The following is a 115,343-nucleotide window of genomic DNA, read 5'->3' as shown; positions in this document are numbered from 1 at the left end:
AGAGGTTGAGTTTAACGAATGGTACAACAAGCAGCACATTCCGGATGTGCTTAACGTACCAGGCTTCGTGAGCGGGCAGCGGTTTCGCATCGCGGACGCGCAAATGAGTCGCGAGGGGGGCAAGGGCTACAAATATCTCGCCATCTATGAGATTGAGACTGACGATCTTGCGGGCGTGCTCAAAGAGCTGCGGGCGCGCGGTGGGACTTCGGAGATCGTGGCGAGCGATGCGATCGATATGAAAAATGTGGGCGCGTTCGTATTCACGCCAATCGCGGAGAAGGTGATGGCGAAGGATGTGAAGCGTCCTCGTCGCGCCGCCTGAACTTCGTCGAGGAGAGAAAATTATGATCGCTGAGAAATTTTTGGCCGATAGTGCAGCCGAAGTTGGTCTTAATCCCGACAAGGTGCAGGCGCTGATGGATCGGGCCGAGCGCGACGTGAAGGATGGGGTTCTTCCCGCGTGTCAGGTTGCGATCGCTCGCGACGGAAAGATTGCTGCGATGAAAACTTTCGGCCGTGCGGTACAGGGTGGCGTGGAGAAGCCGGCTACCGACGAGACGGTTTTCGTCGCGATGTCGGCGACCAAGGCGATAACCTCGTCTGCGCTATGGATTCTAATCCAGGAAGGAAAAATCGATCCTGCCGACAAGATCGTCAAGTACGTGCCGGAGTACGGGACCAACGGCAAGGAAACGACGACCATCGAGCATCTGTTGATTCATACCGCCGGCATCCCGACTGCGCCGGGCTCGTTCAAGGATTGGGGCGATCGCAAGCGACGCCTGGAGCGGTTCGCGCAGTGGCGTCCGGTGAATACTCCGGGCGAGAAGTTCTTTTACCACATCCACGCGAACTATTGGCCGATCGCCGAAGCGATCGAGCGAATCACGGGCACGCGTCTCGGCGAGTTCGTACGGACGCGAATCGCGGAACCGCTGGGCCTGCCCGACTTGCGAATCGGATTGCCGCGTCCCGTCCAGGCGCGGATGGCCGACGTTAAATGGGTCGGCGAACCCGCCAAGGACGAGGAGTATCGCAAGCTCGGCATCACACCTCCGCGCGCCGGACTCGGTTCGATCACCGAAGACGCGGTGCTGGAGATGAACGAGCCAGAACTGCGCGAGATGGATTTTCCGGCCGGAGGCATGATGACGACGGCCGGCGATATCGCGCTCTTCTACCAGGCGTTGCTCAATGACGGCAAAGCGCAGGACGGAAAACGCATCTGGCAATCCGAAATGATTCGCGAGGCTCGGCGTATCCGCAGCGGTAACCTGATTGATCCGGCGCGCGGGATCACGGCGAATCGCGCGCTGGGAATCGTGATCGCGGGCGGCGACGGCAAGGCGAATCTGCGCGGCTTCGGACGCACGAACTCGGCCGAGGCTTTTGGCCATCCGGGCTTCGGCGGGCAGATCGGATGGGCTGATCCGGCGACCGGAATTTCGTTCGGCTATCTCACTAACGGATTCGATCGCAACGATCTTCGCGAGGGCCGTAGGGGGGTCGCGGTGTGCAGTCTGGCGGGATCGTGCGAGGAAGCATGAAACGCGATTATTGGGAAATAGTGCAGGCGATGCCGGCTGCCGAGCTGGCGGATCTCATGCGGCGCTTCGAAGACCTGGGTCTCTACGGCGTATGGTCGCCGCAACTGCAAGCTACCCCATTCGCGACGCTGGCCGCGGCCGCGATGGTGACCAGGCGGCTTAAGCTCGGCTCGGGGATCGCGCTCGCATTCACGCGCAGTCCGATGGAGACCGCGCAGAACGCGCTCGATATCGACCGGCTCAGCGGCGGCAGGATGGTGTTGGGATTGGGCACGGGTGTGCGCGAATGGAACGAGCGCTACTACAGTGTCGAGTACGGCAAGCCGGTCCGTCATCTGCGCGAGATCGTGACGACGGTCCGTGCGATAGTCGAGAAGGGGCATACGGGCGAGCTTGAGCTGATCGACGGCGCATATCACAAGCTCGATCTCCGCGGTTTCAAGATTGGCAGGAAGCCGGTACGCAGCTCGATCCCGATCCACATACCGGCGCTATTCGAAAACACCGTCGCGCTTGCGGCTGAAGTCGCAGATGGACTGCTGGGACATCCGGTATGGTCGCTGAAATGGATCTCGCAGACGGCGGCGCTGCTCGAGCGGACGCTGGCCGCGAAGGCTCGCAAGCGATCGGACGTCCATGTGAACCTGTGGAACTACGCGGCGATTGCCAACGATCGCCGCCAAGCGATCGACGATATGCGCGGTACCGTCGCATTCTATTCGAGTATCGCGCAGTACCAGAAATACTACGGTGCGCACGGCTTCGGCGCGCAGGCCCTCGCCGCGAGCGAGGCGGCAGCGCGCAAGGACACGGCCGCGATGCTCAAGGCGATTCCCGATGAGATGGTGACGACGTTCGCGATCGCAGGCACGCCTGACGATGCGCGCGAGCGCGTAGCGAGGATGTGGGAATACGCGGACTCGATGACAATTTCGGCGCCGCAGTATTTCGTTCCGCCCGAGCGGATGAACACATACCGGAGCGCGATCGTCGAGACACTCTATAAGGCTTGATGGGCGAGGCTGCGGCGCCGCTCGAGCAGCGACTCGACGTCGAACTTGAACATCTTCGCCGCGTTGAGCCCGAGGATCTTCGCGCGTGCGCTGTCGCTCAGATGACCCATCTCGCGCTCGATGGCTTCCGCGGAATGGGGCCAGGTTCCTTCGGCGTGCGGATAGTCATTGGCCCACATGAAGTTGTCCACGAGGTTCCATTTCTCGGCGAGCTCAAGGCCAGCGCGATCTTCCTGAAATGTGGCGGCGCCGTTGATCCGGAAATATTCGCTCGGCGGATGTTTGAGCTTCGGATAGGCCCATAGATGATGCTTGCGATAGGCCTCGTCCATCGCGTCGAGCGCCCACGGCACCCATCCGATCCCGCTCTCCACGGCGGCGAATTTGATCTTCGGAAATCTCTCCAGCACGCCGGAACCGCAGAGACTCGCGACCGGCTCGATAGTGGGAGAGAGCGAATGCGATACGTAGTTAATGACCGCGCCGCCTTCCTTGCGTGCGACGCGCGGATCGCGTCCGGTCGAGACGTGGAAGGTGATCGGCAGATCGCAATCGTCGATCGCGGACCACATCGGATCGTAGATGGTCAGGTTGTAATTGGGATCGCGCGAGTCGTGGCCGCCGAAGACCGGCTTGCACGGCAGCGTCAGGAATCGAAACCCCATTTTCGCGACGCGCTTGATTTCCTCGATCGCGAGCGTCACGTCAGCGGTCATGATGGCGGCGGCCGGCGACATGAAGTCGTTGTACTCGCCGTACATTTGCCACGCGAAGTCGTTCCAGACCCGGCACTGCGCCATCCCGAATGCCGCATCTTTGGTCGCGAACATCATCAGGCCCTTGTTGGGGAAAATGATCTCCGCGTCGATGCCGTCGCGGAGCTGGTCCTGAATTCGCTCTTTCGGATCGGCGCCGACGCGGCCGCGCATGCGATCCTCGCTACCCTCACGCGGGACGTCGCCGATCATGCGCGCGCGCACGCGCGACTTGCCGGTGCCCTCGGCGATGAACCACTTCTCGCCGTTCGCGTCGATTTCGACGTGCGGCAGGCGGTCGCGATATTTCGCGTCGATGCGATCGCGCCAGAGACTGCCGGGCTCATTGGCGTGGCAATCCGCCGAGATCATCAGGTACTTGTCGGGGTCGTGAGCTCGCGCTGTGCGCGCCCATCCATCGTGGCCGGGGGTTTCGATCCGGTAGCGATTCTTCTCGTCGATTTGGTTTTGATTCTGTTCGTGTTGAGTCTGCGTCATGATGTCCTCGCGTTTCGGGGCGGGAAACAGCAATTTATACCATAGGTTTGTACCAGGCGGTCCAATCCGTCGGAGTCAGAAAACGTGAGAAGAATAGTACGCTATAATGATTCTAATCGGCGCCGTGATCGCTGTTCTGATATTGCTCTTACGTCTGCTGCCTTCGATAAACTGGCCCGTAAGCACCAAACCCGGTCCGTTGGAAAGCAAGTTGGCTGATTACGTGACGTCCGAGTGGGTCCGCCGCCACGCGGCAAACCAGACCAACCCGGTTAATCTGAGTCCGGAGAATCTGAAAGCCGGATAGGGCGACTTCGAAGAAACATTGCGCCACCTGTCACGGACTTGCCGGTAGTGGGGAAAAGGTTCGAAGCCGACTTCTATCCGCCGGTCGCGAAACTTACTGACGACGTCCAGGAGTGATGTCTTTCTGGGGTTTTTTTCTGAGGGTCCCTACTCGTCGGATCAGGGAATTTTGAAACGCGAACAGGGAAGTATTTCAGATCAACAGAGAATTTTCTTTGAATAACAGAGAAAATGTATTGAGGTTCATTCCGGCCGGCCGAACCACGGCGATCACCTTGCCAAGGCATGACGCTAGAAGACAGGCTCGCCAGCGCCTCCCTACATACACACTGCGATCAACCCTCGGATCCAAGTTTTCAGTAGCTACACCCGCAAAAGCTGCTTTCGGCCGGAAGTTCGTCGGGCCGAATATAGCCACGGACATTTGCCACGGTGCTGAATGCCAACCTCAAGCGATTCGGAGTAGTTTTCTCTATTGTTTGGCGCGAAGGCGCACTTCCTCGCGCGCGCGCAACTCGCGGCGCATAATCTTGCCGGTCACAGTCGAGGGGAACTCCTCCATGAACTCGATTTCGCGCGGCGCCTCATGCGCTGCGAGCCGCGTTTTCACGTGCATCTGGATTTCCTTGATCATCTCGTCCGAGGGTTTGAACCCTGGCAGCAGCTTCACGAATGCTTTGATCGCCTGGCCGCGTTGAGGATCTGGCACACCGATCACAGCGCACGATGCGACCGACTTGTACTCCATGATCTTGGCTTCGATTTCTGAAGGACCGATTCGATACCCGGAACTCTTGATGACGTCGTCGTTGCGGCCCTGAAAATAGACGTAACCCTCGTCGTCCATGTGGCCGAGGTCGCCAGTCATGCACCACTCTTTCTTGAACTTGTCACTCATCGCGGCGGGGTTCTTCCAATACTCGCGCATCACGACCGGTGAGTCGCGGCGAATCGCAATCTCTCCACTCTCCCCGGTTTTCAGCGGCACGCCTTCGGGCGAGACGATGCTGACATTGTGGCCTGGATATGGCTTGCCCAGCGGCTCGAGGCGGGCCTTCTCAACCGCGCTGCAGGTGCCTATGAAGTAGTTCGCCTCGGTCTGACCGAAGCCCTGGTTGAACTCGACCTGCAACTCCTCGTCGACCCATTTCGCGAGTTGCGGACTGACCGGCTCGGCGCCACTCACGATGCATCGCAAGTTTAGTTGTTTGTATTTCTCGCGGGGCTGCTTCACCTCGCGCAACACCTTGAGTGCGGTGGGCGGATAAAGGCCGACTGAGGCGCCGTACTTTTCCAGTAACCGGAACGTCACGTCGGGATCGAAACGCGCCTTGCTGCGATAAGCGAGCACCGGAATTCCGTATGGCCAAATCGCGAGCAGACCGTCGAGCAGGCCACCCGCCCACGCCCAATCGGCGGGGCTGTAATAGAGGTCGCCGTCTCGCAGGTAGTTGTATGAATAGTCAATGCCGTTGTGGCCGAGCACGTAGCGCGCGACGTGCAACACCCCTTTTGGATTGCCGGTGGTGCCTGAGGTGTACATCAGCAGCACCGGATCCTCGGCGCTCGATTTCTCCATCGTGAACGATGCCGCGCCCTTGCTCATCAGATCGTCGAAGCTGATTCCACCCTTGGCGCCGTCGGTGACGATGATGTGCTTGAAGTTGGGGAGGCTCTTGCGATCGACCGCGTCCATTTTTCCCACCGTTTCGGGCTCCATCAAGATCGCCTTCGCGGAACTGTTGTCGAGGCGATACTGAATGGCGTCGGGACCAAAGAGTTTCGAGATCGGTAGCGCTATCGCTCCAAGCCGATAAAGCGCCATGTGCGCGATCGCGGTCTCGGGACGCTGCGGCGTATGAACCGCGACGACGTCGCCGCGACGGATGCCGATAGCTCGCAGCGCGTTGGCGAAGCGGTTCGTCGCGTCGATCATCTGCGCGAAGGTGTAGCGCGCGGTGTGGCCTTCGTCGTCTTCGTAGAGCAGCGCAACCTTGTCGCGAAGCTCGGTGTGCCGATCGAGGCAGTCAACCACTACGTTGTAGTCGGGCGGCACGTTCCACTTGTGCTTCGCGCGAAGCTCCGCGAACGACTTCGCCCCGCGCACCGTATGTTCCTTGAGTCCAATCATCGTCAAAACCTTCTACTAGGGAGAATGCTCCGGTTTGTGGCTCGCGGCCGAATTCTTCGACGGTAGACCGCGAGCGGCCTGACGTTTCCGACGTGCGGCCATCTTGTCGTCGAACTCGGCTCCGCGACCAACCTTATGCGCGGCGAGCCGCGTTGCCGAGTAATCGTCCATTCCGCACAGCCGCGCGAAGTTCGGCAGCTTCAGTCTGGTGACGTCGGTGTCGCGAGCGGCCGCTCGTTCGAATGCGGTCGAGATCGGCGCGCCACCGTGAATGGCGAAGGTAGAAATCACAGGCTTAGATTTGGCGCCGCAAACTGGGCATCGCTGTCCCCTCTTCGAGGCGCCCGCCGCCACCAGCATCTCGAAGACGTGCCCTTCGCCGCACTGCCATTCGTATATCGGCACTGTTCCTACTCGACCTTGTGCGGATGTTCCTTCCAGTCTTGCGGGTCGTGAGTGATCCACATCGTCGCCTCGTGCATGTCGCGGATAGCCTTGATGCGCTTGATCGATATCACCGACTGGATCGGGTCAGTATCGAGCGGCATCGTCGCCTCAGTATCCACCGCCGCGCGGACGTGAACCGTATCGCCGGTTAACAGAATCTTGCGGCTGGCAAGGTTTACCAGCAGCGAGCATTCTCCCGGCGTATGCCCTGGAGTAAGCAGAAACTTCAGGCTCCCGTCTCCGAAGAGATCGAAATCCTGATCGAGCTCGATCCAGTCATAGCCGCGAGTCGGAATGTAATCGTTCAGAATGAACGCCCAACGCTTGTCGGGCTCGGGCCAGTAGGCGTAGCGAATTTCGTTTCTCCCAGCGAGGAACTTGGCTTTGGGAAAATAGGTCAGGCCGCCGGCATGGTCGAGATGCGCATGCGACAGGATCACGTATTTGACGTCTTCGGGTTTGTAGCCGACGTTCTTGATCTGTTGGTCCAGAGTGTCGGACTTTTTCCATTGTAGCGGCAGATGCCGCGCCATCTCGCCCCAGTAACCAATCGCGTCGTCGATTATCTTTGGATTGCATCCGGTGTCGAACAGTACCAAGCCCTTGGGATGCTCGATCAGAAACGACGGGCACGGCAGATCTAGCATCTTGTCGTCGCCACCCTGCATCAGGAGCGACATCGGCGCGGATAGTTGCGCACCAGGAAGAGCCCACATTCGTCGAACCTTGGATTCAGCCATCTCGCACCTCGCATTCAGGCCGCAGCCGCTGGCTACCTGGCAGTTCTAACTACTTTTCAAAAGGAGCGCCATGATGAGGTCAACGAATCGCCTCGGGCATCCTCGCCGGAAATTGGACTCGATCAGCGCTCGCAAGACTTCCACCTCACTGCACCGCCGAACAGAATGACGATCTCTCGGTCGAGAACCTGGGCCCTGAGGTGACGATGGCGCTTCGACTACACCAGATCTCAGTATCGTCCGCCGAGCTTGGTGTGATCCCAGCTCGTGATCTTCTCCGGCACTATCTTAAGCACGACCCGTTTCGGCATACTGGCAGCCGCTTCGCGCGGAACCCCCGACCGCTGGCCCTGCTTCTGGCCGATCGCGCGAAGGCTTTCGCGCACCTGCTCAGGGTCTTCAATGATCTGGCAATGGCCGCGAACCAGCACGCCCTGGAGTTCGTCGTAAGAGCGTCCGGTTTCCACCATCACCCCCACTTTTGGATTGCGGCGTATGTTCACGACCTTTTGCGCCTTGCCGTAGGAGGTCATGTAAATGGCGCCGTCGATATAGAAGTAGTTCATCGCCACCACGTGCGGAAATCCGTTCTTGTCCAACGTGGCGAGCGCGGCCTTGAGGTTCTTGTTCAGGAACTGCTCCTGCTCCTCGCGATTGAACTTGATCAAGCTCTGTCGGCTCGGCATGGGGTTGTTCCTTTCGAAGACACGCCCTCTCTTGACAACGTCGCGTCCACATGAGGCCCGCCGGTCTCGCGACGAAAATCGCACTCAGCAGCCATCCTGCCATGACTTGCATCGATCAACCACCGAACGTTGTCAACGGGACGGTATCGTAGCCGACATGCTTGAGTTCGAGCGATCCGTCCTCGCCGATTCTGCTGTGGTGGAACTAGAGAACCTCGCGCTCCATCGCTCTTCCCGCGAGCTGCTACCGAATCCTGGTTCTTAGGAGAAGCGACATTTGGCGAAATTGACTAGAGCACTTTCCCTATAACGAGAGTCGTCCTCACACTGCTCTGGGCTACGTCCTCACGCCAAGCTTCGATCTTGCACTTGGCGTCGTCAAGGGAAAGGAACCAGCTAGTGTTCAGACACTCATCGCGAAGCCATCCGTTGAAGGATTCAACCAGGGCATTGTCGGTTGGTTTTCCAGGACGGCTGAAGTCGAGCGAGACCTGATGCATGTAGGCCCCGCGCACTCCGCGCAGGATTTCGCATCAGTCGCGTTCAGATGAGCGCACTTCGCACACGCCCGGCTGAGCGGCGTCGCGCACTGATTACAGATCGCAATCCGGCTGTTCATCCCATTCCGAGTTCTCGTTCAGGCGGTTGTCGGCAATCATGAACGCCTTGAGTTGCGCCTCACTCAAGTGACTGAGGCAGATGGTTGGAACTTCGTTCCGACCGAGCTGCCTGCACGCCATGATCCGCCCATGACCGGCGATCACATTTGAGTCCTCATCGACCAATACCGGAACATTGAACCCGAACGCATCGATACTGCGCGCGATTTGGCGAATTTGCCTGGGGCTGTGAAGCCGCGGATTTTTCGGATCGAGCTTCAATTCCGAGATCGGCCGATAGATGACCTCCACCCGACCCATAACGCTCTCGACCTTTCGCACATTTCTGTTTTGATTCATCATCCTGCCCTTTCATTCCACCTCGATGTCGAACTACGACCCATACGGGCCATTTCTTGCGGGACACGCAAGGCTGCTCGCTGAAACGCAACGCAGAGAAGGGTTTCACCGACCATGCTGAACAATGCCGAGGTTGTTTTCAGTCATGGCCACCTGTCGCTGCTAAAAGTTCCGTCGGCGCCAGCGCAACCGGACGCGGGAGCAACTTCCTTGCCGGCCCGACGACTTGATCAACCCCGAGCAGGCCAGCTCAGACCTTGAACGCGAGGCGGCGATCAGATGGTTCGATGAAACCTATTCGACTAGGCTCGACAACAAGCGCGCCGGCCGTATGCTGGTAATCGAGCAACGGACCCACCAAGCCGACCTGGCAGGCCATCTGCTGGCGCAGGGCGGTTGGGAGCAGGTATCCCTGCCAGCAAACGCCGAGCGCAAGACCACGATCGTCTTTCCGCAGTCGGGCAAGGATCTGGTCCGCGAGGAAGGTGACTTGCTGTGGCCCGCGCGAGAAGGTCGCGCCGAGCTCGAGGCGATTAAGATCCGGCTCGGTTCGTTCGGGTTCGCCTCGGGATACAAGCAGGCACCACTCAGCCGTGTATTCTCGCGCTGGTGGCCTCGATGACAGCGACAGCCTGATCATCGTCCAGCCCGAGACGGTCTTGCGCTGGCGCCGTATAGGCTGGTCAGCGCTTTGCCGATAGATCTCGAGGTCGCTGGCGAGATGGGCGCCCAGGTTTCCAGCGAAGTCCGCCATTTGATCGCACGGATGGCCCGTGAGAACTTTTTCTGGGGAGTCCTCGAGACGCAATTTCTACTCGCGGGCCCGCCCCGAGGGCGGCGGGCAATTGGCCTCGCGCGCGCAATCGACGATCGAGTGCAGGGTGGCAAATCCAACCCGTCGGGACTATGCCAACCGATATGAAGACTCGTCGAATCGCCGATCTCGCGGTACTTTCAGTCGTTTTATCAATCGCTTTAGTAGCCGCTGCGCGCGCGGAGGAGAAAGCAGTGCCGGGATGGGATCCCGCTCTGTTCCGCGAGGCGAGCACCATCAAGGTAATGACCACCGAACCTGACGTCGGAGAGCATTGGTCTAACTTGTGGGTGGTCGTGATCGACGGGCAGCCCTACGTCCGGCTTGGCGATCGCGCATACGGACGCATTCAGAGGAACACCACCAGCCCTTATGTGAAGTTGAAGGTGGCTGACCAGGAATTTGACAAGGTGAAGTTGGAAGAGATGCCGGACATGAAGGAAAAGGTCGCGACCGCGATGGCAGACAAGTACTGGATGGACATTCTCATCCGACATGAATCGCATCCGATGGTCGCGCGCCTTGTTCCACAGACCCCCGCACCCGAGACCTCATCGCACTGAGCGCCGTGGGCAGCCTCTACATTCCGTTTCCGGCTCGAACTTGCGTTTGCCGGGCACTTGTTGTTGATCCGATGCTGAGTCAGGATCCGAAGAAGGGAAGAAGGAAATCGCCTATCCGGGCGTAGTTCGCCGAGAATGCCTGTGTGGGCGAATTACTGATTTTCCCAGAATCAGCAATTCGCCACACACACAATTGAATTTCGGGTCGGCACGGCCTCGTGGACCGACCCGACACTCGTAAATTCGGACTTATTTTATCCGCCTTCCGTGCGAAGCGCTGAAGAGCGGTTGCGCTTTTACGCCGAGCAATTCAACACGGTCGAAGTCGATTCGACCTACTATGCCCCTACCCGCGGATCGTAATGCAAGGCTCGGTGGACCGAGCGCACACCCGAGGGGTTCGTCTTCAATATCAAACCGTTCGCGCTGATGACTCAGCATACTGCTGAGATCTCGCGGTTCCCAAAGCAATTGCGTGAGATGATGCCGGCGGAGGATCAAGGCGATCGCCAGCTTACGCGACCGTCGAAGGAAGTCGTCGATATGGCGTTCCAAATGTTCTGGAGCTGCGATAGCGCCGCTCCGCGAAGCCGGCAAGCTCGGAATGGTGGCCTTCCAGTTCCCGCCGTATTTCATTCCGAAGGCTGCCAACCTAGATTACCTCGCGCGCCTTCCCGAACGGCTACCGGGAGCCTCGATCGCAATCGAGTTCCGTCACCCGAGCTGGGTTCGCGGGGAAACTCGACGTACCGAAACCATGAGCTTTCTGCGATCGCGTGGCTTGTATTACACTTCCATCGACGCGCCCGAAGATAATTCGATCGTGCCGTCATTTGTCGAAGCTACAGGCGAAAGAGTAAGATTAATAAAACTCAGCGCTATCGTCTTCGCATTGCAAAGCCTTCTTACAGGCTGATGCGTCGTTCTCTCCTTCCTTTCTCTCAGCATCAGTCTTAGTGTGAGTCGTTGCGCCACTAGATGGGAGATTGCGTAGCCCCGCAACCCTGTCCGGTCTTGAGTGTCAAGAGGAGATCGAAGATGGATGACTCCAAGCTGGTGAAGAAAGATCGACGTCATTCGCTGGATCCACTAAGCGCGGACGAAGTGAAAGCCGCCATCCACATCCTACGTACCCACGGCCCCGTCAGTGACCATATGCGCTTCGTTTCGGTCAACTTGCATGAACCAGCCAAGACTGAAATCGAAAATAATAACCCCGGCAATATTCCGGATCGGCTCGCCTTCATCATCGTGCTTGATCTTGCTGGTCGACGGGTGCTGGAAGTGCTGGTCAGCCTGCGTGACGAAAAACTGATCACATGTCAGGAGCGCCGCGGAGTCCAACCCGGCATCATCGTCGAGGAGTTCATGCAGTGCGAAAATGCCGTCAAAGCCGATCCCAGATGGCGTGCTGCGCTCATCCGCCGCGGTATCACCGAATTCGACAAGGCCATCGTCGATCCCTGGTCTGCCGGCGCTTACGGTGATGAACGGTTTCCCGACCGTCGGCTGGCCCAAGGCCTCACGTGGATTCGCGGCAGCGATGCCGACGTTGGCTATGGCCGTCCGGTTGAGGGATTAATTACCTTCGTCGACCTCGAAAAGATGGAGGTGGTAGAGGTGATCGATGATGTCGAGGTACCGCTCCCACCTTTGACCGGCACTTATGCTGCCGAATCTCTCGGGCCGCTGCGGCAGGACTTGAAGCCACTGGAGATATCACAGCCCCAGGGTCCTAGCTTTACTGTGAACGGGTATGAGGTACGTTGGCAGAAATGGCGTTTTCGGGTCGGCTTCACCTCGCGTGAGGGCCTCGTACTTCATCAGCTCGGCTACGAGGATCAGGGCCGTGTACGTTCGATTTTGTACCGGGCGTCGTTGTCTGAGATGCAAGTGCCATATGGCGATCCCACTCGAACCCACAATAAAAAGAATGCCTTTGACGTCGGGGAATACGGCATCGGCCGAATGGCCAACAGCCTCAAGCTAGGTTGCGATTGCGTCGGCACAATTCACTACTTTGACGCGCATATGGTGAACATGGCGGGCGAGGTCGAGACCATCGAAAACGCCGTCTGCATGCATGAAGAGGACTATGGCACGCTCTGGAAGCATAGCGACTGGCGGACCGGGCGCAGCGAAGTCCGGCGCTCACGCCGTTTGGTGGTCTCTTTTTTCGCGACGGTCGGGAATTACGACTACGGATTTTACTGGTATCTCTATCAAAGCGGCGAAATACAGCTAGAGGTCAAGCTGACGGGATGCCTGTCGGTCGGCGCCTGTCCGCCAGGCGTGCAACCTACTCATGGCGTTCTGGTCGCGCCCCAGCTCTACGCCCCAATTCATCAACACTACTTTAATTTCCGTCTGCATATGAATGTGGACGGGCCGGGCAATTCCGTTTACGAGGTCGACACAGTCGCCGACCCGATTGGGCCGGCCAACCCGTACAATGGCTCGTACCGTCCAAGGTCCACGCTCATAAGCAACCAGTTGGAAGCAGGCAGGGATGCTGATCCCGCAATTGGGCGCGCCTGGCTCATCGTGAATCCATCACACCGCAATGCAGTGGGTCAGCCAACCGGCTACAAACTCATGCCCGGAGCTGACCTGGCGCGGCCCTTCGCGCATGAGGGGGCGAGCCTGCTGCGACGTGCCGGATTTATTCGCCACAACCTTTGGATCACCGCCTACAATCCGGCGCAGCGATACGCGGCCGGCGACTATATCAATCAAAACCCCGCTCCTGACGGTCTTGATCAATGGATCAAACGCGATCTCCCGCTGGTGAATACGGATTTGGTCGCATGGTACTCATTCGGCGTCCACCATGTGCCGCGGACCGAGGACTGGCCAGTCATGCCAATTTCATATGCCGGCTTTATGCTCAAACCCTCAGGTTTCTTCGAGCAAAATCCTGCGATGGATGTGGCGCCGCCGTCACCTTCGCACCGATGCTGCGACTAGCCGCCCTAGACTTAGGAGCGCGTGAGCACTTCCTATCGTGGTGAAGCAGTGAATTAGATCGAAGTTGAGAGCAAACAATGGACAGGAAAACCACCATCCGTTCCATCCACAAGAGCTATTTCGAACTTCTGGAGGCTCACTTCCAGCAAGAGCAGTCCGAATTCGAGAAGAGCGGCGCCACCGATTTCGCGAGCGTGATCATTTTTGTCTTAGCTACCGTGAAACCACGCTTCACCTCCGGCATCACCGTCTCTCTGCCATCGCTAGGTGTAGTTCCAGCAATCTTCCAGCACATCCATGAGCTCTTGCAGAATATCCATTCATTTTGGGAAGCGAATGCGGAAGCTGTTCGTGCGGCCGTCAAAGACGATGACAGCCTTCAGTCTACCGTAATCGACAATGTTGATTGGCATCTGAAGCTGGAGACTGTCCGCGCCTACGGTCTCTACTTCGATACTTTGCTCATCCCCGATCTTATGGCCGAGCACGCTTATAACTATCACGAACTCCGGCAGGGTCAGCAGAAGTGGGACGATAGCGGGGCGTTCGGGTTTTTTGGATTGCGCGTGATGGTGGATTACTTCCTCTTGTTAAAGAGAAAGGGGCTTTTTGTTAACGATAGCGAATTTCCAATCGGCGTACTCTATCCGCGGCTGACTTTATGCGACAAACAACGAAGCTCGATTGATAACCTTACGATAGCCGCTTACGAGATCACTACCCAGTTTGCCAACGACGTTTTTGGCCAGCATCACAAGAGCGTCGAGGAAGCGCTCGCCTATTTCCAGCGTTCTGATTTCAAATCTCTCTATCAACAGATGAAGGGCGGTCCCTTTGCGGGTGTCGCCACCGCTTTGGAAAATGCGGCGCGCTCAGCGCCAGCGTTCGGCGGCAAGCCGCTCACTTTGGAAAAGTGGCTGAATACCGCGATCGATTCTTCGCGACAAGTGTCCGGAACCAAAGTCCCGAGAGTTCGAGGTGCAGAGTCTCTTTGGGTCTGGTTGTTCAGAGGCTTCCAAACGCTGCAGTCTTACGAACCCATATGTGACTCTTTCGTGGCGGATCATGCGCTGGATCGGTCCGGCTGGGAATTGTACCGATGGCTTCTGCAGACCAATGCGGAAGTGGCTGCCGGTCAGGCGAAAATCAGCGAAGGGAAGGCGGTGCTGCGAGCGATCGAGACCGACAGCCGCCATTGGCGGCAAAGCGTCGATCTTGAGGCTCTGATCCGGCTGCGGGAGCGCGGGGAAATGGAAGATATGAGACGCATTTTCAGCGTCAACCGAAAACGTCTCAAAAGGGCTTCCGTTGCCGACTACGACGCCGTCGTTAGCGAGGTCGAGGGCAATATCAGTCAAGCGCTAATGGACTATGAGACAGAGTTTTTGCGCCTGGAGCAGAATAGATCGAAACAAAAACTGCGGGATTTGGGCTGGTTCTCCGTTTCCGCCGCACTAGGCGTAGTCTCTGCCCTGGTTCCTGTTGCCCTGGTCGGATACATCGGCGCCGCGGTCTCGATAACCTTGGGTGGAAAAAGCGTACGAGACATTGTGAGTGATCGTAAGTATATAAACGCTGAAGCGGAGACTATGCGTCAGCGACCGGTCGGAATCCTGTGGCAGGCTAAATACGGCGAGCAGCCGGGGGTGGTCACGTAGTGACTCATGGTGAACTTAGGCGCTGTTGTCGGGTTGACCGTCTTTCTGGTAAACGAGCGTGAGCGTGCCCCTCCCGATTTGCAGGCAATCTGATGTGATCGCGACGGCAGACATGACGAAATCGAAGAAGGCACGAACGACTCTTTTTTGCAGCTGTGCCTACCAAAAACTCCGAACGCGCCAGTAAGTCTGGATTTTTGGATTTAATGACGCTGTGACTCCTCAAAACCTGATCCGCACTCTCGATCCTGCGGTAACCTGTGGTCCGCAAATCATTTCGCTCTGGCTTGAAACGCGCATAGTTCTTAGGGATTTTACGGAGACATTTGTTGACGAGAGAGGGCCGGTTGCATGGTGGGTGCAGGGCTGAGTTGGCTAAGGATCATGTATGATCTAGTTCACTTTCTGTGTCTCGGCTTGCGTTCGAGGACTTCTGTGCTCCGCAAAAAACATTTGCTCGGGCTTGAAAGCCTGTGTGTGGCGAATTACTGATTTCTCTAGATTCAGCAATTCGCGACACACACGCACACCGGATTGCTCTCCAGAAGCTATTCCGGTTCTGATATTGATTACGGGAGCATTCAATACCGCCGAGATCGATTCGGAGGTCCAAGACAATGACACGGCGAATTCTAAATGACCCCGACAGTCACATCATGGAGTTGCCGGATTTTCTGACCGAGTATGCGGATCCAGCCATTCGTCACCGCTTGCCCGCACTCCTTCCGGTCGGAAGTCTCGACGCAACATTGGCGGGACTGCCGGACAGCGGGCGCCACGGCGATTCGCCGGAAAACGTCGCGAAGCTGAAAGCGCTCGGCGATCAAATCCTTCGCGGGCCGAAATGGTACGCCGCACTCGGCGCATTCAACAGCAAGGAGCGCGGGGCCGTGCTCGACGCGTTGGGAATCCAGCGCCAGGTCATCTTTTCTTCCTTCGCCGCGGCCACGCTTTTCGCCTGCCAGGATCGCGAGGTCCGCTACGGAGGCGTCAGGGCATTCAATCGCGCGATGATGGCGTTCGTTGCCGATGAACCGCGCCTGGTCGCAACCGGTATTCTCGTGTTCGACGATCCCGAGCGCTCGGCGGCTGAACTCGATCGCGCGCTGGCCGAAGGAGTGCGAATGTTTATGCTGCCTTCGGATGCGCCCGGACGCTCACCGGGACATCGCGCTCATGATCCGATTTGGGCTCGACTCGCGGAAGCGCGCGCGTCATTCGTGCTGCACGTCGGAAGCAGCAAGTTGTCGATCGATCCCGAATGGATGATTGACGGGTTCCCCAATCGCAAGACCGCACGCGGCGGCGCCGAAGTCGTCGGCTCCAAGGACATGACTTGCATCTTTCACTCCGCCGAACGATTTCTCTCGGTGCTGATCCTCGACGGTGTGCTCGATCGATTTCCCAGCTTGCGAGGTGGCTGTATCGAGCTGGGTGCCGGATGGGTTCCTGCGATGCGCCGACGCCTCGATCATATCGTCGACATATGGTCAAAGCCCGAGCCGCATCTGCGCGAAATGCAACGGCGGCCTTCCGAACAGATCGACGATCAGGTGCGCTTCACGCCCTACCCCTTCGAAGACGTCGGTGAACTGATCCGTCAATCCAACGATCGGCTCTTTATGTTCTCGACCGACTACCCGCACGCTGAGGGCGGCCGCGATCCGATCGGCAGATTCGACGCGAGCATCGCCGGCTATTCTGAGCCGACCAAGGCGCGCTTCTTCACGGAGAATTTTCAAAATCTGGTGCAGGACTGAGGTTCAGCCTGTGTAGCGAATTGCCGATTTTCCACAGGAATCAGCAATTCGCCACACACAGGTTAGGCCACACACACCTTTGATCTCATCCGAGGGTAAGCAGATCGTCGCCAAACGGTCAGGGAGTCGGACGACAATTACGCGCCAGCGCGAACGTTGCTGAGAGCGTTTTGCCCTGGCCCAGGCTGTAGTCGTATTGGAAGCGAATATCGTAGGAACCATTTTCGAAGATAGGACCCAGAAACTGCAGGGTGCGGCCCGGGTCGAGGTCGAGATAGTACGGGGCGTTTTGAAACTGCCCGCCGGTCGCGGGATGACGCGTTACGGCGAGGCTCGCCGCGGTCGGCCGGCCTTGGTAGTCGATCACCGCAACGATCATTCCATCGGTGTGGTAGCGCGTCGTCGGACAGCCCTCGGTTCCGGTGATCGTCGAGCCCGGTGGATAAATTTTCGTTCCGGTGGGAAGCTTCGCTCGCGACCCTTGTCCTGTCACCGAGCCGTCGACAAACGCGAACCCGGTCAGGCTGGCGTTGGCGTCGGCGCTGGCAGAGGAGGACCGCGTCGCATCAGGCGCCTGCCCTGCCGGATATTTCATGTCGATCGTCAGGTTCATCGTGCCGGTTCGGTAGGTAAACTTCGCGGCGGCGTAGCTCGGCAGTCCGGCGACAGCGCTTGGGTTGTTCGACAGGCCAACGCCCTCGCGCGGAGTACCGTCCGGGTTCAGCTCGAGCACGTGGGTGCTGTCCTCGTCGTGAAACACCAGGACCGCGTACGAGCCTGGTTCCTGATTCTGGAAGTCACATGCGGCGTGTCTATTGGTAATCGTCGACGCAGTGGTCGCCGCGTTGCCGTCGCTGTTCGAGGGGAAGTTTCGGGCCGACTGAAATATTTGGCAATAAACCTGCCCGCGGTTGTTTCGCAGACCCTCGATATCGACGTGGATCAAGTCGGCGGCTTGACCTCCTTCGTCCGCCTGGTCGGAGCTGGCAAGTCTCGCGTCGTTTTGATCGGGCAACTCGGCCAGCACCACACCCTCCTCGTCGAGTGCGGATTTGATGACCCATTCGGTGCCGAAGACTCCGATGCCACCGCCGACATATGTGCCGCGGCCATAATTTTCGAGATGCGCGCTTTTGACGTGCACGCCGCGCATCCCTTTCGCTCGCAGCTTGGCAACCGCGGCGGGCAGATCAACAAAGTTGGCGGGCAACGCGCGTTCATCGCGGGGATCGGCGCTGGAGCCAGGCATCAACTCACTCGCGGGCGAATTGGGCATGTAGGTGAGCGTCAGCTGCTGTCCGGGAGAGTAGAAGAGGAACTGGACCAGCACACCGCCGTCCGGGGATTGCGCATTGGTGAAGCCGGAAGTCTGCTCCAACTGGATCGACGTGAGGAAGGCGTCGGGTTGCCATTTGCTGCGAACGTACGCGGCTGCACGCTGCGCGAACGCCGGCACGTCGCCCAGCGGCCATTGGATTTGTGCCGGCATCACCTCGCTGGCGGCCGCGCTCCGCATCGGGGTCTCGGACGAAGTGCGGGTCCATTCGATATCGGCGCCGGGCGCGGTGTGGGTCGTCATATGCTTGCTGCCGTCGAGGCGAAACGCGCCGACCATCCCCGAGATGCCGCCGCCCACGATCATGAACGTGCCGCTGTCCTTGCCGGTGACGTAAAGGTTCGGCGCAAAATTACCATTCGGTACGCTGGTGATCGTGGCCTGCTGACCCGTCAGCGGCATCGGGCACGTATCGCCGTAGGCGATCTTCCCGGTAGCGCCAATTTCCATCACGCATGGCTGACGCTGGCCGGCCGGGTTGTACATTTCCGCCTGCCATCGGCCGACGGTCGTTGGCCTCGATGCCGCCGATGGATCAGAGCCGGAATGTCCGCACGCCGAGATGACCCCGACGATCACGATCGCGAGACCGATGCGTATGATCGCGCTCACTCGCGATGATCGGAGTCGGTGGAGAGCTGAATTGCCGGTGAACATACCAGCCTTGCTTATAGACCCATCGTGGTTGAGAGGTCTATTTCCCGTGGTCCGCCAAGAGGTCTGAGATTGTAAACCTTTTGTATCGATGCGATGGTGAGCTGTTCAGCAACGTGGGTAATCCCGATTAGTACCAGCCTGATACAGACCCTGAAATCAACTTTACTTTTACGTTCGCGGATGCTTTTCCAGAGTGAGAGACGACATACTGATGTGGGCGCATTACGCCGACAGCACAAGGGACTTGTCTTGGGTTCGACGGCCGTCGGTACCGAAAACCTCGTCCGGGGTGACGGAGTGCGAAATGTGCCAGTGGGGGCGCAATGTTTGCGTTCCTGACCAAACTCCTGCTTGTGTGTGGCAAATTGCTGATTCTGGGAAAATTAGTAATTTCGCCACACACAGGTTGCCGAACGCTCGGCACTACGCAAAGCAACGCTTCGTCGCCCAGTTTTTTCGCGTCGCCCGTGCAGCAATCGGTCTCGCCCTTCCCCTCTCACCAAACGGTCACGCCCTTTGCATCTCAACAACCTCAGCTAGGGCCGCGGATGATCATGCCAGCGACCGGGGGTGCTCCAATCCTGAGCACGCCGGTCGGCGGCAATCTCTATCTACCGGTGACAGGCGGACCGCCGGTAGTGGGGGTGCCTTAGGGCAGCCACTTGTATCTTTGCGCTCGCGTCTTCTTACTTCTTCTTCTCGTCACGGCGTTACCACTAACGGTGGCTGATGCGGCGGTGATCAACGACTTTGCCGGCATGGTCGACATCGGAGGCGGCCGCAAGATGTATCTGGAGTGTCGCGGCACGGGGTCACCCACGGTCGTGCTGGTCGCCGGACTCAGGGGTTCTGCCGAGGAATGGATCGTCGCCGGTAAATCATTGCCTCCGGTCCTTTCTGAGGTCGCCAAGTTCACCCGGGTATGCGCATACGATCGACCCGGAACGCCAGTGGGTGAGAAACCGAGTCGGAGCGACCCGGTCCCGCAGCCGACTACGGCGAGGGATGGAGTCGTCGACTTGCACTCCCTGTTGCGCGCAGAAGATGAGCCGGCCCCCTACGTTCTCGTCGGTCATTCCTATGGCGGTCTGATTGTCAGGCTTTACGCCAGCACCTATCCCCAAGAAGTATCGGGCCTGATCCTGGTCGACACTCTCAGCGAGGGGCTTCAGGATGCAGAAACTCCAGCGCAGTGGCCGATACAGCGAGAGCTGATCGAGGGCGATGTAAGGGAAAGCCTGCTCGAGTACCCGGCTCTCGAAAGGATCGATGTCGATCGCTCCTTCGACCAAATCCGCACAGCCCCACGATTGCGTCCAATGCCCTTGATTGTGCTTTCTGCCGATCGGCCATGGGGACCTCAAATCCCCTCAATGATCGCGTCGGGTGCGCTACCGGCGAACGTTCCGCCGAACTTCGGTTACATCACCGACGCCGCGCAGAAACAGGCCCAGGAGAAACTCGCCCGGCTGGTACCACACGCGAAGCACATCACCGAGACGAACAGCGGTCACGAGATCCATAAAGAGCAGCCTCAACTCGTGGTCGACTCGATCCGCCAGGTTGTCGAGGCGGTACGCAACGGCAAGCTGCATCCCGCGCACTGAACGCTGTGCTCAGGATGGTCGAGTGAACGACGCTAGAATCACTTGTGCTTCAGGTTAGGGAAGGGTGATCGGCGTTGTTGGCGTCAGCACGCGAGACATCTGTCTAAGGATGTCATTTGAAACGCCTTCGGCCTTCGTCGTGTGGGGACCCTCGGTTTCCGTTACCACCAAGGCGGTCTTAGTCGGCGGATAGTATGCCGTAGCGGTATGCCAACCGAAAAAGTTACCGCTCGCCACGAGCCAACCGTTGTTGACGATCGTCCCGAGACCGAAGTACAAGGCGGGCGTGTTGCGGCCAAGTCCGACGTTGGTGGTAGCAGCGATCTTTGCTGCCGATTCAGGCGTCAGCAACTTGCCGGTACCGAAGGCCTGCTCCCAAACAGCAAGATCGCAGACATCGGAGTTGATCTGTCCCGAAAACGAAGTCCACGACGGGTTCCAATAGGTAGAGTCTTCGTAGCGGTCGCGGTCAGAGGTGTAGGCATGTAACACCGGGCTTTGAATTTCCGTCGTAGGCGGATAGACGGTGTTGTGGAGACCAAGCCTGTTCAAGATCATTTCGCGCAGCAGCGTGGCGTAATTCTTCTTCGTGACGGTCTCGAGAATAGAGCCGAGTACGACGAACTCGGTGTGCGAATACGCCCAATTCCCACCCGGGTTAACGAACTGCGGCTGCTGATAGGGAAATAGGCTGAGCCGGACAAGCTCGCTCGTGTTGAATTCTTGATAGGGGTTTTTGAGGATCAGGTCGGTAAACGACGGGATGCCTCGAGACGCATCGGCCTTCGCTGTCACGTAATCGCCAAAGCCGCTGCTCGATGATGCGAGCATTTGGACCGTCGCGAGGTTTGCAAACGGATATGCAGGGAACCACTTCGAGACCAAATCAGCAAGATTGATTCTTTTCTCGTCGACCAGCTGCAGCAGAAGCGTAGCCTCAAACTGTTCCGCCGCCATGCCAACGCGAAAGTGCATCGCAGTTGACGCCGGGACACCGGGCGTCGAGTTGCCGAGCGCTGTCGTAAGTATCGGCTTCGAGCCTCGCGTCGCATTGAAGATGACAGCATTGAGTCCGTACGCGTTCTTTGCATGCGTAAGAACTGAGAGCAATGATGCGGTCGTCCCGGTCGGGGTGTCGGAAGTCGGCGCACAGGCCGCCGCGATTGGACGGGATGGAATAGGGACCTCCTCGCCTTCGCTCCCGGTCGGAGCGAGTGCGATAACCCCGAGCAGCATAAGGAGCAGATGACGCCGCAGATTCATAATGGCGAACACTATGAAGATGTTTCTATCTGGGTGATAGCGCAGCAAATTGCCGAAGTTATTCCGCCGCGGGTGCGCAATGGAAACAGATGCCGCCAGGTGGACTTTTGGCAGAACGGCGCGCGAAGGGGCACCGGCGCGGTTCTCGACAGAGAGAATCGAGCCTAAATCAGCTACTCGCGGCAGAATCTGAGCTTCTCCGGTGCCCTCAGATCGAAGAAAATGCGCGAACATGCGTATTAATTTCGAGTTTACTGCGAAGAACGCGAGAACGGAGGACTGGCTGGCGGATGTTGGAGTCTGGTGCGAACTCGTATCGAAGTCGAATAATTGCAGTTTTTGCAGTCAAAAGGGCGGTTTGGGGAAAAAGCAGAAAAAAGCGATAACTAAGCACACCATAGCATATATATGATTCTAATAGCTTTCGGCTCGTCCCTCTGGTTTTCGGAATCCCGGTACATCGGATCTGATGATTTCGCAAATGATTTCGGCTCCCAACCAGATTTTGATAAGTGCTCTTTCGGGGACCTCGTCAGACTGCGGCCCAGAAGAGAAAAGAGGCGCCGGAGATCCCCGAACTTTACCACGAAGCCTGCGCATCCATGCGAAGCAGAATCGTGCACTGGTTCAGTTTGATTCCGTTGGGGTGTACGAATCGACAGAGGCCGAGAAGGAAACTGAACCAATGCCGACCACGGCGAGAGCGCCTTCGCTGCAATCTACATCCGCGCTTCGAATGACGATCTTTAGAAAAGGAACTTCGCTAGACTTTCTTGCCGGCGCCTGCGTCTCGAACGGCGCTATTGATCTTATCCTCGAGCCGCTCCAGCTCAGCACGTTGCTCTGGCGTCAGCCTCTTCAACATCTCTTCGCGCGAGGGCTGATTAGCTGTTTCCTTGGTCTCAAAGATGTCTTCTTTGCGGGGGTATTTCAGAGACCATGTTTCGGGATGCGAATATTCCATTATCCACGCGCGCGCCCGCCATTTGCCGCGCGAGAACTTCTCCTTTGTCGTCACGGTCTCCTTACCGCTCGAATCCACAGTTGTCGTCGTCACTCGGCTGACAACCTGCGGAAGAGACATCGAGTAGATATAGGCAAGTCCATCAATTTCGGCTTGGGCATCAGCCGCCAGCACGGCTCGGTGGAATTCGAAGTAAACACCCCTGGTGGCCGCTTTCCCTTTCTTCATCCAATCGCAAAAGGTCTGATAGCTGATGCCAAGGCTACCAGCTATTGACTCTATTGAAGCCATGATCGTGAGGCCGTCGACAAAACGCTGCTGGATTTCTGGGGTGGGCCTGATCGCCCGTCGTCTGGCCATTCAGATTCCGTTCCCTCTTTCGTCTCAGTAGTCGCCCACCGGCGACCGTCACCCGCCACTGCCACTACTTTCTTCGCCTCTGACTATGCTCGCTTCGTGGGTTGCGAAGAATACTGGCGATGGCCTTTTTTGAAATTCTCGGGCGAGAGCGGTCGTTCCGCCGTCCCGCGACCTTTCGTTCCTCCTCTGCTCAGCGTGGATGGAATTGTATTGATCCAGCGATCGCACCACGACTGCTCCGTACGTGTTAGTCGCGAGATTTCTTAAGCTGCCGAGCAAATGTAGAGTACGAAGGAATCGCGCAGACCTGAAGTGAATGCGGAAGCTTGGGGTCGCAGACCTGTTTCCAGTCGGCGGGTGGGCGGACCAAACGGTTCGTTCGGCGGAGGAGAGAGGTGGCAAAACCGTGCGTAGAAGGGCGCATCTCTATCGATGTGATGGAGTGGCATCGCCGCGGGCTGATGGAGTTCGGAGAGGTTATTTGCTGGCACTTTCAGCGTGAATTCAAAGACATCCTCTTCATGACCATTGATGTGGAGCGGAACCGGGTCGTGCTCCGCTTTGACTATCAGGCGCCCCGCCGTAATTTGAAAAAGATCGAGCTACCAATATGGCTCGACTGGAGCAAATGCGGGTTCGGCGGTAACCGGGTTTGGTTCCGCTGCCCGGGTCTTCCCTGCGGCCGGAGCCGAGTCGCTGTGCTCTACCAGGCCGGAGGCGGGTTTGTTTGCCGCAAGTGCTGCGGATTGTCCTACCTCAGCCAGCGAACCAGTAAGTCGAATCGTGATCTCCAAGCCTGGAAGCGGGAAAGGCAGAAACGACGGATATACCGCAAGTCTCTTGATGGCCGCTACGACTACTTTGAGCTGTTGCCGCCGCCACCGGGGGTGTCGATATCCCGTGGCAAATCGGAGCCGCCGACGCCTCGCACCATAGAGTTTTCAACGAAGCGCCCGACCGATATGCCCACCAAGCCGTCAGTGCGCAACGAACCCCGGCCAGATGCACCAACAACAAAGCGAGCAGAACCGAAACTGAACTTCGTTGATACTCCTTCCAGCAAACCATCTGTGCAACAGGCGCCCAAGCCCGATGCGCCAGCCGCAAAGCGGACGGAACCGACACCAAACTGGGCAAGGCCGACGATGAACTGGAATGATGTTTCACCGGAGAAATTCAAACGAGGAGACGAACTACGACCCAATCCCCTGTTCGAGCAAGACAGGGAAAAGCGCCGGGCTCTACCGGTTTGTGCCTGGTGCGGTGATCCTATCGAAACAGACCCAGTCGAAATCCGCGGAGTTGACTATCATCGAGAGTGTTCGAAAAGCGCTCGCTCAGCCATGTTTCCGACCGTGAGATTCGACTGAGGTTCCGACCAGATCGTCAGAGAGTACTTCGCATTCATCGCGTTCATTCGCACGAATGCCGTCGTCGCGGATCTCCCTCTGTAAAAGGCAGGGATGGGTATGAATGCGATCTCTCAACCAGCAGATTCGAATTCTCTGAACATCTCAGGAACTATACTGACTTGCTCGACCATCTCGGTCTTGACGCCGAGCTTGAGACTTTTCAGCAGCTCGCACGTCTCTTCTCCATCGATCAGCTCGATCTGAGGGGCACCGTCGCGAGTCGCCTCACGCTTCGCGTCGGGCGTGAACCGGCCGGTAGTGATGAAGAGTCCCTTGTCGGTTCGTCCCACCATTGCTCCCCGAAAATCGCGGATGGCGCCCGCGCTGACGCTGTCCTTGTATCGTTTGCACTGAAAGAACACCTGGAAAGAAAGCAGGTTGACGCGAAGCACGCCGATTCCGTCGATCCCTCCATCTCCGGACTTGCCTTTGACCACTACCTTGACGAACCCCGACTCGCGCAAGATCCGCTGTGCCAATCGCTCAAACGCGTCCGGCGCCATATTCTGGAGGATGGCCAATAGTTCATCCTGCCAACGCAGAGCCGGCGGGTCCTCTTCCAGTTGTTCAGGGGTCGATTGTTCTGAACCGTTCGGCGGCTTTCGGTCCATCGCACGGACCTGCGCTACGATCTTCTTGACGTCCGTCTCGGTCAGCGCCTGTCCGGCGGCAGTGATGCTCCACACCCCGCGCTCACTGTTCCGGATCGCGCCGACTTTGTGGAGAAAGGTCCGCGCCCATTCCATACGGTTCTCAAACTTGGTTCGAGGACCATCGCCTAGTGGCAGGTTTTGAACTTCCTCAGGAATAGCCATGAGCTGCCCTACTCGAGTAAGCAGCTCCTGATTTGAGGCGGACCCGCCGGTTTCTTTCAGAGCCTGCAGCGTCGGCCACATCATCTCGTCGAAGGTCGGGACCTTGCGATTGGTCGACATATCGCGGGCGAGAGTACCAGTTCTTCGATGTGACTCATAGTCCGTAGACGAATAATCCACAGCCGGTTTAGGTCTCCGCGCAATGGCGCGGCGGACCAACATCACCGAACGATTCGGACTACGTGTCCGCGAACTCCGACAACGGGCGAACCTGTCGCAAGAGGAGTTCGCTGCGAGATGCAATCTGGACCGCACCTATATCAGCGGCATCGAGCGCGGAAAACGAAATGTCGCGCTGCGGAACATCGAAGCAATTGCGCAAGCGCTCCACATCAGCATCGCAGAGCTGTTAAAGACGGTATGAGCGGATCGGGTAGTGTTGGAATCGAAAACTCAGCGGCGCAGCCCGGCACCGCATGACGTCTCCATTGGCGGCGTAGTCTCGACTCGAGCTCGTCCACGCCAATGCTGAGCCAGTCGACTATACTGACGCGAGTTTCGGCTTTGCGATTTCCTCGTACGGCGCCCGTCTGTTAGTTTCACCTCACATGCCAAACGCTATGGACAACATCGAGAAATACCAGAAGCAACTTCTGGAGCAGACGCAGAAACTGTTCCGGGAGACGCCGATTAGCGAAGCGACCACGCAGGCGTACCTTGCGACTCCTCGGCATTGCTTTGTCACACGTTATCGGGAATGGGGCACCAAAGAGTGGCATGAGGTGAATGCAAGTAGTTTGGCCGAACACATCCAAACTCTGTACGCGAACCGGCCAATAATTCTCTTTGGGGACGACGACCAGGATGTCCCGTCCACTATCTCACAACCCGCGTTCGTGCTCCGGATGCTCGACCTTCTGCAACTCAAGCCGGGACACAAGGTCTCTGAATTGGGAGCTGGTAGCGGATGGAACGCCGCACTAATGGGGCACCTGGTGGGATTGGAAGGACATGTCACGAGTCTTGAGATCATTCCGGAGCTCGCTCAGAAAGCAGCGGAAACCATCGACTCGTTGGGAATCGCGAACGTACATATCGTGGCTGGTGACGGAGCGGAAGGCTACCAAAACGGAGCTCCATACGATCGCGCGTTTTTTGCCGCGGGAGCGTTCGATCTACCGCATTATTTCTATTAGCAGGTTCGGGACGAAGGTTTGCTGCTGGCGGTAATCAAAAGCGAAGGCGGCGGCGATAACCTCTTCCTTCTGCGCAAGACCGGCGATCACTTCGAATCGATGGACTCACAACCTTGCGGGTTCGTACAGCTTCGGGGCAGATACCAATTTGAAGATTTGGAACCACCAGTATTGGAGAAGGCGACACCCGAGTGGAGCGAGCTTCAAGGCAAAGAAATCGGCAAAAGGCGCTTCTGGTGGGGCGGCAAAGGAAAAGCGGGCTTCATGTTAACGACTTTCGGTATCCGCTCCTTTCTGGGAATCACCGAGTCCACGTTCCGTGCGTTCAAAACTGAAAAAACCGACCAGCAGGCTGTAGAACATCACTACTTCGGGCTATGGGACGCGGAGCACCGCTCACTGGTCGTCGCGAAAGACGACCTGATGATCACCTATGGCAATACTGAAGCCGAGGAATGTCTGCTGCAACGTCTTCGACAGTGGGTAGAGGTGGGCATGCCAACGGCAGCCTGTCTCGACCTTAAGGTATTTCCGATCGATGTGCAGCTACGTGCGGCGATAGTCAGTGGCTCGTCAGACGCAGGGATTCGCAATTTCTATGGACTTTACCGGCTTGATCGCGCGTTCCGCCGACACACCGGCTCTTCGCTAGATACCGTGGTGTGCGTCAAGTTCTTATGGGAGTGAGCAGGCAGGGCGAGGGCGAACGTTCCTAGTTCGAAAGAGTCTGTCTCATAGCGCGCTCAAATGTAGCGCAATGCACAAGGCCTTTCTGAATAGATCTAGGCGAACAAGGCGAAAAACGTGCGTGAAGACGGAACGAGGTTTGCGCTCGCTTGCCAGTACAGCAGCCTTGGGACGGCAGTTTGTAGCTAAGATGACGCGGTGGCGAATGGCAGGGTTCGGCAGCTTCGGTCCGGTCGAAGACTACACCGACGAGCGCTCGGACTTTGACACCTTCGATCCCCGCTACTATCCGTTTCTCGCCAACCCGCACGGGGGTTGCCCTCCCGAGAACTTTAAATCCCTTACGTCACTTGCTAAACGACTGAAATTCTTGGTGTTTCCCTGCCAGTTATTTGAAAGTGTGCAACTTTATGTTTAAGTCTTGGTGATCAAAGGTTCCGATTCCAAAGCCCCATTACGCTCGTTTGCAGGCTCAGCGGATGCACGATGACCATCCACGTCAGCGCAGCTTCGGAGTTAGCCGCAGGCGGTCGCTTTTACGCACATAGGTTCTTTAATTTGATTCATGCTGGAGACAGTCGGAAGTCATTTTGCGAGTGGAGCAGAGCAAGCGCCCCCGAAACTACTCCGTCCAGCAGCGCCCGCTCTGGGCGGACTCGCGCGAGGACTCGTAATCCCATCAAAGCGCCTAGCAGATGCTGGGCAAGAGTCTTTGCCGCAAGCGATCGCGTAATCGTGCCATCGGCCTGCCCAGCCTCGATGCGACCGAGAAAGAATTGCTCGACCCGGACGAGGACGGCGGCGACGATACTTTGGAAATCCGGGTCATTCGGCGCAACGTCGAGCGCCGCGTTCACGAGCATGCAGCCCTTATGCTGGTGGTCGTCGAGCGACCTCCGGACGATCTCGGCGAAGAACGCGCCGATTGCCTCGCGCGGCGCCAGTGCCTCGCAGCGGTGGATACGATCTACGACGCTATCCTCGACGTAGTGATCTAGCGCCCTTTGATAGAGCGCGCGCTTATCGCCGAACGCGTTGTAGAGACTGGCGCACGTGATCCCCGTCTTCTCGATGAGATCGCGAACGGAGGTTGCTTCGTAGCCGCGCGCCCAAAAGCACTGCACAGCGGCGTCAAGCACCGTCTCCTCGTCAAATTCCCGCGGCCTTGCCATCGCTTTATCCACAGCTGCCGCGAGAGTGCCTTCTTGCCATCTCTGCGACAGAGGGGTATTCTAGAACGAATGATCTAAAACTGCAAGGGCCTGCCAAATCACGAGGCAAAGACTATGATCCGATTGTATTTCCACCCGACGCCAAACCCGGCGAAGGTAGCACTCTTTCTCGAGGAGGCGGGCCTCGCTTACGAGACGATCCCCGTTGACACCAGCAAAGGCGAGCAGCACCACCCCTCCTTCCGGGCCATCAATCCCAACGGAAAGGTCCCAGCGATTATCGACACCGACGGCCCCGGTGGTCGGAAAGCTCGCGTCTTCGATTCTACCGCTATATTGATTTATCTCGCCGAGAAGACCGGCAAGTTCCTCGGCGCGCCGAACGATCGCCCCGAGCTGCTCTCTTGGCTGCTCTTCATCGCCTCGGGCCTCGGGCCGTTCTCGGGCCAAGCGGTACATTTCCAATTCGCCGCCCCCGAAGGGCTTGCTTACGCGGTAAACCGCTACCGTCGCGAAGCCGAACGACACTATCAAGTGCTCAACGATCACCTTGCCGGAAACGACTTCATTGTTGGCGACACATATACGATCGCTGATATGTCGGCCTGGGGCTGGCTTGATCGCGCTTCGCGCGTGCGCAAAGGCGCGGATGATCCGCTAGCCCCATACCCCCATCTGAAGCGCCTATTTCATACGGTAGATGCTCGGCCGGCGGTCGTTCGAGCGCGCGCCGTGGGTAGGGACCACAACTTCAAGAAGGTCAACGACGAGGAAACGAAGCGCGCGCTGTTTCCTTCGAACTATCCGCCGACAGCTTGATCATGCGTCGCACGTAGAGACTCCTAAGAGGTTAAACATGAGTGATAACGCTTCATACACGCCGCCAAAGGTCTGGACCTGGAACAAAACGAACGGTGGTCAGTTTGCCAGCATCAACCGTCCGGTCGCCGGTTCTACGCACGAAAAGGAACTGCCTATTGGCAAACATCCACTCCAACTCTATTCGCTCGGCACCCCGAACGGTCAAAAAATTACGATCATGCTTGAAGAGCTTCTCGCGCTCGGGCACAGCGGCGCAGAATATGATGCTTGGCTGGTCAAGATCGGTGAAGGCGACCAATTCGGCAGCGCCTTCGTGGCAGTGAACCCCAATTCCAAGATCCCTGTCCTCGTAGATCGCAGTGGCCCTACGCCGATTCGCGTCTTTGAATCGGGATCAATCTTGGTCTATCTGGCCGAGAAATTCGGCGCCCTCCTGCCGACTGAGACCGGACCACGCGCGGAGTGCCTTTCTTGGCTCTTTTGGCAGATGGGCAGCGCGCCCTATCTTGGCGGCGGCTTCGGTCATTTTTACGCGTACGCGCCGACGAAGATCGAATATGCGATCGATCGTTTCGCGATGGAGGTGAAGCGTCAGCTAGACGTGCTCGACCGGCGGCTGGCCGAAACCAAATACATTGCGGGCGACACTTCACGATTGCCGATATTGCCGTCTTTCCGTGGTACGGGGGGCTGACGAAGGGCTGGTTGTATGGCGCTGCTGAGTTCTTGAGCGTACAAGACTACGTGAACGTCCTCCGCTGGGCCGACGTCCTGCTTGAACGACCGCCCGTCCAACGCGGTCGGATTGTCAACCGCACGTTCGGAGGATTGTCGAGTCAATTGCATGAGCGCCACGACGCTGACGATTTCACCACAAGGACGCAGGACAAACTCGCCGTGACAAGTTAACTAACCTGCGCGTGTAACCTAACGATTCGTCATCAGACCCTCTAGAAGATGGCGGTGCCTTCAAGACACGGGGGGCCGGTTTCTGGGTCGCCAATATCTACCGGTACAGCGCGAGAGGCCAGGCTTCGGCAATACCCTTCTCGCTATCAATGGATTATTTTCAATTGGAAGCATGAGTCCGTCGTAATCGCGAAGTCGTGGAGTGGCCACACAGGGGTTTGATAACACAGGTGCCATGCGCCAAAGGTAAAAATCATTGGAACTTTATCACAGCAGGATGTCGGTATGTTCGGAGAAGGTTATGCTCGTGCTCCGCGAGAAGGGGTTGAAGCCGATCGAGCATCACTTGGATCTTCGCAAGGGCGAATCACATACACGCGAGTATCACAAGCTCAATCCTAACGGGGTAGTGCCAACGCTGGTTGATCGGGGCAAGCCGATCATTGAGTCGACCATTATTTGCGAATATCTCGATGATGCGTACCCAGACCCTCCTTTGCGTCCCAGCGACCCGCTGCACCGTGCAGAGATGCGAATGTGGACCCAAATTCCTGACACGGGGCTGCATCATGCATGCGCGACATTAAGCATCGCGATTGCGTTCGGTCGTCAGATCGAAGCGCAGGGCGGCGCACAGCTAAAAAACCGTCCGAATCCAGTCGAGACCGCACATTACAAGAGCCTGGTGAGGAAAAAGCTTGAGCATCCTCGGTTTCCCGAGGCGGTCCGATACTACGACAGCGTCCTGGCGAAAATGGCGCATCAGCTTGAATCGACGCCATGGCTGGCCGGTAACGGATACAGTCTCGCCGATTCGGCGATGCTGCCATATATCCTGCGACTCGAAGACCTATCGCTCGGATGGATGTGGGAAGGCGCACGGGCTTCGGTGGCAGATTGGATGGATCGATCGAAGCATCGAAAAAACTTCAGCGCTATCACGGACTACCGCGACTCGAAGTATCTCGAACTGATGGGACAGGCAGGCAGCGACGCCATCTTGCGCGTCAAGTCGATACTGACTGAGTAGCACTCGACAATGACCGAAGTGTCAGAGGGCAAATAGAGACAGGCTAATAAAATTACAACTGTCCTTGCTCAATGCTTCGCCCGCTACGGTGTGTGAAGACTGATTTCAAAAAAGCGTCCGGCCGGCCGGGAATGGGGCGGTACGCGGCATGAGGTCACGGTGGTCGAGAACGGGGTGATGTTTCGCGGCAAGCGTTATCGTTCTCTCTCGCAGGTGGCCCGGATGATCACCGGGAGGCAGTGGTCAGGACCCTTGTTCTTCGGGGTCAAGGCGCGGGCGAAGGAGGCGGCCAATGGAGCACGCTAAGGGCCCCATCCGCTAGCTAGCTCCTTATTAAAGGATCGATTTGAAGCGTTGCAAGTGGCGATAAGCATAAGTTTACAAACTCTCTATGCGCTGTCGGTCGAGGCGAGGGTTCGGTCTGTTCCAATGAAGGGAACGCATCGCGGATCACCCACGCCCGATTAGTTGCCGCGTTCTAGAGAGAGAACTATCAGTTGCCATTGGGCGACGCGACGAGCTCGTCGTTTAGGTGATGCAAGGCTGCCCGATCAACCGACGAGTCGTATTGAATTGCCTTCCCCGTGACCGTGATCTGCGAGCCGTCGGCCGAAACCGTTTGATTCTCGTTGACGATCGCGTCGATCATGTCGGGCCATTTCTCGAGTGCAATTTTTTTCAGCTTGTTGCTGATCTTGGCCTCGTCGATCGCGTCGGGCGAGAACGGCTCGGTGTAACTTAACTCGCCGAGCGTAGAGTAAGGTTTGCCGGCTGGAGGCGCCTCCGTGGTGACCCAGACATGAGCAGTGTCAACGCGATGCTCGAAGGCCATTTGCTTTTCAACGTGCTCCGACCTGGCGGCCTCCAGCGCACCGCAGCCGGAACTTGCGAGCGCCAGTCCGATGGCGAACAATGTTAGAACCTTCGCTGAACGCATATTCTTCCTCCTAGATAGGCTTCAATCTTCCGATTCCACAGGGCTCAGCGATGGGGTGTTCTCGGGCAGCTCTCCTGCCGGGCGCGAGCCGACAGCGAAGTGGACTAGCGCTGAGAACATTTGAGGGTATTGCGCGAGCATTGCGATTACTGGCCCGTGCAGCGCTGGACGGCGCGCAAAGGCAAGCATGATCTTTGTCGCAAACGCGTAGCGGCGGAACTGGTGCGCGGATTCGCGCTGGTACGCGAGGAGTGTCTCGCGCGACCCGCCTAATTCGAGCGCGGTGGGAAGTATCCTGCCAAGAGTGAGCGCCGAGACGAGCGCAAGTGACAGCCCTTCGCCTGTGATCGCGTCGATATAACCTGCCGCATCTCCCACCAGCGCAAAACGGTCTGCGATTCGCGAGCGTGCCGTACGTGCCATCGGACCCGCACCTCGCGGACGGGAATCCACCTCCGCTCCTGCAAGGCGGACCGAAATGGAAGGAAAGCGTTCAAAAAGTTTGTCGATTGAAGCGCCATGCCGCGCCACGCGCGCGTCGTCCCAGAGGAATGCGACACCTACGCGCTCGGCACCGACCGGAGTGACATAGGCCTCAACTCCTTCGGCAAAGTGAACTTCGACGAAGCGGCACCACGGCTTGACGCGAAAATGTTGGCGTATCCCGAATCGCCGCGGTCGGCTCGAGGTCGCCTGCAATCCAGCCATAGAGCGCATGCGCGAGTGAAGGCCATCTGCGGCAGCAAGGAATCGGGCGCGCACTGGCCCAACATCCGTTTCTGCAAGCACATGGTCCTGCTGGACACGATAGCCGCGTACGCTGGTGCGCTGGTGAATTTCCGCGCCGAGTCGGCGCGCTCGATGCATCATCGCTGCAGTCAGCTCGGTTCTCCTGACGCCCAGTCCGCCCGGTGATGGTAGTCGGGCCTCGGCCGACGCAGCGCCTTCTTGTTTGAATCGAATGCCGTCGATCGAGGCGCGACGGGCGGGATCGATTAAATCCAGCACGCCCAGCCGGTTGAGCGCTGATACTGCCGGCGGCATGAGGCATTCGCCGCAAGCTTTATCAGGTGGAGAGGGCTGGCGCTCGATTACGATCGCACTCAGACCGTTCATTCGCGCGGCTATTGCAACGGCGAGCCCTGCGGGTCCGCCGCCGGCGACCAGCACATCGCAGTCGAGAGCCGAGGTCATCGTTACTAAGATGTCGGCGAAGATCATTTGTTTCAAAGGCCGGGAACTGAACATCAGCGATTGCGCCGTTTCGATCCGGCGACAGGATGGGATCAAGCTTCATACGTCTATGCGAAACCCCGTCTGATACCTCATCGTGGTTCCTCCCGACTATAGGCGCCGCTTTAGGAAGATCTTAAGGAACCGATGAGAAGGCTAAGACGACATGTAGCGACACAGCCCGCATGCCGCACTTTGTCGCTGTTTGCGAGACCCCGTTCGGAGAATTGGTCGCTCGTTTCTCAAAACCTTATCTGAGGAATAACTCGTGGAGTCCGAGCTCGACCCGTCTGCGGTGAATTTCTAATTCCGGGCAGGTCGCGCGACGAAGCGCGGCAGCGCGGACGAGGTTTTGAATTGCGAGAGGTTTAGCTCAACTACCGTAAGGATGTTTTATTGTCGCGCGGGCTTCCGGATAGAAGGCTTTCTCGAACGAGGGCCGAGCCTTGATCCGTTCGTACCAGCTCTGGAAATAACGGAGTCCGCCCCACACATGCTCAAGATTCAGATCACTCATTCGAACTATGGTGGGAAGGACGCAAAGGTCTGCTAGAGAGATCGCTTCACCTGCGAGCCAAGCCGAGCCCTTCGCGACTGCTGCATCGATACGCTCGGCAGTTTGCCGGAGCCTCTCCATCGACTCATCGACGGTGGCCTTGGCGAAACCCTCGGTTCCAAAGGTTCGATAGTGGCCTTTCCGTAGCGGCGTCCGCGCGATGAACGTGTCCCGCGCCTGCTGCGGCAGATGTGACCATCCGGCGAGAAACAGCTGGTTAAACGATGGGATTCGAATCGCGACAGTCGGCACTTCCTCGATGTACCGCAGCCACGCGCGAACCGTCGCTCGACCGAACGGATCGGCAGGCATCAGCCGTGTGCCTTGGGTCGTTGCAATCTCCTCCAGATATTCGCAGATGACCGACGAATCGATCACCACGCGACCATCGTGAACCAGGGTCGGAACCACGCCGTTTGGGTTGAGGGCGAGGTAAGCGGGCGTCAGCTGCTCGCCTCGATGCAGCTCGATCGGGTGGCTCGTCCACTCAAGCCGCTTCTCGGCGAGACAAAGCCGTACCTTCTGGCTGCAGGTCGATATGTGGGCATGGTAGAGCTCAAGCATGAAGGGGTTCGACTCGCGTACTTTGAGCACTGATGCAGGCACAAGCTCAAGTAGCGATCGGGCCGGCGTCTGATTTTGCGGTTTCAAGGGATCGCGCGGACAGGGGGTTCTTGGTTACTATAGGTTTTGAAGAGCTTGCCAGGTTTGACGCAACAGTTCGGCGAACTGAATCAGGTGTAGATAAGTCATCGGCGTCGTTCCACCTTTGCGCCAGATTTGAGAGCGTGTCGCCGATCGTTGTTCCAACCGGGAGACCGTTGGCCCAGTCGAGCAATCCAGTGGAACCCAGCAAGAACATAACTATTACCGCGACCCCAATAGACTCTGACACCGATCGCAGCGGCGACGGGAAAGCGCTGTCAACAACTTCCACCGGGCGCCGATAAACGATCTCCCTTTTGATGGCAGCGGATTGTGTCATTGCAGGCTCCTGCAACCGGGAGATGCGAACTTGGGAAGCATTTTGCCTCAACTTTGATTTCGGTCGTCGTCCACGAAATCCTCAAAACTGAAAATAGAATTGAGCTGCTCTCGAAGGTCGAGCGCGCCGCTTGCGCCGCACCGCGAAAGACCTGAACTTTGTTCTGCGTTCAGTCGCGCGAACTCATATTCTCCAAAGCCGCTGAACGACCCGAAGGGGTGATGGCGCTCGCGAAGGATATCCTAGCTGGAGTCGAACTCGCGATTTACCTCGTAGCTCTAAATAAACCGACTCCGCCGTTCACACGCATTTCGCGATAGATTTTGCCTTTCGCGAACTCCCGGGCCCGGTCGGCAGAAATTCTTCAAGCAGTGGCAGTGAACGTTTCGGGCACGGCCCTTGCGTCGGATTAAGCGGCTGCTTAACACAATTAAGCATTTACATAAAGGAGTAGGGAAATTTATCCGGAGAAGAGCGCGTATGAATTTCCGCCACGCCGCAATGCTCGCGCTGGCCGGATGGTATCTGATGATGCCGCCGGTGGGCTCAGTGGAATCCCGACGCAACCCGTCTACCGGGTTTTACGTTGCTTATTCGACGCAGCCACTGAACACGTGGGAAATAGCGGGGTCATATGGTACGGCCGCGGAGTGCAGAAAGGCAGTCGAGCAAGCCAATCAACGAGCGAGGCAGGATTGCCCGGATTGCTCCGCGGTTGCCACGTGCATCGCAGCCGATGATCCGCGCCTGAAATCGAAAGAAGCTTTGTGGTGAGGGTTCCCGGCAACACTGTTGCGTGATTAAGTCTATACTTAATCTAATTAAGCATCTACATAAATGAGGACGCAACAGCAATGCAACAGCAGCGCGATTTGAATCGCACCCGGGAACGGATCATGGCGGCAGCACTAAGGGAATTCGCAGCGAATGGCTTCGCCGGCGCGCGGACTGACGCGATCGCCCGCCGGGCGCACGTTAATGAGCGCATGATCTTTTATTGCTTCGAATCCAAAGAGGGGCTGTATCGAGCCGTACTCAAACAAAAGTTGGCTGCCAAAGCAGCAATGATCGAATCGACGCCGGAGGAGGACTTCGCCAGCAGCCTGGTAACCGGGTTTGACGAGTGTTGTGACGACATCGACTCGCTTCGGATGTGGCAGTGGGAGGCGCTCGACAAGACTAACCGCAAGCTGGTCGCGGAAGAGGAGCGTCGGGCCTTCTTGCAGTCAGAGGTTGCTCGCTGGCGGCGAGCGAAAGCCAGCGGAATGTTACCTGCCGACGCCGACGAAGAGATGTTGCTTCTCGTGAGCTGCGCCTTGCGCATATTTCCTCTGATCCTGCCTCAGGTCATTTCGCTGGTTACAGGCATGGACCCGCTCGATCCCGAGTTCCGGCAGAGGTGGACTGCCTGCCTTGAATGCATCGGGCAGCGCCTCTTCGCTCCCGCTATCAAAAGCGGCGACGGGCTCAAGCTCGAAGCGAAGAAACAGGGTCCGGTGAAGGCCAGAAAGCAATCTCCGCCTAGCGCCGCAGCCGGCGGCGGCCGGCATTAAGGATCGTAACCTCAGGGCAACTGATCGCAGGTAGTTTGGATGAATCACATTCTGTTGCGCCGATTTGTACTGGCATCGGTATTTGTTGCACTCGCAGTGGCACTCCTTCCGGGCTGCAAACCAGCGGAAGCGCCGCAGGCACCTCCGCCCGCGACGGTCACGGTCAGCCGACCAGTTCAGCGCGACGTGGTCCGTTGGGATCAATACAGCGGATATCTCTCCTCTCCCAAAACGGTGATCGTTAGCGCACGCGTCAGTGGACTTATCGAACAGGCGCCTTTCCAGGAAGGTGCAATCGTCCAAGCGGGCGAGTTGCTGTTCAAAATTGACCCGCGCCCGTTTCAGGCCGATCTCGACAACAAGAAAGCTGCTGTAGCCCAGGCCAGGGCGACGGCGGTCAAGGCGAAAGCTGACTTCGGCCGTTCCGTCGAGCTGATTAAGGCCCAGGTCATAGCACCATCGGACTTCGACACGACCAAAGCCTCTTACGGTGAGGCCGCCGCATCGCTGGATGCGGCCGAAGCGGCGCTCGAGACTTCCCGCCTCAATCTGGAATGGACGGAAGTTAGAGCTCCTATCAGCGGCCGCGTGAGCCGAATGAACGTGACTGTCGGCAACCTGGTCAACGGCGGTTCCGGCCAGCCAACGACGCTCACGACCATCGTCTCGATCGACCCGCTCTATTGCTACATCAACGTTCCCGAAAGCGCCGCGCTGCTTTATCAGGAGCTAGCTCTAAGGGACGAGAAGGGCAACGTCGCGAGAGCAAACATTGCCTGTTCTGTGCAACTCGAAAACGAGAAGAATTTTCCGCACCAAGGCGCGATCGATTTTGTCGACAACCAGGTGGACGTGAATACCGGAACCCAGCAGATCCGATGCGTGATCAACAACCCGACGACCATACTGACGCCGGGGCTGTTCGCCCTCATGCGTATTCCGGCCAGCGGACGCTACCATGCGCTGCTGATTCCGGATGCGGCGGTGAACGCCGACCAGGATGAGCGCTACCTTCTAATCGTCGGCGCCGACAACGTCGTGCGGCAGCGGCCAGTCAAGTTGGGCGCGCTATTCGGCAATCTGCGATCGATCACCGACGGCCTGAAGTCGGGTGAAAAGGTCATCGTCAACGGAATGCAGTTTGCGCAGTCCGGGGCGAAGGTCATCCCGCACGAAGTGCCGGTTCCCACTCAATCGCTGGACGCAATGGAGCGCGACACGGCCACCGCGCCGATCGCGCAAGCGATTCCCGACATGCGAACGGCCGCTCAGTCAGATTCGCGATCTTCTTCGAAGGTGCACCAGTGAAGAGCGCGCATTTCTTTATTGACCGTCCGGTCTTCGCGATCGTTCTGTCGCTGGTCGCGATCATTGCCGGTTCGATCGCGTTGTTCACGCTGCCAATCGCGCAATATCCGCAGATCGCTCCGCCGACCGTAACTGTCAGCGCTACCTACCCGGGCGCCAATGCCGAGACCGTCGCAAAGACGGTAGCCACGCCGATCGAGGAACAGATAAACGGCGTCGAGAACATGCTCTACATGTCGAGCCAATCGACCAATACCGGGAGCCTGACCCTGACGGTGACGTTCAAGGTCGGCACCAACCTCGACGTAGCCCAGGTGCAGGTGCAGAACCGGGTGGCGATCGCACAGCCGCAGCTTCCGCCGGAGGTCCAGCAGGAGGGTATCATTGTCAAGAAAGCATCGCCGGATATAACCTTGGCGATCGCCTTCTTCTCGCCTGACGGATCGCACGACGCGCTGTTCCTCAGCAACTACGTCACCTTGCAAGTAAAGGATCAGATAGCCAGGCTACCGGGCGTCGGTGACATCAATCTGTTCGGCGTGCGCGACTACTCGATGCGGCTGTGGCTCAATCCCGACGAGATCGCGGCGCGAAACATGACTGCGGGCGACGTCGTCAACGCGGTCAGAGAGCAGAACATCCAGGTCGCAGCGGGAGTAGTCGGCGGACCGCCGCTTCCCAAGGAGAGTTCTGCCTTCCAGTACACGTTGAATGCGCAGGGCCGGCTGACCGCTCCGTCCGAGTTCGGCGACATTGTCGTCAAGGTGGGCACCGACGGCCGCATCACGCGGTTGAAGGAATCGGCGTTCTTTCCAATCTCGAACACGATCACATTTTTTCTGCATCTTTGGCACTCCAACTCCAGACAGAACACTTGGTCGCCAGCCTCCAGGCCCGGAAATGCATGAACTGACTGCAAGCCATTGCGGAGGTTAAAGGGTTCAACGTCCTTGCAATTTCCGCATAGGGTTCTAACAGGAGGCACCATAATCATAATGGAGCCCTGTATCGGATATCCGATCGTCCAATTGCGAAGCGCCATTTCTGCGCTCAATCTTCCTTCAATCTCTTCGATCGTCGGAGCTGGGTCCTTCGCTTGCTCGGCTAAGCGCTTGGCATACGTGAGCTGCATAATTGCATCACGTGCGACAGCCTTTCGGAAGTCAACCGCAACCGTTTGATATAGGTGCTTTGTGTCGATCAGATCCTTCAGAGCATTCTCGATTATCTCACGAGCAACTTCATCTGCCATGGCGCTCAGTTTTCCTTGGGGACGTGGATCAAAGTTACAGGCTAAGACGGAATACAATAGGCGAATCAACAGTGCGCGAGAACGGCCGCAAGGCCCGTAACCGCTCCGATGATTCCGATAGTTGGTGTCACTCTGGCGGAAAAGATGCTTGCGTTCCTTGCGCGTTTCTCATCTATTCTCTTCTCGACATCATCTATGCCCGCGACTGTCAGATGATACCTTCCGTCGTAAGAACTCTGGTTCCAATATCGTGTGTCATTGTATTCAGGAGTAGGCACGTGATACCGGGCGGCACGCCTCATCCAATAATGCGTCTGCGCGAGATCATAGTCTGAACGATCTCCATCGACATCAGCGGACCATTCGGCCTCAATGCTTTCAACTTCGTTCGAATCCCCACGTTTCTTTGCTTCCGCGACCAACCGTGCATAGCGACGATTCGACTGTTCAAGGTAATGCCGAGCTCTCCTCAACTCGCCAACGCAGTTATTCCAATACCATCGTCGAGCGACCGCGAGCTTCGCGCGGAATGGACTCTGCTGACCCGCGTTCATTTCGAGGGCGATACCACTTTAACAAGAAAATCGTGTGCGACTGCCCTGTCCATATTCTCTCCGTCGGGAATCGAGCCGATGCCCGTTCGCAGCCTCCTCAGCCAAACTCCTTCACCGGGACATCTCGATCGGCGAGCGGCTGGTACGAGATCAGGCTGCCTTGCTGCCGCTACGGCGACTCCCTACGATGCCTGCGATGAGAAGGCTACTTGGGTCAACTCGTTGTCTCTGGTGCGCCACCCCGCGGTAACGACTACTCGGTGCCGACTGCCTATAGCCACCGCGAAGTGCTGGTCCGCGGCTGGGCCTTGATCCTGCCGATGCAAGTACCGGCTGAACGCTAAACACCAAACGCCGACTTCGCGCCAGCGGCCAGTTCAACTTTTGAGGTTACAAAACCCGTGAAGAGTGGGACGCGGAGCGCCACCGTGGCGTAGGGATCCAGTGATCGGAGCAAAAATGGCGGCGGCGAAACGCGTGAGAGCCGACTACCGCCCGAACCTCAGAGGGAAAGTAAGCCATCGCCCCTCGATCCAAAAGCACGCCTCCGCTTCAGAGGGCATATGGCCAAGCGTGCCATCGGCTCCAGTCCGTGTGCTCTGAACCGACAGATGTCATTTTAACAATCGGGTGTTTTGAGGCTAGTCACGCTGGGGCTGGCGTTTCGTTGTCTCAACGAGCTGTCCTGTTATGCTTTGGTATGGAACTCCACAACGAAGTCGATGCGAAGTGAAGGGATGCGCCAAACTTGGCACGAGCTCGCTAAAGCTTCGAGACGAGGCGCCTCCCCAGTCTTGGTCAGATCGCTGCACGCGAATCGTTTGCGGCGAACGTTCCGTCGCGCATGCAGTTGAGTGATCAGAATGCGCGCCTTAACCATAGTAGCCCGGCGAACAAGGCCGCTCTGTCCAATCGATGAAACCAACGCGCCGCGCAAGGGTCTATAATATAGTCGTCTGCGTGCAATGGGCTACGCCCAAACAATTTCACAGCTTGATCGCTTTGACGGCTCTAAAGAACGTCCATAGCGCCGACCGCGACGCGAGAGCCAACGGCCTCGCCCTGATGCATACATTAAGATTCCCAGTCAGCACTTTACGACATCAATCGTTTCCGGCTGCACCCACGACGCCGGAGCCAACGACCGTAACGATCTAAGTTCGAAGGGAAACAAAATGGCCAGCCCAAAGGAAACGAAGCAACTTACGGCACCCGCCCTCAGAGCCGTTCTCACTACCATTGAGACTAGAATACTGCGCGCGCTGGAACGGCAGAACGCCGCGTTGTTGACTGTCGCTGCACACATCGCAATGTCTTCAGCTTCATCACGAGACCAAGACCTAACGCCAATGCTAGCGAAAGCTATAGTTACCACGACATTCAAAGAGTTTTTGAAACCGTAGAGACGGGTATTGTGCGTGTGGTCCGCGTGGCCGAATGGGATCGGCAGAAAATGCTGGAGTCTGTGCGGGAAAGCAGTGAAACATCTGATCGGTAGTATCGCTTTACGTGACTCGTCTACGCCTGATAAAATCGCGTACTCGGAAAACGGAAACGATCACCGGAAGACAAGCAACCTTTGATCAACGCGTTGTCTCGAGAAGCCGACAAAAGAACGCCCCCTCGTAGGTATCCTTCTTAGCAAGGAACTGTTTTCGGTCGGGTGCCAATCGCACTGCGAGTGGCCTGATGGACCCGTTGCACGCGTATGCGGAAGGCCACCTGATCATTGCGCAAGGGTAACGAGCGGGCTCTGGGTCAGCTCCTTCTGTTTTTCGTGAACCACCAATTTGAAGTTTGTCGTTTGCCCGGATTGAACCTGCACGGGCTCTGGCTCATCACTTGCGCCGAGCAAACCAATTCGACAATCCAAAATGGGGGGTTCGGCTTTTCGCTTTCTTGAGTGTTCGTTGTTTCGATATACGGTTTTGTTATGCTTTTTGAATGACAGAGCCTGAAGCAATCGAAGTGTTCGATGGATTTCGGAAAGCGTACAGGAAGCTCAAACCGGGTGACGATATGAAGGCGCTCCGCACGCTTCTAATTGGCCACGTTCTGCCCGGTAGTTTGGGTACTCCGTTCTCATCGGCTCTGGGAACGTTGCGTTCCGTCTTTGAGGAAATGGATCGATGGGAGCATCGGCGAAGTTTTCGGAGTTAGAACCCTGGGAGAAGGCATGAAGAAGCGCGCATCACTCAATAGCGTCAAGCAAAAGGCGACCGGACAGAACCGCTGCCAAGCGAAGGGATGCGTTAAGTTAGGCAGTGCTAAGTTTGTTGGCCGATGGTCTTACTTCATCTGCACGGAGCATTTTCGCTCGCTGAGCGATGCCGACAAAAAATACATAGCGAAAACTCAAGGAACCCAAGAGCTCAGTAGTTCCTAGCGGTTCCTTTTGTAACACTACATATACGTTGATTGAAAAAAGAACGGGCCAGCGCGTGATGCGCCAGCCCGACTCCGACTAGCAACGGGCATGTAAACCAGCCGAGGTGTTTCCCCAATACGAAACCGCCACTTGAGTGTTTAACCGAGGAGAACGCGTGATTGCGGATTTTAAGGGCCACCATTTCGTAGAAGATACCAAGACCAATGAAGCACCATCGCGACATCACTGCGAAAGATGCGGCATGAAAGCTGTGCTGAGGCCAAGCTGTTCCAGACTCGAATATAGGCACAGTGATCTCATCCAGGTCGGCTTTGCATACTTAGTCCTTCCTGCACAGAAAGTCAGGCATCTGCACAGATAGTGCGGGACGAGGCGGAACGAATCGGGATCAACTGGGATAAGTTTTCGCGGACCAGAGCGGGTTGAGCCGGACGAGGGCGGAGGGGTATGCCTTCTCGGCGTTGGTTTCTCTAGTTCGTGCGACGTATTTCTTGTCGTAGTCATCAGGCAAGCGAAAATGCTCATCGCACAATGCGCAGGACCTTTCTCGCTACTATCCTCGCTACGACCAACAAGTGATCAGCAGGCAGGATTTTGATCACACTAACCAAAACACTCGCGCCAGTGCGGCCGCTATGGCGTCGGCTGAAGCGGCGGTCGAGACCGCGAAGCTCAACGAACATTCTTTGCACCTTTCAGGTCGGGAAATCGGGTTCGATTCCCTCTGGGATCACCAACAAAATCGTAATACAGTCCGGAATCGTGCGATATCTTTTTTTTCTAGTCGCGATGGCGATCCTGTTCGTCAACGCAGTCGGGTGCAGCTATCTGCAGAGCTCGCCTCCAAATGGCAAGGTTTCGGTGCAGGCTGTCTCGTGGAAGCTCGTCAAGAAGCTTGCTGAGCCGAACGCCGGATTGAGCGGCCACAAGGTCTCGATCCTGAATCCTGCCGATAAGAGTGTTGTGGCTTCGGGAACTACGGACAGCACGGGTATTATCGAGTTCGATTTACCACCGGGAACTTACACGTTGATCGGCGCGAGCGATGAGCCGCAGAGCGTGCACATCCAATCCGGACAAACAGCAAACTTCAAGTTAGTGGTGCATTAAGTAAAGGTGCTTGAGTCCGTCTTGTTCCAGCGCTTCCTTTCGCTTCAACAACCGCAAGAGGGTTTGGGGCACGTCGCCACGCGCGGGTCTTAGGTTGGTCCAGTTTGTCTAAATCGCCCGCGAAACTTATCCTCTACTGCGCGGACTTCAGCCTCCGAGATTTGGAGAACTTTGGCAATTTCTTTTACAGCATAAACCTCACTATCGATGCCGAAGCGCATCCTGATGATTCGTTGTTCCCGCAGCAGCAACTCCGCCAAGAGTTGTCTGGCTTTCTCTTCCGGATGATTCACATCCGGCAAAGTAGATTTTCTTGCCTTAACCTGCCGCTTCATCGATCAACCCTTCCAATAATACATTGGCGGGTAAGGGGAAGCGCCATCTTCTTAAATTCCTTTGCCGTATCGTGTACATCGTAGACTATTTTCGCGCTGTCCGGCGGTTCCTCTTTGAAATTAACCACTCGACAGGCATGGCCTTCGACCTCGAGGTAAATGCCCCGATCGGTCTTTAAACTTTGCGATGCAGATTCGCACTTACAGGACGCTTCCTTATGGGATTTTGTCAAACTTACCGCCGCCACTAGGCTTATCGCTATTCATAATTCGATCGGCGCCCGAAAACGGCGCCTCGAGAGTTCCGAGAACCAGATGCAGGTAAGCAGCGCGAACGGTGAGGGGCGATGCGAGCTGCCCAGCCCTGTTAACGGGATGTCTATTCCACGGGCTCTTTTGTCTAGGCAAAGTCCCATGAAGCGCCGCCACGCTAATGCGCTCGCCTAAGCGTTCGGTGATCACTCTACGATTTCTAGATTAACCTTGCAGTTGTTCCGTGCTGCGACCGCGTTGAGGATCGTGCGAATCGACTTCGCGGTACGGCCCTGCTTGCCTATTACCCTGCCCAAGTCTTCCTTCGCTACGCGCAACTCAAGCAGCGTGGCTGCGTCGCCTCTTGTCTCCTTGACTTCGACCGCGTCAGGGTTGTTAACCAGCTGCTGCGCCAACAATCGAACTAGCTCTTTCATGGCTGGCCTCGTTGAAGAAATTTAGGGGGAAGTGTTCACAAGCCGCCATGACCGAGCTTAGCCTTGGCCACGTCCTATAGATATGCGCCAAAAATGAAGACAGTTCAGCTTGAACTTATCTCAATATCGCGCTTGAGGAAGGCTCGCCGTTGGAACGGGAGCACACCCTGGAACGGGTCGCCGGCGTTGATCTGCAGAATCATATTACGAATCGCACGATCCACTGACGGCCGTCCTGATCTCGAACGCCAACGCCACAACAAGCTGCGGCTGAACGTCGGCTAACAGATGATTAGCTATTCCTACCGGCTTGCAATGAAATGCACTGTATACTCACTACCTAATTAGCGCGGCTTATTTGACTTTCCCCATGCAATGGGAATACACGTTGGCTTGTCGGAACCGCGAGAACGAATCACATCCGACTTTGATCCAGCCCGACAGTGGCCATTCCGCTGGCCTTTGGCCACGTTCCGCTAGACCAACACAAATCGTAAGACGGGAAGGCCTGACAGAGGTTCTATGGTACGACCTCGTCTCCATGCGCGAAACGCAATTGGAGAGAGCCGGTAGCGTTACAAATCCTAATATGCTGACTACACAACGGTCGGATTGTTTCCCTCATCTGAACTCGGGAATGAGCCCGGGTTTTCTGTTCGAGCTTCCCGGCACATACCAAATGGAGGGCAAAAAATGCCCAGCAAATTGTATATAGGCAATCTGGCCTATTCGGTTTCCAACAGCGATCTCGAAGAGCTGTTTTCAAAGATAGGTCAGGTGCAGTGTGTCGCCGTCATCATGGACAAATTTACGGGCCAATCCAAAGGCTTCGGTTTTGTCGAGATGACGAATGCGGAGGATGCTTCCAAAGCCATAGAGCAATTCAACGATACCGAACTCAAGGGCAGAAGCATCAAGGTGAACGAAGCGAAGCCCCGAGAATCGAGTTTCGGTGCGGGCAACCTCAGCGGCACCCACCGAAGCGGCGGCCACGACCGCGGTGGCGCTCGCTGGTAGGCGCTCTCTGCGTTCGCCATGACAGACCACCAGCTTTTGCTTTGAAAGAGCTCGGAGGTGGTACGGGATCAATGACTACAGATCGCTTCAGGTGGCGTGTACGATCCTCCCGGAAAAAAGAAACGAGACTGAGTTTGTCGGTCAATCGAAAAGGACTAAGAAAGACGCCACTGAGAAAAATTGCGGAAACAAAAGCAGAAAGACAACGCACGAATGAAAAGATTCGGTACCTTGAGCGATTATACTTGCTGACCGTCGCTTCACTTTGAGAGGTACGCCTTATGTCACTCGTATCGGGTATAGTAAGGACAGTTACAAGGACAGTTACGAGGAGCCTTAAGTTAGGTTCGCTACCGACTGAGCCTGACTACCAGTCGAATGAATACGTCAAGTTGCGCCGCACCAACATTACGCCCTTGCAGGATCCCCGATTTACCAAGGATCAGCGGGAAAAGCTGATGGCGAAAGCTGCGAGCGCAAGGTATCTAGGAAATTAGGCGCCCATTCAGATGGTGATTCTGGTATGCCTTCTGCTCCGCCGCTCGTCAAATCAGAGCGCCCCGCGCGGCCGGAGCGCCGCCAGAATCGAATCCGTCTCATGCTGGAATTGACCGATCGGACGAAATGAGGGGGACCTGCTCATAACGGCCGGAAAGGTCTTTGAGGAATCAGAATGTCCGACATCGAATTTTCTAATCTGCTCTCCGAACTCAACAAAAGCGTGAGCGAGTTGAATGCGGGAACCGAGACGGTTAACTCCGTATTGGCGGCTGTGGAAACCCAGCTCACCAAGATGAATCTCGGATTTGAGGTATGGGTTCCTGATTCGCTTTCGAGTGTCCAAATCAGCGAATATAGGTATCAGGATACCGAACTTGGTTTTGCGATGACCGGCACTGATTGGTCCCTTGCTGTGCGGGTCCGGGAGGGCGAGAGAGATTCGTGTAGTGGTGATTTCGAGTGGTATCCGCTTCCGATTCCAGGGTCGACTCGGCTGCTGGATGCTTCACGTCAGGTTCGAATCAAGGCGTTGCAGCACATACCGGAACTCCTTGAGGCGCTGAAGAGCAAGCCCGACGAAGCAGCCCCTACCAATAAGGAATTCATTAGGTAAGTATCGATCTCAATGAATCGTCAATCGGTCACAGAGCTGCGGAGCAAGCTGAGGCTTTTTTTCTGAAGCGCGGAACGCGCGCTCTCTATTGATTGGCTCCATCTTCATCGCGCAGACTTGAGCCTCATCTGACTTATATTCATTCGGTGTAAGACATCATCGAGGAAATCATAACTGACTTCGTCCAGTGACTAGACCGTCCGTCACTTAGGTAGTTAGAGGCTAGTAGCAGTGCTAATTTGACTTCGGAATTCGCTGCCCCTGCCCGAGGAAAGAGCTTTATGCAAAGACATTGGGCCCCAAGAATTGACAGCTGTGTTGTCCGAAATGATCGGGGTCTACATCGCCCAATACAACGCCGACCATGATGCGGAATCCAACATCAGCCAAGAGCAGAAAATAGAACTAAAAGATGCGTTGGCGGGTGTGTTTGGACAGCCAGCGTTTTCCCTTGAGTTTACTCAAAACCAAATCAAGTCACTCGCGTTTTCAAATTCAGATTGCTAGGGAAAATGCTAGAGATTGTTTCACGCGATTGATCCGTTAAAGCCAAAGCGAGAGCATGCGATACGATCGGTGAAGGCCTCATAGAACTCTAGCCATATACCCTTGCCTTCGGAGTTTTGAGTAGGGGCACCATAGCGATCGCCGATTGTCTAAGCTAGCGTTGATCAAACCTCTGGAACGCAGAATGGTCTTCAAGCTTTGGGTACGTTGGCGGGTTGTTATTCAGGCTGTGGGCGTCAGTCACGGGGAGCCAAAAGGGCTAATTCGGATGGTCTTCGATTCCATTTACGGCTAGTTCTCTGATGATCTCGCGATCGATCTGGGCACCGCCAACACTCTGATTTACGTCAAGGGCGAAGGAATCGTGTGCAACGAGCCTTCCGTGGTCGCGATGCAAAAACCCTCGAGCGGCTCGCGGCGAGTGTTGGCGATCGGTTCGGAGACGAAAAAGATGCTCGGCCGCACGCCTGGCTCGATCGTCGCGCTTCGGCCGCTTAGGGACGGCGTGATCGCCGATTTCGAGATCACCACGAACATGCTCCGCTATTTCATCCGGAAGATTCAAGAACAAGACCCTCGTGCGTGCTGTCCTGGCGAAGATTTTTTGGAAGAGGCACCGGCTCGATCCGCAGCAGAGAGAATCGAGCATAAATCAGCATCTGACGTTCGAATCTCGACTTGACGTGTCAGTTCAGCGTCTTCGGGTTCCATGAGAATCGTTAGTATGTCGGGCAGATCGTTTGGTCCGATTGCTTCCTTGATCCATATCGTGCGTTTGTCCAATGGCGATTGAAGGTGCCCTAGATATAGATGTTGTGTCTTCTAAGGAGGTCCTTTAGAAGCCGATACTTGCTCGCGTTTGACTGCTCGTGGTCGATTCGGACAACCAGACGTTCGAAGCGCGCGCGGATGGATTTGTTGTTCAGGGGTGCGATTTTCCGAAAATCGCCAGAACCATCAACAGCCAAAATCCAAAGGAGAGTAAGACCACCCCACTAATCGCATAGACTGCCAACCTCACGATGAGAGGAACCGACTGCCACCCGGATTGTGTGCGTGGCGCATTGTGATAGCGAGGGAGGCGGGCGAAGTGGAAGTTGTGCCGCTCATGGAGAGCGGCGCCGCAGCGCGTGCAGAACGCTGAGCGCCGACCGTACTGGAACGCGCCACACCTAGAGCAGGTTGAGTTTCCGACCAAGCGACAGTTCTCCGTTAGCAGGAATCGCCTCTAGCCATCAAAGCGCGAGGCGACGCGACCTGCAAGCGCTGTCCTGGCGAAGATTTTTTGGAAGGGGCACCGGCTCGATCCGCAGCAGAGAGAATCGAGCATAAATCAGCATCTGACGTTCGAATCCAAGCTTCTCCGGTGCCCTCAGGTCGAAGAAAATGCGCGAGCATGCGCAATATTTTCGAGGTTTCTGCGGAGCACGCGAAAATCGCGGACTGCTTGGCGGGGAGACAGTCCATGCGAACTCCCGAGCCCCTTTCACAGATCAGGAAGTTTCAGCTGACTATCTTCGGTGCGACATAGACCGCAGTCTCGATCTTCTCCTCAAAGACGCCAGACGGATTCAGGGATAGCAAGGCTTCCGTAAGCTCACCCTCGAAGTCCGCCAGCCGAATGCCAAACATCGGCTTTGTTGCATTCGCGCTGGAAAAGACCCAACCGAGGATGGATGCGACATCGCGCGTGATTGCAAACGGAAATTCGCGCACCGTGAAGCCTGAAAAATGCCGCGAGCGCGCCAGGCACGGCTCGTGCACAGATTCCCGATGCTTCATCGGATGGCGACCGCGCCTGCCGAGGTATTTCGCTACGACTTGCGGAGCAGTTGTTTCCCAACTCTCCTGTGGGCGGCGTCGCCCCTCGTCCAGAATAACCAACCCGCCGCCGTCCTCAACGACGTCCGCCAATTGGTGAAGCACGAGATCGCGATCCATCCAGTGCAGGGACTGGCCCAGTGTCACCAATTGGAACCGACCAAGATCAGGCAGGGCATCTTCGACGCGCGCGCACAGCCAACGAATCCGCCCAACTGCCCTTGCGGCGGACAATCGCCGACCCTCCTCGAGCATTACAGTGTCACGGTCTAAAGCGACGATGTCTGCGCCGGTGCGGGAAAGAGGAATTGCGATCGTGCCGGGACCACAACCAAGATCGAGGACCCGCGCGCCAGAGGAGAGGCTAAAGGCAGAAATGATGTAATCCAATGCCGCTGGCGCGTAAGGCGCGCGATGCAAGTCATAGTAAAGGGCGGCCTTTTCGAAGGGCGAGGTTTCGATCGATTCGACCATCTACCGAGAATAGCAGGCGATTACCGCGTGTGCGCCATCCGGAAGCGGGCCGGTATGCCGGTAGTACCGTCACAATTGACTGACTCATTCGTCATCGAGCTCGAGCGTTCTCGCAGGCTTGAGATTTCCGACCGACGTAAAGAATAGCGACTCGCAACATTTCCGCTTTCAGGGGTTGTGCGATAGAAAGCGAACATGAAGACCCGCCGTGCTGTCGCTTGCTCCCGTTGCTGAAGTACGCGGACGCGAGTACCTGGAAGTGGTTTCGCGACCATCGCGACCGATTGAGCTAAGAAAATAGTAATCCTTACAGTTAATCTGCCACCACGACCCGAATCGGTTTGATGCTGCCGAAAGACTAGCGCGATACTCCAAACCCTACGGGCAAAGCGGTAGTCTTCAACAGCGTTTTCGGGCATCGATCCCCCTACCTCGCCGCTGACCTCGCGGGCTAGTTTTTCTGCGAAGGTGCCTAATTTGACAAACAGCAGAATCTTTGTACAGCCGCGCAGCGGCTCGTCGTTCCACAAGGTCGCTCAAGAAGCGCGCGATATTCTCCACAAGGCGGGAATTGCTTCCGCGCGCATCGGCGGCATCATCGATGATCAAGGGGTAGTGGTGGTCGGTGTGGTCGATGTGCCCGAATCCCTCAGGAGACTTATGCTGGCCGGATTCCGAGCCGTGACAGACTCAAACACTCGCCTCAAATAGTGCGTTTGCTATCGTTTTCGCATGTGCGATGCTGGTCTCTGTGAGCATTGCGGGGAAATTGGTGCCCCACGGTTGATCGATGCGCTCAGTCTTGGACAGAACGCCGCTATGGACATTGTTCTTTGCGATGGGTGCTTTGACAGACTGACAGATTTGGAGACGGCGATTTGGGCTTGGGTTCGCCAGAAGTACACGAACCAGACGTGAGGGAAGCAAATGATACCGAATTTCAAGGGCCATCACTTTGTGGAAGATTCAAAGCCAGGTGAACCGCCGTCCGGGCATCACTGCGACCGATGCGGATTGAAAGCTGCACTGAAGCCGGACGGCTCAACCTATTTTGAAGTTGGTCGAAGACGGATATTTCAGAAGCCAAGTGATCGCATTCCGCTGAACGCGTTGCCTATACCGGCATGCACGGTCCGCCCTCGTCCGGCGTAGCCCGCTCTGGTCCGCGATTCCACTTGGTCCCGGATGGTCCCGCTTGATCGGCCAACGTCTCTCCGCTCATGGAGCGTTGGAGCGCGGGACCCGAGGCAATCGAACCGTAAAGGTCGTGCCTTCCGACTCGGTGGACACGACTTCGACCACGCCGTCATGCCCGGTGACGATTTCTCTCACGATGAACAAGCCCAGTCCGAGTCCACTTTTGATAAGTCCGGGCGACGCCACTTCTCGTCGCACAAACGGGTCGAAAATCGAATTCTGCAGGTCTGGAGGAATCGACGGGCCCTGGTTCGTGACCCGAAGCTCAACGTCAGGTCCTCGGCCTTCAGCAGAAACACGAATCTTTTCTCCGGAGGCGTGAATCACGGCATTCATCACGAGATTGAGAACAACTTGCCCTAACCGCTCTCGATCCCAGTTTCCATTAAGGTCCCCGGTCTTTGCTAAGTCGACAACGACATTGGGCTGAGATTCCCTGACGTCTTCTAATGTTTGTTCGCAGATCTCACCAAGATCAGCCGCTGTCCTCCTGAGCGGGAGTGGAACCCGCATGCGGCTACGCACCAGTATAGCCAGGTCGTTCATCAGGCCATCGACATTACCAACGGCTTTAAGAATGCGCTCTACCGAACGAGATTGGGCGTCTTGAAGCGGGGCCGCCTGCAACAATTGACCAGAAAGTTTGATGATATTGAGTGGATTGCGGACTTCATGAGTGAGTACCCCAAGGAAAACATCGCTGTAGCGTTCTGCTCGGTCCGCATAGCGCCTGATTATCTCGGCGATCGCCTGGTCGATGGTCTCGTTGAAGCGGGTTACTTCAGAAAGAACCACGTCTTCGTCCGAAGGTCCGCTCTGCACCCACAGGAACAGGATACTCGACCGCAGGGCGCGGTATTCGGAAATCGCCTGTTCGAGATTGAATCCGGAATTCAGCCTCATGCGTGCGTGCAGCGCGCTTATCCGGTCGAGCGCACCGCTCCGCCGCCCTTTGCCTTCGCTCTTATCTGATTGCTCTTCCTGGCTTTGCGGGCTCTCCATGTTATCGGCCATGGCCACCAGGATTTCTCGCAAATGATCGCGCAACGCCCAAGCAGTCAGATCTGGGCCAGAGACTGATAGGTCCTTGGCGAACTGCTCCCACCCTGTTTCGATTTCTTTGGGGTGCGACCGAATGAATTGAGCGATTCGCATAAACGTTAAACAGCCTTTGTTGAACGGTGGTCAGATCGGTGGAGCCTTCGGATTTACGATGGCAAATTTACTTGGTTGCCGTAAAGGCGACGCTCCGGTCGGGTAGTTTCATAATTTGAATCGCATGCTACATTCCGAGGGCATGTCGCGCCGCAAGGATCTCTGCCCAATAGACGAAACTCGCCGCCCCGACGGCACTCTGACCAGCGAAGTCGCCTATCGACTGCTCAAGCGTAGAGGCGTTCTTGCCCGTGCTGCCCAGATGCGCGCCGAAGGCTTTATCACCCTCAAACAGGCTAGAGAAAACTCCATCGTCGTCAGAACCCTTAAAGCTAAACGCCGGTCAAAGTGTGACCAGTGTAAAGGCATTCTCTGAGAAGGTGTTGAGGATGCTGGAGGCCAAGTCTAGCGGCCCACTCACGCCGGAAGACCGCAAGTTACTCGGATAATCCGCCGGGTCAGTCCTGAAGTCGCTAGCTAGAGTGAATCCAGAGGTCCATGAGCAGCTCAGTGCCGAAGATAAAAGGCTGCTCGATGGAGTCGGTCCAAGTCGCCCTCGCGGGCCGAAATGATTTACTGAACCGCAGCCAGCCTTGGACAAGGCGAAACGCGCGGCTCTCAGACATTTTCATCTTGACAGGCCATGGTTGCGTACCTGACAGTAGCTTCCGCCAAGAAGTCGGTAAGCTTTTCACCACTCAAAAGTTCGGGAATATTTTAGAACGATGAGTCTCAGGTCGCTTGCGGTACTCTGCGGGCCTTACTTGATAGCCGCGATGTAAGATTCACCGGTGGGAGAACAAAGCGGCTTGGCCGGCTAGCGGCTCCGCATGGGTAATCAAGGGAGGCAAAGGCGCTGCTAACTCTAACGTATGATGGCGTGAAAGGGGCACCGGCTCGGTTCTCGACAGAGAGAATCTAGCATAAATCAGCTGCCGGCGGCTGAATCTAAGCTTCTCCGGTGCCCTCGGGTGGGAGGAATGCGCTAACATGCGCACCATTTTCGCTTTTCCGCGGAGAGCGCGAAAACCGCGGACTGCATGGCGGAGAGGGGTGGATTCGAACCCCCGGTACCTTTTGGCAATCGAGCGGCAGAATTGTGCCCAACATTGGCGCATTATTCAGTCCCAAGATAAAGCAGCAATGCTGCAGAGATATTCTTCGCCAGTGATTCGGCTGTGCTTGACCCATCTCCGGTCCCCCTTCGGTCGAGGTCCGAGGCCCGCATATTCTAGAGGCCGATAGCCAAGCTTAATAATTCCGAGTTCAAATTTTCCCCTGCTGGGCAGACAGTCGGCGATGTCCGCAAGCGGGCGCTGGTGATACAAGATCGCGTTGTCCTGAGGGGGCGGTACGGATCAATGCGTTGCTCGAAGTGCGGAACCGAAAGCAAGACCGGCAAGAAGTTCTGCGCAGTGTGCGGCAGCCCAATTTCCAATCGATGCCCGAAGTGTGGCTCTGAAAACGCACCTCCATCGGCATTCTGCGAGGACTGCGGTACCGCGCTAGCTCCTAACACCGCGCCGTCAACTTCACCGCCGCGAGGGTCGACCTCCGACGTGCGTGTCGCGGCGGAGAGTAGCTCACCCGAGAATCTCGAGGGCGAGCGCAAGACGGTCACGGCCCTGTTCGCGGATATCAAAGGCTCGACCGAGCTCGAGCAGGACCTCGATCCCGAAGAGGCGCGCGCGATTGTCGATCCCGCACTCAACCTGATGATCGACGCCGTCCGCCGCTACGACGGGTACATCGTGCAATCGACCGGCGACGGCATCTTCGCGCTGTTCGGCGCGCCGATCGCGCACGAGGAGCATCCGCAGCGCGCGCTGTACGCGGCACTGCGGATGCAAGAAGAGCTGAAACGCTATTCGGCGCGCTTGCGCGAGGCAGGCAATCTGCCGCTCGAAGCGCGCGTCGGTGTGAACACCGGCGAGGTTGTCGTTCGTTCGATCGCGACCGGCGAGGGACATACTGAGTACACGCCAATCGGCCACACGAACAATCTCGCCTCACGGATGCAGTCGCTCGCGCCGACCGGCTCGATCGCAATCAGCGAGCAGACGCGCAAATTCGTCGAGGGATACTTCACGCTCAAGCCGCTGGGTCCGACCAGGGTCAAAGGCGTCAGCGAGCCGATCAACGTCTACGAAGTGACCGGTCTCGGCCCGCTGCGCACGCGGCTTCAACGCTCAGCCAGCCGAGGGTACACAAAGTTTGTCGGGCGCGAGCGGCAGATGGATGCGCTCTGTCATGCGGCCGAGCTCGCCAGGCAGGGGCACGGGCAGATCGTGGCCGCGGTGGCCGATCCGGGGGTTGGGAAGTCGCGCCTCTTTTACGAGTTCAAAGCCAGGAACCAGTCAGGCTGGATGGTGCTGGAGAGTTTCTCCGTGTCGCACGGGAAGGCATCCGCTTACTTTGCGGTCATCGACCTGCTGTACAACTATTTCAAAATCCTGGGCGAAGATGATCAACGCGCGCGTCGGGCGAAGGTCACCGGCAATGTCCTGACACTCGACCGTGCGTTGGAGGACACGCTCCCATACGTGCTTGCGCTGCTAGGCATCGCGGACCAGGACGATCCGCTCGCGGGCATGGATGCCCAGATCCGCAAGCGCCGCACGCTCGACGCGATCAAGCGAGTCCTGCTGCGCGAGTCATTGAATCAACCGCTGATGCTGATGTTCGAGGACCTGCACTGGATCGATGAGGAGACGCAGGCGTTTCTGAATCTACTCGCCGACTCGATTGGGACCGCGAAGATCTCGCTCCTGGTCAACTATCGTCCCGAGTACCAGCATCAGTGGGACAGAAAGACCTACTATACCCAGCTTCGGCTGGACCCGCTCGGTAAGGACGGTGCGGAGGAAATGCTCGCCGCGCTGCTCGGCGAGGGCAAGGACCTGATTCCACTCAAGCGTCTCATCATCGTGAGAACCGAGGGCAACCCGTTCTTCATGGAAGAGACGGTACAGGTGTTGCTCGATGAGGGTGCACTGGTACGCGACGGGGCGGCGATCAAGGTCACCAAGTCGCTCAATGAGCTAAAGATTCCTCTCACCGTACAGGGGATACTGGCGGCGCGGATCGACCGCCTGCCCGCGGCTGAGAAGGAGCTGTTGCAAACCGTGGCCGTGATCGGAAAAGACTTTCCGCTCGCGCTAGTACGCGAGATCACCAAGAAGCCCGACGACGAGATCGATTCGATGCTCAACAACCTTCAACTGGCCGAGTTCATCTACGAGCAGCCCGCGGTAGGCGACCTTCAGTACACCTTCAAGCACGCGCTCACCCACGATGTCGCGTACAACTCGGTGCTGATCGAGCGCAGAAAGCTGCTGCACGAACGAGTCGGTTCCGCTATGGAAGCGTCATTCGCTCAATCAATCGACGATCATCTGAGCCAACTCGCTTACCACTACGGCCGCAGCGCCAACGTTCGAAAGGCGCTCGAATATCTGGGCTTGGCGGGCCAGCAGGCTCATCGGCGCTTGGCCCACAGCGAAGTAATCGTCCATCTGAACGCCGCACTCCAATTGCTGAAAAGCCTGCCCGAGGACGACGAGCGCCGGCGCGAGGAAGCGAGCCTGCAAATCACGTTTGCGGAGGCTGCAGGCGCCGCCAGAGGTCCCGCCGATGACGAGGTGGGCGCGGCGCTGGTGCGCGCCCGGGATCTCTGCACGCAGCTGGGCGACACCCGGCGGCTCTTCCGCGTGCTGCTGGGCCTCAGGTACTTCTACAATTTCAAGAGCCAATGGCAGAACGACCTCGAGACTTCGCAACAGCTCCTTGCGCTGGCCGAGCGTGAACCCGGTCCCGCAAAGCGGTTATGGGCGAATACCGCGCTTGGAGACATCCTCGAATTCCTGGGCCGGCACCGTGACGCCCGAGCGCATCTCGAGAAAGCCATCGCTCTCATTCCCGCTATTGCGGAGCACACGGTCTTTCCGGTTGCGGATCCGCGCATTGCGGCCCTCTGCATGTACGGTGAGGTTCTTTGGTGGCTCGGTTTTCCGGACCAGGCTCTTGAGCGTTGCCGCGAAGCACTGACGCTGGCGCGCAAGCTGGGGAGGCCCTTTGTGTTATGCTCGGCGTATTCCGGCGTCTGCACGGTCTACCGAGATCGCGGCGAGGTCTCTGCGCTTGAGGAAGCGGCGAATGAGATGAGCGTGCTGGCGGATGAGCACGGGTTCGGGCTCTACAGAGCGGAGGGAACTTACTGGCGCGCTTGGTGCCTGCTGAAAAAGGGCAGCGTCGAGGAAGGGCTCAACGAGGTTCAGCGAATTATGGCCGCGCGACGCGCGGAGGCCTTGGCGGCTGGCGGTGCCCTTTTCGATGCGTTCGAGGCGTACAGGAAACTCCGCCGATTCGATGAAGCGCTGGCCCTGTTGGACCAGACCACCTGGACGCCGAGGTTCTCCTCTGCTGTGAAACGCGTCCGGGGTGAGCTGCAGCTCGAGGCCGGACGCTGCAGCGAGCGCGAGGCCGAAGACCTCTTCCGCGACGCGATCCGGATTGCTCGCAGCGAAGAAGCCAGATCATTCGAGCTGCTCGCGACCACCAGTCTCGCGCGGCTGCTCGCGAAGCAGGGTCATCGCGACGAGGCCCGCGCGATGCTCGCGGAAATCTACGGCTGGTTCACCGAGGGCTTCGACACCGCCGACCTGAAAGACGCCAAGGCCCTGCTCGACCAGCTCGGCTGAGCGGGCGATACCATATGGTTCGTCATCCTGCGATCGATCGGCGGAAGGGGGTTTGCAATATTCTGAATAGCTCAAGACGCAAAAAAGGGCCGAGCCCTTTTCGAGCCCGGCCCCTCATCTCAAAAGGGGGTCTAACTATTTCTTGACCTTCGCCTTCCGCGTGCGTGCCGCTGATCCATAGCGCTTAGTAAAACACTTGCGGCATCGGCGATCCCGCCGCTTGATGAAACTCGGAGCCAGGTCATCGCTCCCGCAATAGCGGCAAACCAGTTTGTCTGATTTCGACTTGCTCCCGATCTGCTTCCGGAGCGGCCGTGCCGACTCAGCCCTTTTTCGAGTGGCTTTTTTCGGGGCCGATGTTGAGGAATTTCCGATCGGCTTATGCGCGCTTCCCTTCGCCAGTTTCGCTTGTTCCATCGCTCTGAATCTCCTTGAGCCGTAAGGGCTCGTCGGGATGTTCGCTCTGGTCGGCGCGTGAAGCGAGCGGTTTCCTCGCGCAAAAAGGAGCCCACTATCGGCGCACATCAAGGGTCTGCGCGGCCAGAGCGATTGGAAGGCGAATGGGGATGCAGCTAGAGGACGAGACTTGGGTAAGCGCGATATTGCCCAAATCTCCCGCCGCACACGACTGGCTCCGTGCCGCGAATCGAGCAATGTGTGTGTCATCGGGGGGCGAATCGCCCACCTTAAGGAGGACCAGATATGAGGTTGGATGCTGAGCTGAAAATCCCGAAATACCGAGAGAAAGGATCATGAAGCGACGGGCGCAGGTTCTGAACCGAGATGCTCTTCCTGCGGAGATTGCGGGCCTGTCAAAGGCTAGTACCAAGGACCTTCGCGAGGGCTGGAAAGCCATGTTCGGCAAAGCGCCGTCGCGCGATATCCGCCGGTCGTTTCTGATGCGCGCGATCGCATATCGGCTCCAGGAAGAAGCTTTCGGCGGCCTCAAGCCGTCGACGCAGCGCTTGCTGGCAGAGTTCGCCAATGACGGCGCTAACGGGTCGGCTTTCGCTGCGGCACCGTCTCGAATCTTGCAGCCCGGCGTGGTGCTAGTGCGTGAATGGCGCGGCATGAGCCATCAGGTAAGCGTTCTCGAAAAGGGATTTTCTTTCGGGGGCAAGCGTTACCGTTCGCTCTCGGAAGTCGCGCGAGAGATCACCGGGACTCGATGGTCGGGTCCCTTATTCTTCGGACTCAAGCGAGCACAAGAGGAGAGCCGTGATGGAACGCCCTAAGCCGCGAACAAGGCGCTGCGCGATCTACACCCGCAAATCTTCCGAGGAAGGACTGGAGCAGGACTTCAACTCGCTGCACGCGCAGCGCGAGGCGTGTGAGGCGTTCATCAAGAGCCAAACGGGCGAGGGCTGGCGGCTCGTCAAGACCGCTTATGATGATGGAGGCCTTTCAGGTGGGACCATGGAGCGTCCCGCCCTTCAACGCCTGTTGGAAGATATAAGGCGCAGACTCGTCGACGTCGTGGTCGTCTATAAAGTCGATCGCCTGACCCGCTCGCTCGCCGACTTCGCCAAGATGGTTGAGGTGTTCGACGCGCACGGCATTTCGTTTGTCGCAGTCACCCAGCAGTTCAACACCACTACCTCAATGGGCCGACTTACGCTCAACGTCCTACTGTCCTTCGCACAATTCGAGCGGGAGGTAACGGGCGAGCGGATCCGGGACAAGATCGCCGCCTCCAAGCGCAAGGGCATGTGGATGGGCGGAGTGCCGCCACTGGGCTACGACGTCCGCGATCGCCGGCTGGTAGTCAATCGGGCCGAAGCCGCGACGGTGAAACACATCTATGAGCGATATCTCGAACTCGGTTCCGTCCGGCTCCTGAGAAATGATTTGGAGCGCCGTGAGATCATCTCCAAAATCCGGGTGTCGAAAAACGGAGTGCGATCGGGCGGCCGTCAATTTTCGCGCGGCGCTCTTTACGAGCTGCTGTCGAACCCGATCTACCTGGGCGAAATTCGTCACAAGAAGGTACGCCATCCAGGGCAACACCAGTCGATAGTGGGCCGGGAACTGTGGGAGAAGGTCCAGCAGCGCTTGCGCGATCAAGCCGCCGCCCATCGCGAACGCCCGACCAAGGCGCCTTCCAGCCCGCTTGCGGGTAAACTGTTCGACGAGAACGGCGCGCCCCTATACGTGCAGGGTGCGGTAAAGAGCGCGCGCCACTATCGCTACTACGTCTCGCGCGGATTGGTCAGGGGATCATTGCAGGATGACCAGCGCGGGTGGCGCGTAGCTGCACCGGAGCTTGAGCGAGCCGTCCGCGCTGCGGCTCGGCAGATTCTCGGTGATCGAGTGGCGATCGCTGGAGCGATTGAAGAACTCAACATCGATGCGAACCGATTGCCTTCGATATTCAAGGTCGCCGAAGCCTGGATTCAAAGCCTGCGGTCCGAAGCGGACGCTGCATCAGCCCTAACCCGTCTAGTCGAACGCGTCGGACTGAAGGAGAACGGCATCCAGGTTTCCATCAAATTGCCGATCCCATCCGATGAAGGACGTGATACCGCGACTCCGACCGAACTTGCGCTAAGTCGATTCGTTCCGATGCGGATGAAGCGGCGCGGCGTTGAGATGCGCCTGATCATTAATGGTGACGCTGCATCCCTGCCACGCGTTGATCTACCACTGCTTAACGCGACCGCTCGTGCGTATCGATGGTCCAACGATCTGCTGGCTGGCCGGGCGCAATCGATCGGCGAAATCGCCAGGCGAGAACATGTTACGGGCCGTCACGTGCGGCGCGTGATGCGACTGGCGTTTCTGGCGCCAAGGATCGTTGAGGCAATCGCCCAAGGCCGGCAGCCCGCAGACCTCAGCGCTATAGCGATTACCCAAAGAATCGAACTGCCCCCGCTCTGGACTGCGCAGGAGCAAGCTCTGGAACCCCGATAGACTGACGCGGGCGTAGTTGCCTGCGTCCGGCCTTCTTCCCGAGGACGCTTCCTCGCAAAATGTCGGCCGGTTCGCAGATGGACATGCGAAAATCGCGAACAGAGAATCTTGCGCGGAATTTGTGCTCAGCCGCCACCATTGGCATTCTCCGCGTCCACGACCGCGCGTGAATCGCGCCCCACGCGCCGATTTTATCGCTTCTCCATAATGTATGGAAACATGCCAGACTGTATGGCGGAGAGGGGGGGATTCGAACCCCCGAGACCCTTTCGAGTCTACACGCGTTCCAGGCGTGCGCCTTAAACCGGGCTCGGCCACCTCTCCGCGCGAAACGCGATTATGCATCACACAACCGCGCGGAGCCACCCGATCTCCCTGTAAACCGATAGCCGATTTGAGGCGGTCTACAGCAATTGATTGAAGATTTGAAATGCGCGCTCCCAGTGCTCAGTCGCGGGATGCTTTATCTCAGGATCGATGATCTTGAAAGAGCGCGCGAGCGCGACGCTTACCCCACCCGCGATCGCCGGCAGACGTGCATCAGTCTCCAGGCTGTAAGGCCGGTCGAGATCCGCTGGACGCGGGGCTTTCTTGTCAAGTATGGGCTCGAGTCCGATGTCCACATCGAGCCTCTCGAAAACATGGATACTTTCCTGGAGGCCCTTGGTAATAGGAAGGTCCCACGGTTCTACGATATCTCGGCCGTTCGCACTGGCCGCAGCTTCTCCCATCAGCAGCAAATCTGACACCTTATGGTCGACAAAGTCGTAATAACGTTTAACGTCGGCTTTATCGATATCCACGCTGGCAGCGACCCGAAAGAAGTGCTCGATCTTGACGATACCTCCAACACGCTTATACGGATTCAGGTTTCGAACTACCTGGATTTGAATCGAATCTGGATCTGCCATTTTTGGTACTCCTCTCATTCACAAGATGTGTGGCCCCTGCCTCACCTATGTCGATTGGACGTCTACATGGCAGGCGGAAGGGCGTCCCCAGCAGATGTCGCGAAGTCGTAGTTCCGGCTCGAGTGCGATAGTTGGTGCGAATATCGGGCCAAGCCCGATGCGTTTCCTCAACGACCTTAAAGCACCAGCGATTCACTAACACCCTCTCCGCACGGAGAGGTCACTAAGCCTCGATCCCGGCTTGGATCTTGCTCGAACACAAAACACGATCTGAATGGAGGTATCACATGGATCAGCAACCGAGTTGGCTTGACGTTTCCATGAGACCCGCCCTCCCCCCGCCTCCCACTACGGCCGATGTGTACGAACCCGCTGGCGGTGAGGCGTACGTCGTAGAGATACACGTCCCTGGTTTAAAGCCTGAAGAAATCGCCGTTGAGGCAACACCCGACGGCCTGAGAGTGTCTACGCACCCATCGCAGGAAGAAAATTCTGACCGGATATACCTCCAGCGCGAACAAGATAGCCGTCCGTGGTCACGATTGTTCGATTTCCCGATGGAGATAGATCCCGATAAAGTGCGAGCCACAGTGGAGGCCGGGATTCTGAAGATCTACGCTCCCAAGGCATTGGTCAGTCCGCCAAGGGTTATCCGCGTCAAGGACTAATCAGGACAGACCGGCCAGGCAGCGTGACATTGACGACAACGGCTCGATGGTGACGCCGCGCGCGCGTTTGACAGCGGCGTCTCCGCGCTGGTTCCCCTCGCCTGAAGGGAGAGGGTTGAGGGGTGAGGTGCTTCCCTTCACGACCTCCCGAACGCTCCACGAAGTCTAAACGCAGCCGGCGCCGCCGCACTTATAAAAGCGGCGCAATCGGATGCGCTTGATCGCGCCATACCCGCCAGACTAAACAGTCATCAGGAGCCAGTCGCACAGACGGCTCACTACTGGAGACGATTCATGCTGCATACGCCGATTTGCGATTACTTTGGAATCAAGTACCCGATTCTGCTCGCCGGAATGGGCGGCGTCGCGATGCACAAGCTGGTCGCCGCAGTCTCCAACGCCGGCGGACTTGGCGTGATCGGCGCCGCGTCGCTGAGCCCCGACGATCTGCGCACGGAAATTCGCAAGACTCGCGAGCTGACCGACAAGCCGTTCGCCGTCGATCTGCTCGCGCCGATTCCCGACATGATGCGTCCGCACGTGCCGGTGATGATCGAAGAAAAGGTCAAGGTCTTCGTCGCCGGACTTTCGGTGCCACAGGAATTCGTCAAGGTGATGCATGACAACGGGATGAAAATCGTCGTGATGTGCGGCAAGGTCCATCACGGGGTCAAGTCGCAGGACGCCGGCGCTGACGTGGTCGTCGCGCAAGGCACCGAGGCGGGAGGGCATACCGGCGAAATCGGAATGCTCTCGCTGGTGCCGCAAATGATCGACGCAGTGCGACTGCCGGTGCTGGCTGCCGGAGGAATCGCGGACGGGCGCCAGGTAGCGGCGGCGCTCACGGTCGGTGCGCAGGGCGTCGTGATCGGCACCCGCTTTATCGCAACGCCTGAGGCGCAGGCGGCGCAGGGCTATCGCGAGGCAATCGTCAGGGCGCACGAAGATTCCACCTTGCGGACGCGCGCGTACACCGGCAAGACCTGCCGCGTCATCCGCACCGAGTACGCACTCGAGTGGGAAAAGGACCCGTCGAAGATCCAGCCATTCCCGCTGCAGGCGCAGACCTCTTCGCGCAACGGGGTCATGAACTACACCGGACGCGGCGGCGCCGACATCGATCCGAATCGCACCTTCATGCCGACTGGACAGGGCGCGGGCCTGATACACGAGATCAAGCCGGCCGCTGAAGTGTTCGCCGACTTGCTGCGCGAGACCGAAGCAGCACTGCGCAAAGCGCAGCAATTGATGTCGGGAGATCCAGCGCGCCAGCATTCCGCGGCACCTTCGCGATAGGACGCGGAAGGGTAAATCACTCTATTGAATGTGAAACCTTCCGTGGGTTTCACGCTTCCGCGGCAGGGGTGACCCCTGCACCCAGTATCAATCGCAAAGTTGCGCGCAGCGCACTACTTTGCTCGGGGGTTCTGTGCTTGTGTCATTCAGAGCGAAGCGAAGAATCCCGATCCTTCTTCACTCTCGCGGTCACACGCCGCGGGGGATGCCCGGCCAGATCTGCTTGTGCATTTGCAATTGCATGCGGGCCGGCAAGCGATCCTCTAGTATCCACGAGGCCAGCGCCGCCGGATCGAGTTGCCTGAACACCGGACTCAGCAGTAGCGCTCCCGCGCGTCGAGCCAGGTCACGCGTCACGATAGCATTGCGCGCCCACTCGTAGTCCGCCCGATCTGCGACTACGAATTTGATCTCGTCGCGCATCGTCAGGTGGTCGAGGTTGCTCCAGAGATTTCGTTCGCATTCGCCGCTGCCGGGACACTTGAGGTCCATGATCTTGATGACGCGCGAGTCGAGCTTACTGACGTCAACCGCCCCCGACGTTTCGATCATCACCGTCGCGCCCGCTTCGAGCATCGCCTCCGTCAGCGGATATACGCCTTCCTGCAGTAGCGGTTCGCCTCCCGTCACTTCGACCAGGTCGCATCCGTAGCCGCGAATCTTTTCAGCGACTTCCGATATCGACATGCGACTCCCCTCGTAAAAGGCGTACTCGGTGTCGCACCATTTGCATCGCAGATTGCATCCTGTCAGCCGCACGAACACGCATGGACGTCCCGCGTGCGTGGATTCACCCTGGATGCTGTAAAAAATCTCGTTGATGTGCAGGCGCTCGGAAATCATTTTTTTCAGGAGACTCTTTTCAGCGGAGCGATGCTAACTTTTGTGCGGCAACTCTCGCCTCTTCGATCACCACGCGCAGCGCAACGTTGTGCTCCGCTGCGATTCGCCGGCAGTCGTCATACTCAGGCGAAATCGTAGTTGGCGCGCCGCCATTCGCTCCCGAGGTCTTGACGCGAACTTTGCCCCATCGGGTGTCGACCTCGCTGATCTCGCGATGCAATTTCAGCCGCTCGACAGCGTGAAAGCGCAATCCGATGGTCGAGGTCTCCGCGAAAATGATCTTCGCAAGCGCATCGCGCATCGCGGCCTCTGCAATAACGCCCAAGGTTATCGCCGGCCGGCTCTTCTTCATCATCGTCGGCGTGAGCGTGACATCGCGCGCGCCGGCTTCGAACAACCGATTCATCAGGTGGTCGTAGATCTGCGGACTAAGGTCATCGATGTTCGCGGAGATCTCGATTATCTCGTCACTGTCGAAAGCGGCGCGCTCATGTCCGAGCATCAAGCGCAAGACGTTGGGCCGATCCTCCAGCTCACGCGCGCCCGCGCCGTAACCGATCTTCTCGACTTCGAATGCGAGCGGAATCGCGGCCGGACGCGCGAGCGCACGGACCACCGCTGCGCCGGTCGGCGTGACCATCTCATGCGCACCGTCGCCTATCTTCAGCGGGAACCCTGACAGCAACTCGACCGTCGCGGGCGCGGGCACTGGAATGACTCCGTGCTGCGAGCGCGCGAATCCATTGCCCATCGGGAGCGGTGACACGATCACGTCGCCGACACCGAGATGCTCGAGTCCCCACGCCGCGCCGACAATATCGATGATCGAATCGACCGCGCCGACTTCATGAAAGTGAACGTGGTCGGGCGTCGTGTTGTGAATCTTGGCCTCGGCCTGCGCGAGCACTTCGAAGATCGAAATTGCACGCTTCTTGATCGTCGTCGAGAGTTGAGACGCGTCGATCAGCGCGCGAATCTCACCGAAATGACGCTCGGGTTGCGGATCGGTCACAGCGACGTCGAACTTGAGCGCGGAGATGCCGCTCAAAGTTTTGCGCCGAGTCGAGAGCCGGTAACCTGCAATCGGCATCGACTTTATCGCGCGCTCGAGTTCGCCAAAATCGGAGCCGCAATCGATGATTGCGCCGACGATCATGTCGCCGCTCAGCCCGGAGAACGCGTCGAAGTAAGCTGTTTTCATCGCGGAATCTTTACATGGTAGCAGGGCGTCTATAGAATCAAAAACTCGGTTCGTAGCGGATTGTTCAACCGTGAGGCAAAGAGACCTCAAGCTATTCAGAAAACTGCTCGAAGGCCGCAAACGCGACATTCTCCAGGAAGCGGAGCGCGCCGTCGGCACCATGAACCACGAGTCGGACGAGGCGCCGGCCGATCCTACTGACCGCGCCGCGCTCGAATCGGATCGCAACTTCCTGCTGCGGATGCGCGATCGCGAGCGAAAGTTGCTCTCCAAGATCAGCGAGGCATTCGCGCGAATCGAAGATGGATCGTACGGACGATGCGAAGAATGCGGCGGCGAAATCGGGATCGAGCGGCTGAAGGCACGCCCCGTCACCACGCTGTGCATCGCATGCAAGTCCGCACAGGAAGCGCGCGAAGCGAAGATCTAAGCACCCCCATTCCACCAATCCGGAAAATCGCACTGCTATGAAAGTTAAAAAGGCTGTCATTCTCGCGGCCGGCATGGGCACGCGGATGCTTCCGTCGTCGAAGGTGATCCCGAAGGAATTGCTGCCGGTGATAGACACGCCGGCGATCCAGGTCGTCGTCGAGGAAGCGGTCGCGTCCGGCATCACGGAAATCATCATCGTCATCAGCCCGGGCAAGAACACCGTCGTCGATCACTTCAAGCCCAACCTTGAGCTCGAGCGCCATCTCGAAGAGCGCGGCAAGCGCGTCATCCTCGAACTGATCCTGCGGAGCAACAATCCTGCGCGCATCACAGTCGCCGAACAGCGGCAGCCACTCGGTCTCGGGCATGCGGTGCTGCAAGCGCGCGAGGCGGTCGGCGACGAGCCGTTCGCCGTGATGCTCCCCGACGACATTTTCGATTGCCCGCGTCCATGCCTCCGCCAGCTCCTGGACGTAGCCGAGACGCGCGATGCGCCAGTGGTTGCGCTGCTCAAAGTGGCGCGCAGCGAGATCTCGAAGTACGGGATTGTCGACGCGAAAGCCGCCGGCGATCGCACTTACGAGCTGCGCGGGATGGTCGAGAAGCCGGCGCCCGAAAAAGCGCCGAGCGAATTCGCAATCATGGGACGCTACGTGCTGACGCCCGACATTTTCGAATTGCTCGCCGCGGGGAAGCCGGGCGCCGGCGGAGAAATACAATTGACGGACGCGCTGATGGCTCTCACGTCGCGCCGCAAGATCTACGGCTACGAGTTCGAGGGCATTCGATACGACCTCGGCGACCGCGTTGGGTTTATCTCGGCGCAAATCGGTTTCGGGTTGAAGCGTCCCGACCTGGCCGACAGGTTGCGAGCGTATCTGAAGTCAGTTATCTCACAAGAGTAATCGCATCACGCCACAGGATGGGGCAGTAGCTCAGCTGGGAGAGCACTACGTTCGCAACGTAGGGGTCGAGGGTTCAAATCCCTTCTGCTCCACATTTCAGTCTCCAGGATCTCGGACATCGCGGAGAATCGATCGAAATCCTCGCGTGTACGCGCGATTTGAGATCGCGCGCGGACCAGAGAGCGGCTCTAAAGGCAGCGATTCGCCCAAATCGGCAAATTTCTCTCTCGGCGCGATTTACCTAGGTCCGCGGAGCATCGCCTTCCATTCGCCGCAGCCTGATCATCCGTAAGTGCGGCGAAAATCTGCATGGAACGGTAGGTAACACACAATTGTTACGTAACGGTCCGGTTACATTGATCGCTCGCGACAATTAGTGCGTATTCGGCAACGATTTGGCCGCGACTGAATTCGCAACCTCGGACGTCGAGACGCTATGGTTCTCCGCTGATTGCTGGAGGTGGATTCCATTTTCTTGGAGCTGAGATTTATTCTCGTTCCAGCCCGGAGTTGGCGTCGGGTCCTCTGGAATCGGCGGAATGTAAAGGCAGGCGGAATTTCCGATTGCCAGTAGGAGCAGCGCTGCGCCCACAGCGAGCGAAAATGTCTTTCGCCGGGCCGCTCGCTCAGTGGCCCCCGCTGGCGGCATTCTGCGAGAAATCAAATCGTATTCTGCCATCGTCTTACCCCCCTGAGACCCAAGCACCTCAAAGACATTCTCGTGATCTTGTCCATTTCGCCTTTTCGCCTGACTGTTCGGCTTTTTGGCAAAAAATAACGATTGGTTCCCATTGCCATTGCTCAACTTGGGTCGTCGGCGCAATCTCTTTTGGCGTCATCGATGAAGGCGTTAAGATGCGCTACTTATTGTAGACTCATTGTACTTATAGATTCATTGCGGCTGTGTGTAAAGACCGTCTGGACGGTCCATTGGCCCTCGAACACATGTGACGAATTGACGAGATTTCCGCCGAACCGCAGGTTTGCCCTAAGGATGTCAGCGCAGTAAGGGAACGGATGATCTGCTCTGAACCCTAGTTGGGCAAAACCAAAGCCCAAGAGGAGAACACAATGGCAGCTGTGAGCGAGGGGGTTTTCTCACAGCCCCGTCCGGGGAAACTCGACGCCTTCAAGAGTCACGTCGCCCGGGCAAGAAAAATAATGTTCACGAGCACGTCTCGGAGCCGGCCGATCTTGCCACCGGCAAAGGTGACTTCAATGGGGAATTGAACTCACCGACGATAAACTGAACAATCAGCCGTCGTCTGGCAGACGAGAATAGGGTCTGAGAGTTCAAATCCTCTCTGCTCCACCATCCAGTCTCCCGGATCTTGGACATCGCGGAGAATCGATCGAAATCCACGCGTGTGCGCGCGATTCGCGATCGAGCGCGGACCCAGAGAACGACTCCGGCGGCACGAATCGCCCGAATCTGGCAAACCTACCCGGCGCGATTTTGCCAAGTCCGTGGATCATCGCCATAGATTCGCCTTCTATCGCGACAACTGCGGCCGCAGACGGACTATGCCGGCCGTCGCGATGACGGCCGCAAAAGCGAACACCATTGCGATGTCTGGAGCTATTTCGGAAAACGTTGCGTGATCGAAGATCAGGCCAAGGTACGCGTTCATTGCCCATGAGGCGGGCGAGAGACGGGCCAGGGTCTTCATGAACGGGGGGACGATTTCGAGCGGCCACATGCATCCTCCGAGCATGCCGATGGACACGGCGATCCACGGACCGAGCGCGGTCGCTTGCTGCCGGGTGCGAAACACCGTGCCCATCAAGAGGACGATCGCGACGCCCAGCGAAGTGACCGCCGCGGTAGTCAACACGAGCCCTACGGTATCGCCCCAATGAATGCCGAAGAAAAACCGCGCGGCGACAATCATGAACACCGCTTGCGCGATCATCTGCTGTGCCGGCGCGATCGCGAGCATCGCGAGCAGTTCCCAGGTCCGGCGTGGCGCGGCCAGCAGCCGGCGCGAAATGCCGCTTTCGCGAAGCTGGAGGATGGTGAGGGCCGAGACGAACCCGGTGACCATCACGAATAGCACCAGGTTCGCGGGCGCTGTGTAAGCGAATCCGAGACGCGGAACACCGGCGTGCCCGCCCGCAGGGTAGCGAATCGGAATTTCGAACGGTTGACCGCCTCGCGCCATCCGACTCAATTCCGTGTTGATGCCGGCTCGCATGATGGCGGCGCCGGCGCTCGCACTCGAGAGGTATACAACAAGGTTCTGGTCGCCATGCCAGCCGGGCGGAATCAAAATCCCGGCGTTCATCCTGCCGCGGAAAACCGCGAGTTTAAGCCTCTCCTCATTGGTATAATCGCGAATCTGATACCGTTCATTGGATACCAGCGCCGCGGCGAGCGCCCGGCTCTCGCTCGTATTCGCTCGATCGACGAGGCCAACCTCGAATGACGCGCTGCTGTAACCGCCCATCGCGAAGCCGACGATGGCCATCACCAGGGTTGGCAGCAGGAACAACACCAGGAGCCTGCGGCGGTCGCGCCGGACGCCCGCGCCGCTGACGGCTGCCGCGCCGAAGATCACGTTCAGACTATGCGATAGTGGCATCAGGTCATCCTCTGGAGTGATCCACGAGCCCTCAGCCCCGCGAGCGCGATACCGCTCAATCCGACTATCGCCGTAACGGCCAGCGGCTCCGCTATCGTCATCAAGGTTCCGTGAGCGCCGGCGGCGGACAAATCGAGAAAGCCGAAGAACGCCTGTCCGTTCGGCGTAAGTCGAGTCAGGGTCTCGAACACGTCGGGAAGTCCCTGCGGAGGCAGGAACTGTCCGCCGACGATTGAGAGCAGGGCGATAACCATCGCCGCCAGTGCGGTTCCCTGTTCAGCGTTGTTAGCGAGACTCATCAGGAACGCAGTCAATCCGATCGCCATCAGCACACTGGTGAACATCAGCGCCGCAGCCGGCAGCGGGTTCCCCCATCGCGTGCCGAACATGAAAGAGGTCGCCGCGATCATGGTTCCCATCTGAATAAGCCCGATGAGGAATAGTGCGGCGAGTTTCCCCGCGACAATCGCGTATGGCGGTGTGGGCGAGGCGATCAGCCGCGACATTGTGCGCGAATCGACCTCCGCTTGCAGCGCGCGGACTCCTGACAACACCCCGAAGTTCAGGAACAGCACGGTCATCGACGCCGCAAAAAAGTCGACGATTCGCATCTGCCCGCCCGCGGAACGCGGAATCACTTCGGGGACTGCGCGATCGTGCGGGATTGCCGCACGATATATGAAATCACGGAAGAGCTCGCCGGTCCCCTGCATCGCGAACTGTTCGCCGCGCGCGGCGAGAATCTCAGCCGGCGGAGGATTCCCGCTCTCGATCGCGCGCCCGAATCCGGGGCTCATCACCACCGCGCATTCCGCCTGATGCTCCTGGATCATCTTTTCTGCCGCGGGAAGTGAGTCCACCGGTTCGACCCGGATCCTTCCGCCCAGCGCAGGCCGCTTTACGAAATCAACGAACCCGGATGACAGCTTCGAGTGGTCGAGATCCGCGATGCACAGCCGCATCCCGGAGCCGCCTTGCGCACCGCCCAGCGCGAGACCCATCAGAGCAGTCAACGCGAGCGGAGCGACGATCGCGGTCAGAATCGCGGTGCGATCGCGAAGCCGCTGACGCAGATCCTTGAGGCAAACAAGAAGCGCGTGTTGCATCTGAAATCAGTCGCGCAGTGCGCGCCCCGTCATCCGCAGGAAGACGTCTTCGAGATTTGGCTCAACCACGCGCACACTCTCGGCGACGGCGCCCGCGTCGAGCAGCGCCGTCAGCATCGCGGGCAAGCGGCGCGCGCCATGGTCAGCCACCACATGAAGATGGCCGTTCTCCACGTTCGCGGACCGCACGCCCTTGAGCGCGCCTACGATGCGCTCTGCGCGTTCGACCGAATCGCCGCGTCCCAGTCCGATCTCGACCCGCGCATCATGCCCCAGACTCGCTATCAGCTCGTCGCGGGTGCCTTCGGCGATGAGCCGGCCCGAATCGATAATTCCAATCCGCGCGCACAGACGCTCCGCTTCCTCCATGTAGTGGGTGGTGTATAGAATCGCAGTGCCGGTGTCGCGCAGGCGCTCCACCAAATCGAAGATCGCGCTACGGCTTTGCGGGTCGACGCCAACCGTCGGCTCATCCAGGATCAGTACCTTTGGTCGATGCAGAATTCCGCACGCGAGATTCAGGCGTCGCTGCATCCCGCCCGAATAGGTGCCGACGATGTCGTCGGCGCGCGGCGTGAGACCGACCGCCTCGAGTGCGCCTTTGATCGCATCATGCAGCGGGGCGCCGCTGAGATCGTACATCCGGCCCCAGAAGTCGAGATTTTCGCGCGCGGTTAGATCGAGGTAGAGGGTGATCGCCTGCGGCACGATCCCGATAAGCGCGCGTGCCGCAAGACCGGCGTCGATATCGATGCCATCGACGGTAATTTCGCCCGCGTCGCGCGCGAGGATTCCGGCGATCATCGAGATCGAAGTGGTTTTGCCCGCGCCGTTGGGTCCGAGCAGACCGTAGATTTCACCGGCTGCGATGGTGAATCCGACACTATCGACCGCGACGCGCGCGCCGAAGCTTTTGCGGAGCCCTCGCACGAGCAACGCGGGCTTGGCTTGCTCCGAGGCCGTCACTTGCACCGGTCGTTCCATTTCACTTCACCCTACTCCTCAGCTCAACTGAAAATGGCTCACCAGGCACGCTCTCCACGCGCCAGACACTCAAAGCCGGCGTCCACAAAGAGAATTTGTCCGGTCATCTGCGAGTTTTGCGCACTCACACACCATGCAAGTATAGCCGCGGCCTCCTCGGCACCGCCCGGATACGCGCCGCTGAGCGGAGTCATTTGCGCCATCGCCGCATTGCTCTGCGGATCCGATAGGACATACGCCGCAGCGGGAGTCTTGAAGAAGCCGAGCGCTACTGCGTTCAGAGGAATTCCAGCACCGGCCCATTCGCTTCTCACCGCGACTCTCCGGCACCATCGCTGGAGGGCGTGTTTCGCATTACCATACAGATCCAGCGGCAACTGGACGGCGTCGGGCAGCGGATTGTGATGCGTGCGAGTTGCGGTCCTTGATGCGACCACGGTTCGCGCGTGCGCGAGCGCATTATTTTCGTCCATCGTCAGACACGCTTCGATGAATCCTGCATCGGGGCGCAGCGACGCGATCGAAGAAACCGCGACCGCGCGAGGCGCAGCACTCTCCGCGAGCAACGGGCGTAGACCTTCGAGAGTCGCGACCGCACCGAAGAAGTTCAACTGGAGGCTGGTCTCCGGCGGCCCTCCTCCGGCGTTCGCAACGATTGCGTCGATTCGACCGCCCGACAACCGGGACACGCCTTCGACCATGGCGGCGCGTCCCTCGATGGTGGTCAAGTCGCCAATCACGTCCGCATGGTGAAGGTCGCACGCGATCACGCGTCCTCCTCGTTCCCTCAGATAGTGCGTCGTTGCCTCCCCGATACCGGAAGCGGCGCCGGTCACGACGTAGGTCCGATCGTCGGCTGAATCGCTCATCTGCTCCTCCCTCTGGTGGGAAGCCGAGAGTGGTAAATGCTCATTTACCAGCAACCGCAACTTAGTAAATGGGCATTTACCTGTCAAGCTCGTCGTGTTACAAGTAAACCGCCGATGCGCGACGAACCGACGACCTTGCATGCTGCACCGAAACCGAGCCGGACCGCCGCCCGCGAAACTCCGACGCTGCGCCGAGACCGTGGGCAAAAGACCACCCGCGAACGCATCCTTGCGTCGGCGGAACGACTCTTCACCAAGCGCGGTTTCGAGCGGGTTTCGATGCCCGCCATCGCCAAGGCCAGCGGGGTCACCGCCGGAGCGATCTACAAGCACTTCGAGAGCAAGGGCGAGCTGCTTTTTGAGGTGGTTAAAGGCGCTCTTTCCTCGGTACCGTTGTTTTCAGCGCCGGGAAATGAACTGGATTTACTGCTGCGTCAGGCTGCTATCTATACCGAACGCGAAATGAAACAGCTCCGCCAGCTTTCTCTCGAAATTCATTCGGCGTCGAGCAAGCATCCGAGAGTCCGCAGGGTCCTGAGGCGGGCTTTGGAAATGAACATCCAGTACCTCCGGCACATGATCGAACCAGCGCAGCGTGCGGCCAAAATCGATCCCGCCTTGGATGCTGAGCTGCTGGCTAACATCGTAATCGTATTCATGATGGGGCTCGCGCACATGGAAACAATCGCGCCCCATCTGGTTGGAAACGCTAGTTGGCGCCGCTTTGTCGAAAACCGCATCACCGCGCTTCTCGGCATCCGCGCTCGAAATGCGGCAGCTAAGTAAAGGCCTGGCGCACCGTACGTACCGATCCGATCTCTTCCACCAAGTCGATCGTCTCGGCGCGACGTAAATGCCGACCGCGTGCCCTGAGAGCGGAAAGACCGCGTCATCATATCCAAGCTTTCGGGAGCCATAGACGCCGTCCGGAAAACTCCCCGCACCGCAAGCCGGCATCACCTACACCAACGCCGCCGTGCAATCACTGAGTTCGAGGAACACCTCACGGCCGTGCTAGCAGAGACGACTGCGCCGTCTGGGGTTGGCAGGAGCCTTTCCCCCAGCGGCAGCGCGCTAGAAATTCAATCGGCGCGGTCCTGCACTTTCCGTCCCTGGAAGGCGAAACGAATCGAACGCGCTTCGAAGCGCTACTCGGAGGCGGCTGCGGCGGATCGGAGAAACATTCAAACGCGAATGCGCGGCGATGATGCTCTCTTCAGCACTGCTGCTTTAATCTTCAGGCAATTTGTCGCCGAACCCGCGGACAATTTTGCGATGAAAAGACGAAGTGTGGGTCGACAGTTCAAATCCTCTCTGCTCCACATTTCAGTCCCGAGGTCTGACGACATCGCAGAGAATCGATCGAAATCCGCGCGTGTGCGCGCGATTTCGCGCACACGGCCGGACCCGGAGTACATCCTCTGAAAAATGATCGGCTCAGTGAGCAAAAGTAGAAAGCGGCGAGCCCTTCGGCCCGCCGCTCTCGGTGGTTTTCGCGGTCGTGCGCGGCTACTTCGGCGTCTTTGCGGTGCCCGTGATCGGGATCACTTGCGGCGATCCCTGAGCGGTGTCGGTAACCGTTAGCGTGCCGGCCTGAGGCGTCGTATTCATGGGGGCGTCGAACACCACCTGGATCTTACAACTCTTTCCCGGCGGCAGCGTCTTTGTGCACGCCGAGCCCTTGAGCGCGAACGGCGCTGTAGGCACCTCGCTCTCCACCATCACGCTTATCTTCGAGCTCTTGGAGTCGGTGTTCTTGATCGTCACCTTCACGGGTTTGCTGGTCTTGCCCTCAGCAGTTTTGTCGCCGAAGTTTATCGAGCTCGGCGAGATCGCGATCGTACCGGGCTCGGGAGTGGGTGACGCGGTAGGCGTCGCCGTGGCTGTCGTTGTCGGAGTGGCCGTCACCGTAGGTGTTCCGCTCGTCGCGGTCGCCGTTGGGGTTGCCGTGGACGTGGCGCTGGTTGAGGTTGCCGTAGGCGTCGATGTTGGGCACGGGCTTCCCAAACCAAGCTTCGCCACGAAGGCATTGGAGTCGGAGTTGCTAAGCGTGCCCAGGTAGGCGTTTTGCGTGGGGAAGTTGGCCGAAGTTGTCTGTCCCGCGACATAGGCGTTGCAGGGCGGATCGAGCGCGATGCCATTGGCCGCGTCCTGGTCGCTGCCGCCCAGGTAGGTCGAGTAGAGCAGCGAGGCTGCCCCCGACGCCGATGGATCGAGCTTCGCCACGAAAGCATTTTTGCCACCCGCAAGCGTGCTCTGGTAGGCGTTCAGGGTGGGGAAGTCGGACGATTCCGTCCATCCCGTGACATAGGCATTGTCGGAAGAATCGGTCGCGATGCCCAAGCCATAGGTTTGGTCGCTGCCGCCCAAGTAGGTGGAATAGAGCAGCGAGGCCTTTCCCGACGCCGACGGGTTGAGCTTCGCCACGAAGGCATTCAAGGTACCCGCAAGCGCGCTCTGGTAGGCGTTCAGTGTGGGGAAGTTGGTCGAACCTGTCACTCCCGTCACATAGGCGTTGGCCGAGGAATCGACCGCGATCGCATTGCCGATGTCGTCCTTGCTACCGCCGAGGTAGGTGGAATAGAGCAACGAGGCCGCTCCCGATGCCGATGGATTGAGCTTCGCCACGAAGGCGTTTTCTCCACCCGCAAGCGCGCTCTGGTAGGCGTTCAGGGTGGGAAAGTTGGTCGATTTTGTCACTCCCGTCACATAGGCGTCCCCGGAAGAATCGACCACGATTTTTTGGCTATAGTCATACGTGTTACCGCCCAAGTAGGTGGAGTAGAGCAGCGAGGCCTTTCCCGACGCCGACGGGTTGAGCTTCGCCACGAAGGCATTGTCGCCGCCAGAGGTCTTATTGGTCGTCTGGTAGGCGTTCAGGGTGGGGAAGTTGGTCGAATCTGTCAATCCCGTGACATAGGCTTTGCCCGAGGAATCGACCGCGATGCCTACGCCGGCGTCTTCGGCGCTGCCGCCCAAGTAAGTGGAATAGAGCAGCGAGGCCTTTCCTGACGCCGACGGGTTGAGCTTCGCCACGAACGCATTGTGGGTACCCGCCAGCGTGCTCTGGTAGGCGTTCAGGGTGGGGAAGTTGCTCGAAGCTGTGAATCCCGCGACATAGGCGTTCTTGGAGGAATCGACCGCGATGTCAAAGCCTTCCTCATATAGGTTGCCGCCCAGGTAGGTGGAGTAAAGCAGCGAAGCCGCCCCTGATGCCGCTGGATCGAGCTTCGCCACGAAAGCATGGTAGTCACCCGCAAGCGTGGTCTGGTAGGCACCCGAGGTGGCGGGGAAGTTGCTCGAGCCCGTGTATCCCGTGACATAGGCGTTGCCTTCGGAATCGACCGCGATGTTTTGAGCGTAGTCGCCATATCCGTGCTCGGCATTGCCGCCCAAGTAGGTCGAGTAGAGCAGCATCAGCGGATCGATCACGATCGGCTTGCTGCGATCGTATGCCGCCACCCGGAAACCCGCCTCGTGCGCACCATAAAGCTTCCATCCACCCACTACTGCTATCCGCTGGCCGCCAATCTCCTGGTAGATCTCCGGCACGTGCTCGACAATGTTGTTTTTGCCGACGCTCACGATCAGCGCGCCCCGCTGGTCGAGCACAAGCTTGTCCGGGCCTTTGAAGCTCAACCGGATAGCCTCTGGATCGGCGCCCGGTGCAAGCTGGAAGTCGTATTCAAGATGTCCCTGCTCGCTGCCGTGGTAGAGGAGGTCGATTCCGGGATAGACGGACTTAAGCTGAACCCTGGAGTAGTTGGGAACGTCGGTATGCCACTTCTTCGGTTCATTGCCGATGAAATAGTTCGATTTGCAGGGAAGTCGCTCGACGCCCTCGATCTGCGCGTGCGGATTCACGTCGACCAGTCCGATGCGCAGCACGTCCGACTCAGCCTTAACCGGCACCGTGTTCTTTAGGTGGTCGTTTCTCGCTGTTTTGTCAGCTTCTCGTAATGACGAAGGCGGCCGAGAGTCCTTGGAGGGCTCGCGCAGCGCGAGTACGGCTTCTTCGGGCGTGATGAACAGCGTGTAGCCCTCGCCGCGCGAGAGGAACTTGACCCGCGCATCGGTCTGCCCGTCGTTGCGCTCGAAGCGCATCGGAATACTCAGCCAGCGATCCATGACGCGGAGCTTTGTGGCCTTCGCGCCAGCGGCGTCCTGCTTAGCCGCTCCAGGTGTATCTCCGGGATTTGCGGACTGTCCGGTGACGTCGATTGCAGACGTCAGACTAGCGCAGAGAACCAGCATCGCCAGTCCGAGAAGCGAAATCCGACCAGAATAGTGTGAGTGCATTAGAGGCCCCCGCCGATAGTGCTACAAAGGCCGCCATGATTTAGGTGGGTCCGGTGGCGCCCCGTTGTGTGAATCGCGCGATCACGCCTTTTGACGAATAGAGAGGCTTGTACCAAATAGGCACACTCATGTCGAGTCAAAGTGAGCTTTGAAGCGATGAAACGCCTTTGCGGGGATCAAGGGTGGTTATAACAGATGGTTTATAGAGGCAGTCAGTCGGTAGCGTGAGCAGTGGAGGGTATGCTCCTCTCTAATTTTTTTGCTGCCACCCCGACGCTAGCAGGCTCATCTGGAGCGCGGAGCGAATGAATTTCCTGACGCGATTTAGTCTTCGATGCGAGAGGGGAACTTGAACCCCATGCGCCGCTTAAGGCAAGCGGCGAGCCGGTTAGCCCGCCGCCTGGCCGGGTGCCTCATTGAGTGCCATCCCGATTATTTTTCATTTCGGCGCCTTGCCGCTCCCCGACAACGTGACCATCTGTGGCGCTCCCTGAGCATCGTCGTTGACGGTGAGAGTACCGCTTTGCGGCGTCGTGTCCGTTGGACTGAAGGTCACCTCAATCTTACATGATTTGCCCGGCGCCAAGGTCTTGGTGCACTGCGCTCCCTTCATTCCGAACCCAGACGAGGCTACCTCGCCAGTGATCATCACACTGATCTTCGATCTCTTCGAGCTGATGTTCTTGATCGTCACCTTCTTGGGCTTGCTGGTTTTGCCCTCGGTGGTGTTGTCGCCGAAGTTCACAGGGTTCGGCGTGATCGACAACATACCGACGGAAGTCGGCGTCGCAGTAGGCGTGGGGGTGGCCGTCGGAGTCGCAGTTGCGGTCGGGGTCGTAGTTTGAGTGGCGGTCACGGTTGAGGTCCGCGTTGAGGTCGGCGTCGAAGCCGCGGTCCCGGTAGAAGTCGCGGTTGCGGTCGGGGTCGAAGTAGCGGTCGCCGTCGGAGTCGCACTTCTCGTCGCGGTCGCAGTTTGAGTGGCGGTCGCGGTTGAGGTCCGCGTTGAGGTCGGCGTGGAAGTCCTGGTTGCGGTAGAAGTCGTCGTTGGGGTCGGGGTCGAAGTGGCGGTCGCCGATCGAGTCGCAGTTGCGGTCGGCGTCGCAGTTCGAGTAGCGGTCGAGGTCCGCGTTGAGGTCGGCGTGGAGGTCCTGGTTGCGGTAGAAGTCGCCGTTGGGGTCGGGGTCGAAGTGGCGCTGCTTAGCCCTGCGACGCTGACGGCCCCCCCACAACCCACCGCCACAGAGCCGGATGCATTGCTCTCCGTGAATACGAGCGATGGAAACTCCGACTTTGCCGGGACCTCTATTGTGTCCACCAGGGTCAGGTTGTTCGTCTCGCCGGTGAAGCCTGCATCGTCACAGGCGGGTCCGCTCGTCACTCCGCTGTCCACGCTGGTGCGCACAACCATCGTCGATCCGGTGTTGAAGGTAGCCTCGTCGCTGCCACCGTCGCCAAAGACGTTGAACTCGGCGTCCCGCCATTCGCTGCTCAGATCGGGAAAATAGTTGTTGCCGGACGCCGAATAGACTTCGCCACCTACTGACACGGCAATGGAATCGTCCGCGCCATTCACGCCCGCCGTATCGCCGGTGACCGTTAGCTGGCTCAACGAAGTGATCGGCTCAGCCGGCGCCGCGGCGGCATTCATGCCGTTGACCACGCAATAGACCTCTCCGGAGACGGAAAATGGACACCATCCGTCAGACTCTACCTGGTTGGTCATGCAGTCAGCGCCTCTGGGAGATGGGCATGACGTGCCTGTGGGACCATAGTTTATCAGCCAGTACTGCATGAACCCGCCGAAACTGGTGCCTGCAGAAGTGTCGTACACGAACTGTTCCCACCCTAGACATGACGCTGGATCAGGAGAGGTGCTGCACGTCGTCGTTGTGAAGAAGTCGGTGTTAAGCTGCAAAGAATAAGAGTTTGCGCCGTCTGGGCTGCTCTCGCTGGTCACACCGCTGACGCTGTCGAACGATCCTTCCGCCTCCGATACTGTGCCTGTTACTTGGGCGGAGAAATCCGATCCGTCTCCTACTGTTTCTCCTGCCGTTCCGGTGCGTCTTCGTCCGCTCTTCGGCGGAAAGAGTTTGTGGGGCGGCGTCGTGCAGGGAACCTCGCGCCATTGTGTGTCCGGATAGCTAGCTACAAAACAGCCGCTCTTCGGCCGGGGAGTCTTCAGAATCGTCTTGCGCCAAACCTCAAACTCCGGCTGGCTGGAACGCACCGTGGCGGCCGACGGCGTCTGCTCCGCAGTCGGGATAGGAGCCTGCTTCGGAGTCTGAGCGGCGGCGATTCCCGGTATAAACATCATCACGACGGTGGCAACAGTTACCGTCGCCGTGGTGCGCATCCACGCCGACGCGAAATGCCGACCGACGCGCGCTATTACTGATACGGCTCTATCCATCTGGCCCCCCTTAGATCATCCCCTCACGGACTGCTAGCTAGACCTAACAGAGCGCCACATGTGGGCAAAGGGCACGCATTTTTGCGCGACCAAACCTTTGGATTGCATCGGTTTCCGGCCTATAGAGCCAAGCAAGATGATCAATCGAAAGGCCCGCCGGAGAAGGAATTGGACCTCTTCTCGCGGATCTGTAAATCGCGACGCCTTGGCGGGGCGAAAGAGAAACGTTCAAGGGCGAATGCAGGGCGATGATGCTCTCTGTGGATCATCGCCGTAGATTCGCTTTCTTAATTCAGCCAGCCGGCACCTTCCTTTTGCAGTGGGGTATAGACAAGGTGCTCAGTGGAACGTCAGAGTTCATCCTTAGAACAGTTCCATCGATGTCGAAGTATGTCGAGCCGTTTGGTCTGAGCAAGGCTTTCATTCCGCATCTCTCGCAGTGATGCCACGATGGCGGTTCGCCTGGCTTGGAGTCCTCTACGAAATGATGGCCTTTGAAATCCGGTATCACGCGCCGATAAGACGCTTTCGAGATGCGTCGGTTACACATTTTTCATAGCCGCCGGCGGAAGTATTGACCGAGATGAAGGCATGCAGCCCTCGGGTCAGGCTTCCATCGGCAGTGAAATGGCTAACGAGAAGGTTCGCTTCGCGCCCGAGCATCGGATTCGCTAGAGCGCGACGAAATCGCGACCCTAGTAGAAGATCGAATGCCGGGTTTCTCGCTAAATTGCCCGCGGTCGGATAAACGATTTGGTCAATGCAACTTAAAACCGAACCTTCACGATGCCCAACGTCGCCGGCAGGCCAGAGACCTCTATTATTCCTTGTTGACCGTCACCAAGGTTGATTCCGCCTTGAGCAATTGACTGATTGGAGCTTTGCGTCTGCGTCGCGGAACTTCCGCTACTACTGCCGCCACCGCAGCTTGAGGTCAGCATTGCAAGACATCCTACCAGGAGCAGCAGTCCGGCAAGCGCATAGGGGATCCGGCGACGCGGCCTCACGAAAAAGACCCACGCCAGTAAAAGCGCGAGGCTGAACAATAGAGATGAACCACCGCCGCTTCGCGGCGAACTGCCCGCACCGGATGCGATGGTAACCCCGGCGCCAACGGCAGCTCGAGTAACGGTCTGCCCTTGAAGGGCCAGCGTAGCGGAACCACCGGAAGGAATGCTGACCAGCGGTGAAAAAATGAACACGCTCGACGCCGAGGGTAATGCGGCCGCAACCTGCGTGTTGCTGCCGACAGTGGCGGTAAGCGTCAGAGATGAGAAAACGGCGGGTGAACTAAGGTTGATAGTGACCGACTGCAAACTAAGTGTGCCGCTGGTCGTATTGGTAATCGTGAAGGTGCCGGCGGCCGCGGTTGCGCCTGCGCGAACGGTCGTGCTTACGGGAGTGGTCGATGCGGCGGCGCCCGGGAACGCGGCTACCAGCTTCGCGATGTCCGGCGATCCCCATCCAGTTACCAGATCGTAGCCGACCCCGGCGCTGTAGCCGGGAATTGAGTTGTTAGCATTGTTGCCTGTGGTCACATCGTGGAGTCCGGAACTGGGACTTTGCAGATTACCCAGTTCGTACAACCGCGAATTGATATTCCCCAGCCTGGTTACGCCTTGCGCCTGGGCTATTAGGCGCGACACTCCCGACCACATCGGAGTGGCGATACTGGTTCCGCCGGTGAGAGCAAAGGTCGGTGCCGGGTCGGTGGTCTTTTGCGTCGCGACAAAAAATCCCGGCAAAGCGATCGCCGGAGTGACACCCACTGCGGGGCCGTCGGCGCCCATCGCCACGTCCGGGATATCGCGCGCTGCGTCGTTGGGCACGCCGACCCCGGTTTGCCATGCGGGCTTGCCAAAAATCACGCTCGGACCGCCGCCGCTCGCATCCTTGATCGGGCAATAGATGGGGGATGTGCCGCTATCGTTATTGTTCCAGACGCTCTCCAATCCCTCGCCGACAGTGCTCAGATCGTTGCCTGCAGGATCATAGGTCGGCTGGAACTTGGTGCCGCCCACCACCGTGATGTTCGCGCTGGCGGCTTCTTCGTCGATACTGGGCTGCCACAGATTGCCGTTGGCGTCGGTGTAGTTGTTGGACGTTGTTGGGCAACTGGATTGATTGTATGGCTCCTGGTTCGGGGAACTCTGCGTGAGTTCGGCCGGGATCGGACTTCCGCACTTCCAGTTGCTGCCGTAGTCGCCCGAAGATTTGAAGATGGTCTGGCCCTGCAGCGCCGCTTCGGCTTCGACGTCATCCAACGCCAGGATGGTTGTCACGGGATCACAGTTGCCCTCGACGCTGCTGCTGATCACGCCGCATTGATTCTCGAATACGGCATATTGCATCGCGTTCAGGTAGTTGCCGTTCACGTAGTAAACGCGAATCGGCGTGTTGGGCGACACCGCATGCGCCCACTCGATATCCAGATACGGCTCGTTGTCTGACGGCAGGCCGGGCGTCGCGGCGGGGGTGGCGCCGTTTAATGGCGGGTTGACTGCATTGTAGACGATCGGCGGCAACGTGCCTGGTGATGGCAACGGCGAAGGGAGGCCCTGAAACTGGTTGACGAAATTGGTCAACGTCACGGTGTTGATGCTGGCGTTTTCGGGCAGCGCAATGCAGTCGCCAGTCGTGCCGGTGCCGCTAGTGCCGAGGTTCCCGCCATTGAGCACCGGAGTCTCATCATAAAAGGTATAAAGATCGCCGGGCCCGAAATAAGGGCTGGTATTGCATCCGGCCGGCTCTGTGCAGGAGCTGACGATGGCGTCGGTTTCGGTCTGAAGCGGACCGGCATTATGTGATCTCAACCCTTCGATCGATACTATCGTTCGCGCCAATGCGGCGGGCACCTGCGGATCGGTGATATTGGCGTAGTTAGCCCCATCGCCGAGAATCGTCGTACCGAGTGCCTTTTTGACCTGCCAGTAAAGACCGGTGAATCGCACCGCGCGGGCCAGCGGATCCACTGCGCTCACCATCAGGCCCCGGCTTCTGAGCCAGGTGGTAACCGCCTGCATCTGCTGGCTGGTCGGGCCAAAGGTGGCCGCGAACTGCTGGGGCGTGAGCCATCGATGATAAGAGGGAGAATCGCGGTCTTGAAGGTCAGCTTCGAGCTGCGTCAACCGGGCGCGGCTGTTCAATGCCATTATCACTTCAAGCTGCAGCGGCTGACTGTCCGGCAATTCGCTTGTAAACGTAACGTCGCTGACGTGGTCGCCGACGATCGGCGCGTACTCCTGCGCTATAACGATCTCGCCACAAACCGCCAGCACAGCGATTATGCCAACGGCTAGCGTGGCATATCGACTGCCGATCCTATCTCTCCCCACGAATTCCATCTAAACGGTCTCCTCTTAAGCGGCTCTGGCCGGGGCGTGACGCGCAGACGCATAGAGCGCCTCGCGCAAATTTGATCGGCGTTCCATCGTGCTGGCGGGCGGGATGCTTTGCGGAAAGTGGAAAACATTCAGCGGATCGACCTGGGCCTTAATCGATTCCAGCCGGGACAGATTCGCGCCGTAGTAGTCATCCTGCCAGGTGGTCAGCGAAGGGTCGGGAAAATTGACGTAGGCCCCGCTGCTGAAATTACGCATCGCCTCATAGAAGCCCGCCTGCCATTCAAGATTGCGCTGCACGGTGGATCGGCTATCGTGGGCGCCCCAGTTAAGCGCCATCGTCATCAGCCAGTCACTGTCGCGATGGACAAAGGCAGTAGCCGCGGGCGCGACTGCGTTGACTTGCGCGCCGGTTTGGAAGAGCACGAAACTGGCCGATTCAGAAGTGCCTGGCCATGCGCGCAAGAAAGAAAACGCAGCCTCGATTGCCTCGGAGGTCGGCGGCGCGGCGAAAAATGACGATCGCTCCTGATAGTGATCGGGAGGTCCGGCCTCGTCCAGGAAGGTCAGTTGCGCGTCCCAGTACGCCAATTGCTGAATGTCGGCGGAAAGGGGCGCCGCGACCTGGTAGACGGGAGCCAGAATATCGGCCAGCTCAGCGGGCGTGCCCGCAAGCTGTCCCAGCCGCGTGATAGTAACGTCCTGTCCCTCCGCCAGTTGCGCGGGCGTCACAGCCGAAGCCCCAATGCGATTTCCCATGGTTGAGGGAGCATCTTGAAGCGCATCGACCAGCGCCGCATAAATCGCGTCGGATTGCCCACTCCAGATGATCTCGAACACGGTAATCAGGTCATCGGCCGGCATGGTCTGCAGGCTGAAAGAAGTGTTAATCCCGAAGTTGCCACCGCCGCCGCCGCGGCACGCCCAAAATAAATCGGGGTTCTCAGTGGCGCTGAGCGTCAGGATCTGCCCATCTGCGGTGACCAGCTCGCTGCTCAATACCTGATCGCAACCGAGACCGTAGCGGCGCATGTTGAAGCCAATCCCGCCGCCAAGCAGAAATCCCGCGCCGCCCACTCCGATGCATCGCCCGTGAGTGATGGTCGCATCGGCGGCCTGCAACGCGGAATAGAGATTAACGTTGCGGATGCCGCCGCCGATCATGACGATGCCGCTGGACGGCGCGAACTGAGCCTGATTGATGAGTGTCATATCGATCATCAGACCGTGGGTGGTCGAAAACCCGGCATAGGAGTGACCGCCGGACCGCGTAATCAGCGCGATATCGTTCTGTTGCGACCATCGAATTGCCTGCGCCACGTCGGCCGCGCTGGCGCATTTGGCGATACCCTGCGGCAGAATCGAGGCGTAGCGCAGATTGTTGGGCAACGCGGTCGCCCTAAAGCCGTGATCGCCCGGACGCAGCACCGGGCCTGAGATGCGACGGGCTAATTCTCGCCAAGCTGAATTGTTGGAACTGGAACCGCGGGCGCATCCAGTCAAACCCAGCGTGCTAAGACCGAGCCCTGCGCCCGCGGCTAGTCGAACCGACTTGGCGAGGAACTGGCGCCTGGTCAGAGAGACGTCACTTATCGACAATTCGCCACATCCATTCGACCCACAACATCATCCATCTCCCGCCCAACGGATTCCCTTCAGTGGCGGATGCCTATCGCTCAGGCGAAGGTACTCAACAAATTGTAGCGAAACCTCTGCCGGGTTTCAGCAGGTGTGTTCGCGATGCTCGAGGTCACCGCGATGAAGTCGCGCCGGTACAATCAGGACGGTTTCACATTTATTGAAATAAGGGATAGCCCGTAGAGACGTGTATTCGAGGTCAGTGCTCCCTGAACTCGTTCAGCGAATTGAACGGTATCGCCAGCCGTTTCTCAAAGACGCTGCTACTTGCCGGTTCCGGAGAGCGGGATCATCTGCGGTGACCCCGCAGCATTGTCGAAGATCATCAGGGTTGCAGCCTGCGGCGTAGTGTCGGGCGGCTTAAAGGTCACCGATACCTTGCAGCTTTTCCCCGGCTTGAGGGTTTTTTTGCATTGCGATTTGATCGCGAACGCCCCCGGCGTCACGCTTTGCATCTGGATGGTCAGTAACGGGCCTTTTTTCTTCGCCGTGTTCTTGATCATCAGCGTCTTCGGTTTGCTGGTTTTGCCGACCGGCGTGGTCGTGCCGAACGACAGCGTTGGGGGGATTACCTGCGGCGGGAAGGGGGTTGCGGTCGCCGTAGGAGTTGGGGTCGCGGTCGCTGTCGAGGTCGGCGTCGGGGTATGAGTCGCGGTCGCTGTCGCGGTGCGCGTAGCGGTGGCAGTAGGTGTCGCGGTGTGAGACGACGTCGAGGTGGCAGTTGGCGTCGCGGTCGGCGTTGCAGCGGTCGAAGTGGCGGTAGGCGTAGGCGTCGGAGTTGCCGCGAGCGGCTGATCGAACCACAGCACGCGATTGTTGAGGGTGTCGCTGATCGCGACGTCGCCGAGACCATCGACTGCGACTCCCTGCGGAGAGCATAGCGTCGCCGCATCGGGCGCGCTGCCGTCGAAGTTGCAACGGAATCCGTTGAAATCGTCGGCCTGGCCGAAGACGCGATTCGGGGTAGTGTTGCTCGTCGCCGGCGCTTTGTATTCGAGCACGCGGCTATTGCCCCAATCGGCAATGTAGAGATTCCCCGACGGATCCACGGCCACCTGGCGCGGCTCGGTCAGGCCGGTCGTACCGCCGCCCGCGCCGTTGTTGGTGAAACTGCTCTGGCCGAAGACGGTGTTGGCGGTGGTGTTGTTCGCGGGATTTGCTGTCTCGTTGAATTCGAGGACGCGATTGTTAAAAAAGTCGGATATGTAGAGATTGTTGCTCGCATCCAGCGCGACGCCCTCGGGAAGGTATAAATTGTTCGCGGTGGGCGTGTCCGACGGATTGTTGCGGTCATTAGAAGTGAACGAGCCTCCCTGACCCCATACCACTGACGCCGCCTCGTTGCTCGAGAGCGGCGCGAGAAATTCCAGCGCGCGGTTGTCCTGGGTATCCGCGACGTAGAGGTTGTTGTTGCTGTCAAGCGCGACCGACTGCGGCCCGCATAGAGTCATCGCGCTCGGTGTGCCGGCGCAATTTGCGGTCGAAGTGCCCTGAATACCGATTACGACAGTTGCGTCCGCGCTGTCGACGCAGGGCAGACTACCGCATCCGGCAAACGGCGCGGCGAACTCCAGCACACGATTGTTCCCGCCATCTGCCACGTACAGGTTGTGGTTGCTGTCGACCGCCACGCCCACCGGATCGGCCAGCGAATGGGTGGTACTCGAGGTGCTGCCGCCACCCTCGTTCGCGGCGTTGCTGAAGAAATCCGGCTGCCCGATCACCAGATCGGCGGCCGCGCCGTCGGTAAAGGTCGCGACGTCGTTCCATCCGAGTACCCGGTTATTGAACGAGTCGGCGACGTAGAGATGGATCGGGGTCGATTTCTGGTCGATCGCGATCTGAATCGGCAGGGCGAGAAATTCCGGAACCGGTGTGTTCGCTTGCAGATGGCTGAACAAGTTCTGGCCAAGCACCAGGGACGCGGATTGATTTTCGGTTTCGAGCGGCGCCGTGAATTCCATGATGCGATTGCCGCTCGTATCTCCCACCAGCAGATTCCCGCTGGCGTCGATCGCGACACCCTCCGACGAGCACAGCACGTTGGCCGAACTGCATGTCGTTTCGATCGACGTGAAATTGGCCTGACCGAAAACTGCGATCGCGTTTTGATTGTTCGTTATCGGAGTTGTGAACTCGAGCACGCGGGCCGTTCGTCCGCCGACGTAGAGATCATTACTCGCGTCGAACGCGATCTGATATGGATTGCAGATTCCGTTCTGGGCGTTGATGATGCATGAACTGCTGCTGCTCGGACTCGGCACGCCCAGCGCCGCATCAGCCGTCGCGTTAGTCGGTGGGGTTCCAGTCTGATTGTAGACCAGCACGCGGTTTTCGCTGGTGTCCGAAACCCAGACATCCCCATTGTTGTCGACCGCGACGCCAACCGGCCCGCACAGACTGGTCGCGCTGACAGCGGGGCACGAGATGGACGAGGTGTTGAAGTTGGTGCCGCTCGCGCCCTGGCCGAATACGAAATCGGCGGTGTTGTCTCCGCTCCCGGGGACTGCGGTGACGGTCAGGGGTGTATTGAACTCGAGCACGCGATTGTTGTCTTCGTCAGCGATATAGAGGTTGTCATGACTGTCGACCGTGATCCCCGCCGGAACGCATAGAGAATCGGCGCTAGTGCCCACGGTGAACGCGCCGAAGTTGCAGCCGCCCGCGAAGAAATCGTTGCGCTGGCCGAACACCAGGTTGGCCGGGCCGACCGAGCATGGGAACTCTCCGCCGCACGCTACGTAAGGCGCGTTGTACTCCAGCACGCGGCCGTTGCCAGTGTCCGACACGTACAGATTGCCCTTGCTGTCGACCGCGACTCCGCTTGGCGACGACAAACCGCTGGGACCGCCGGCGCTACCCACCGAGTACAGATCGACCTGCCCCACGACCAGATCGGCGGCCTGTCCCGTGACCAGCGCCGCTTCGTCATGCCATCCGAGTACCCGATTATTCGCTGTGTCGGCGGCATAGAGATGGCCGGAGCTGTCGATCGCGAGCGCGGTAACCCCGCTCAGACCGTATCCGTTGCCGGTTCCCAGACTTACGCCATTCACGTTCACGGCAGCGCTATGAAGGAAATCGGGCTCGCCGAGCTCGCGATCGGCGATCGTGTCGCCGGTCGCGGCCGGAAGCATTGTCACAACGACGAAGGTGGCGGCGATACAAAGCGCCGCGATCCCGGCGAGGTGGACTCGTGCTGTGCGGCGCGAAATCATTTGCGCCTCCGCCGCGCCGTCGCATGCCCGTCGAGGCGCACCAGATGCGGCGCGCCGTCGGCGTTGTCATTCACATAGACCATTCCGCCGCGCCGTCCTTTGACCATTGGCGTAAATGTCACGCGCACCGTGCAGCTTTGGCCGGGCAGCAGGATCGCGCCGCAGTTATGGCTGAGAACGAAATCGCCTGCCGTGCTCAAACCGCCGATTGCGATCTGGGTGGTGCCCGCGTTCTCGAGCGTGACCTCACCGGTGCGACTCTCGCCGATCGCCGTCGCGTCAAATCGCAGCGAGGCTGGGCGCACGTCCAGCGCGCCGGATGGCGGCGGCACTTTGGTGGCGCCCGGTGGATTGTAGGGCAACGGGTAGGCAAGGATCCGGTTACTGCCTTGGTCGGAAATATACAGCGAGTTCGAAGCGTCGACCATTACCGACAGCGCATCGGTGAGCGTTTCGTTCGACGGCGCGCTGCCGGCGCCTTCGTTGGCTACGAAGTTCCCGCCCTGGCCGAATACGACGTCGGCGGTGGTGTCACCGCTGCCCGGCGCCGATGTGACCGTGAGCGGCGAGAAGAATTCCAGCACGCGATTCGTGACCACGTCGGCGACGAACAGGTTTCCGTTGCCATCGACGATCACGCCCTGCGGACCGTCGAGCGAATTGGGACCAATCCCCGGCGGACTTGACGAGGTGAATGATCCGTCCTCGCCGAAAACTGTATTGGCGGTGGCGTTGGCAGCCGGCGTCGTCGCGGTCACGGTCTCTTTGTACTCGAGCACGCGATTGTTCGAGGTATCGCCGACCCATACGTTGCCAGACTGATCGACCGCGACGCCGGTCGGGCTGCATAGACTGGTTGCGCTGATGGTTTCGCAACTCCCGGTGGTGAAGCTGTTGCCCGCCGCGCCCTGGCCCAGCACGAAATCCGCTGTCGTATCGCCGCTGCCGGGGACCGAGGTGCTGGTGAGCGGCGTATAATACTCGAGCACGCGACTGTTGTTGTTGTCCGCGACCCACAAGTTGTTGAATTTGTCGACGGCGAGTTGCCGTGGCTCGCATAAGGTCGAGGCGGTGGGAGTGGCGCCGCCCTGGTTGCATTCGGAAGAGGTTGCGCTGGTTTGGCCGAAAATCAGATTCGCCGAGCCGACGACGCATGGAAAAACTCCGGCGCACGCGGCGAACGGCGCATTGAATTCGAGCACCCTGCTGTTTACGAAATCGGAGACGTACAGATTGCCGTTGCTATCGACCGCGACGCCGCTCGGCGCCGAGAATCCATTCGCGCCGACGGTGCCGGTGCGGTCGATTTCGTTCGACTGGAAGTCCGGCTGTCCGACCACCAGCGCAGCGGGCTCAAAGTTGGTGAAATCGGCCGCGCTGCGCCATCCGAGGATTCGGTTGTTCACCGTGTCGGCGACGTAAAGGCCTCCAGTCGATGGGTCGAACGCTATCTGCGCCGGGTTGTCGAGCGAGGACGCATTCACAACGTTCTGATTCTTGTGAATCAAGTCGGTCTGGCCGAGCGCGATTGCCGCAGCAGCGCCGGAGGCAAGCGGCGCCGCGTATTCGACGACGCGATTATCGGCGCCGTCGGCGACGAACAGGTTGCCCGAGGACGCGGCCGCGACTCCGTTGGGGAGGCACAGCGAATTCGCGGTCGGCGGCGCAAGGCATGTGTTGGTGGTGGCGCTCGCCTGGCCGAGGATCACATTGGCGGTCACGTTCGTCGGCGGATTGCTCTCGTTGAACATGAGCGCGCGATTGTCGCTGGTGTCGCCGACATAAAGGTTATCGGAGCCGTCCACGGCGACCTTGGTCGGCAGACATAGCGAGCTCGCAGACTCGCTGGCGCATGATGAGGTGGTGAAGCTGCCGGCCTGGCCCCATACCTCATCGGCTGTAGTGTCGCCGCTTCCGGCGATCGCTGTCATGGCGAGCGGCGTGTTGAATTCGAGGACGCGGTTGTTGCTCGAATCGGCTACGTAGAGATTTCCGTGGCCGTCGACAGCGACCCCGGTCGGCTGATTAAGACTGTTCTTGCTGATGCCGCCGTTGTTCGCGGTCTTGCTGGTAAAGCTGCCAAGTTGCCCGAAGACAAGGTCCGCGAAAAAGGAGTCGGCGGTGACCGGTCCGTTGTATTCGAGCACGCGATTGTTGCCGGTGTCTGCTACCCACACGTTGTTGTCGCTATCGACGGCGACGCCCTGCGGACTGCATATCGTCTCGGAGTCAGGCGATGAGGTAGCGACGTCGCACGAGCCCGAAGTGAAGTTGCCAACCTGGCCGAGAACGACGCTCGCCTCAAAATTCGAGAACTGGCCGTCTTTGGTAAAACTGGTGAACGGGTCGGTAAACACCAGTACTCGCGGGTTGCCGGTGTCGGCGACATAGACGTTGCCGGCGGCGTCAACCGCGAGGCCGTTGGGACCCGAAAGCTTGGTGGAACTGGTGCCGGCTGCTGACGATTCGAAGTCAACCTGGCCGATCACGATGTCGGCGAACTTGCCGGTCGTCAGTGCGCTTATCGACTCCCATCCGAGCACGCGATTGTTGCCGGTATCGGCCACGTACACATGGTTATTCACCACGTCGACGGCGACCGCGCCCGAGCTATGATTGCCGGGGAAATTCAGCGAGCCAGCCGAGAGCGTATTGGGAGCGCCATGGGTAAAGTCAGGCTGCCCGAGGACTCGGGTCGCGATCGTGCCCGCCTCTGCTGACAGGCACCACGCGAGCGCGAAGACGGCGCATACAGTAATTTGCGCCGCGGTAGTCAGCGTTGTCCGACGCGCCATAAGGATCCCGCTGGCGTTCATTCCAAATACCGCCCTTGGTCGTCGAATCAGCTCTAAACCACAAACTAGCAGGACGCTGAATTAAACACGGATTTAGTCCAGGTGAACCACGTAACGCAAGAGAGAATGGTCAAGATTTGCATTAAGCGAACCTGACGAGATTCGTCCAAAGGAGCTGTCAATTACTACTGATTGTAATGTAACCGCAAGAAGTTCCGTTGTACCCGACGAACGTTGTCCGGTTTTTGTGCATCATAGTGAAGACCGTCATCTTGTCCCGCCTATCGGTGAACTGAGCGAGCCGGCCGTTGGCGTCGTAGCTGTAATGCTCAGTCGCGCCCAACGGATCGGTAGCGCTAATCAGCCGATTCATCGAATCATAGGCATAGTGGTTCGTCCCGAAAATCGGCGAGGTCGACAGGCGCCACCGGCACTTGCGGCGCGCCCTTCTGGCGAGCTGGTCCGTAGATTGCTCGATCTAAACCGACATGAAGCCGGAATTGGAATCGTTAGTTAGTTTCAGCGCGGTTCAAAGCGATATAAGCATCCATTTGATTTCATACTTCCGGCGCTTATCCGGCGAAACAAGCCAGAATTTACAATCGGCATTACGGCCAGGTTCGATCTTTGAGAATCTGTTTATGCCGGGCTATTTACGATTGAAGTCCAAAGACAAATGATAAAGGCGCGCGCATTTTTTTGGTTCCTTGCCTTGCTATGCATGCTGAGTGGCTGTGGGACAATTCCGGACATGCACGCGCTGCTGCACGATAGGTCCCTGTATGATTCGCGTTCAGACTTTGTCGGGCCCGACGGCGAATTAACCGACCAACAAACAGAGAGAGTCATGTTGCGGCTGGAGCAACATCAGAAGACTCCGAGCGACATTCTTGAGCGGCACCTTGCGTTCGAGCAAGGGCTGAGCGATGTCCCCCTCGTCCTGGGCAACAAGGTGACGCTGCTGGAAAATGGCGCCGCGACCTATCAGGCGATGCTGAGGGCGATTCGTGGCGCTCAGGACAACATCAATATGCAGACCTACACATTTACGGATGGCCCGGTAGGACAGATGTTTGCCGACGCGCTGATCGAGCGGCAGCGCCACGGCGTGCAGGTGAACGTTGAGTATGACAGCCTTGGTTCGTTCGGAACGCCTAAGAGTTTTTTCGATCGACTGCGGCAGAATGGCATCGGAGTACTGGAATACCGACCAGTTAATCCTTTTGCGGCGAAGCTTCCCTGGTCGTTCAGCCACCGCAATCATCGAAAAATGCTAGTGGTCGATGGTCGCATCGCATTTACCGGCGGCATTAACATCTCTGAGGTCTACGCCAATGGACCTAGCGGCAGCGAGGAGAAAGGACCACTCGAATATTGGCGCGATACTGATATCGAAGTCGAAGGACCCGCGGTCGCGGAATTCCAGCGTGCCTTCATTAACGAATGGAAGTATCAACAAGGTCCGGCACTCGGCCAGCACAATTATTTTCCGACACTCGAGCAGAAGGGAAATCAGATCGTGCGAGTCATATTCAGCGTGCCCGAACGTTTCAGCCTGATCTACGTCACCTTGATCTCGGCGATAGTTAGTTCCCAGACCAACATATACATCACCGACGCCTATTTCGCGCCGGACCATCAGATGCTGCATGCGCTGGAGCACGCCGCAAAACGCGGCGTGGACGTGCGGCTGCTACTACCGAGTCAAACCGATGAACCCTTGATCCTCGCGGCGCAGCATTCGCACTACGCAGACCTGCTCGATGCCGGCGTCAAGATCTACGAGTGGCAGGGCCAGATGCTGCACGCAAAAACCACTACCATCGATGGAGTATGGTCGACCGTCGGTACCTCAAATCTGGATTGGTGGAGTATCGCGCGCGATAACGAGCTCAACGCTATTGTCCTAAGCCATTCCTTTGGCGACGATATGAATCTGATGTTCCGAAACGACATTGAGGGCTCCGCGCAGATCGAGGCGGAACAATGGAAACATCGTGGTTTCGTCGAACGACTCCATGAGACTGCTGCCAGGATTATCGAACCGCTACTTTGATGCAGCAGAGCCTCGCCGTCCCTTATCCAGCGTCGTTACGGTGACAACATAGCAATCGCTGTCAGACGATGGTTCGCTTGCGTCGGCGGCGGCGCGGCGGTGGAACGCTAATGCCCTCACCAGAGTCTGCTACTCGATCGATGCGCTCGGCATCCGGCTGATAAGGCTCGAAGAGATTCGTTGCAGGCCCAGACGCAACGATTCGAGAGCGTGCGCGGCGCGAAGCCTCCTCGATCTCCTTCTGGCAATCAAAGCAATGACGGGCAAACGGCAAGGATTGCAGGCGCGGCAGCGAAATCTGCTCATTGCATTCTTCGCAGATGCCGAAGCGTCCTTCGTCCAGTCGGATCAAGGAAGATGTGATGGCCATGAGCCGGCTTTCGGAAAGATCGCGCAGGCTTGCCTGAAATTCGAGATCTCCGTTCCGGCGAGCCTGGTCCAGCTCGTCGCCGGCCGCTTCGTTAGCCAGCACTCCTTCGTCACGGACGAGTGTCCGATCTCTCCGCTCAATTCATCGCCCGCCCGGGCCGGGTGCGGCGCAGGCAATGGCTCCGCGATTTGCAGAGCCCGCTGGTACTGCGAAGGTCGAGGATCTTCTCTTAGAGACAGCCTCAGCTCGCCGATCTGACTTCTGAGAGTTGTAACCGTTGTTATTGAAGTCCCATTTCTTCAGTAGGACGTACTGTTTTCCTCGCCTCGAAAGCAGGCTGGATTCCATCATCTCGGATATCATCCGGGTTACCATTGGCCGCGAGCAACCGATCATCTCAGCCAAATCCTCATGGCCGATTTCCGGGATCAGGATTATCCCTTCCTTGTCCCTGACACCCGTCCGCATTGCCAATTCGCTCATCACGATCGTGAGCCGATCCTTGAGGGGAAGGCTAAGCAAGGTAGTGAAGCGCCGGAGGTTCTCAGACCAGAAGGTGTTCAAGGACGCGAGGATAGAGATCACCGCATCCGGCGGAAGATCGGCCAGGCGCCGCGCTATAAGATCCCGGCTGAAAAGCGCCAATGTGCATTTGCTTGCGACCTGGGCTTCGAACATACGCGCGTGACGGCCCTTTTCGTCGACGTAGTCAGCATAACCGATAATCTCGCCCGGTCCTGCGATTCGTACCAAAGTGCGATTGCCATCACCCACCGGGCAATACACGAATACATAGCCGCTCAGGATGCAGGCGAGCATATCGTCGGTGTTGCCCTCGCATAACGCCAACGCGCCCTTCTCATAAACAACGGCCATGTGGCGTTCGATCACCTCGTCGACTAAGTCCAAGGGCAGACTCAGGCGGCCCAAGCCCTCCCGAAGGATCGTGAAAGCTTCATGTTGATAACTCATCTTGGTCTTCATTTTTTTTCGTTCCTATGCTCTTCCCGGATCCGGCCACATCAGCCAGGACTTATTCCAAGGCCTTGTGGCAGGGCAAACGTAACCGGATAGGTCTCTACTGGCCAGGTGTGGACTGGCCGTTTGGGACTTGCTTCTGTTGCTGTTCTTGTTGATTTGGGTAGCAGGGATGCCAGCCCCAGCCGCGACTGCCATAGTTTGGCGATACTCCTGGGAACGGCATAGGAAATGGTCTGCCGCCAAAGCCTTGTCCATACAATGGTCCCCTGGGACCAAGGTCAGACTGGTTTCGCTGACGCATCAGTGCAAATGTGAGTTTTTGCTGCGATCTGACGAGCCTGCGGTACGCAATTCCGTTGTAAAGCGTCGCTAATCCTAAAAACACCAACGCCGCGATGAGCCCGCCCTTCCACCAGCGCTGTTCTCGTCGCCTGGCCTCTCGTCGCGCATCGTTGTGATTTTGATCACCGGTACCCTCGATGCTTTCTTCTGGCATTTCTCTCTGACTCCGTTCTGATTGGTGCTAAGCGATCACAAGATAGCTATCACTGCAAAAAGCATCGTGACGCTGCTCTCGTGCAAAACTTTTTGGCGCGAGAAATTCGCTGACTGGCCTGGGGGCCTTGTTCAGTTTCTGCTGTGAGAAATGAGCATACACGTCGGTAAGCAGAGAATATCGTCGACGCGAGTCTGAACGCGCCATCACGAAGACGAAGGAACGGCGCTTCGGTTACAAAGGTACGAGGTAGTGATCGATGAGGAGTGCCGCCTGATACCAATTGGACAGTTTCGCGCAGCGATTATTCAGGTCCGTGCGGCAACAGCTCAAAATATTTGAAACCGATCAAAAGTACAGCCGTATCCAAACTGATTCTGCGTCCCCGAGCAGAATAGAGAATCCGCGCGCTCTTGGGCTAGCCCCAAAGCTATGCCACAAGGTAAGCAAATTCTCGTGAGATCAACCAAATGAAGAAAATGTGCACCGCCTCGACAACTGACGCGCTTCTTACCGCGATCAGCGCAATCCGGCGAATTGCTTCAGCCGCGCCGCCGCTGTGGCCGTTGGCGATGGTCCTGTATGTTCCGGCGATTCCACGTTTGGCCGTGGCCGTCGCCAATTTGAGCGGGCGAGCTCGGGCGCGAGCGACGATCATCTTGACGCGCGTTCGCATGGCGGAGATACCGCCACGCGAGGCTGCCGTCGTCGCAAAAGATTCGCGCAGCTTGTGGCGATTACACGCAAGCCTCGCCGGGTTATTTGCTTTCGTAGCCGCGGGCCTGATGGCGACGACTATCTCACTGGTGTATGCGCAGGCGCAGCCGGTACCTGCAAACGCTGGCGCCGGAAATCCGAGCGGCTCGATCGGAGCACAAAACTCGGCGCCACCGGTGAATGTCAGCGTTTCTTCGCAGGCGGCGCATAAGTTCGAAACTAATCCAATCCTGTCGCTGCCTGATATGCTCGCTCGCCAATGGACTCCCGGGCGCGAGGATTTGGCCCGCGATTACTTCCCGCTGATCGAGGACAACCAGCAGCAGAAGCTCAGCCTCAAGGAGACCATCTACCTGGCGCTTCAGAACAATCCGGGCCTGCAGTCAGTATCGCTGGACCCGGTCGCGGCGACCGAGAGTGTCAAGTCGGCGAACGCCGTGTTCGACCCCCAGCTAAGCTCGCAAGTAGATGTGGAGAAGGAGGTCACACCGGTCTCTTCGCCGTTTCAAAACCCGAACAGCATCACCAACGTGGCGAAGTTCTACGATTGGAACTTCGGGATAAGCAAAGTGCTTTCCGCGAGCAATGCCACACTGGGCATCACGTTCAACAACGACCGCGCGCTGACCAATTCCGGGTTCAGCCCGGTCAATCCGGTTTACACGCCGACGATGGTGATGTCGCTGTCGCAGCCGCTGTTGCAGAACTTTGGCTGGCAGTTCGCGACGATTAATGTCCGCCTGGCCGAGTCGGCGCAGCGCTCTTCACAATGGAACTATGCTTCATCGGTAAACGACTTCGTTCAGCGCATCGGCAATGACTATTGGGGCGTGGTGCAGGCCGGGGAGAACTTGCAGGTCGCCCAATCAGCCTTGAAGTTCAACACCGATCTGGTTCGGGTCAACCGGGAGAATGTCCGGCTCGGCATGATGGCCGGGGTCAACCTCGCGGAGGCTTTGTCGGCCGCTGCCACGGCGCGGGCAAATGTATCTGCCGCCAAGGCTGGCCTCGAGATCGCGCGCACTACGCTTCGCCAGGACGTGGCGGCCAATCATGCGGGCGCGATGCTCGCCGCGGAAATCGAGCCGTTGCAGCGACCCGACACGCGGTACGGACCGATCGAGCCTGACAGTGACGCGTTCAAGCAGATGCTCGAATACAGCCCCGCGCTGGCGGGTCTGCGCGAAGCAATTCGCTCTGCTTTGATCCAGGTAAAATACGCGGAGAATCAGACCTTGCCGCAACTCAATCTGGGAGTGCAGTTCGGCGTAACATCCGTGGCCGGCAACTCCAAGTGTACCACCTCCGGCACCGTACCTGCGTTTGCCAATTGCTTCAGCCCGAGCGGACCTACCGTCCCACCGGGAAGCGACAATGGCGCCCTGCTTCCTTTTGGTGGCGACTACGGCACGGCCTTGAACGGCCTGTTTGATTTCAAATTCTACGACTATGCGGCGGTGCTGGGCTTTTCGATGCCGCTCGACAATGCCGCTCCGAAAGCAGCGCTGGCGCAGGCTCACGTCGCGTATGATCAAAGCCGTTTGCAGTACCGCCAGGCTCTCTACCAGGCGGTCTTGCAGGTCAAGAGTGCGCTCGCCAATTTGACCGCCTATCAAGAGCAGGTCGACGCCACTGCCGAAGCGACCAACTACGCACAAAAGAGTCTGCACGATACTGAGGCGCAATACCGCGTCGGCACAGCGACCACCAACACGCTCCTGCAGTTCCAAAGTAATCTGGTAACTGCGCAGGGTAACGAGGTTCAGGCCGATGTTGGTTTGGAGAACGCGCGCCTTGCCTTGTGGCATGCTGAAGGCACGTTGCTCGGGCAGTTCAACATCGACTTCCAGGTGCAAAATCCACGGCAGTCGCCATGGTACTCGCGCTTTTGAGGCCATGAACGCACTTAAGCCAATAGTGCTGCTCGTACTGGCTCTGATGCTCGGCTCCGTCGCATGGGCTCAGTTGCCGGCGACCAATCCGCTGGTAGTGCCTCCGCTGCCGCCCAGCCCTCCAGCCCAACTGCCGGCCCCGGCCAGCACCGCGATCGCGCCGATCCCAATACCGGTACCGTCGTTGCCGGCCGCCTATTCGACGCCGGGAGCACGTTTGTTCAACTGTTCTTGTTGGGGTCCCGGTCAGCCTACTCACTGGATGGGCCAGGTGACTGCGGCGTCGTACCTAGGCGCCAGCCAAAGCGCGAGCGGCGCCTGCGTCTCGTACAACAAAGGTAAGCCTCCTTCATACGGAACGGCCGGGGGCATCGGCGCCGGCAATTTCTTCGGTGCGCTACCCGGGGCGCAGCAGAACGCGGGTGCCGCTAAAGGCTTCTCCGCCCCCGGAGTGGCGCAGAGTTCCGGATCGTCCAGCTCGCTTGGCTCACTCCCCGGGGTAGCGCAAGGTATCGGCGTAGCCAATTCGTTCGGCTCGCCCGCGACGGGACTGAGTTTCTCCAGCGCTCAGCAGCAACGGCTATGTTCGAACTGTGTCTGTGACTGAACAGGCCTACAGGTCCAGCGAGCCAGATGGATCCCACTGCAATTCCCAGCTGAAGACAGTTAGAAGTTCTGACGAATCAGCTAGCGATCTTTTCCTGGTAGACCATAATCTCGACCCGGCGATTCTTGCGCCGACCGCTCGGCGAGCTGTTGTCATCGACCGGCTTACTCGCGCCGTAGGAAATCACCCGAACCTGGGTCGGGTCGAGGCCCTTTTGGCCGACCAAGTACCCGGCGACACTGGTAGCGCGCCGCTGTCCGAGCTCGTAGTTGTAGGCCTCATGGCCGACGCTGTCGGTATACCCGGCGACCACGAAGACGCGATACCCTGCCGCCGCCGGCGCGGACGAGGCGGCCGGTCCGTCAATATCTTCGAGGAATGCATCGATCTCGCGCTTAGCGTTCGGGCTCAAGGAAGCCGATCCGGATGCGAAGGTTGGTCCGGTACTCGAATCCAGCACCAGCTTTCGCTCGAGATGGAGATTGTTCACCTGAGTTTCGAGCTGCGCTTGCTGGCCCTTTATCGGTTGCAGCTGATCGTTTACCCAATTGCGGGTGGCAAGGCATCCGGTGGCCGTGAATAGCAAACCCACCCCGGCGAAGGCTCCGATCGCTATCCGTACAGCGTCTGATAAACGCGCAAGTCGCATGCTGAATCCTCCGTGCAATTGATTCCGATCTCCTTTGTAGATTTTCCAACCACTCGATTTTTGGGTCAAGTTCATTACGACACGGCAGGACCTGTCCACGCGTGTCTTGCCAGCTCGCTCCAGATTTGCCCGTGAAACCGGACCCTTAACGAGTCGCTTTAGTTCGCGGACACTGGCGTCCCGGCGCGACGCGCGAAAGCGCGATTGCTGATGGGAGTAGAGGCCTGCGCCTCCTGCTTGCGCCACACGGTCTTGCCTCGGTAGCACCAGGCCTCAACCCGCTGTTTTTCGACGGGGTCGGTTCCACCCAGCAATCCAAGCGACGCCAAGTAGATGCGAGCCTTCTCGACGATGGCAGCGGTCTTCGACGGCATGACTCTGACAATCGCCATCATCCCGTTATCTTCATGAAACGCGAGATGGCAGTGATACACGAAGTCGCCGGTAACCGGAGGGCGGAAATCCAGCTTGAGTGTAACCGACGGATACGCATGAACCCCGTCCCAATAGGGAACGGTGATCGAATCCAGGAACTGATTCTGGTCGTAAGCAATGCCGTTGGGGTTAGGAAAATCAGGCGGAAAGTTGTTGAACGACTCGACCAGAAAATGAATCTGATGAATGTGAAATACGTGACTCTCTTCGCTGCGATTTTCGATGGTCCACTCCTCGACCGCGCCTTGGGTCGTGACTATCGCCGGCGGGTCGTTGTAGTAGAAGAGCGTGGGCGTCGCGCCGTCCACGGTCACATAGAAATCAAAAAGATTCGGAGGGTTGGTCGGGAAATCTTCCGAGAAATATATTTTGCGCGTGGCCGAAGACGGAGCCGTTGCCAGGCCGCCGAAGCGCGGCTTCACTCGCGGGCCGATTTCTGTCGGCACGGTAGTCCGCACTCCGCTCGGCGGCGGACAGAACGAAAGATCCTGAATGACCGCAAGAGTCCGTTCCGGGAAATTCGCCCCTTGCGAGCCGTCGTTGACCGGCAGAGTCACCAGGCGCGCATCGGTTCCCGGAGCAGGCGGAGTTATAAGGAACTCCGCACGGTTCCCGGGGCCTAGCAGAATATCAGTGGCCGCGACGGGCTCGGGCGGCAGCGCACTGGTGGCGCCATCCTGCGAGTTCACCGGGACGCCGTCGAACGCGACGACCTGCAACGGCTGTGGCTCGCCGTTATACACAACCTGCAGATCTACAATATCGTCGCCAGAAGCATTTGCCACCCGCCATAGCTGCGGCGCCGCACCCTGCGTCTGGATGACCGCCGGAGTCTCGGGACATCCGATATCAACAAAATTCAGCGACAAATCGTTGCTCGCTCCCGAGCAGACCGGGCTGGGCGTGGGAGCGGGAGTCGGAGCGCCGGAGCAGGTCGGTACCGGCGTGAAGGTCGGCGTGGCGACGGGGGTGGGCGTAGGGGCGGCCGCGGTCGGGGTCGGCGCACTGCTCGGAAAAGGTTGGTCGCGGACCACAAGGATCTGCTCCTGCAAGCCCGCCACTTGGGGAAAGTAATTCTGTATCCCTTCGACCACGATCGCGCCTGACGCTCCGCCCATCAATGCGTTATCCACCAGCCCATGGACGTGCGTGTGATACCAATAGAGTCCGGGTGGCTCGTCCGTGGGAAACTTGACGTCGTAGCGGAAGGTCTGTCCGGAACTCACCATGGTTCGCACCACGTCGTCCTGATGGCATGCGGGCGAGACGTGGAGGCCGTGAAAGTGCATATTGGCCGAAGATTGCGTGACCTCCGACGCCCCGCAGTGAGGTGGATCGAGCAGTAGAGTGTCTGCAGACTTAGGCGTGTTGTTGGTCAGATTTATTATCAGCTGATCGCCCGGCTGGACGTGAAACGTAGGATTTACCAAACCGGCGGGCGTCATGAAACAGAACAGCGGTCCCCATTGCGATGAAATTGTTTGATAGGACAGATCGACCACGAGCTTGCCCTTTGCGCTGAAAAGATCAGGAGGGTTCTGCACGATACTGCCGGGGGCGAATCGTGCGCACGGGAACTGGGCCGGAGGAACAGGTTTGATCTTCGCGGCGACGAAATCATCGTCCGCGTCGTGATTGCCCGCCGACGTGAGACCGTAGCCAGCAGCCAGGAGCGCTACCGCCGCGGCGACTATCGTCACCCGAATAGTTAGCATTCTCATCTAAAGTCATCCCCTCCAACAGCCTCTAGCCTCAATCTCCGGGCGCGGGGTCACGTGCCGCACACCAGCCAGGCGCGGCGTATTCACTGCAGTCTCGGCAGCCGCCGGACGCATGGATTCATCTATTCGGGCTGAAAGACTTGATCCCCCGATTTCCGCCCCTTCGAACCTCCCCACCAGGCTTTTGCCCCTCCACGTCTTGACGACGGGAAGACTCAGCCGATAACGCAACGTCTCAGTGCGTATAGGGCCCTAAGTGGGGAGTCAACTTGGCGGGCTCTCCAGCTGTTACTCGATCACTAAAGCATGATTGTTTTCGACCACTCGGTAACCTTGGGAACCTCAATTCTGGTTCTAACATCCAAAGGTCCACGAATTCGCCGGAGATTCGATGCGAGCAACCTTGGATTTTCTTGTAACCCGCACGCGAGTCTCTTCGTCTTTTGATCGAGACGTGAGTCCGCGGGTTTCGAGATATATGAGAACTACTCGATCTACATTGTTCATCAGCGCGACGGCACTTTTTCTCCTGGCTTGTTTTGTATTGCCAGGTTCGTCGCGAGCACAGGGCGTCGACGGAGTATCGCAGTTGTTAGGTGGGTTAGGACTCGGGGGCAATTCGGGCCAAGCCGCCGCTGCGGCACCTGTCACAGTCCAGCGTAATTCTCCGCCTTATACCGGGATGTTCAGCGGCAAGGAAACGACGGGCTCCGAAACCAAGAGTTTGGATGCCAAGTTTCAGTGCTACCCGGCGCATGACCCCGCTTTCGAACAGACCGACGCATTCGTCTGCTATGCCGCCCAGTGAATGACCTGAGGTCGAGCCGTTAGAAGTATCAACCGGGCTGACAGCTCGACGCAGGCGGGAAGTTCGCGGTTGTAGCGTTCTTTCCAGTTTTGATATCCGAGGCTGCGGCGGCCATGCTGCGGAGCTTCACGATCTCGCGCGGATAGCCTGCGAGTACGTTGCTTAAGATCCGATAGACCTCGACGTTCACCACCAGGTCGGTATGCAGGCCGTCGACTTCATAGTTATCGCCGTTCTCGGTGGCAGCGAATCTCCAATCAACGATCCCATCTTGTCGAGAATAGATCGAAGTGAAGCGGACGCCGGGCGGCAAGCTGGTTCCCAATGTTTCTTTGGAAAAGTCGCACGCACATCGTTCCGTTCCACAATCCTGCGGCGTCTCGATGAATCTCTGAAAAAATGAATGAATCGCGAACAGCGCCGGTCGCACTTCGGGCGCGACAGCCTGCCATCCGCTGCGCAACGGTGAACCAATTGCAATGACATGACAGACCAGCTCCGGGCGCTGCCGAGCGAGAGCGCAGCCGACTAATCCGCCCAGGCTATGGCCGATGATAACAATCGGGCCACCCGCATCCTTCGAGATTTCTTCCACGCGGCCCAGCATGCGCTCGACCTTGCGCTGCGGGCATCCTACGTTCACGTTGATCCCTGAGAGGTGCGTGCGATACCCAATCTGTTGTAGCCATGGCGACATCGTGTTGAACGTCCAGTCGCCGGCGGTAAAGCCCGGAATCAAAAGAATCGCCTGGCCTTGTCCTTTGGGAATACCGTTGCCCTGAAAGACCGGATCCAAAAGAAGTGCTGAACGCTTGCTGCTGTAGTCTCTGTAAGCGTTGTATATGAAGGTGCCGACGGCCAAGCTCTAACTCCTGGTACCCAAAAGAGAGCAAAACCCGCGCCGACCCGAATGCCTGAAAATCTTTCAGCGCTCGAATTTCTTTTACCGGTGGTGTGTAAAATCTATATTGTAAAATCTACAGGCTGAGCGATTCAGACGCTGCTAAAGGTAATCTGATCAGCGGAAGCAAGCGCCCTTCAAGGAATTGCATTACGACGGGCGCATGGTGATAGTCGGCATTGCGAGAAGATTCGCCGTCCAAGTCCACGACCGTGGAAGGGGGTCTGCGATGGTTCGCAACTCGACTCGTTGTCTGGTCGGATTAGCGGGTATTTCTGCGCTCATAGCTGGCTTGGTAGTAACCGCATCTGCCGCCGGCTCGCCTCGCTCTCCGATTGCTTTCACTGAGAGCGGACTCGTAATAGGCACAACGACGAGTGGAGTAAACCAATTTCTCGGCATCCCGTACGCGGCGCCGCCGCTCGGCCCCCTGCGCTGGACACCGCCCAAGCCCTACGGGCTGTTTCATGGATTTGTCCTACAGGCGACTCAATTCGGTGGTGACTGCACGCAACCTACCGCGTCGGGACCGTTTGGCAGCGAGAATTGCCTGTTCCTAAATGTGTTTACGCCCCAGAACGTACTTGCCGATGACCTGCTGGAAGATCACGGCCGCGGCTTGCCCGTGATGGTCTGGATACATGGCGGCGGCCTGGTGAACGGGGGCGCCGAAATCTACGACCCCACACCCATGGTGAAAAAAGGAGTGATCGTCGTCACGATGAACTACCGGCTGGGATATCTAGGATTCTTCGCACAGTCGGCGCTCGATTCAGAGGGTCATCCGGCCGGTAACTATGGGTTGATGGATCAGCAATTCGCATTCAAGTGGGTACGTCAGAACATTGCAGGCTTTGGCGGCGATCCGGATCAAGTGACGATATTCGGTGAGTCCGCAGGCGGGCAGAGCGTATATGCCCACCTTGCTTCTCCAACCGCGTCACGCCTGTTTCGCGGCGCGATTTCGGAGAGCGGATCGACTTATGAATTTCAGAGCTACTTCGATTTCATTGTTTCGCTGACGATTGGCGAAACCATCGGCACCGTGTTCGTGCCGCCAGGCGACAACGTAGCGGCAGGCTTCGGCTGTTCCAATCCCGGTGAGACGTCCAGTGAGACATCGATGTGTTTGCGCGGTCTGTCAGCTTCGGCGTTGGTCGCGGTAGAGCCATTGGGGTTGTTTCCGTTCGTGGATGGAACACTGCTTACTCAGACTCCGGCCCAAGCGTTCGCCGATGGTCAATTCAACCGCGTACCGGTGATCCACGGCACGAACCATGACGAATGGCGCGCCTACGTGGAAGGAGAATACGATTTCGGAGTCGGACCGCTGACTGATGCGGAGTATCCGGCTGCGGTGGTAGCACTGTTCGGTGACTCCGTAGACAACCCGTTCGTACAATTCCTGGTTGATACCGAATACCCGCTGAGCAACTATCCTCCGCCACCAGGTGTCGTTAGCGCACCGCTGGCCTTGGGCGCGCTCGGCACCGACTGGGCTTTCGCTTGTCCTGCACGCAACGCAGATCTTTTGCTGTCGCAGTACGTGCCGACCTACGCCTACGAGTTCAACGACGAGAATGCCCCTCAGGGGCCTCTCCCTCCGGGTTTAACCTTTCCGCTTGGGGCCGACCACGGCGCGGAAATTCAATACCTTTTTAATTTTGAAGCGGTGCTCGGGCCATTCACGCCCGCACAGCAGCAGCTCTCTGATGCGATGATCAACTACTGGACGCAGTTCGCGAAAACCGGGGATCCGAACTCGCCCGATGCGCCGACCTGGTCTCCGTACACTGCCGGCGGCTCGTTCGAATCGCTGCTGCCGCCCACGCCGGTGCCGGAGCCGGATGCGAGTTTCGACACCGATCACAAGTGCTCTTCGTTCTGGGACCTCTGAAGAACGCGTTTGCAAGGCGATTAAGGGGGGAGAAGTTCTACGACGTTTAGTAAACAAATCACATGACGCTAAGGCTCGCATGCGCAATCGTGTGTGCCGCGACCTTGGTCCGCTTCGCCGCTACGCCAGTCTCCGCTGCGAACGTGCAGCCAAGGCCGAGTCGGCCTGAATCAACAGAGCTCCTAAGACTCGCAGCTGCGCGGTTCAGGAATCTAACCAGCTGTGAGCGAGCTTTGCTTATAAACGCGGACGTCAATGCCAAATCTCATCAGGAACTCGCCGCATGCGGCTCCAGTTCAGAGATCGACGACCCGAGTAATGATCCTAAGGATGCCGCCGAATGGGGCCACCAACGCGAAATCCGCGCCGAACTCATTCGCTGGCTCTGCGTAGATCCAAATGCAATCACGCTGATCGATCCCGAAGGAATTGCATTGCTCGGGGCCCGAGTGGTGGGCAGCCTGAATCTCGATTTGGTACATCCACCCTTTGGGTTAAGGCTGGTGCGATGCTCGATTCCGGATTCGATGAGCCTTCAGTACGCTGAGTTAGGGCGTCTAAGCCTTCGTGGCAGCTATACTGGCGAGATCAATGCGGCAGGTAGTCATCTGTTGCATGGAGCCTTCATGAATTTGGGGTTTCATGCGTCGGGCGAGGTGGCCTTCGGTAACTCGCGAATCGACAACGACCTGAATTGCTCCGGAGGCAGCTTCACGCACAACAAGGCAGAAGGCACGGAACCCTGGGCAGCTGAAATGCCAGCGTTGTTCCTGGGGGCCAGCCGGATCCAGGGACCGATCTGGTTGTCAGACGGTTTCCACGCCAATGGTGCAGTAGATGTGAATGGAGTGACCTGCACCGATCTGATTTGTTCCGGCGGCCGCTTCATCAACCCCGGCAATCTTGCGCTGAACGCCTTGCTGGCGAATGTTTCCCACGCCGTAGCCTTAAACGCCTATGGGCGCTCGGGAGGAATGGAGGCTGACGGATTAGTGCAATTCGGTGGCGCGAAGGTTGGTGGAGTCTTTTGGGCGATGGGCGCGAAATTCATGGGCAAGGAAAACGAACCGCATGGCTTTTCGGCACCGGCCATTTCAGTCGGCGAAGGATTCTTCTGGCAGAACGTCGAGCTCCAAAATGGCGCGATTTTCAACCTTAGCGACTCCTCCGTAGGTGGTCTGCTCGACGATGAAAGTAGCTGGCCTCAGCCGGGTCGCCTTGCAATCGACGGTTTCACCTACGGCGATATCTATGCGGGCCCGACTGACGCGCGGAGCCGCTTGCGCTGGATAAGCCTTGAATCCCGCTCGACGCTACCCTGGTTCACCCTTGAGGGCAGCTTTCATCCCCAACCTTATCGCGAACTTGCGAGAGTCCTCCGCAACCGGGGCGATGATGCCGGCGCGCGACAGGTGCTGATCGCAGAGGAACGTGCTCACTATGCGGGTCTTTCGCTTCCCTTACGGATGTGGGGAGCTTTCGTCGGCACGGTCATTGGCTACGGGTATGAGCCGCTGCGCGCAGTCGCGTGGTCGCTCGCAGTGGTGCTTCTCGGATGGGCTGCGGTGTCGATAGGCAAGCGGGCGGGCGTGCTGCGACCGACCTGGCCAGAGAATCGCCCTGCGTCAACCGACGATCCCTACGAGGAACTCCATCCCTTGCTCTACTCGTTGGACGTATTCCTGCCCTTTGTGAATTTACACCAGGAACATTACTGGTGGCCGGATGCCAACGCCTCGGGAGAATGCGTGATGCTTGGTCGTGCGATCCGGGTACGCGGGCGAACTCTGCGCTATTACCTCTGGCTTCAGGTTGTTATCGGATGGTTGCTCAGCGCGATCTTCATAGCTGGCGTTTCTGGCCTCATTTCGCAGTGATTGCAGGTTGACGCCGCCGTATCCCGATTCAGCTTCGGGATTGGATCGATTCCTTTGCGGTAATAGCGTTGAAGCTGTGGATCTCGTCGTGAACCCTCCCGTGCTGCCGATGCTCGCGAAGCGGATTGACGACTTGCCCGCCGGCCAAAACTGGATCTTCGAGCCGAAGTGGGACGGGTTTCGCGCGATGATCTTCCGCGACGGTGACGAAATCCTCATTCAGAGCCGCGATACGAAATCGCTGAATCGATACTTCCCCGAGCTGATCGATCCGCTACGCGCGCAGCTACCCGCTCGATGCGTTCTCGACGGCGAAATCGTGGTCGCAAAGAACGACGGGCTCGACTTCGAGGAATTGCAGCTTCGGATTCATCCGGCGGCCTCGCGAGTGAAACTGCTTTCGCAGCAGAGTCCCGCATCGATCGTGTTCTTCGACCTGCTGTGCGAAGGGAATCGCGATTGGCGGATCGAACCGTTCGAGCGGCGGCGCGAAAAGCTCGAGTCGATGCTGGCGGGCGCGACTCCGCCTATCCATCTGACTCCGGCAACGCATGAACCGAGTGTCGCGTCGGATTGGTTCAGGCGCTTTGAAGGCGCGGGCCTCGACGGTGTTATGGCCAAGCCGATTTCCGGCACCTATCAACCTGACAAGCGCGTGATGTTCAAGGTCAAGCATGAGCGCGACTGCGATTGCGTCGTGGCCGGCTTTCGATGGCACAAAAGCGGTGACGGCACTGCGGTCGGCTCGCTTCTGCTGGGCCTGTTTGACGATTCGGGCGCGCTGCAACACGTCGGTGTATGCGCGAGCTTCACGCAAGCCAGGCGCCAGGAGCTGGTGAAATTTCTGGCTCCTTATCGGCGCGACGCACTCGCCGATCATCCGTGGAAGTCGTGGGCGGAGGCAGGTTCAAATGACGCGACGCATCGGATGCCGGGCGGCCAGAGCCGTTGGAGCCAGGGCAAGGATCTATCGTGGGAGCCTCTGCGACCCGAGCTGGTAGTCGAAGTCGCGTACGAGCATATGCAAGGCACCCGCTTCCGTCACATGGCGCAGTTCCGGAGGTGGCGTACCGATAAGAAGCCGCGCGATTGCACTTATGCGCAGCTTGAAGTCGTTCCGCCGCACGAGCTGAAAGCCATTTTTGCCGGGGACGTCTAACCTCGCGCGCTCAAGTGCCTTTCTTCGACGCGTGCATCTTACGCCATTCGCGAGTTGGATCGTCATCAGGATCGGGAGTTTCATTTAGCGGACGCAGCTCTTCGGGGACGTGGCGCAGGTTGATTCGGATCCGCGTCCAGCTGGACGATCTGCCACGCATCGAATCGACCAGAACGTCATCGGCGGCGAGCAGCTTCGCCGCTTCGGCGTGATCGCGTTTCCATCTTTCGAGACCCGAAAGCGCGGCCTCCTTGCTTGGCGAGTTCGCGACGACAATCAGAGGCATCTTCGTGCGCGGCGCCCTTGCGACGGACTTGGCGCGCGAAGGTGCGACGCGGCGCGGTTCGCTTTCGGTCTTGCGAAAGTGCGGAGGCCAGGGAGCGTCGCCGAGGCCCGCGGCTTCGTCCTGTGCCGCAAGCTCGAGCAACTTGTCGAGCGAACCGGCCGCTCCGTCGATGCCTTCATGCGGATCGCCGAGCTCGGCGAAACGTTTCGGAACTGTGAGCACAGTAAAATCGGAGGGCTCGCAGTCGGGAACCTCGTTCCAGTGAAGCGGTGCAGAGACGCGGGCGTCGGGGACCGGCCGCACGGAATACGCGGAGCAGGTGGTGCGGTCCTTCGCGTTCTGGTTGTAGTCGAGGAACACGCCATGCCGCTCCTCCTTCCACCACTTCGACGTGGCAATAGTGGGCGCACGCCGTTCTACCGCTCGCGACAGAGCGAGCGCCGCGCGCCGCACTTCGTCGAAAGTCCAGCGCGGATGAATCCGCACGTTGATGTGCATTCCACGCGACCCGCTGGTCTTGGGCCAGCCGCGAAGGCCCATCTCGTCGAGCAGCGATTTCACCTCGAGCGCGACCGCGCGCACGTCCGCCCAACTGACGCCGGGACCGGGATCGAGATCGACCCGCAACTCGTCCGGATGATCGAGATCGCCGGATCGCACCGGATGAGGATGCAGCTCGACGCATCCCAGATTGACGATCCATGCAAGCCCGGCGGCGTCATCGACCACGATTTCTTCCGCAGTGCGTCCCGACGGGAACGCGAGCGTGATCGTTCGCAGCCACGAGGGGCGCTGCGATGGTGCGCGCTTCTGATAGAACGCCTCGCCTTCGGCGCCGTTGACGTATCGCTTGAGGACGATAGGACGGTCGCGGATTCCGGCGAGCGCGCCCGGCGCGATCGACAGGTAGTAGCGGACCAGGTCAAGTTTCGAGAGCTTGATCTCCTTCGAGAAGTACAGCTTGCCCGGGTTGCTGACACGAACCTCGCGTCCGTCGATCGAGAGCAACTCGGTAGCGTCTTCTTTCGGCACAAGCTAAGTCTACAAAGCATTGGCGCGGTGTGACAGGTTTTGTCTGATGAAGATTGCGACCTACAACGTCAACGGCATCGGTGCTCGTCTGCCGGCGCTCGTCCGCTGGCTCGCCGAATTCAAGCCGGATGTGGTGTGCCTGCAGGAGTTGAAGGCGCCGCAGGAGAAGTTTCCGGAGGCCGCGATTCGCGACGCCGGCTACGGCGTGATCTGGCACGGCCAGAAGAGCTGGAATGGTGTCGCGATCCTCGCGCGCGGCGCCGATCCCGTCGAGAGTCGTCGCGCTCTGCCCGGCGATCCCGAGGACTTACACAGCCGCTATATCGAGGCGCTCATCAATGGCGTCCGCGTCGGATGTCTGTATCTACCCAACGGCAATCCCGCGCCCGGCCCGAAGTTCGACTACAAGCTGCGCTGGTTGGATCGCCTGACGAAACACGCACAAGAACTGCTCGCGACGGCGGAACCTGTAGTTCTCGCCGGTGACTACAACGTTATCCCGACCGAGATTGACGTCTACAAGCCCGAACACTGGGTTAAGGATGCCCTCTTTCTGCCGGAGGTACGAAGCGCGTTCGCCAACCTGGTCGCGATGGGCTGGACCGACGCATTGCGCAAGCTACATCCGGATGAGCGCATCTACACGTTTTGGGACTATTTCCGAAACAACTATGCGCGCGATGCGGGCCTGCGCATCGATCATCTGCTACTGAGTCCGCCTGCCGCGCCGCGATTGGCTAGCGCAGGCGTCGATCGCGAAGTTCGCGGTTGGGAAAAAGCGAGCGACCACGCGCCTACATGGATAGTTATCGCGGACGATGGTCATTAGGCGCCGACCGTGGTCCCGCGATAGTAGTGCTGCAGGATCTCTGTGTAGGTCTTGCCTTCATTGGCCATGACCGCGGCGCCGATCTGGCATAGGCCGACGCCGTGTCCCCAGCCTGCTCCTCTTAGGACAAAGCGATCAGGTTCCGTGTCTACCACGAATGCAGAGCTATAGAGATGTGTACGCGATAAGGCGCGGCGAATCTCCAGTTCTTTGCCGATGATGATGTAGTCGCGTTCTCCAGTGACCTTAAGCCGGTATATTCGACCTGAGGGGCCGCGTGCGAGTGCTTGAAGGTCGCGAATTGGACCTAGAGCGACCCCTAGCCTCTTGTTTATCAGGTCGGCGAGTTCTTCCGGCGTGTACGCGACCTGCCATCGATAGAAGTCCTGGGTCTCCTGATCGAACCCGGGAAGGACGCGAGATAGAAGTTCGGAATCATTAGTATGGCAGTAAGCCGGCGGTGAGGAACGTATCCATGCTTCGGGAGTGTAGGAGTGGGACTGGGCCGCACTGTCGGAGATTGATTCGAGATAGGGAATGTCTGCATCTTCCCAGGCGGTGGCATAGCGTTCTGTAATCCCGCCGCAGCACTTGGAAAATCGTGCATCGCAGATCATGCCGTTGTAACGGAGAAACTCACCGGCTGTCGCGCGAACGGCTTCGGCTGCCGCCGGCGAGAATGCTTTCGTGATGCCCTGATAGCGCTGGCAGTGGTCGTCGGCACAGACGTCGAAATCCGGATGTGCTTCGCGTCCGTACCATCGAAGGATCTCGTGAGGATCGTGCGCTTGACGCTGTCCGCTGGCGGCGCGGGCGGGATTTGCTTTCGGAAACCAGAGCCAACTGCGCGAAATCACGGCGTGAGCTTTCAGCAGTTCGAGCGGACAGCTCGCGCTCATCTCGGATGAAATCACGCTGGTGACGTACTCCTCGAGCGGAACATCGTTGATAACCGTCAGCCCTGATTCTCGTTTGATAAGGCGAAAAGTGCCGCGGAATACCTGGCGCTCCTTGCGTTCCCAGTGAAAGCCGATTCCGATGGTGACGTCCTCCAGCGCGAACGCGCACGATGCCAGGTCCGACGGAGTTAGTGTGACTTCAGAAGTGAATCGGTGGCGGCCCGGACCGTAGGACTTGCCGGAAGTATCGGCATAGGTACCCGTCAATTCGACTTCGACGCCGGCTTGTCCTTCGATAAGACCGACAGATACGTTCACCGCTCACTCTCCAGCTTAGCGGCGACTTCCCTAAATCGATCGTCGGATAAGGTGACCTCTCGAAAAATTGCAGCGATGGCGTCGCCCGTGATTCTTTCGAAATGCTCCGCCTTCGGAACGACAAATATTCCACATAGATCGATCGATGCCGGACTGACAGTTAGTTCGCCGGTATGAAAGACCTGTGGCCGATGTTTTCCTCGAGGGAACAAATATGTCACCCACTCGCCTCGCGCATGAAAGACCGCGATGTTGACCATTGGCTCTGGACGTTTGCTCGTTGTCTCCGCGAGCAGATCGATGGCGCGATCCATTCGATCGATCAAAGCAGATCGATCTCTGTCACGAAACAAGAACACATTTCTTGCGTAGTTCGGAACGGTAAGGCGGGTCATTCCTGCGGTATCCTTCTCGATCGGAAACAATGATCGCGAGCCAGCTTGAAAGTGCATGTGGTCTGGCGCGGACGCGCCGCATTCCGGACCGTTGTACACGATGAAATATCCTTCCAGGCCTGCAGCCAGGTCGAGCATATTTCCGAACTGGTTCGCGATGCGCTGCGATCCATGTTCTCTATGAGCGATCGTGAGGTGACGATCAACGATTGGAAACGGATTGCAGTAGATGGTGAAGTTGTCATCGAACTGCAGACCCTCTTCCTCTGGAGGCAGATTACCCGCACATAGGAAGCAGGGGCGTTTCGCAACCGACTCGCGGTCGACCGGCGCCGTTGTGCTAGCCATCCTATGAGGGATGTGGCGGATGAAGATGTCGAACCAATCGATGCGTACCGAACGCGTCTTCGCCTGAGCGAGGCCTTCAAGGCCTTTCGCGAGCTGCGGCCATGCATGTATCTGGCGCTGGAACAGTTCTTCTACGTTGTAGGTCATAGGCGCATTCGAGCCTGGATCTCGATAGTACGCAGCCAGTCCTTGTATAGGTCGTATCGATTCGCGACCTCGAGAGGCAGCGCGCTGTCGCTATTGCCTTCCCAACGGCGGCACAGATAAACAGACTCGTAGATGCGGCCGATCTCATAGTCACGGCTGATGCGCAAAGCCACGGCATAGTCCTCGCCATAACTCACATTCGGGAATCCTACGCGGCGCAGAACCCAAGTGTTGAATGCGCGCGGCGCGCCGAGACCATTGATGCGGAGTGCGTTGTTCATTCCGTTGTCGCGCGTCCACTCGCGATGGTCGATAAGACCGGGCGGAATCTCCTTTAACGAAAAATCGACCATCGTATAGGAACCTATGACCATCGCATAAGGCCCGGCTTCAAGTTCTGCGACAATCCGGCGAAGGACGCCGTCATTGAGGTATAGGTCATCGGAATCAAGTTGGATGGCATATTGTCCGCAGTCGCTGGAATAAATCGCCTCGTTCCAGCATCCGCCGATTCCGAGGTCGCGGCTTTTGGGAACGAGGTGCTTAACTCGCGGATCGCTGATGCCGCGCAGGATTTCCGTGGTGCGATCGGTCGAATGGTTATCGACGACGATCACGTTGAATTCGAAATCGGCGCTCTGGACGAGGGCGCTTTGAACGGCGTCGAGAATGGTTCGCTCGCGATTGCGCACCGGGATGACGACGCTGGCTTTTACCGGAATTTTTTCAGCGACTGGAACCTCGGCGAATTGAGGCGGCAGGCACGCCCCGATTCGTTTGAGATGTGCGGTCGCGATGCGCTCCATCTCGATTTGGTAATCGCGATTGCGCGGATCCACATAATCGAATTGCTTTTGACCTGTCGGCCGCGCATCAGGCGTCGACGCGCTGTACAGCGGTTCGGGGATTCGCACGACGGCGTGCTTTTCCGAAATTCTCAACCGTAGATCGTATAAGGCTCCCCACTTCAAGGTGCTGTCGATTCCGGACTGACGCGCAGCCGCAAGCGACACGGCAACGACCGGGCCAAAGTCGAAGCCGTCGCGGATGCTCCCGCGTTGATAGTCGATACGAGGATGGCCGACAGCGTCAGCATAGACCCAGCCGGCGGCGGTCTCGCGAATGACATTCGCCATTCGATCGAACATGCGCAGTCCGGGCTCGACGTTCACCCGCGGATCGCCGAGAAAGAGAACGTCGGAATCGGCCGCGTCGAGGACTCGCTGAATGCTCGCGGACGAGTATTCCTGTGGGTAGACGACGTTCACGAAAGGCTAACTATACACCATCTGTTGTGGTTTTGAGACCGGGCCACCACCAAGGGTAGCTTCGTTCCGTCAAAAACTATTTTTGCACGAAGCAGGAGTCCTCCGATTGCGAGCGGGCCGCGCGGGTATCGGGGGCAGTTTTCCATACCTAGAAGGTAGCACGCCGAATGCGCGAGTATCAGACTGAAAAGTTCATTAATCCGAAAGGCCGTCCTCGCGGATCTGATCGAGTTTTTTCTCATTCAAGCAGCCGGCTTTGTCTTCAAGTATATGCGCCGCGCCACCTATTGCGGCCGTGCGACGATGACGCCGGCCATCCGGTTTGCTTTGAGGAAGTCGCTCAATTCCTGTTCCACGACAGAGGCCTGGCTGCGCGAGGCGTGACGCATAGAAACTTTTTTGCCGTCGCCGCGCACGATGATTCCAGCATGAAACGTATCGAGATGCTTTCGTGTCGACACAAAAAAAATCAGGTCGCCGGTTTGCAAATGTCGTTGGAGCAGCGGCACTGCCGCCTTCGGTACACATTTGATGCGAGTACGCTGCGGATCGAGTCCTTGTACGACATTCAGCACGCGCTCCCTGCTGACGCTCGGAACCGCCGGCATTGGAACCGGCTCGAGTATCCCGTTGCGTATGTTGTTGCGGATCCAGAGTGACATGTAGTGATTGCGCCGGTCCCATTGAATGCGGCCATGCTCATAACGAATCTTTCGCAGCCAGTCGGTGAAGTCATCGATGTTGGAAGCGCGTGCGAGCGCTACAACTGTTTCGATGTAGGTGACACAGTCGAATCCGTCGAGCGAGGCCGTGAACACTTCGGCTGTGTCGGCGGATCCAATCAGGGGATCTGGTTGGTAGGGGCGTCCGAGGAATTGGCGGGAGACGAATTCGATTCGACTGGCGGCGGAACGATCGCGCTTTGTTTTCGACAGAAGCTGTTCCACGCGTCGCCGGCTTAGACCTCGTGGTTGCATCGGAACCTAACCCCTAGCCCCTTCCCTCGAGGGAAGGGGAACAATCGTACAAGGGCAGCTTTGTTGATTCGGAATCAATACCTACTCGGGACCGGGAGGCTCTAGCAGTAGCGCGAATCCATCGGCGTCATGAAAGTCCGGTTTGTCGGCGCGATGGCGAAGCGCCCAGTATGAGAGCGCGTCGCTTGCCTCGATGACCGCCGAGAGCCCAATGCGGAGAACAGCACGCGGGTGGACGGCAGACAGGCGATCCAGCCGAATGAGAGCGTCGAGCTCGAGCCGACTTTGTGTAGAGCGGACGCGAATGTCCGGACGCATCGCTTCATCCGCGAGAGGACTGCCGTTGCGATAGCCGGACAAGGCGTAGACGCACCACTCGCCCGACGGCGCGAAGTTGAATTCGTGATAGGCCTGCTGCCCGTCCAGCGCGATGAAGGCCTCGAAGCAGGTATGGCGCCATAGATCAGAGCCGATCCGCGGCGCCACCGGCGAAGGAATACTGATTCGAGGAATGTCGCCGTCGAGGCGGAAGGTCATCTGGAGTTCAGCGCCGGCCGAGCGGCGTACGAGCACCTGAATTGCGCGCACCGTCTCCGTGTGTGTCGACGGATGGCAACTGAGATCAATCCAGGGTTCGACGGTCATAAGGGGCGCTCGGTGGAATCTGCGCCATTCACCCGCTAACGTCAAATCTCATGAGTATTACGATCGACACTTATCGCTACGAAGAGATCTACCCTTCATTCAAGGCGGCCACTGACGAAAAGGAAAAGACCGCGCGCATCAACGCGGCGTTTCTGAATCGGCTCGCCGACGGTGGCGTCGCGCTGAAGGGGAACGATCCTATTTCGATTGCCGATATCGGCAGCGGGCCGTGCGACACGCTGGTGAAATATCTGACGGGCGTGAAGTTCGATCCGGGCTTCAAGGTTCGTGCGACCGACTACAGCATCGAGTATACCGACGAGCGCAACGGCGAGGCGCTTGCGACTCTGGCGGCGGCGAAATCAGCGGGCACGCTCAAGCTGGTCGATTTTTCAGCGCGCGCCGGCGATTCGTTTGCGGGACATCTGATCGACCTGCTGGGGACGCACCAGGCGCCGGCGCGGCCGCATGAGTTTCGAGTCGTCTTCGCGTCGCATGTACTCTATCACTGCGAAACTCCGGGGAGTACCGAGCGGCTGGTCGAGGACGTCACGCGCAACGTGCTGGCCGACGACGGCATCTGCATCCTGTATCATCTCGCCAAAGTGCCGCACAGTTTTCAGGACTTTCGGGCGCGTTACGGCAGCAACTCCGCGGCGGCGGCGCATAGCAATACGCCGGCGGTCGCGATTGACGATCCTCCGGCCAAGGTCGCCGAAGTCTGCGCCGCGCGCGACATTCCATGCTTGCGCAAGGACTTCACCGCCGATCTCAGGTTCGCAATACCTGACGAGAAGACCTGGCGCTACTTTCGCGATCCTAAAAAGTATGAAGAGCTCTGCAAGCTCCATCCCGCAGCGGCGGAAGATCTGAAACGTCTCATGTTCGTGACGCAGCGTGCGCCGAATGAGTTCGCCGCAGATCGTTCGTCAACGGGACTCTCCGCTTATCTCGATGAAGTCGGCGGCGTCGTGAAACACAACGGCGGGATTCTGAAGCTGGCCGAGTCGATGCAGGTGATCTATCGGCCGGGGGCATCGGCAGACTTCGGCAAGCGCATCGAGTCAGCGCTGTCCTCTGTAAGTGTGGCCTAGTTTCCATTTTGCGTCGCTTTTTGAGTTAACGGTATATAGAAATCGATGTTTGACGCAGTCGAATCACTGATACTCGATCTCCTCGAGTGGGTGGCGAGCGGCGAGAAGAGCTACGACGAAGTGATGGATACGTGGCGCACGTCGTGTCCGAGGTTCCCGGTCTGGGAGGACGCGAACGATCGCGGGCTGGTCGCGAAGCAGCACGTAAACGGCCGCATCGTCGTCAGGGTCACTCCCTCGGGGCTTGCGCTGCTCGAGCAGCGCTACCCGCACTCTCGCGCCATGTGACTACATCGACTATAATGTGATCGCATGACAGTATCTGTACGCGAGTTCAAGGCGCGCCTGTCGCTGTATCTGCAGAAGGCGAGCAACGGCGAAGATGTGGTGATCGCCTCTCGCGGCCGGCCGGTTGCGCGGTTGTTGGCGTTGGCTCCAGCAGCCAATGTGAAGCCTGACGCCTCGGAGCTCGCGCGGCGTCTCCGGCGGATTCCGGGAATGCTCCCGTCCAAAGGTGGAAAACCGCGCGGATCGTCGCGTCCAATGGTAATCGGCCCGGGCGAGAAAACGTTGGCTGAAATCGTGCTCGAAGACCGAAGGTGATCGTCTACCTGGATACCTCCGCCCTGGTGAAGCTCTACGTGCAAGAAGTTGGCAGTAGGGAAATGAAGCGGTTGGTGGCTCAAGCCGATCTTGTTGCAACCAGCCTCATCGCCTATGTCGAGGTAAGGTCAGCGTTCGCGAGAAAACATCGGTCGGCTGACATCGACGACGCTGCTCTGAAACGCCACAAGCATGAATTCGAACAAGGTTGGAACCGGCTGGATCGCCTGCCAGTCGACGTGACGACGATTCGCCGCGCAGGGGATCTAGCGGAAGAATATCGCTTGAAGGCCTACGACGCTTTACACCTGGCGACGGTCGATCTGATGCAGGTGACGCTTCGATCTTCGGTCAGCTTCGCCTGCTTCGACGACGCGCTGAATCGCGCAGCCGCGAAGATGGGTTTTGCTCTGATTGCCGAAGCATGAATCGCCGAATCAGGCTGGGCCGAGATGCCAGATTTCGCGGGAGTACTCCGTAACGGCGCGGTCGCTCGAGAATGAACCTATCCGCGCGAGATTGAGTATAGCTTTTCGGGTCCAGACGTCAGGATGTTGATACTCAGTCGAGACCGCGGACTGGATATCGATATACGCACCGAAGTCTGCCATCAGGAAGTAGTCATCGCGATTGACTAATACGTCGCGAACCCATCTGAACAGGCCCGGCTCGCCGGGACAGAAGCGATCGGATGCGAGCTCGTCGAGCACCCGCTTGAGTCGCGCGTCGGTCTCGTAGTACTCGCGCGGGCGGTAGGTGCCTTTCAAGGTCATCTCCTCGATTTGATCGGCGGTCAGGCCGAAGATGAAAATATTTTCGGCGCCGACGGCTTCCCGAATCTCGATATTGGCGCCGTCGAGAGTGCCCACGGTCAGCGCACCGTTCATCGCGAATTTCATATTGCCGGTGCCGGAAGCTTCTCGGCCGGCGGTGGAAATCTGTTCGGAGACGTCCGCGGCGGGAATAATTTTTTCCGCGAGCGAGACCCGGTAGTCTGGCAGGAACGCGACTTTGATCAACTCTCGGGTCTTCGGATCGTTATTGATCATGTCGCCGAGGCTGTTGATCAACTTGATGATCATCTTCGCCGCCCAGTAGCCGGGCGCCGCTTTGCCCGCGAGCAGGTAAGTGCGCGGCGCGGGCGGCTCGACGCCGTCATCGACCAGTCGCAGGTACTGATGCACGATTCCCAAAGCCATCAGGAGCTGGCGTTTGTATTCGTGAATGCGCTTGGCCTGTATGTCGAACATCGCGGCGGGATCGACGTCGACGGCAGCGAGTCGGTTCACGATTCTCGCCAATCGCTCCTTGTTGGCGCGCTTGATCGCCCTGAACCGGCGTTGAAACTCGACGTCGTTGGCAAATTTCTCGACCTCGCTCAACTGCTCGAGGTCCGTATTCCACCCTGGGCCGATAGTTGCATCGAGCAGATTTGCCAGACCAGGATTGGCCGTCAACAGCCATCGCCGTTGCGTGACGCCGTTGGTCTTGTTGCTGAATTTTTCAGGCCACAGCTGATAGAAATCGGGCACCAGGCGCGTCTTGACGAGTTCGGTGTGTAGCTT

Annotated in this window: 96 protein-coding genes, 2 tRNA genes and 4 pseudogenes (1 of these 102 running past the window's edge); 55 read left to right on the top strand and 47 right to left on the bottom strand. The window is 58.3% G+C overall.

Features of this window, described 5'->3' with window-relative positions:
* The 3 genes in view from WB650_RS14460 to WB650_RS14450 are tightly spaced (at most 22 nt apart) and all read left to right on the top strand, a layout consistent with a single transcriptional unit that may run on beyond the window.
* Positions 1 to 325: the 3' portion of a DUF4286 family protein gene (locus WB650_RS14460; RefSeq protein WP_422303512.1), read on the top strand. The gene continues 47 nt to the left of window position 1, outside the view; 325 of the gene's 372 nt are visible here — the last part of the coding sequence; the start codon falls outside the window, past its left edge; its stop codon occupies positions 323 to 325.
* 22 nt (positions 326 to 347) lie between these two features.
* A complete protein-coding gene (locus WB650_RS14455) occupies positions 348 to 1,550 on the top strand; it encodes a serine hydrolase domain-containing protein (protein ID WP_423960944.1) in 1,203 nt (400 codons plus the stop codon).
* On the top strand, positions 1,547 to 2,563 hold the full coding sequence (locus WB650_RS14450) for an LLM class flavin-dependent oxidoreductase (RefSeq protein ID WP_422300960.1): 1,017 nt from the start codon (positions 1,547 to 1,549) through the stop codon (positions 2,561 to 2,563). Before WB650_RS14455 ends, WB650_RS14450 begins: the two co-directional genes overlap by 4 nt.
* On the opposite strand, the gene WB650_RS14445 is transcribed toward WB650_RS14450, so the two are convergent.
* Positions 2,551 to 3,816, bottom strand: a complete 1,266-nt coding sequence (locus tag WB650_RS14445; RefSeq protein ID WP_422300961.1) for an amidohydrolase family protein — start codon at positions 3,814 to 3,816, stop codon at positions 2,551 to 2,553. The two genes, WB650_RS14450 and WB650_RS14445, sit on opposite strands and share 13 nt — an antisense overlap.
* Before the next feature lie 106 nt (positions 3,817 to 3,922).
* On the opposite strand from WB650_RS14445, the gene WB650_RS14440 reads away from it, so the two are divergent.
* Positions 3,923 to 4,123 carry a hypothetical protein gene (locus tag WB650_RS14440; protein ID WP_422300962.1) on the top strand — a complete coding sequence of 67 codons (201 nt, stop codon included), beginning with the start codon at positions 3,923 to 3,925 and terminating at the stop codon, positions 4,121 to 4,123.
* A 471-nt stretch (positions 4,124 to 4,594) separates the two neighbouring features.
* Here the strand turns inward: WB650_RS14440 and WB650_RS14435 are convergent, their stop codons facing one another.
* The 6 genes and pseudogenes from WB650_RS14435 to WB650_RS14410 all read right to left on the bottom strand — a co-directional run bounded on the left by WB650_RS14435 (position 4,595) and on the right by WB650_RS14410 (position 9,046).
* Positions 4,595 to 6,253 carry an acyl-CoA synthetase gene (locus WB650_RS14435; protein ID WP_423960942.1) on the bottom strand — a complete coding sequence of 553 codons (1,659 nt, stop codon included), beginning with the start codon at positions 6,251 to 6,253 and terminating at the stop codon, positions 4,595 to 4,597.
* Between the two features lie 15 nt (positions 6,254 to 6,268).
* Positions 6,269 to 6,658 (bottom strand): zinc ribbon domain-containing protein, encoded by a 390-nt coding sequence (locus tag WB650_RS14430; RefSeq protein WP_423960940.1) that lies wholly within the window; start codon positions 6,656 to 6,658, stop codon positions 6,269 to 6,271.
* Between the two features lie 5 nt (positions 6,659 to 6,663).
* Complete coding sequence (locus WB650_RS14425) at positions 6,664 to 7,440, bottom strand: N-acyl homoserine lactonase family protein (protein ID WP_423960938.1); 777 nt, start codon at positions 7,438 to 7,440, stop codon at positions 6,664 to 6,666.
* Positions 7,441 to 7,670: 230 nt separating this feature from the next.
* On the bottom strand, positions 7,671 to 8,126 hold the full coding sequence (locus WB650_RS14420; RefSeq protein ID WP_422307887.1) for a pyridoxamine 5'-phosphate oxidase family protein: 456 nt from the start codon (positions 8,124 to 8,126) through the stop codon (positions 7,671 to 7,673).
* 290 nt (positions 8,127 to 8,416) lie between these two features.
* A pseudogene (locus tag WB650_RS14415) lies at positions 8,417 to 8,632 on the bottom strand (integrase core domain-containing protein); the annotation flags it as partial.
* A gap of 87 nt (positions 8,633 to 8,719) precedes the next feature.
* The gene (locus WB650_RS14410; RefSeq protein WP_423960936.1) at positions 8,720 to 9,046 is read right to left on the bottom strand and encodes a ParB/Srx family N-terminal domain-containing protein; all 327 of its coding nucleotides are present in this window, start codon (positions 9,044 to 9,046) and stop codon (positions 8,720 to 8,722) included.
* A gap of 265 nt (positions 9,047 to 9,311) precedes the next feature.
* Here WB650_RS14410 and WB650_RS14405 point away from each other — a divergent pair, with 265 nt between their 5' ends.
* From WB650_RS14405 to WB650_RS14370, 8 genes are all read left to right on the top strand, one after another.
* The gene (locus WB650_RS14405; protein ID WP_422307891.1) at positions 9,312 to 9,707 is read left to right on the top strand and encodes a hypothetical protein; all 396 of its coding nucleotides are present in this window, start codon (positions 9,312 to 9,314) and stop codon (positions 9,705 to 9,707) included.
* A 69-nt stretch (positions 9,708 to 9,776) separates the two neighbouring features.
* Positions 9,777 to 10,007: a hypothetical protein gene (locus WB650_RS14400; protein ID WP_422307893.1), complete on the top strand. Its 231-nt coding sequence runs from the start codon at positions 9,777 to 9,779 to the stop codon at positions 10,005 to 10,007.
* Positions 10,004 to 10,462, top strand: coding sequence for a hypothetical protein (locus WB650_RS14395; protein ID WP_422307895.1), 459 nt, complete (start codon positions 10,004 to 10,006; stop codon positions 10,460 to 10,462). The genes WB650_RS14400 and WB650_RS14395 overlap by 4 nt, the downstream gene beginning before the upstream one ends.
* A 267-nt stretch (positions 10,463 to 10,729) precedes the next feature.
* Positions 10,730 to 10,825, top strand: a complete 96-nt coding sequence (locus WB650_RS14390) for a DUF72 domain-containing protein (protein WP_423960933.1) — start codon at positions 10,730 to 10,732, stop codon at positions 10,823 to 10,825.
* A 241-nt stretch (positions 10,826 to 11,066) separates the two neighbouring features.
* Positions 11,067 to 11,378 (top strand): DUF72 domain-containing protein, encoded by a 312-nt coding sequence (locus WB650_RS14385; RefSeq protein WP_422307154.1) that lies wholly within the window; start codon positions 11,067 to 11,069, stop codon positions 11,376 to 11,378.
* A 122-nt stretch (positions 11,379 to 11,500) separates the two neighbouring features.
* Entirely contained in the window at positions 11,501 to 13,429 is a 1,929-nt protein-coding gene (locus tag WB650_RS14380; RefSeq protein WP_422307152.1) for a primary-amine oxidase, read from the top strand.
* A 77-nt stretch (positions 13,430 to 13,506) separates the two neighbouring features.
* Complete coding sequence (locus tag WB650_RS14375) at positions 13,507 to 15,087, top strand: hypothetical protein (protein WP_422307150.1); 1,581 nt, start codon at positions 13,507 to 13,509, stop codon at positions 15,085 to 15,087.
* Between the two features lie 617 nt (positions 15,088 to 15,704).
* Complete coding sequence (locus tag WB650_RS14370) at positions 15,705 to 16,847, top strand: amidohydrolase family protein (RefSeq protein ID WP_422307148.1); 1,143 nt, start codon at positions 15,705 to 15,707, stop codon at positions 16,845 to 16,847.
* 118 nt (positions 16,848 to 16,965) lie between these two features.
* On the opposite strand, the gene WB650_RS14365 is transcribed toward WB650_RS14370, so the two are convergent.
* The gene (locus tag WB650_RS14365) at positions 16,966 to 18,795 is read right to left on the bottom strand and encodes a DUF2141 domain-containing protein (RefSeq protein WP_423960931.1); all 1,830 of its coding nucleotides are present in this window, start codon (positions 18,793 to 18,795) and stop codon (positions 16,966 to 16,968) included.
* Positions 18,796 to 19,562: 767 nt separating this feature from the next.
* Between WB650_RS14365 and WB650_RS14360 the strand changes: the two genes are divergently transcribed.
* Positions 19,563 to 20,447 (top strand): alpha/beta fold hydrolase, encoded by an 885-nt coding sequence (locus WB650_RS14360; protein ID WP_423960929.1) that lies wholly within the window; start codon positions 19,563 to 19,565, stop codon positions 20,445 to 20,447.
* Between the two features lie 54 nt (positions 20,448 to 20,501).
* Here WB650_RS14360 and WB650_RS14355 read toward each other — a convergent pair whose 3' ends face one another.
* Positions 20,502 to 21,476: a serine hydrolase domain-containing protein gene (locus WB650_RS14355; RefSeq protein ID WP_423960953.1), complete on the bottom strand. Its 975-nt coding sequence runs from the start codon at positions 21,474 to 21,476 to the stop codon at positions 20,502 to 20,504.
* Between WB650_RS14355 and WB650_RS14350 the strand changes: the two genes are divergently transcribed.
* Together WB650_RS14350 and WB650_RS14345 are read left to right on the top strand one after the other, a co-directional pair.
* Entirely contained in the window at positions 21,403 to 21,696 is a 294-nt protein-coding gene (locus tag WB650_RS14350) for a hypothetical protein (protein WP_423960954.1), read from the top strand. The two genes, WB650_RS14355 and WB650_RS14350, sit on opposite strands and share 74 nt — an antisense overlap.
* Complete coding sequence (locus tag WB650_RS14345; RefSeq protein WP_422302962.1) at positions 21,693 to 21,878, top strand: hypothetical protein; 186 nt, start codon at positions 21,693 to 21,695, stop codon at positions 21,876 to 21,878. Before WB650_RS14350 ends, WB650_RS14345 begins: the two co-directional genes overlap by 4 nt.
* Positions 21,879 to 22,473: 595 nt before the next feature.
* On the opposite strand, the gene WB650_RS14340 is transcribed toward WB650_RS14345, so the two are convergent.
* Positions 22,474 to 23,034, bottom strand: a complete 561-nt coding sequence (locus tag WB650_RS14340; RefSeq protein ID WP_422302947.1) for a hypothetical protein — start codon at positions 23,032 to 23,034, stop codon at positions 22,474 to 22,476.
* 395 nt (positions 23,035 to 23,429) lie between these two features.
* Here WB650_RS14340 and WB650_RS14335 point away from each other — a divergent pair, with 395 nt between their 5' ends.
* Positions 23,430 to 24,404, top strand: coding sequence for a hypothetical protein (locus tag WB650_RS14335; protein WP_422302949.1), 975 nt, complete (start codon positions 23,430 to 23,432; stop codon positions 24,402 to 24,404).
* A gap of 113 nt (positions 24,405 to 24,517) precedes the next feature.
* Here WB650_RS14335 and WB650_RS14330 read toward each other — a convergent pair whose 3' ends face one another.
* Complete coding sequence (locus WB650_RS14330; protein WP_422302951.1) at positions 24,518 to 25,381, bottom strand: restriction endonuclease; 864 nt, start codon at positions 25,379 to 25,381, stop codon at positions 24,518 to 24,520.
* Between the two features lie 82 nt (positions 25,382 to 25,463).
* Here WB650_RS14330 and WB650_RS14325 point away from each other — a divergent pair, with 82 nt between their 5' ends.
* The 4 genes from WB650_RS14325 (at position 25,464) to WB650_RS14310 (ending at position 27,562) form a co-directional block, all read left to right on the top strand.
* A complete protein-coding gene (locus WB650_RS14325; RefSeq protein WP_422302954.1) occupies positions 25,464 to 25,685 on the top strand; it encodes a helix-turn-helix domain-containing protein in 222 nt (73 codons plus the stop codon).
* A 184-nt stretch (positions 25,686 to 25,869) separates the two neighbouring features.
* The gene (locus WB650_RS14320; RefSeq protein WP_422302956.1) at positions 25,870 to 26,457 is read left to right on the top strand and encodes a protein-L-isoaspartate O-methyltransferase family protein; all 588 of its coding nucleotides are present in this window, start codon (positions 25,870 to 25,872) and stop codon (positions 26,455 to 26,457) included.
* A gap of 18 nt (positions 26,458 to 26,475) precedes the next feature.
* A complete protein-coding gene (locus WB650_RS14315) occupies positions 26,476 to 27,144 on the top strand; it encodes a hypothetical protein (protein WP_422302958.1) in 669 nt (222 codons plus the stop codon).
* A 121-nt stretch (positions 27,145 to 27,265) separates the two neighbouring features.
* Positions 27,266 to 27,562 (top strand): hypothetical protein, encoded by a 297-nt coding sequence (locus WB650_RS14310; protein WP_422302960.1) that lies wholly within the window; start codon positions 27,266 to 27,268, stop codon positions 27,560 to 27,562.
* A gap of 145 nt (positions 27,563 to 27,707) precedes the next feature.
* Here WB650_RS14310 and WB650_RS14305 read toward each other — a convergent pair whose 3' ends face one another.
* Positions 27,708 to 28,316, bottom strand: coding sequence for a TetR/AcrR family transcriptional regulator (locus tag WB650_RS14305; protein WP_422302359.1), 609 nt, complete (start codon positions 28,314 to 28,316; stop codon positions 27,708 to 27,710).
* Positions 28,317 to 28,430: 114 nt separating this feature from the next.
* On the opposite strand from WB650_RS14305, the gene WB650_RS14300 reads away from it, so the two are divergent.
* The 4 genes and pseudogenes from WB650_RS14300 (at position 28,431) to WB650_RS14285 (ending at position 31,383) form a co-directional block, all read left to right on the top strand.
* Positions 28,431 to 29,135, top strand: a complete 705-nt coding sequence (locus WB650_RS14300) for a glutathione S-transferase family protein (RefSeq protein WP_422302361.1) — start codon at positions 28,431 to 28,433, stop codon at positions 29,133 to 29,135.
* Between the two features lie 37 nt (positions 29,136 to 29,172).
* Positions 29,173 to 30,047, top strand: a pseudogene (yghU, locus tag WB650_RS14295) (glutathione-dependent disulfide-bond oxidoreductase).
* 256 nt (positions 30,048 to 30,303) lie between these two features.
* The gene (locus WB650_RS14290) at positions 30,304 to 31,077 is read left to right on the top strand and encodes a glutathione S-transferase family protein (protein ID WP_422302363.1); all 774 of its coding nucleotides are present in this window, start codon (positions 30,304 to 30,306) and stop codon (positions 31,075 to 31,077) included.
* Positions 31,078 to 31,176: 99 nt separating this feature from the next.
* Entirely contained in the window at positions 31,177 to 31,383 is a 207-nt protein-coding gene (locus WB650_RS14285) for a DUF2924 domain-containing protein (RefSeq protein WP_423960951.1), read from the top strand.
* A 187-nt stretch (positions 31,384 to 31,570) separates the two neighbouring features.
* Here the strand turns inward: WB650_RS14285 and WB650_RS14280 are convergent, their stop codons facing one another.
* The 3 genes from WB650_RS14280 to WB650_RS14270 form a co-directional block, all read right to left on the bottom strand.
* Positions 31,571 to 32,014: a hypothetical protein gene (locus WB650_RS14280; RefSeq protein WP_422302365.1), complete on the bottom strand. Its 444-nt coding sequence runs from the start codon at positions 32,012 to 32,014 to the stop codon at positions 31,571 to 31,573.
* Between the two features lie 21 nt (positions 32,015 to 32,035).
* Positions 32,036 to 33,208 carry an NAD(P)/FAD-dependent oxidoreductase gene (locus tag WB650_RS14275; RefSeq protein WP_423960925.1) on the bottom strand — a complete coding sequence of 391 codons (1,173 nt, stop codon included), beginning with the start codon at positions 33,206 to 33,208 and terminating at the stop codon, positions 32,036 to 32,038.
* 412 nt (positions 33,209 to 33,620) lie between these two features.
* Positions 33,621 to 34,367 carry a glutathione S-transferase family protein gene (locus WB650_RS14270; RefSeq protein ID WP_423960923.1) on the bottom strand — a complete coding sequence of 249 codons (747 nt, stop codon included), beginning with the start codon at positions 34,365 to 34,367 and terminating at the stop codon, positions 33,621 to 33,623.
* A 1,275-nt stretch (positions 34,368 to 35,642) separates the two neighbouring features.
* On the opposite strand from WB650_RS14270, the gene WB650_RS14265 reads away from it, so the two are divergent.
* The 4 genes from WB650_RS14265 to WB650_RS14250 all read left to right on the top strand — a co-directional run bounded on the left by WB650_RS14265 (position 35,643) and on the right by WB650_RS14250 (position 42,954).
* The gene (locus tag WB650_RS14265; protein ID WP_422303208.1) at positions 35,643 to 36,341 is read left to right on the top strand and encodes a TetR/AcrR family transcriptional regulator; all 699 of its coding nucleotides are present in this window, start codon (positions 35,643 to 35,645) and stop codon (positions 36,339 to 36,341) included.
* A gap of 39 nt (positions 36,342 to 36,380) precedes the next feature.
* Positions 36,381 to 37,649, top strand: a complete 1,269-nt coding sequence (locus tag WB650_RS14260) for an efflux RND transporter periplasmic adaptor subunit (protein ID WP_422303209.1) — start codon at positions 36,381 to 36,383, stop codon at positions 37,647 to 37,649.
* Positions 37,646 to 38,557, top strand: coding sequence for an efflux RND transporter permease subunit (locus tag WB650_RS14255; RefSeq protein WP_423960920.1), 912 nt, complete (start codon positions 37,646 to 37,648; stop codon positions 38,555 to 38,557). The genes WB650_RS14260 and WB650_RS14255 overlap by 4 nt, the downstream gene beginning before the upstream one ends.
* Positions 38,558 to 42,606: 4,049 nt before the next feature.
* The gene (locus tag WB650_RS14250) at positions 42,607 to 42,954 is read left to right on the top strand and encodes an MSCRAMM family protein (RefSeq protein ID WP_423960918.1); all 348 of its coding nucleotides are present in this window, start codon (positions 42,607 to 42,609) and stop codon (positions 42,952 to 42,954) included.
* Positions 42,955 to 43,043: 89 nt separating this feature from the next.
* Here the strand turns inward: WB650_RS14250 and WB650_RS14245 are convergent, their stop codons facing one another.
* Positions 43,044 to 43,289 (bottom strand): sigma factor-like helix-turn-helix DNA-binding protein, encoded by a 246-nt coding sequence (locus WB650_RS14245; protein ID WP_422303212.1) that lies wholly within the window; start codon positions 43,287 to 43,289, stop codon positions 43,044 to 43,046.
* Positions 43,290 to 43,747: 458 nt separating this feature from the next.
* On the bottom strand, positions 43,748 to 43,978 hold the full coding sequence (locus tag WB650_RS14240) for a KH domain-containing protein (RefSeq protein ID WP_422303213.1): 231 nt from the start codon (positions 43,976 to 43,978) through the stop codon (positions 43,748 to 43,750).
* 693 nt (positions 43,979 to 44,671) lie between these two features.
* Here WB650_RS14240 and WB650_RS14235 point away from each other — a divergent pair.
* From WB650_RS14235 to WB650_RS14220, 4 genes and pseudogenes are all read left to right on the top strand, one after another.
* Positions 44,672 to 44,995 (top strand): RNA recognition motif domain-containing protein, encoded by a 324-nt coding sequence (locus tag WB650_RS14235; RefSeq protein WP_422301804.1) that lies wholly within the window; start codon positions 44,672 to 44,674, stop codon positions 44,993 to 44,995.
* A 673-nt stretch (positions 44,996 to 45,668) separates the two neighbouring features.
* Complete coding sequence (locus WB650_RS14230; RefSeq protein WP_422301802.1) at positions 45,669 to 46,109, top strand: hypothetical protein; 441 nt, start codon at positions 45,669 to 45,671, stop codon at positions 46,107 to 46,109.
* Positions 46,110 to 46,427: 318 nt separating this feature from the next.
* Complete coding sequence (locus WB650_RS14225) at positions 46,428 to 46,616, top strand: hypothetical protein (protein ID WP_423960916.1); 189 nt, start codon at positions 46,428 to 46,430, stop codon at positions 46,614 to 46,616.
* 313 nt (positions 46,617 to 46,929) lie between these two features.
* A pseudogene (locus WB650_RS14220) lies at positions 46,930 to 47,176 on the top strand (rod shape-determining protein); the annotation flags it as partial.
* A 943-nt stretch (positions 47,177 to 48,119) separates the two neighbouring features.
* Here the strand turns inward: WB650_RS14220 and WB650_RS14215 are convergent.
* The gene (locus WB650_RS14215) at positions 48,120 to 48,911 is read right to left on the bottom strand and encodes a class I SAM-dependent methyltransferase (RefSeq protein WP_423960914.1); all 792 of its coding nucleotides are present in this window, start codon (positions 48,909 to 48,911) and stop codon (positions 48,120 to 48,122) included.
* Positions 48,912 to 49,388: 477 nt separating this feature from the next.
* Between WB650_RS14215 and WB650_RS14210 the strand changes: the two genes are divergently transcribed.
* Positions 49,389 to 49,622 carry a hypothetical protein gene (locus WB650_RS14210; protein WP_422306961.1) on the top strand — a complete coding sequence of 78 codons (234 nt, stop codon included), beginning with the start codon at positions 49,389 to 49,391 and terminating at the stop codon, positions 49,620 to 49,622.
* A 507-nt stretch (positions 49,623 to 50,129) separates the two neighbouring features.
* Here the strand turns inward: WB650_RS14210 and WB650_RS14205 are convergent.
* On the bottom strand, positions 50,130 to 51,263 hold the full coding sequence (locus tag WB650_RS14205; RefSeq protein WP_422306959.1) for a sensor histidine kinase: 1,134 nt from the start codon (positions 51,261 to 51,263) through the stop codon (positions 50,130 to 50,132).
* A gap of 124 nt (positions 51,264 to 51,387) precedes the next feature.
* Between WB650_RS14205 and WB650_RS14200 the strand changes: the two genes are divergently transcribed.
* From WB650_RS14200 to WB650_RS14180, 5 genes and pseudogenes are all read left to right on the top strand, one after another.
* Positions 51,388 to 51,639, top strand: coding sequence for a hypothetical protein (locus tag WB650_RS14200; RefSeq protein ID WP_423960911.1), 252 nt, complete (start codon positions 51,388 to 51,390; stop codon positions 51,637 to 51,639).
* A gap of 985 nt (positions 51,640 to 52,624) precedes the next feature.
* Positions 52,625 to 52,750: pseudogene (locus WB650_RS14195) on the top strand (double zinc ribbon domain-containing protein); the annotation flags it as partial.
* A 72-nt stretch (positions 52,751 to 52,822) separates the two neighbouring features.
* Positions 52,823 to 55,963, top strand: a complete 3,141-nt coding sequence (locus WB650_RS14190; RefSeq protein ID WP_422304099.1) for an ATP-binding protein — start codon at positions 52,823 to 52,825, stop codon at positions 55,961 to 55,963.
* 752 nt (positions 55,964 to 56,715) lie between these two features.
* A complete protein-coding gene (locus tag WB650_RS14185; protein WP_422304092.1) occupies positions 56,716 to 57,198 on the top strand; it encodes a DUF2924 domain-containing protein in 483 nt (160 codons plus the stop codon).
* The gene (locus WB650_RS14180) at positions 57,185 to 58,873 is read left to right on the top strand and encodes a recombinase family protein (protein ID WP_422304093.1); all 1,689 of its coding nucleotides are present in this window, start codon (positions 57,185 to 57,187) and stop codon (positions 58,871 to 58,873) included. Before WB650_RS14185 ends, WB650_RS14180 begins: the two co-directional genes overlap by 14 nt.
* A 232-nt stretch (positions 58,874 to 59,105) precedes the next feature.
* On the opposite strand, the gene WB650_RS14175 is transcribed toward WB650_RS14180, so the two are convergent.
* Together WB650_RS14175 and WB650_RS14170 are read right to left on the bottom strand one after the other, a co-directional pair.
* Positions 59,106 to 59,197 (bottom strand) — tRNA-Ser (locus tag WB650_RS14175).
* An 80-nt stretch (positions 59,198 to 59,277) separates the two neighbouring features.
* On the bottom strand, positions 59,278 to 59,784 hold the full coding sequence (locus WB650_RS14170; RefSeq protein ID WP_422304094.1) for a DUF1931 family protein: 507 nt from the start codon (positions 59,782 to 59,784) through the stop codon (positions 59,278 to 59,280).
* A gap of 287 nt (positions 59,785 to 60,071) precedes the next feature.
* Here WB650_RS14170 and WB650_RS14165 point away from each other — a divergent pair, with 287 nt between their 5' ends.
* Both WB650_RS14165 and WB650_RS14160 read left to right on the top strand, forming a co-directional pair.
* Entirely contained in the window at positions 60,072 to 60,452 is a 381-nt protein-coding gene (locus WB650_RS14165) for an Hsp20/alpha crystallin family protein (RefSeq protein WP_423960908.1), read from the top strand.
* Between the two features lie 294 nt (positions 60,453 to 60,746).
* Positions 60,747 to 61,748 carry an NAD(P)H-dependent flavin oxidoreductase gene (locus tag WB650_RS14160; RefSeq protein WP_422304095.1) on the top strand — a complete coding sequence of 334 codons (1,002 nt, stop codon included), beginning with the start codon at positions 60,747 to 60,749 and terminating at the stop codon, positions 61,746 to 61,748.
* 189 nt (positions 61,749 to 61,937) lie between these two features.
* Here the strand turns inward: WB650_RS14160 and WB650_RS14155 are convergent, their stop codons facing one another.
* Positions 61,938 to 62,591, bottom strand: coding sequence for a radical SAM protein (locus WB650_RS14155; RefSeq protein ID WP_422304096.1), 654 nt, complete (start codon positions 62,589 to 62,591; stop codon positions 61,938 to 61,940).
* Positions 62,592 to 62,610: 19 nt separating this feature from the next.
* Entirely contained in the window at positions 62,611 to 63,792 is a 1,182-nt protein-coding gene (gene larC / locus WB650_RS14150) for a nickel pincer cofactor biosynthesis protein LarC (protein ID WP_423960906.1), read from the bottom strand.
* 70 nt (positions 63,793 to 63,862) lie between these two features.
* Here larC and dksA point away from each other — a divergent pair, with 70 nt between their 5' ends.
* The 3 genes from dksA (at position 63,863) to WB650_RS14135 (ending at position 65,221) form a co-directional block, all read left to right on the top strand.
* Positions 63,863 to 64,222, top strand: coding sequence for an RNA polymerase-binding protein DksA (gene dksA, locus WB650_RS14145; RefSeq protein WP_422296884.1), 360 nt, complete (start codon positions 63,863 to 63,865; stop codon positions 64,220 to 64,222).
* Between the two features lie 37 nt (positions 64,223 to 64,259).
* A complete protein-coding gene (locus tag WB650_RS14140; RefSeq protein WP_423960904.1) occupies positions 64,260 to 65,129 on the top strand; it encodes a UTP--glucose-1-phosphate uridylyltransferase in 870 nt (289 codons plus the stop codon).
* A gap of 19 nt (positions 65,130 to 65,148) precedes the next feature.
* A tRNA-Ala gene (locus tag WB650_RS14135) sits at positions 65,149 to 65,221 on the top strand.
* A 1,401-nt stretch (positions 65,222 to 66,622) separates the two neighbouring features.
* Here the strand turns inward: WB650_RS14135 and WB650_RS14130 are convergent.
* From WB650_RS14130 to WB650_RS14115, 4 genes are read right to left on the bottom strand one after another with little or no spacing between them, the layout of a single operon-like run.
* Complete coding sequence (locus tag WB650_RS14130) at positions 66,623 to 67,711, bottom strand: ABC transporter permease (RefSeq protein WP_423960902.1); 1,089 nt, start codon at positions 67,709 to 67,711, stop codon at positions 66,623 to 66,625.
* Positions 67,711 to 68,817, bottom strand: coding sequence for an ABC transporter permease (locus WB650_RS14125; protein WP_422304667.1), 1,107 nt, complete (start codon positions 68,815 to 68,817; stop codon positions 67,711 to 67,713). Before WB650_RS14125 ends, WB650_RS14130 begins: the two co-directional genes overlap by 1 nt.
* A 6-nt stretch (positions 68,818 to 68,823) precedes the next feature.
* Positions 68,824 to 69,801: an ATP-binding cassette domain-containing protein gene (locus WB650_RS14120; RefSeq protein ID WP_422304669.1), complete on the bottom strand. Its 978-nt coding sequence runs from the start codon at positions 69,799 to 69,801 to the stop codon at positions 68,824 to 68,826.
* A gap of 38 nt (positions 69,802 to 69,839) precedes the next feature.
* The gene (locus WB650_RS14115; RefSeq protein WP_422304670.1) at positions 69,840 to 70,670 is read right to left on the bottom strand and encodes an SDR family oxidoreductase; all 831 of its coding nucleotides are present in this window, start codon (positions 70,668 to 70,670) and stop codon (positions 69,840 to 69,842) included.
* Positions 70,671 to 70,784: 114 nt separating this feature from the next.
* Here WB650_RS14115 and WB650_RS14110 point away from each other — a divergent pair, with 114 nt between their 5' ends.
* Positions 70,785 to 71,456, top strand: a complete 672-nt coding sequence (locus WB650_RS14110) for a TetR/AcrR family transcriptional regulator (protein WP_422304671.1) — start codon at positions 70,785 to 70,787, stop codon at positions 71,454 to 71,456.
* Between the two features lie 723 nt (positions 71,457 to 72,179).
* Here WB650_RS14110 and WB650_RS14105 read toward each other — a convergent pair.
* The 7 genes from WB650_RS14105 to WB650_RS14075 form a co-directional block, all read right to left on the bottom strand.
* Entirely contained in the window at positions 72,180 to 74,924 is a 2,745-nt protein-coding gene (locus WB650_RS14105; RefSeq protein WP_422304673.1) for an SBBP repeat-containing protein, read from the bottom strand.
* 484 nt (positions 74,925 to 75,408) lie between these two features.
* Entirely contained in the window at positions 75,409 to 77,379 is a 1,971-nt protein-coding gene (locus WB650_RS14100) for a choice-of-anchor D domain-containing protein (protein WP_423960899.1), read from the bottom strand.
* A 767-nt stretch (positions 77,380 to 78,146) separates the two neighbouring features.
* Positions 78,147 to 80,723 (bottom strand): S53 family peptidase, encoded by a 2,577-nt coding sequence (locus WB650_RS14095; protein WP_422305959.1) that lies wholly within the window; start codon positions 80,721 to 80,723, stop codon positions 78,147 to 78,149.
* Positions 80,724 to 80,738: 15 nt separating this feature from the next.
* Positions 80,739 to 82,109 carry an FAD-binding oxidoreductase gene (locus WB650_RS14090; RefSeq protein WP_423960897.1) on the bottom strand — a complete coding sequence of 457 codons (1,371 nt, stop codon included), beginning with the start codon at positions 82,107 to 82,109 and terminating at the stop codon, positions 80,739 to 80,741.
* 512 nt (positions 82,110 to 82,621) lie between these two features.
* Positions 82,622 to 85,576, bottom strand: coding sequence for a hypothetical protein (locus WB650_RS14085; RefSeq protein WP_423960895.1), 2,955 nt, complete (start codon positions 85,574 to 85,576; stop codon positions 82,622 to 82,624).
* A complete protein-coding gene (locus WB650_RS14080) occupies positions 85,573 to 88,371 on the bottom strand; it encodes a choice-of-anchor D domain-containing protein (RefSeq protein WP_422305953.1) in 2,799 nt (932 codons plus the stop codon). Before WB650_RS14080 ends, WB650_RS14085 begins: the two co-directional genes overlap by 4 nt.
* Before the next feature lie 178 nt (positions 88,372 to 88,549).
* Complete coding sequence (locus tag WB650_RS14075; protein ID WP_422307472.1) at positions 88,550 to 88,744, bottom strand: RHS repeat domain-containing protein; 195 nt, start codon at positions 88,742 to 88,744, stop codon at positions 88,550 to 88,552.
* 378 nt (positions 88,745 to 89,122) lie between these two features.
* Here WB650_RS14075 and cls point away from each other — a divergent pair, with 378 nt between their 5' ends.
* On the top strand, positions 89,123 to 90,427 hold the full coding sequence (cls, locus tag WB650_RS14070; RefSeq protein ID WP_423960893.1) for a cardiolipin synthase: 1,305 nt from the start codon (positions 89,123 to 89,125) through the stop codon (positions 90,425 to 90,427).
* 61 nt (positions 90,428 to 90,488) lie between these two features.
* Here cls and WB650_RS14065 read toward each other — a convergent pair whose 3' ends face one another.
* The 3 genes from WB650_RS14065 to WB650_RS14055 form a co-directional block, all read right to left on the bottom strand.
* Positions 90,489 to 90,899 (bottom strand): TraR/DksA family transcriptional regulator, encoded by a 411-nt coding sequence (locus tag WB650_RS14065; RefSeq protein ID WP_422307476.1) that lies wholly within the window; start codon positions 90,897 to 90,899, stop codon positions 90,489 to 90,491.
* Positions 90,900 to 90,938: 39 nt separating this feature from the next.
* Positions 90,939 to 91,781, bottom strand: a complete 843-nt coding sequence (locus WB650_RS14060) for a Crp/Fnr family transcriptional regulator (protein WP_422307478.1) — start codon at positions 91,779 to 91,781, stop codon at positions 90,939 to 90,941.
* 923 nt (positions 91,782 to 92,704) lie between these two features.
* Positions 92,705 to 92,950 (bottom strand): hypothetical protein, encoded by a 246-nt coding sequence (locus WB650_RS14055; RefSeq protein WP_423960891.1) that lies wholly within the window; start codon positions 92,948 to 92,950, stop codon positions 92,705 to 92,707.
* Positions 92,951 to 93,272: 322 nt separating this feature from the next.
* Between WB650_RS14055 and WB650_RS14050 the strand changes: the two genes are divergently transcribed.
* Entirely contained in the window at positions 93,273 to 94,883 is a 1,611-nt protein-coding gene (locus WB650_RS14050; RefSeq protein WP_422307482.1) for a TolC family protein, read from the top strand.
* A 4-nt stretch (positions 94,884 to 94,887) separates the two neighbouring features.
* Entirely contained in the window at positions 94,888 to 95,490 is a 603-nt protein-coding gene (locus WB650_RS14045; protein WP_422307484.1) for a hypothetical protein, read from the top strand.
* Between the two features lie 76 nt (positions 95,491 to 95,566).
* Here WB650_RS14045 and WB650_RS14040 read toward each other — a convergent pair whose 3' ends face one another.
* The 3 genes from WB650_RS14040 to WB650_RS14030 form a co-directional block, all read right to left on the bottom strand.
* Positions 95,567 to 96,139: an OmpA family protein gene (locus tag WB650_RS14040; protein WP_423960889.1), complete on the bottom strand. Its 573-nt coding sequence runs from the start codon at positions 96,137 to 96,139 to the stop codon at positions 95,567 to 95,569.
* Between the two features lie 158 nt (positions 96,140 to 96,297).
* Positions 96,298 to 98,295, bottom strand: a complete 1,998-nt coding sequence (locus WB650_RS14035) for a multicopper oxidase family protein (RefSeq protein ID WP_423960887.1) — start codon at positions 98,293 to 98,295, stop codon at positions 96,298 to 96,300.
* Between the two features lie 836 nt (positions 98,296 to 99,131).
* Positions 99,132 to 99,965 carry an esterase/lipase family protein gene (locus tag WB650_RS14030; protein WP_422307492.1) on the bottom strand — a complete coding sequence of 278 codons (834 nt, stop codon included), beginning with the start codon at positions 99,963 to 99,965 and terminating at the stop codon, positions 99,132 to 99,134.
* A 268-nt stretch (positions 99,966 to 100,233) separates the two neighbouring features.
* Between WB650_RS14030 and WB650_RS14025 the strand changes: the two genes are divergently transcribed.
* From WB650_RS14025 to WB650_RS14015, 3 genes are all read left to right on the top strand, one after another.
* A complete protein-coding gene (locus tag WB650_RS14025) occupies positions 100,234 to 101,901 on the top strand; it encodes a carboxylesterase/lipase family protein (RefSeq protein WP_423960885.1) in 1,668 nt (555 codons plus the stop codon).
* A 233-nt stretch (positions 101,902 to 102,134) separates the two neighbouring features.
* Positions 102,135 to 103,778, top strand: a complete 1,644-nt coding sequence (locus WB650_RS14020) for a hypothetical protein (protein ID WP_422307496.1) — start codon at positions 102,135 to 102,137, stop codon at positions 103,776 to 103,778.
* A 76-nt stretch (positions 103,779 to 103,854) separates the two neighbouring features.
* Positions 103,855 to 104,937: an ATP-dependent DNA ligase gene (locus WB650_RS14015; RefSeq protein WP_422307498.1), complete on the top strand. Its 1,083-nt coding sequence runs from the start codon at positions 103,855 to 103,857 to the stop codon at positions 104,935 to 104,937.
* A 10-nt stretch (positions 104,938 to 104,947) separates the two neighbouring features.
* Here the strand turns inward: WB650_RS14015 and WB650_RS14010 are convergent, their stop codons facing one another.
* Complete coding sequence (locus WB650_RS14010) at positions 104,948 to 106,255, bottom strand: DNA polymerase domain-containing protein (RefSeq protein WP_422307500.1); 1,308 nt, start codon at positions 106,253 to 106,255, stop codon at positions 104,948 to 104,950.
* Positions 106,256 to 106,301: 46 nt separating this feature from the next.
* On the opposite strand from WB650_RS14010, the gene xth reads away from it, so the two are divergent.
* Positions 106,302 to 107,084, top strand: a complete 783-nt coding sequence (gene xth, locus WB650_RS14005; RefSeq protein ID WP_422307502.1) for an exodeoxyribonuclease III — start codon at positions 106,302 to 106,304, stop codon at positions 107,082 to 107,084.
* On the opposite strand, the gene WB650_RS14000 is transcribed toward xth, so the two are convergent.
* The 5 genes from WB650_RS14000 to WB650_RS13980 form a co-directional block, all read right to left on the bottom strand.
* The gene (locus tag WB650_RS14000) at positions 107,081 to 108,301 is read right to left on the bottom strand and encodes a SpoIID/LytB domain-containing protein (RefSeq protein WP_423960883.1); all 1,221 of its coding nucleotides are present in this window, start codon (positions 108,299 to 108,301) and stop codon (positions 107,081 to 107,083) included. The two genes, xth and WB650_RS14000, sit on opposite strands and share 4 nt — an antisense overlap.
* Positions 108,298 to 109,191: a DUF4922 domain-containing protein gene (locus tag WB650_RS13995; protein WP_423960882.1), complete on the bottom strand. Its 894-nt coding sequence runs from the start codon at positions 109,189 to 109,191 to the stop codon at positions 108,298 to 108,300. Before WB650_RS13995 ends, WB650_RS14000 begins: the two co-directional genes overlap by 4 nt.
* Entirely contained in the window at positions 109,188 to 110,459 is a 1,272-nt protein-coding gene (locus WB650_RS13990; RefSeq protein WP_422307506.1) for a glycosyltransferase family 2 protein, read from the bottom strand. Before WB650_RS13990 ends, WB650_RS13995 begins: the two co-directional genes overlap by 4 nt.
* A gap of 284 nt (positions 110,460 to 110,743) precedes the next feature.
* Complete coding sequence (locus WB650_RS13985) at positions 110,744 to 111,436, bottom strand: N-acetylmuramoyl-L-alanine amidase-like domain-containing protein (protein ID WP_422307508.1); 693 nt, start codon at positions 111,434 to 111,436, stop codon at positions 110,744 to 110,746.
* Between the two features lie 81 nt (positions 111,437 to 111,517).
* On the bottom strand, positions 111,518 to 112,081 hold the full coding sequence (locus WB650_RS13980; RefSeq protein WP_422302074.1) for a DOMON-like domain-containing protein: 564 nt from the start codon (positions 112,079 to 112,081) through the stop codon (positions 111,518 to 111,520).
* Positions 112,082 to 112,131: 50 nt separating this feature from the next.
* On the opposite strand from WB650_RS13980, the gene WB650_RS13975 reads away from it, so the two are divergent.
* The 4 genes from WB650_RS13975 to WB650_RS13960 are packed head-to-tail and all read left to right on the top strand — an operon-like array spanning position 112,132 to position 114,206.
* Complete coding sequence (locus tag WB650_RS13975) at positions 112,132 to 113,175, top strand: hypothetical protein (protein WP_422302073.1); 1,044 nt, start codon at positions 112,132 to 112,134, stop codon at positions 113,173 to 113,175.
* A 45-nt stretch (positions 113,176 to 113,220) separates the two neighbouring features.
* Complete coding sequence (locus WB650_RS13970) at positions 113,221 to 113,463, top strand: hypothetical protein (protein WP_422302071.1); 243 nt, start codon at positions 113,221 to 113,223, stop codon at positions 113,461 to 113,463.
* Between the two features lie 24 nt (positions 113,464 to 113,487).
* A complete protein-coding gene (locus WB650_RS13965) occupies positions 113,488 to 113,778 on the top strand; it encodes a type II toxin-antitoxin system Phd/YefM family antitoxin (RefSeq protein ID WP_422302069.1) in 291 nt (96 codons plus the stop codon).
* Positions 113,775 to 114,206, top strand: a complete 432-nt coding sequence (locus WB650_RS13960; protein ID WP_422302067.1) for a type II toxin-antitoxin system VapC family toxin — start codon at positions 113,775 to 113,777, stop codon at positions 114,204 to 114,206. Before WB650_RS13965 ends, WB650_RS13960 begins: the two co-directional genes overlap by 4 nt.
* A gap of 9 nt (positions 114,207 to 114,215) precedes the next feature.
* On the opposite strand, the gene WB650_RS13955 is transcribed toward WB650_RS13960, so the two are convergent.
* Positions 114,216 to 115,343 (bottom strand): glycogen/starch/alpha-glucan phosphorylase (locus tag WB650_RS13955; RefSeq protein ID WP_423960880.1); only part of this gene is annotated, 1,128 nt, incomplete at its 5' end.

The sequence above is a fragment of the Binatus sp. (SeqCode) genome (assembly GCF_049584895.1).
Lineage (GTDB): Bacteria > Desulfobacterota > Binatia > Binatales > Binataceae > Binatus.
The sequence above is the reverse complement of the archived record's forward strand: the minus strand, read 5'-3'. Positions and strand labels throughout refer to the sequence as shown.

Coding starts and splice junctions, on each gene's coding strand:
- WB650_RS14455 (WP_423960944.1), top strand. CDS start 348: ATGATCGCTGAGAAATTTTTGGCCGATAGTGCAGCCGAAGTTGGTCTT.
- WB650_RS14450 (WP_422300960.1), top strand. CDS start 1,547: ATGAAACGCGATTATTGGGAAATAGTGCAGGCGATGCCGGCTGCCGAG.
- WB650_RS14445 (WP_422300961.1), bottom strand. CDS start 3,816: ATGACGCAGACTCAACACGAACAGAATCAAAACCAAATCGACGAGAAG.
- WB650_RS14440 (WP_422300962.1), top strand. CDS start 3,923: ATGATTCTAATCGGCGCCGTGATCGCTGTTCTGATATTGCTCTTACGT.
- WB650_RS14435 (WP_423960942.1), bottom strand. CDS start 6,253: ATGATTGGACTCAAGGAACATACGGTGCGCGGGGCGAAGTCGTTCGCG.
- WB650_RS14425 (WP_423960938.1), bottom strand. CDS start 7,440: ATGGCTGAATCCAAGGTTCGACGAATGTGGGCTCTTCCTGGTGCGCAA.
- WB650_RS14420 (WP_422307887.1), bottom strand. CDS start 8,126: ATGCCGAGCCGACAGAGCTTGATCAAGTTCAATCGCGAGGAGCAGGAG.
- WB650_RS14410 (WP_423960936.1), bottom strand. CDS start 9,046: ATGGGTCGGGTGGAGGTCATCTATCGGCCGATCTCGGAATTGAAGCTC.
- WB650_RS14395 (WP_422307895.1), top strand. CDS start 10,004: ATGAAGACTCGTCGAATCGCCGATCTCGCGGTACTTTCAGTCGTTTTA.
- WB650_RS14385 (WP_422307154.1), top strand. CDS start 11,067: ATGGTGGCCTTCCAGTTCCCGCCGTATTTCATTCCGAAGGCTGCCAAC.
- WB650_RS14380 (WP_422307152.1), top strand. CDS start 11,501: ATGGATGACTCCAAGCTGGTGAAGAAAGATCGACGTCATTCGCTGGAT.
- WB650_RS14375 (WP_422307150.1), top strand. CDS start 13,507: ATGGACAGGAAAACCACCATCCGTTCCATCCACAAGAGCTATTTCGAA.
- WB650_RS14370 (WP_422307148.1), top strand. CDS start 15,705: ATGACACGGCGAATTCTAAATGACCCCGACAGTCACATCATGGAGTTG.
- WB650_RS14350 (WP_423960954.1), top strand. CDS start 21,403: ATGCCAACGCGAAAGTGCATCGCAGTTGACGCCGGGACACCGGGCGTC.
- WB650_RS14345 (WP_422302962.1), top strand. CDS start 21,693: ATGACGCCGCAGATTCATAATGGCGAACACTATGAAGATGTTTCTATC.
- WB650_RS14340 (WP_422302947.1), bottom strand. CDS start 23,034: ATGGCCAGACGACGGGCGATCAGGCCCACCCCAGAAATCCAGCAGCGT.
- WB650_RS14330 (WP_422302951.1), bottom strand. CDS start 25,381: ATGTCGACCAATCGCAAGGTCCCGACCTTCGACGAGATGATGTGGCCG.
- WB650_RS14325 (WP_422302954.1), top strand. CDS start 25,464: ATGGCGCGGCGGACCAACATCACCGAACGATTCGGACTACGTGTCCGC.
- WB650_RS14320 (WP_422302956.1), top strand. CDS start 25,870: ATGCCAAACGCTATGGACAACATCGAGAAATACCAGAAGCAACTTCTG.
- WB650_RS14305 (WP_422302359.1), bottom strand. CDS start 28,316: ATGGCAAGGCCGCGGGAATTTGACGAGGAGACGGTGCTTGACGCCGCT.
- WB650_RS14300 (WP_422302361.1), top strand. CDS start 28,431: ATGATCCGATTGTATTTCCACCCGACGCCAAACCCGGCGAAGGTAGCA.
- WB650_RS14280 (WP_422302365.1), bottom strand. CDS start 32,014: ATGCGTTCAGCGAAGGTTCTAACATTGTTCGCCATCGGACTGGCGCTC.
- WB650_RS14275 (WP_423960925.1), bottom strand. CDS start 33,208: ATGACCTCGGCTCTCGACTGCGATGTGCTGGTCGCCGGCGGCGGACCC.
- WB650_RS14270 (WP_423960923.1), bottom strand. CDS start 34,367: ATGCTTGAGCTCTACCATGCCCACATATCGACCTGCAGCCAGAAGGTA.
- WB650_RS14265 (WP_422303208.1), top strand. CDS start 35,643: ATGCAACAGCAGCGCGATTTGAATCGCACCCGGGAACGGATCATGGCG.
- WB650_RS14260 (WP_422303209.1), top strand. CDS start 36,381: ATGAATCACATTCTGTTGCGCCGATTTGTACTGGCATCGGTATTTGTT.
- WB650_RS14245 (WP_422303212.1), bottom strand. CDS start 43,289: ATGAAGCGGCAGGTTAAGGCAAGAAAATCTACTTTGCCGGATGTGAAT.
- WB650_RS14240 (WP_422303213.1), bottom strand. CDS start 43,978: ATGAAAGAGCTAGTTCGATTGTTGGCGCAGCAGCTGGTTAACAACCCT.
- WB650_RS14235 (WP_422301804.1), top strand. CDS start 44,672: ATGCCCAGCAAATTGTATATAGGCAATCTGGCCTATTCGGTTTCCAAC.
- WB650_RS14230 (WP_422301802.1), top strand. CDS start 45,669: ATGTCCGACATCGAATTTTCTAATCTGCTCTCCGAACTCAACAAAAGC.
- WB650_RS14215 (WP_423960914.1), bottom strand. CDS start 48,911: ATGGTCGAATCGATCGAAACCTCGCCCTTCGAAAAGGCCGCCCTTTAC.
- WB650_RS14205 (WP_422306959.1), bottom strand. CDS start 51,263: ATGCGAATCGCTCAATTCATTCGGTCGCACCCCAAAGAAATCGAAACA.
- WB650_RS14200 (WP_423960911.1), top strand. CDS start 51,388: ATGCTACATTCCGAGGGCATGTCGCGCCGCAAGGATCTCTGCCCAATA.
- WB650_RS14185 (WP_422304092.1), top strand. CDS start 56,716: ATGAAGCGACGGGCGCAGGTTCTGAACCGAGATGCTCTTCCTGCGGAG.
- WB650_RS14180 (WP_422304093.1), top strand. CDS start 57,185: ATGGAACGCCCTAAGCCGCGAACAAGGCGCTGCGCGATCTACACCCGC.
- WB650_RS14170 (WP_422304094.1), bottom strand. CDS start 59,784: ATGGCAGATCCAGATTCGATTCAAATCCAGGTAGTTCGAAACCTGAAT.
- WB650_RS14165 (WP_423960908.1), top strand. CDS start 60,072: ATGGATCAGCAACCGAGTTGGCTTGACGTTTCCATGAGACCCGCCCTC.
- WB650_RS14160 (WP_422304095.1), top strand. CDS start 60,747: ATGCTGCATACGCCGATTTGCGATTACTTTGGAATCAAGTACCCGATT.
- WB650_RS14155 (WP_422304096.1), bottom strand. CDS start 62,591: ATGATTTCCGAGCGCCTGCACATCAACGAGATTTTTTACAGCATCCAG.
- larC (WP_423960906.1), bottom strand. CDS start 63,792: ATGAAAACAGCTTACTTCGACGCGTTCTCCGGGCTGAGCGGCGACATG.
- WB650_RS14140 (WP_423960904.1), top strand. CDS start 64,260: ATGAAAGTTAAAAAGGCTGTCATTCTCGCGGCCGGCATGGGCACGCGG.
- WB650_RS14130 (WP_423960902.1), bottom strand. CDS start 67,711: ATGCCACTATCGCATAGTCTGAACGTGATCTTCGGCGCGGCAGCCGTC.
- WB650_RS14125 (WP_422304667.1), bottom strand. CDS start 68,817: ATGCAACACGCGCTTCTTGTTTGCCTCAAGGATCTGCGTCAGCGGCTT.
- WB650_RS14120 (WP_422304669.1), bottom strand. CDS start 69,801: ATGGAACGACCGGTGCAAGTGACGGCCTCGGAGCAAGCCAAGCCCGCG.
- WB650_RS14115 (WP_422304670.1), bottom strand. CDS start 70,670: ATGAGCGATTCAGCCGACGATCGGACCTACGTCGTGACCGGCGCCGCT.
- WB650_RS14110 (WP_422304671.1), top strand. CDS start 70,785: ATGCGCGACGAACCGACGACCTTGCATGCTGCACCGAAACCGAGCCGG.
- WB650_RS14105 (WP_422304673.1), bottom strand. CDS start 74,924: ATGCTGGTTCTCTGCGCTAGTCTGACGTCTGCAATCGACGTCACCGGA.
- WB650_RS14100 (WP_423960899.1), bottom strand. CDS start 77,379: ATGGATAGAGCCGTATCAGTAATAGCGCGCGTCGGTCGGCATTTCGCG.
- WB650_RS14095 (WP_422305959.1), bottom strand. CDS start 80,723: ATGGAATTCGTGGGGAGAGATAGGATCGGCAGTCGATATGCCACGCTA.
- WB650_RS14085 (WP_423960895.1), bottom strand. CDS start 85,576: ATGATTTCGCGCCGCACAGCACGAGTCCACCTCGCCGGGATCGCGGCG.
- WB650_RS14080 (WP_422305953.1), bottom strand. CDS start 88,371: ATGGCGCGTCGGACAACGCTGACTACCGCGGCGCAAATTACTGTATGC.
- WB650_RS14075 (WP_422307472.1), bottom strand. CDS start 88,744: ATGAATCGGCTGATTAGCGCTACCGATCCGTTGGGCGCGACTGAGCAT.
- cls (WP_423960893.1), top strand. CDS start 89,123: ATGCACGCGCTGCTGCACGATAGGTCCCTGTATGATTCGCGTTCAGAC.
- WB650_RS14060 (WP_422307478.1), bottom strand. CDS start 91,781: ATGAAGACCAAGATGAGTTATCAACATGAAGCTTTCACGATCCTTCGG.
- WB650_RS14055 (WP_423960891.1), bottom strand. CDS start 92,950: ATGCGAACGCGCGTCAAGATGATCGTCGCTCGCGCCCGAGCTCGCCCG.
- WB650_RS14045 (WP_422307484.1), top strand. CDS start 94,888: ATGAACGCACTTAAGCCAATAGTGCTGCTCGTACTGGCTCTGATGCTC.
- WB650_RS14040 (WP_423960889.1), bottom strand. CDS start 96,139: ATGCGACTTGCGCGTTTATCAGACGCTGTACGGATAGCGATCGGAGCC.
- WB650_RS14035 (WP_423960887.1), bottom strand. CDS start 98,295: ATGAGAATGCTAACTATTCGGGTGACGATAGTCGCCGCGGCGGTAGCG.
- WB650_RS14025 (WP_423960885.1), top strand. CDS start 100,234: ATGGTTCGCAACTCGACTCGTTGTCTGGTCGGATTAGCGGGTATTTCT.
- xth (WP_422307502.1), top strand. CDS start 106,302: ATGAAGATTGCGACCTACAACGTCAACGGCATCGGTGCTCGTCTGCCG.
- WB650_RS13995 (WP_423960882.1), bottom strand. CDS start 109,191: ATGACCTACAACGTAGAAGAACTGTTCCAGCGCCAGATACATGCATGG.
- WB650_RS13985 (WP_422307508.1), bottom strand. CDS start 111,436: ATGCAACCACGAGGTCTAAGCCGGCGACGCGTGGAACAGCTTCTGTCG.
- WB650_RS13980 (WP_422302074.1), bottom strand. CDS start 112,081: ATGACCGTCGAACCCTGGATTGATCTCAGTTGCCATCCGTCGACACAC.
- WB650_RS13975 (WP_422302073.1), top strand. CDS start 112,132: ATGAGTATTACGATCGACACTTATCGCTACGAAGAGATCTACCCTTCA.
- WB650_RS13970 (WP_422302071.1), top strand. CDS start 113,221: ATGTTTGACGCAGTCGAATCACTGATACTCGATCTCCTCGAGTGGGTG.
- WB650_RS13965 (WP_422302069.1), top strand. CDS start 113,488: ATGACAGTATCTGTACGCGAGTTCAAGGCGCGCCTGTCGCTGTATCTG.